This window comes from Roseibium sp., assembly GCF_048261595.1.
In the GTDB taxonomy this organism is placed as follows: Bacteria; Pseudomonadota; Alphaproteobacteria; order Rhizobiales; family Stappiaceae; genus Roseibium.
This window is the reverse complement of sequence record NZ_JBLXFW010000004.1, coordinates 345,559-460,901: the sequence shown is the minus strand read 5'-3', so window position 1 is coordinate 460,901 and position 115,343 is coordinate 345,559. Positions and strand designations below refer to the sequence as shown.

At 59.7% G+C, this 115,343-nt stretch carries 101 protein-coding genes, 1 tRNA gene and 1 other RNA gene (2 of these 103 only partly in view); 65 read left to right on the top strand and 38 right to left on the bottom strand.

The window, feature by feature from the left end; genetic code table 11:
* Positions 1 to 32: the beginning of an ROK family protein gene (locus ACN0SY_RS15655; protein WP_417688705.1), read on the bottom strand. 1,207 nt of this gene lie to the left of the window's left edge; 32 of the gene's 1,239 nt are visible here — the first part of the coding sequence; it begins with the start codon at positions 30 to 32; the stop codon falls past the left edge of the window.
* A gap of 258 nt (positions 33 to 290) precedes the next feature.
* Here ACN0SY_RS15655 and xylF point away from each other — a divergent pair, with 258 nt between their 5' ends.
* The 8 genes from xylF to ACN0SY_RS15615 all read left to right on the top strand — a co-directional run bounded on the left by xylF (position 291) and on the right by ACN0SY_RS15615 (position 10,573).
* On the top strand, positions 291 to 1,322 hold the full coding sequence (gene xylF / locus ACN0SY_RS15650) for a D-xylose ABC transporter substrate-binding protein (protein ID WP_417688703.1): 1,032 nt from the start codon (positions 291 to 293) through the stop codon (positions 1,320 to 1,322).
* A gap of 150 nt (positions 1,323 to 1,472) precedes the next feature.
* Entirely contained in the window at positions 1,473 to 2,768 is a 1,296-nt protein-coding gene (locus tag ACN0SY_RS15645; protein WP_417688701.1) for a sugar ABC transporter permease, read from the top strand.
* 25 nt (positions 2,769 to 2,793) lie between these two features.
* The gene (locus ACN0SY_RS15640; RefSeq protein WP_417688746.1) at positions 2,794 to 3,561 is read left to right on the top strand and encodes an ATP-binding cassette domain-containing protein; all 768 of its coding nucleotides are present in this window, start codon (positions 2,794 to 2,796) and stop codon (positions 3,559 to 3,561) included.
* Positions 3,562 to 3,696: 135 nt separating this feature from the next.
* Complete coding sequence (gene xylB, locus ACN0SY_RS15635; protein WP_417688699.1) at positions 3,697 to 5,148, top strand: xylulokinase; 1,452 nt, start codon at positions 3,697 to 3,699, stop codon at positions 5,146 to 5,148.
* 10 nt (positions 5,149 to 5,158) lie between these two features.
* A complete protein-coding gene (xylA, locus tag ACN0SY_RS15630; RefSeq protein WP_417688697.1) occupies positions 5,159 to 6,469 on the top strand; it encodes a xylose isomerase in 1,311 nt (436 codons plus the stop codon).
* Positions 6,470 to 6,595: 126 nt separating this feature from the next.
* Positions 6,596 to 7,333, top strand: a complete 738-nt coding sequence (otsB, locus tag ACN0SY_RS15625; RefSeq protein ID WP_417688695.1) for a trehalose-phosphatase — start codon at positions 6,596 to 6,598, stop codon at positions 7,331 to 7,333.
* Positions 7,334 to 7,336: 3 nt separating this feature from the next.
* The gene (locus ACN0SY_RS15620) at positions 7,337 to 9,145 is read left to right on the top strand and encodes a glycoside hydrolase family 15 protein (protein WP_417688693.1); all 1,809 of its coding nucleotides are present in this window, start codon (positions 7,337 to 7,339) and stop codon (positions 9,143 to 9,145) included.
* Between the two features lie 51 nt (positions 9,146 to 9,196).
* Positions 9,197 to 10,573 carry an alpha,alpha-trehalose-phosphate synthase (UDP-forming) gene (locus ACN0SY_RS15615; RefSeq protein WP_417688691.1) on the top strand — a complete coding sequence of 459 codons (1,377 nt, stop codon included), beginning with the start codon at positions 9,197 to 9,199 and terminating at the stop codon, positions 10,571 to 10,573.
* Here the strand turns inward: ACN0SY_RS15615 and ACN0SY_RS15610 are convergent.
* From ACN0SY_RS15610 to ACN0SY_RS15600, 3 genes are all read right to left on the bottom strand, one after another.
* Positions 10,532 to 10,714: a DUF2256 domain-containing protein gene (locus tag ACN0SY_RS15610; RefSeq protein WP_417688689.1), complete on the bottom strand. Its 183-nt coding sequence runs from the start codon at positions 10,712 to 10,714 to the stop codon at positions 10,532 to 10,534. The genes ACN0SY_RS15615 and ACN0SY_RS15610 overlap by 42 nt on opposite strands.
* Complete coding sequence (locus ACN0SY_RS15605) at positions 10,711 to 12,276, bottom strand: FAD-binding domain-containing protein (protein WP_417688687.1); 1,566 nt, start codon at positions 12,274 to 12,276, stop codon at positions 10,711 to 10,713. Before ACN0SY_RS15605 ends, ACN0SY_RS15610 begins: the two co-directional genes overlap by 4 nt.
* Positions 12,277 to 12,343: 67 nt before the next feature.
* The gene (locus ACN0SY_RS15600; RefSeq protein ID WP_417688685.1) at positions 12,344 to 12,853 is read right to left on the bottom strand and encodes an MmcB family DNA repair protein; all 510 of its coding nucleotides are present in this window, start codon (positions 12,851 to 12,853) and stop codon (positions 12,344 to 12,346) included.
* A gap of 227 nt (positions 12,854 to 13,080) precedes the next feature.
* On the opposite strand from ACN0SY_RS15600, the gene ACN0SY_RS15595 reads away from it, so the two are divergent.
* Entirely contained in the window at positions 13,081 to 13,575 is a 495-nt protein-coding gene (locus tag ACN0SY_RS15595; protein ID WP_417688683.1) for a hypothetical protein, read from the top strand.
* Here ACN0SY_RS15595 and ACN0SY_RS15590 read toward each other — a convergent pair.
* The 7 genes from ACN0SY_RS15590 to ACN0SY_RS15560 all read right to left on the bottom strand — a co-directional run bounded on the left by ACN0SY_RS15590 (position 13,565) and on the right by ACN0SY_RS15560 (position 22,429).
* A complete protein-coding gene (locus tag ACN0SY_RS15590) occupies positions 13,565 to 14,623 on the bottom strand; it encodes a hypothetical protein (RefSeq protein WP_417688681.1) in 1,059 nt (352 codons plus the stop codon). The two genes, ACN0SY_RS15595 and ACN0SY_RS15590, sit on opposite strands and share 11 nt — an antisense overlap.
* 66 nt (positions 14,624 to 14,689) lie before the next feature.
* Positions 14,690 to 16,474 (bottom strand): SulP family inorganic anion transporter, encoded by a 1,785-nt coding sequence (locus ACN0SY_RS15585; protein WP_417688679.1) that lies wholly within the window; start codon positions 16,472 to 16,474, stop codon positions 14,690 to 14,692.
* An 86-nt stretch (positions 16,475 to 16,560) separates the two neighbouring features.
* Positions 16,561 to 18,237, bottom strand: coding sequence for a TIGR01244 family sulfur transferase (locus ACN0SY_RS15580; RefSeq protein ID WP_417688677.1), 1,677 nt, complete (start codon positions 18,235 to 18,237; stop codon positions 16,561 to 16,563).
* Between the two features lie 36 nt (positions 18,238 to 18,273).
* Positions 18,274 to 19,167, bottom strand: coding sequence for an MBL fold metallo-hydrolase (locus ACN0SY_RS15575; RefSeq protein ID WP_417688675.1), 894 nt, complete (start codon positions 19,165 to 19,167; stop codon positions 18,274 to 18,276).
* A gap of 89 nt (positions 19,168 to 19,256) precedes the next feature.
* Positions 19,257 to 19,700, bottom strand: a complete 444-nt coding sequence (locus ACN0SY_RS15570; RefSeq protein ID WP_417688673.1) for a DUF6691 family protein — start codon at positions 19,698 to 19,700, stop codon at positions 19,257 to 19,259.
* A gap of 4 nt (positions 19,701 to 19,704) precedes the next feature.
* Positions 19,705 to 20,133, bottom strand: a complete 429-nt coding sequence (locus ACN0SY_RS15565; RefSeq protein ID WP_417688671.1) for a YeeE/YedE family protein — start codon at positions 20,131 to 20,133, stop codon at positions 19,705 to 19,707.
* Positions 20,134 to 20,371: 238 nt separating this feature from the next.
* Positions 20,372 to 22,429 carry a VTT domain-containing protein gene (locus ACN0SY_RS15560; protein ID WP_417688669.1) on the bottom strand — a complete coding sequence of 686 codons (2,058 nt, stop codon included), beginning with the start codon at positions 22,427 to 22,429 and terminating at the stop codon, positions 20,372 to 20,374.
* 210 nt (positions 22,430 to 22,639) lie between these two features.
* On the opposite strand from ACN0SY_RS15560, the gene pap reads away from it, so the two are divergent.
* A complete protein-coding gene (gene pap / locus ACN0SY_RS15555) occupies positions 22,640 to 24,106 on the top strand; it encodes a polyphosphate:AMP phosphotransferase (RefSeq protein ID WP_417688667.1) in 1,467 nt (488 codons plus the stop codon).
* A gap of 16 nt (positions 24,107 to 24,122) precedes the next feature.
* Here pap and ACN0SY_RS15550 read toward each other — a convergent pair whose 3' ends face one another.
* Both ACN0SY_RS15550 and mgrA read right to left on the bottom strand, forming a co-directional pair.
* On the bottom strand, positions 24,123 to 25,301 hold the full coding sequence (locus tag ACN0SY_RS15550) for a pyridoxal-phosphate-dependent aminotransferase family protein (protein WP_417688665.1): 1,179 nt from the start codon (positions 25,299 to 25,301) through the stop codon (positions 24,123 to 24,125).
* A gap of 178 nt (positions 25,302 to 25,479) precedes the next feature.
* Positions 25,480 to 26,508, bottom strand: coding sequence for an L-glyceraldehyde 3-phosphate reductase (gene mgrA, locus ACN0SY_RS15545; RefSeq protein WP_417688663.1), 1,029 nt, complete (start codon positions 26,506 to 26,508; stop codon positions 25,480 to 25,482).
* Positions 26,509 to 26,852: 344 nt separating this feature from the next.
* On the opposite strand from mgrA, the gene ACN0SY_RS15540 reads away from it, so the two are divergent.
* Positions 26,853 to 27,704, top strand: coding sequence for an N-formylglutamate amidohydrolase (locus ACN0SY_RS15540; protein WP_417688661.1), 852 nt, complete (start codon positions 26,853 to 26,855; stop codon positions 27,702 to 27,704).
* Between the two features lie 42 nt (positions 27,705 to 27,746).
* Here ACN0SY_RS15540 and ACN0SY_RS15535 read toward each other — a convergent pair whose 3' ends face one another.
* Positions 27,747 to 28,928 (bottom strand): NAD(P)/FAD-dependent oxidoreductase, encoded by a 1,182-nt coding sequence (locus ACN0SY_RS15535; protein ID WP_417688659.1) that lies wholly within the window; start codon positions 28,926 to 28,928, stop codon positions 27,747 to 27,749.
* A gap of 61 nt (positions 28,929 to 28,989) precedes the next feature.
* A complete protein-coding gene (locus ACN0SY_RS15530; protein ID WP_417688657.1) occupies positions 28,990 to 30,207 on the bottom strand; it encodes an acyl-CoA dehydrogenase in 1,218 nt (405 codons plus the stop codon).
* Between the two features lie 208 nt (positions 30,208 to 30,415).
* On the opposite strand from ACN0SY_RS15530, the gene ACN0SY_RS15525 reads away from it, so the two are divergent.
* The 4 genes from ACN0SY_RS15525 (at position 30,416) to ACN0SY_RS15510 (ending at position 35,297) form a co-directional block, all read left to right on the top strand.
* On the top strand, positions 30,416 to 31,339 hold the full coding sequence (locus ACN0SY_RS15525; protein ID WP_417688655.1) for a LysR substrate-binding domain-containing protein: 924 nt from the start codon (positions 30,416 to 30,418) through the stop codon (positions 31,337 to 31,339).
* A 28-nt stretch (positions 31,340 to 31,367) separates the two neighbouring features.
* Positions 31,368 to 32,282 carry a lipid kinase YegS gene (gene yegS, locus ACN0SY_RS15520; protein ID WP_417688653.1) on the top strand — a complete coding sequence of 305 codons (915 nt, stop codon included), beginning with the start codon at positions 31,368 to 31,370 and terminating at the stop codon, positions 32,280 to 32,282.
* 135 nt (positions 32,283 to 32,417) lie between these two features.
* Complete coding sequence (locus ACN0SY_RS15515; protein WP_417688651.1) at positions 32,418 to 34,151, top strand: thiamine pyrophosphate-requiring protein; 1,734 nt, start codon at positions 32,418 to 32,420, stop codon at positions 34,149 to 34,151.
* Positions 34,152 to 34,358: 207 nt separating this feature from the next.
* Positions 34,359 to 35,297, top strand: a complete 939-nt coding sequence (locus tag ACN0SY_RS15510) for a glycosyltransferase family 61 protein (protein WP_417688649.1) — start codon at positions 34,359 to 34,361, stop codon at positions 35,295 to 35,297.
* A gap of 5 nt (positions 35,298 to 35,302) precedes the next feature.
* Here the strand turns inward: ACN0SY_RS15510 and ACN0SY_RS15505 are convergent, their stop codons facing one another.
* The 5 genes from ACN0SY_RS15505 to ACN0SY_RS15485 all read right to left on the bottom strand — a co-directional run bounded on the left by ACN0SY_RS15505 (position 35,303) and on the right by ACN0SY_RS15485 (position 38,827).
* Positions 35,303 to 35,935, bottom strand: coding sequence for a hypothetical protein (locus tag ACN0SY_RS15505; RefSeq protein WP_417688647.1), 633 nt, complete (start codon positions 35,933 to 35,935; stop codon positions 35,303 to 35,305).
* A 140-nt stretch (positions 35,936 to 36,075) separates the two neighbouring features.
* On the bottom strand, positions 36,076 to 37,026 hold the full coding sequence (locus tag ACN0SY_RS15500) for a glycosyltransferase family 2 protein (protein ID WP_417688645.1): 951 nt from the start codon (positions 37,024 to 37,026) through the stop codon (positions 36,076 to 36,078).
* 59 nt (positions 37,027 to 37,085) lie between these two features.
* Positions 37,086 to 38,159, bottom strand: coding sequence for a glycosyltransferase family 4 protein (locus ACN0SY_RS15495; protein ID WP_417688643.1), 1,074 nt, complete (start codon positions 38,157 to 38,159; stop codon positions 37,086 to 37,088).
* A gap of 112 nt (positions 38,160 to 38,271) precedes the next feature.
* Entirely contained in the window at positions 38,272 to 38,460 is a 189-nt protein-coding gene (locus tag ACN0SY_RS15490) for a hypothetical protein (protein WP_417688641.1), read from the bottom strand.
* Between the two features lie 290 nt (positions 38,461 to 38,750).
* Positions 38,751 to 38,827 (bottom strand) — tRNA-Arg (locus ACN0SY_RS15485).
* 211 nt (positions 38,828 to 39,038) lie between these two features.
* Between ACN0SY_RS15485 and ACN0SY_RS15480 the strand changes: the two genes are divergently transcribed.
* Positions 39,039 to 40,574 carry a cryptochrome/photolyase family protein gene (locus tag ACN0SY_RS15480; RefSeq protein WP_417688639.1) on the top strand — a complete coding sequence of 512 codons (1,536 nt, stop codon included), beginning with the start codon at positions 39,039 to 39,041 and terminating at the stop codon, positions 40,572 to 40,574.
* Between the two features lie 213 nt (positions 40,575 to 40,787).
* Here the strand turns inward: ACN0SY_RS15480 and ACN0SY_RS15475 are convergent, their stop codons facing one another.
* Positions 40,788 to 41,219 (bottom strand): septal ring lytic transglycosylase RlpA family protein, encoded by a 432-nt coding sequence (locus tag ACN0SY_RS15475; RefSeq protein ID WP_417688637.1) that lies wholly within the window; start codon positions 41,217 to 41,219, stop codon positions 40,788 to 40,790.
* A gap of 377 nt (positions 41,220 to 41,596) precedes the next feature.
* Between ACN0SY_RS15475 and ACN0SY_RS15470 the strand changes: the two genes are divergently transcribed.
* Complete coding sequence (locus ACN0SY_RS15470) at positions 41,597 to 43,606, top strand: diguanylate cyclase domain-containing protein (protein ID WP_417688635.1); 2,010 nt, start codon at positions 41,597 to 41,599, stop codon at positions 43,604 to 43,606.
* A 132-nt stretch (positions 43,607 to 43,738) separates the two neighbouring features.
* Here the strand turns inward: ACN0SY_RS15470 and gyrB are convergent, their stop codons facing one another.
* The 8 genes from gyrB to mutM form a co-directional block, all read right to left on the bottom strand.
* A complete protein-coding gene (gene gyrB, locus ACN0SY_RS15465; protein WP_417688633.1) occupies positions 43,739 to 46,192 on the bottom strand; it encodes a DNA topoisomerase (ATP-hydrolyzing) subunit B in 2,454 nt (817 codons plus the stop codon).
* A gap of 132 nt (positions 46,193 to 46,324) precedes the next feature.
* Positions 46,325 to 47,482, bottom strand: a complete 1,158-nt coding sequence (gene recF, locus ACN0SY_RS15460; protein ID WP_417688631.1) for a DNA replication/repair protein RecF — start codon at positions 47,480 to 47,482, stop codon at positions 46,325 to 46,327.
* Positions 47,483 to 47,516: 34 nt separating this feature from the next.
* Positions 47,517 to 48,635, bottom strand: coding sequence for a DNA polymerase III subunit beta (gene dnaN, locus ACN0SY_RS15455; RefSeq protein WP_417688629.1), 1,119 nt, complete (start codon positions 48,633 to 48,635; stop codon positions 47,517 to 47,519).
* A gap of 171 nt (positions 48,636 to 48,806) precedes the next feature.
* Entirely contained in the window at positions 48,807 to 50,285 is a 1,479-nt protein-coding gene (gene dnaA, locus ACN0SY_RS15450; RefSeq protein ID WP_417688627.1) for a chromosomal replication initiator protein DnaA, read from the bottom strand.
* Positions 50,286 to 50,431: 146 nt separating this feature from the next.
* A complete protein-coding gene (locus ACN0SY_RS15445; protein WP_417688744.1) occupies positions 50,432 to 50,818 on the bottom strand; it encodes a rhodanese-like domain-containing protein in 387 nt (128 codons plus the stop codon).
* 695 nt (positions 50,819 to 51,513) lie between these two features.
* On the bottom strand, positions 51,514 to 51,780 hold the full coding sequence (gene rpsT / locus ACN0SY_RS15440) for a 30S ribosomal protein S20 (RefSeq protein WP_417688625.1): 267 nt from the start codon (positions 51,778 to 51,780) through the stop codon (positions 51,514 to 51,516).
* 194 nt (positions 51,781 to 51,974) lie between these two features.
* The gene (locus ACN0SY_RS15435) at positions 51,975 to 52,748 is read right to left on the bottom strand and encodes an enoyl-CoA hydratase (protein WP_417688623.1); all 774 of its coding nucleotides are present in this window, start codon (positions 52,746 to 52,748) and stop codon (positions 51,975 to 51,977) included.
* Between the two features lie 103 nt (positions 52,749 to 52,851).
* A complete protein-coding gene (gene mutM, locus ACN0SY_RS15430) occupies positions 52,852 to 53,745 on the bottom strand; it encodes a bifunctional DNA-formamidopyrimidine glycosylase/DNA-(apurinic or apyrimidinic site) lyase (RefSeq protein ID WP_417688621.1) in 894 nt (297 codons plus the stop codon).
* Between the two features lie 216 nt (positions 53,746 to 53,961).
* Here mutM and ubiE point away from each other — a divergent pair, with 216 nt between their 5' ends.
* A complete protein-coding gene (gene ubiE, locus ACN0SY_RS15425; protein ID WP_417688619.1) occupies positions 53,962 to 54,765 on the top strand; it encodes a bifunctional demethylmenaquinone methyltransferase/2-methoxy-6-polyprenyl-1,4-benzoquinol methylase UbiE in 804 nt (267 codons plus the stop codon).
* Between the two features lie 3 nt (positions 54,766 to 54,768).
* A complete protein-coding gene (gene ubiB / locus ACN0SY_RS15420) occupies positions 54,769 to 56,352 on the top strand; it encodes a 2-polyprenylphenol 6-hydroxylase (protein ID WP_417688617.1) in 1,584 nt (527 codons plus the stop codon).
* Here the strand turns inward: ubiB and ACN0SY_RS15415 are convergent.
* Positions 56,349 to 56,969 carry an alpha-ketoglutarate-dependent dioxygenase AlkB family protein gene (locus tag ACN0SY_RS15415; RefSeq protein WP_417688615.1) on the bottom strand — a complete coding sequence of 207 codons (621 nt, stop codon included), beginning with the start codon at positions 56,967 to 56,969 and terminating at the stop codon, positions 56,349 to 56,351. The genes ubiB and ACN0SY_RS15415 overlap by 4 nt on opposite strands.
* A gap of 247 nt (positions 56,970 to 57,216) precedes the next feature.
* Between ACN0SY_RS15415 and dnaK the strand changes: the two genes are divergently transcribed.
* From dnaK to ACN0SY_RS15245, 34 genes are all read left to right on the top strand, one after another.
* A complete protein-coding gene (gene dnaK / locus ACN0SY_RS15410; RefSeq protein WP_417688613.1) occupies positions 57,217 to 59,133 on the top strand; it encodes a molecular chaperone DnaK in 1,917 nt (638 codons plus the stop codon).
* A 179-nt stretch (positions 59,134 to 59,312) separates the two neighbouring features.
* The gene (dnaJ, locus tag ACN0SY_RS15405; RefSeq protein WP_417688611.1) at positions 59,313 to 60,440 is read left to right on the top strand and encodes a molecular chaperone DnaJ; all 1,128 of its coding nucleotides are present in this window, start codon (positions 59,313 to 59,315) and stop codon (positions 60,438 to 60,440) included.
* A 73-nt stretch (positions 60,441 to 60,513) separates the two neighbouring features.
* Positions 60,514 to 61,164 carry a class I SAM-dependent methyltransferase gene (locus ACN0SY_RS15400; RefSeq protein ID WP_417688609.1) on the top strand — a complete coding sequence of 217 codons (651 nt, stop codon included), beginning with the start codon at positions 60,514 to 60,516 and terminating at the stop codon, positions 61,162 to 61,164.
* Between the two features lie 112 nt (positions 61,165 to 61,276).
* Positions 61,277 to 61,867, top strand: coding sequence for an NADPH-dependent FMN reductase (locus ACN0SY_RS15395; protein ID WP_417688607.1), 591 nt, complete (start codon positions 61,277 to 61,279; stop codon positions 61,865 to 61,867).
* A gap of 116 nt (positions 61,868 to 61,983) precedes the next feature.
* Positions 61,984 to 62,544, top strand: coding sequence for an ATP-dependent protease subunit HslV (gene hslV, locus ACN0SY_RS15390; protein WP_417688605.1), 561 nt, complete (start codon positions 61,984 to 61,986; stop codon positions 62,542 to 62,544).
* Complete coding sequence (locus tag ACN0SY_RS15385) at positions 62,541 to 63,653, top strand: hypothetical protein (protein WP_417688603.1); 1,113 nt, start codon at positions 62,541 to 62,543, stop codon at positions 63,651 to 63,653. Before hslV ends, ACN0SY_RS15385 begins: the two co-directional genes overlap by 4 nt.
* Before the next feature lie 26 nt (positions 63,654 to 63,679).
* The gene (gene hslU, locus ACN0SY_RS15380) at positions 63,680 to 64,984 is read left to right on the top strand and encodes an ATP-dependent protease ATPase subunit HslU (RefSeq protein WP_417688601.1); all 1,305 of its coding nucleotides are present in this window, start codon (positions 63,680 to 63,682) and stop codon (positions 64,982 to 64,984) included.
* A gap of 118 nt (positions 64,985 to 65,102) precedes the next feature.
* On the top strand, positions 65,103 to 65,597 hold the full coding sequence (locus tag ACN0SY_RS15375; protein WP_417688599.1) for a universal stress protein: 495 nt from the start codon (positions 65,103 to 65,105) through the stop codon (positions 65,595 to 65,597).
* Positions 65,598 to 65,750: 153 nt separating this feature from the next.
* A complete protein-coding gene (locus ACN0SY_RS15370) occupies positions 65,751 to 66,308 on the top strand; it encodes a NifU family protein (protein WP_417688597.1) in 558 nt (185 codons plus the stop codon).
* 160 nt (positions 66,309 to 66,468) lie between these two features.
* Positions 66,469 to 67,146, top strand: a complete 678-nt coding sequence (tsaB, locus tag ACN0SY_RS15365; protein ID WP_417688595.1) for a tRNA (adenosine(37)-N6)-threonylcarbamoyltransferase complex dimerization subunit type 1 TsaB — start codon at positions 66,469 to 66,471, stop codon at positions 67,144 to 67,146.
* A complete protein-coding gene (rimI, locus tag ACN0SY_RS15360) occupies positions 67,143 to 67,631 on the top strand; it encodes a ribosomal protein S18-alanine N-acetyltransferase (protein ID WP_417688593.1) in 489 nt (162 codons plus the stop codon). The genes tsaB and rimI overlap by 4 nt, the downstream gene beginning before the upstream one ends.
* A gap of 41 nt (positions 67,632 to 67,672) precedes the next feature.
* Positions 67,673 to 68,128, top strand: coding sequence for a Fur family transcriptional regulator (locus ACN0SY_RS15355; protein WP_417688591.1), 456 nt, complete (start codon positions 67,673 to 67,675; stop codon positions 68,126 to 68,128).
* Positions 68,115 to 68,975, top strand: a complete 861-nt coding sequence (locus ACN0SY_RS15350; RefSeq protein ID WP_417688589.1) for a lysophospholipid acyltransferase family protein — start codon at positions 68,115 to 68,117, stop codon at positions 68,973 to 68,975. Before ACN0SY_RS15355 ends, ACN0SY_RS15350 begins: the two co-directional genes overlap by 14 nt.
* Positions 68,976 to 69,111: 136 nt before the next feature.
* Positions 69,112 to 70,569 (top strand): tRNA (N6-isopentenyl adenosine(37)-C2)-methylthiotransferase MiaB, encoded by a 1,458-nt coding sequence (miaB, locus tag ACN0SY_RS15345; RefSeq protein ID WP_417688587.1) that lies wholly within the window; start codon positions 69,112 to 69,114, stop codon positions 70,567 to 70,569.
* 55 nt (positions 70,570 to 70,624) lie between these two features.
* Positions 70,625 to 71,659, top strand: coding sequence for a PhoH family protein (locus ACN0SY_RS15340; protein ID WP_417688742.1), 1,035 nt, complete (start codon positions 70,625 to 70,627; stop codon positions 71,657 to 71,659).
* On the top strand, positions 71,659 to 72,192 hold the full coding sequence (gene ybeY, locus ACN0SY_RS15335; RefSeq protein ID WP_417688585.1) for an rRNA maturation RNase YbeY: 534 nt from the start codon (positions 71,659 to 71,661) through the stop codon (positions 72,190 to 72,192). Before ACN0SY_RS15340 ends, ybeY begins: the two co-directional genes overlap by 1 nt.
* 39 nt (positions 72,193 to 72,231) lie before the next feature.
* Positions 72,232 to 73,374, top strand: a complete 1,143-nt coding sequence (locus ACN0SY_RS15330; protein ID WP_417688740.1) for a transporter associated domain-containing protein — start codon at positions 72,232 to 72,234, stop codon at positions 73,372 to 73,374.
* Between the two features lie 102 nt (positions 73,375 to 73,476).
* Positions 73,477 to 75,096, top strand: a complete 1,620-nt coding sequence (gene lnt / locus ACN0SY_RS15325; RefSeq protein ID WP_417688583.1) for an apolipoprotein N-acyltransferase — start codon at positions 73,477 to 73,479, stop codon at positions 75,094 to 75,096.
* Between the two features lie 188 nt (positions 75,097 to 75,284).
* A complete protein-coding gene (locus ACN0SY_RS15320) occupies positions 75,285 to 75,692 on the top strand; it encodes a helix-turn-helix domain-containing protein (protein ID WP_417688581.1) in 408 nt (135 codons plus the stop codon).
* Positions 75,693 to 75,801: 109 nt separating this feature from the next.
* On the top strand, positions 75,802 to 76,974 hold the full coding sequence (metK, locus tag ACN0SY_RS15315) for a methionine adenosyltransferase (RefSeq protein ID WP_417688579.1): 1,173 nt from the start codon (positions 75,802 to 75,804) through the stop codon (positions 76,972 to 76,974).
* A gap of 76 nt (positions 76,975 to 77,050) precedes the next feature.
* Positions 77,051 to 77,737: a tRNA (guanine(46)-N(7))-methyltransferase TrmB gene (trmB, locus tag ACN0SY_RS15310; protein ID WP_417688577.1), complete on the top strand. Its 687-nt coding sequence runs from the start codon at positions 77,051 to 77,053 to the stop codon at positions 77,735 to 77,737.
* Between the two features lie 226 nt (positions 77,738 to 77,963).
* Complete coding sequence (gene rimP, locus ACN0SY_RS15305) at positions 77,964 to 78,554, top strand: ribosome maturation factor RimP (protein ID WP_417688575.1); 591 nt, start codon at positions 77,964 to 77,966, stop codon at positions 78,552 to 78,554.
* Between the two features lie 75 nt (positions 78,555 to 78,629).
* Complete coding sequence (gene nusA / locus ACN0SY_RS15300) at positions 78,630 to 80,282, top strand: transcription termination factor NusA (protein WP_417688573.1); 1,653 nt, start codon at positions 78,630 to 78,632, stop codon at positions 80,280 to 80,282.
* 39 nt (positions 80,283 to 80,321) lie between these two features.
* Complete coding sequence (locus ACN0SY_RS15295) at positions 80,322 to 80,975, top strand: RNA-binding protein (protein WP_417688571.1); 654 nt, start codon at positions 80,322 to 80,324, stop codon at positions 80,973 to 80,975.
* Between the two features lie 7 nt (positions 80,976 to 80,982).
* Positions 80,983 to 83,625: a translation initiation factor IF-2 gene (gene infB / locus ACN0SY_RS15290; protein ID WP_417688569.1), complete on the top strand. Its 2,643-nt coding sequence runs from the start codon at positions 80,983 to 80,985 to the stop codon at positions 83,623 to 83,625.
* 99 nt (positions 83,626 to 83,724) lie between these two features.
* Positions 83,725 to 84,153 carry a 30S ribosome-binding factor RbfA gene (rbfA, locus tag ACN0SY_RS15285; RefSeq protein WP_417688567.1) on the top strand — a complete coding sequence of 143 codons (429 nt, stop codon included), beginning with the start codon at positions 83,725 to 83,727 and terminating at the stop codon, positions 84,151 to 84,153.
* A 90-nt stretch (positions 84,154 to 84,243) separates the two neighbouring features.
* Complete coding sequence (gene truB / locus ACN0SY_RS15280) at positions 84,244 to 85,188, top strand: tRNA pseudouridine(55) synthase TruB (protein ID WP_417688565.1); 945 nt, start codon at positions 84,244 to 84,246, stop codon at positions 85,186 to 85,188.
* A gap of 198 nt (positions 85,189 to 85,386) precedes the next feature.
* Complete coding sequence (locus ACN0SY_RS15275) at positions 85,387 to 86,166, top strand: hypothetical protein (RefSeq protein ID WP_417688563.1); 780 nt, start codon at positions 85,387 to 85,389, stop codon at positions 86,164 to 86,166.
* Between the two features lie 10 nt (positions 86,167 to 86,176).
* Positions 86,177 to 86,689 (top strand): hypothetical protein, encoded by a 513-nt coding sequence (locus ACN0SY_RS15270; protein ID WP_417688561.1) that lies wholly within the window; start codon positions 86,177 to 86,179, stop codon positions 86,687 to 86,689.
* A 310-nt stretch (positions 86,690 to 86,999) separates the two neighbouring features.
* Positions 87,000 to 87,269, top strand: a complete 270-nt coding sequence (rpsO, locus tag ACN0SY_RS15265; protein ID WP_417688559.1) for a 30S ribosomal protein S15 — start codon at positions 87,000 to 87,002, stop codon at positions 87,267 to 87,269.
* Positions 87,270 to 87,547: 278 nt separating this feature from the next.
* Positions 87,548 to 89,677: a polyribonucleotide nucleotidyltransferase gene (gene pnp / locus ACN0SY_RS15260; RefSeq protein WP_417688557.1), complete on the top strand. Its 2,130-nt coding sequence runs from the start codon at positions 87,548 to 87,550 to the stop codon at positions 89,675 to 89,677.
* Between the two features lie 142 nt (positions 89,678 to 89,819).
* A complete protein-coding gene (dapB, locus tag ACN0SY_RS15255) occupies positions 89,820 to 90,632 on the top strand; it encodes a 4-hydroxy-tetrahydrodipicolinate reductase (RefSeq protein WP_417688555.1) in 813 nt (270 codons plus the stop codon).
* Between the two features lie 30 nt (positions 90,633 to 90,662).
* Complete coding sequence (locus tag ACN0SY_RS15250) at positions 90,663 to 91,283, top strand: 2,3-bisphosphoglycerate-dependent phosphoglycerate mutase (RefSeq protein WP_417688553.1); 621 nt, start codon at positions 90,663 to 90,665, stop codon at positions 91,281 to 91,283.
* A 384-nt stretch (positions 91,284 to 91,667) separates the two neighbouring features.
* The gene (locus tag ACN0SY_RS15245; RefSeq protein ID WP_417688551.1) at positions 91,668 to 94,043 is read left to right on the top strand and encodes a methyl-accepting chemotaxis protein; all 2,376 of its coding nucleotides are present in this window, start codon (positions 91,668 to 91,670) and stop codon (positions 94,041 to 94,043) included.
* A gap of 93 nt (positions 94,044 to 94,136) precedes the next feature.
* Here ACN0SY_RS15245 and ACN0SY_RS15240 read toward each other — a convergent pair whose 3' ends face one another.
* Genes ACN0SY_RS15240 through ACN0SY_RS15230 form a run of 3 tightly spaced genes read right to left on the bottom strand, consistent with a single transcriptional unit; the run spans position 94,137 to position 96,829 of the window.
* Complete coding sequence (locus ACN0SY_RS15240) at positions 94,137 to 95,138, bottom strand: adenosine kinase (RefSeq protein ID WP_417688549.1); 1,002 nt, start codon at positions 95,136 to 95,138, stop codon at positions 94,137 to 94,139.
* A gap of 17 nt (positions 95,139 to 95,155) precedes the next feature.
* Positions 95,156 to 96,046: a prephenate dehydratase gene (locus tag ACN0SY_RS15235; protein ID WP_417688547.1), complete on the bottom strand. Its 891-nt coding sequence runs from the start codon at positions 96,044 to 96,046 to the stop codon at positions 95,156 to 95,158.
* A gap of 48 nt (positions 96,047 to 96,094) precedes the next feature.
* Entirely contained in the window at positions 96,095 to 96,829 is a 735-nt protein-coding gene (locus ACN0SY_RS15230; protein WP_417688545.1) for a 3-deoxy-manno-octulosonate cytidylyltransferase, read from the bottom strand.
* A 197-nt stretch (positions 96,830 to 97,026) separates the two neighbouring features.
* On the opposite strand from ACN0SY_RS15230, the gene ACN0SY_RS15225 reads away from it, so the two are divergent.
* From ACN0SY_RS15225 to ACN0SY_RS15190, 8 genes are all read left to right on the top strand, one after another.
* Entirely contained in the window at positions 97,027 to 97,581 is a 555-nt protein-coding gene (locus tag ACN0SY_RS15225) for a c-type cytochrome (RefSeq protein ID WP_417688543.1), read from the top strand.
* A 149-nt stretch (positions 97,582 to 97,730) separates the two neighbouring features.
* Positions 97,731 to 99,185 (top strand): diguanylate cyclase domain-containing protein, encoded by a 1,455-nt coding sequence (locus tag ACN0SY_RS15220; RefSeq protein WP_417688541.1) that lies wholly within the window; start codon positions 97,731 to 97,733, stop codon positions 99,183 to 99,185.
* Between the two features lie 174 nt (positions 99,186 to 99,359).
* The gene (locus ACN0SY_RS15215) at positions 99,360 to 101,240 is read left to right on the top strand and encodes an extracellular solute-binding protein (protein WP_417688539.1); all 1,881 of its coding nucleotides are present in this window, start codon (positions 99,360 to 99,362) and stop codon (positions 101,238 to 101,240) included.
* Entirely contained in the window at positions 101,237 to 103,111 is a 1,875-nt protein-coding gene (locus ACN0SY_RS15210; protein ID WP_417688537.1) for an extracellular solute-binding protein, read from the top strand. The genes ACN0SY_RS15215 and ACN0SY_RS15210 overlap by 4 nt, the downstream gene beginning before the upstream one ends.
* Before the next feature lie 30 nt (positions 103,112 to 103,141).
* Positions 103,142 to 104,260, top strand: a complete 1,119-nt coding sequence (locus tag ACN0SY_RS15205; protein ID WP_417688535.1) for a microcin C ABC transporter permease YejB — start codon at positions 103,142 to 103,144, stop codon at positions 104,258 to 104,260.
* 3 nt (positions 104,261 to 104,263) lie between these two features.
* Positions 104,264 to 105,409 (top strand): ABC transporter permease, encoded by a 1,146-nt coding sequence (locus ACN0SY_RS15200; RefSeq protein ID WP_417688533.1) that lies wholly within the window; start codon positions 104,264 to 104,266, stop codon positions 105,407 to 105,409.
* 10 nt (positions 105,410 to 105,419) lie between these two features.
* Positions 105,420 to 107,060 (top strand): ABC transporter ATP-binding protein, encoded by a 1,641-nt coding sequence (locus tag ACN0SY_RS15195; protein WP_417688531.1) that lies wholly within the window; start codon positions 105,420 to 105,422, stop codon positions 107,058 to 107,060.
* Positions 107,053 to 107,805 (top strand): class I SAM-dependent methyltransferase, encoded by a 753-nt coding sequence (locus tag ACN0SY_RS15190; protein ID WP_417688529.1) that lies wholly within the window; start codon positions 107,053 to 107,055, stop codon positions 107,803 to 107,805. The genes ACN0SY_RS15195 and ACN0SY_RS15190 overlap by 8 nt, the downstream gene beginning before the upstream one ends.
* 49 nt (positions 107,806 to 107,854) lie before the next feature.
* Here the strand turns inward: ACN0SY_RS15190 and ACN0SY_RS15185 are convergent, their stop codons facing one another.
* From ACN0SY_RS15185 to ACN0SY_RS15170, 4 genes are all read right to left on the bottom strand, one after another.
* Positions 107,855 to 109,057 carry a lytic murein transglycosylase gene (locus tag ACN0SY_RS15185; protein ID WP_417688527.1) on the bottom strand — a complete coding sequence of 401 codons (1,203 nt, stop codon included), beginning with the start codon at positions 109,055 to 109,057 and terminating at the stop codon, positions 107,855 to 107,857.
* Positions 109,058 to 109,159: 102 nt separating this feature from the next.
* Complete coding sequence (locus tag ACN0SY_RS15180; protein ID WP_417688525.1) at positions 109,160 to 109,789, bottom strand: histidine phosphatase family protein; 630 nt, start codon at positions 109,787 to 109,789, stop codon at positions 109,160 to 109,162.
* The gene (nudC, locus tag ACN0SY_RS15175; protein ID WP_417688523.1) at positions 109,759 to 110,712 is read right to left on the bottom strand and encodes an NAD(+) diphosphatase; all 954 of its coding nucleotides are present in this window, start codon (positions 110,710 to 110,712) and stop codon (positions 109,759 to 109,761) included. The genes ACN0SY_RS15180 and nudC overlap by 31 nt, the downstream gene beginning before the upstream one ends.
* 47 nt (positions 110,713 to 110,759) lie before the next feature.
* Positions 110,760 to 111,170, bottom strand: a complete 411-nt coding sequence (locus ACN0SY_RS15170; RefSeq protein ID WP_417688521.1) for an HIT domain-containing protein — start codon at positions 111,168 to 111,170, stop codon at positions 110,760 to 110,762.
* Between the two features lie 137 nt (positions 111,171 to 111,307).
* Here ACN0SY_RS15170 and ffs point away from each other — a divergent pair.
* The 4 genes from ffs to recR all read left to right on the top strand — a co-directional run bounded on the left by ffs (position 111,308) and on the right by recR (position 114,648).
* Positions 111,308 to 111,407: signal recognition particle sRNA small type (gene ffs / locus ACN0SY_RS15165), an RNA gene on the top strand.
* Between the two features lie 169 nt (positions 111,408 to 111,576).
* Entirely contained in the window at positions 111,577 to 113,475 is a 1,899-nt protein-coding gene (locus ACN0SY_RS15160) for a DNA polymerase III subunit gamma/tau (RefSeq protein ID WP_417688519.1), read from the top strand.
* 89 nt (positions 113,476 to 113,564) lie between these two features.
* On the top strand, positions 113,565 to 113,885 hold the full coding sequence (locus ACN0SY_RS15155; protein WP_417688517.1) for a YbaB/EbfC family nucleoid-associated protein: 321 nt from the start codon (positions 113,565 to 113,567) through the stop codon (positions 113,883 to 113,885).
* 154 nt (positions 113,886 to 114,039) lie between these two features.
* Positions 114,040 to 114,648, top strand: a complete 609-nt coding sequence (gene recR, locus ACN0SY_RS15150; protein WP_417688515.1) for a recombination mediator RecR — start codon at positions 114,040 to 114,042, stop codon at positions 114,646 to 114,648.
* Positions 114,649 to 114,661: 13 nt separating this feature from the next.
* Here recR and ACN0SY_RS15145 read toward each other — a convergent pair whose 3' ends face one another.
* A protein-coding gene (locus tag ACN0SY_RS15145) for a hypothetical protein (RefSeq protein ID WP_417688513.1) crosses the window boundary here: on the bottom strand, positions 114,662 to 115,343 show its 3' portion. 20 nt of this gene lie beyond the right edge of the window; 682 of the gene's 702 nt are visible here — the last part of the coding sequence; the start codon falls outside the window, past its right edge; it ends in the stop codon at positions 114,662 to 114,664.

Here is a 115,343-nt window from a genome sequence, read left to right as displayed (position 1 = left end):
CGTATCTGATCTCGATCCGCTTTCCTTGTCATCCTCTCCGCAGCTTCCTCAAAGGTGTTTCCTCGACCACCCGGTTTTCCGGGTTGTTTCGTTGGGTCTCTGCCGTTTTTGGGTTCGCAGATGACAGTTTTGCAAAACCATGTTGACAGGAGCCGCGCTTTGGAGCAACTTTTTTTCGGACATCAAAAAAAATAATGATAATGGTGTCTGCGTCGGGGTACGAGTGCCCCGTGGGATCAAGTTTGGTGTGCGATCCGGAAACGGATGCACGCCTGCAGGAGGAAACAAACATGCGTAAGATCGCTTCAGTCCTGGCTGGCGCCCTGATGTCCGCCACTGCCATCAATCTCGCTCATGCCGCTGACATTGTCGTTGGCGTCAGCTGGTCCAACTTCCAGGAAGAGCGCTGGAAAACCGACGAAGCAGCCATCAAGGGCGCTCTCGAAGCTGCCGGTGCCAGCTACATTTCCGCTGACGCGCAGAGCTCCTCTGCAAAGCAGCTTTCCGACATTGAAGCGCTGATCGCACAGGGCGCAAACGCTCTGATCATCCTCGCTCAGGATGCCCAGGCAATCGGCCCGGCTGTTCAGGCTGCTGCTGACGAAGGCATCCCGGTTGTCGGTTACGACCGTCTGATCGAAGACGCGCGCGCATTCTACCTGACCTTCGACAACGTCGAAGTCGGCCGCATGCAGGCTCGTGAAGTTCTGGCTGCTGCCCCGAAGGGCAACTACGTCATGATCAAGGGCTCCCCGACCGACCCGAACGCAGACTTCCTGCGCGGTGGTCAGCAGGAAGTCCTGCAGGCTGCTATCGATGCAGGCGACATCAAGATCGTTGGCGAAGCCTACACCGATGGCTGGCTGCCGGCGAACGCACAGCGCAACATGGAACAGATCCTGACCGCAAACGACAACAAGGTTGACGCCGTTGTCGCGTCCAACGACGGCACCGCAGGTGGCGCTGTTGCTGCACTGACGGCTCAGGGCATGGATGGCATCCCGGTCTCCGGTCAGGACGGCGACCACGCTGCTCTGAACCGCGTTGCCAAGGGCACCCAGACCGTTTCCGTCTGGAAGGACGCACGTGAACTCGGCAAGGCTGCCGGTGAGATCGCTGTCGAGCTCGCCAAGGGCACCGAAATGTCTGCGGTCGCAGGCGCTGGCGCCTGGACCTCTCCGGCAGGCACCGAGCTGACCGCTCGTTTCCTTGCTCCGGTTCCGGTCACCAAGGACAACCTGACCGCTGTTGTTGACGCAGGCTGGATCACGAAGGACGCGCTTTGCCAGGGCGTTTCGAACGGCCCGGCTCCCTGTAACTAAGATACGGCACGCACTCGTTACCCCGGCAGACATGCCGGGGTAACCCATGGCCGGCCCTGAATACTGAGAAGTGCTTGGACAGGACCGCCGTCCGGCGAGTATGATCCGGACCACCGCGCGTGCGACTGGCCTCCAAGCAGGAGTTTCCCGATGTCCGATGACGCCCTGTCCGGGTCGAAAGCCCCGACAGCACGTAATTTCTTTGCCGCCTTGCAGCTGGACACACGCCTATTGGGCATGATTGGTGCCTTTGTCGTGCTGTGTCTTGTTTTCAACGTGGTCACCGATGGCCGGTTTCTGACGCCGCGCAACATCTTCAACCTGACGATCCAGACAGTCTCCGTTGCCATCATGGCGACCGGGATGGTCTTTATCATCGTGACGCGTCATATCGACCTCTCCGTCGGTTCGCTTCTGGCAACCGTGGCGGCGGTAATGGCCGTTGCACAGACGGATTTCCTGCCCAACACGCTCGGACTTGGTCTGGGGCACCCGCTGCTTTGGATCGTTTCCATCGTGATCGGGATCATCGTCGGTGTCATGATCGGGGCATTCCAGGGCTGGATGGTCGGCTACCTCGGAATCCCTGCCTTCATCGTCACTCTTGGTGGTCTGCTTGTCTGGCGCAACGCCGCATGGTTCATCACCGATGGTCAGACGATCGGCCCGCTCGATGAGACCTTCACCATGATTGGTGGCATCGGGGGAACGCTGGGCGAGACCGGTTCGTGGATCTTCGGAGTTGTAGCGGTTGCTGCTGCGCTTGCGCTTCAGTTCGCTTCCCGCAAGCGCAAGGAAACCCACGGCTTCCCGATCAAGCCGGTATGGGCGGAGCTTACCATCTCCGGTCTGATCGCCGCGCTGATTCTCGGCTTCGTCGCGGTCCTCAATGCCTACGACATTCCGACGGCGCGTTTGCGCCGGGTTTTTGAGGCAAATGGCGAGACCCTGCCTGACGGTCTGACGATGGGCTACGGCATTCCCTACTCGGTTCTGCTGCTCATCGCGGTGGCTGTTGCAATGACCGTCGTGGCACAGCGTACGCGCCTTGGCCGCTATATCTTCGCAACCGGCGGCAACCCGGACGCGGCGGAACTGTCGGGCATCAACACGCGCTTTCTGACCGTGAAGGTCTTTGCGCTGATGGGTGGTCTGTGTGCGCTCGCCGGTGCGGTTGCAGCGGCTCGTCTCGGCTTTTCCACGAATGACATCGGCACGCTGGATGAACTGCGCGTCATCGCAGCAGCGGTCATTGGCGGCACTGCGCTTGCCGGCGGCGTCGGCACGATTTACGGCGCAATCCTTGGCGCCCTGATCATGCAGTCCCTGCAGTCCGGTATGGCCATGGTTGGCGTCGATGCGCCGCTCCAGAACATTGTCGTGGGCATCGTCCTGGTGTTCGCCGTGTTCGTTGACATCATCTATCGCAAGCGCACGGGAGACTGATCCGATGGCAACTCCCCTGGTCGAAATGAAAGACATCTGCATTGCCTTCGGTGGCGTGCATGCTGTCGACCACGTCTCAGTTGATCTTCACCCCGGCGAGGTCGTCGGGCTTCTGGGCCACAACGGCGCGGGCAAGTCCACGCTGATCAAGGTGCTGTCAGGTGCCTACAAGGCAGACAGCGGCGACATCCTGATCGATGGCAAGAAGGTAACGATTACCAGCCCGCGCGATGCGCGTGCCCAGAACATCGAAACCATCTACCAGACACTGGCGCTCGCCGATAACCTCGATGCTGCGTCGAACCTTTTCCTTGGCCGTGAACTGACGAATGCCTTCGGTTTTGTCGATGACGATGCCATGGAAGCGGAAACCCGCAAGATCATGGGTCGGCTGAACCCGAACTTCAAAAAGTTCAATGCGCCGGTCAAGGCACTGTCCGGTGGTCAGCGCCAGTCCGTGGCGATTGCCCGAGCAGTCTACTTCAATGCCCGGATCCTGATCATGGATGAGCCGACCGCAGCGCTCGGCCCGCATGAGACGCAGATGGTGTCGGAACTGATCCAGGAGCTGAAGGCCCAGGGCCTTGGCATCTTCCTGATCAGTCATGACATCCATGATGTCTTCAAGCTTTGCGATCGCGTCGCCGTCATGAAGAACGGTCAGCTGGTCGGAACGGCCAAGACCACCGACGTTACCGACGACGACGTCCTCGGCATGATCATCCTGGGCAAGTGCCCTGCAGGGGCGATCCCTGGTCCGGGCGCGCTGAACGACGACACGTTCAGCGGCTGAGGGCTTTCCCGGTTCGACCAGGTGTCTTGCGGCACTGCAGCTTGACTTGGCCGGACAGGAGTTGAAAAAACGACGAGTGCCGACGGGATTGACTGTCGGCACTTTTTTCTCGGACTAGTTTGAGGGGCGTACCTCATGTTTATCGGTCTCGACATCGGGACAAGCTCGGTCAAGGCGATCCTGCTCGACGAAAACCAAAACCTTGTCGGTTCTGCTTCTGAACCGCTGACGGTCCAACGGCCACATCCCTCGTGGTCTGAGCAGGACCCGGACAGCTGGTGGACCGCCTGCGAGGCGGCCATGGATCGGCTGGCGGCGGAGGTTCCCGTAGCGATGGCGGCGGTCAAGGGCATCGGCCTCTCCGGGCACATGCATGGCGCGACCCTCCTTGGCGCAGACGACCGGCCGCTGCGTCCCTGCATCCTCTGGAACGATGGCCGCTCTGCGAAGCAGTGCGCGGAACTGGAGGTTTCCGAGCCGAAATTCCTGTCGCTGGGCGGCAATCGGGTCATGCCGGGCTTCACCGCACCGAAGCTGCAATGGGTTCGCGAAAACGAGCCGGACGTCTTCGCGAAGACGGCAAAGGTGCTCCTGCCGAAAGAATATGTTCGCCTGAAGTTGACCGGGGAACACGCCGGGGACATGTCCGACAGCGCGGGGACGCTCTGGCTGGATGTCGCCAAACGTGACTGGTCCGAAGAGCTTCTGGCTGCAACCGGCCTAACCCGGGACCACATGCCGCGTTTGGTGGAGGGGTCTGAAAGCTCCGGCCAGCTTCGCGCAGAACTTTGCCAGCGCTGGGGCATGACGTCGGCACCGGTCGTGGCCGGGGGCGGTGGCGACAATGCCGCGTCCGCATGCGGTGTAGGGGCGACAACGCCTGGCTCGGCATTCGTATCGCTCGGGACCTCCGGCGTGCTCTTCGTCACCAACGACCGCTTCTCGCCGAATGTCGAAAGTGCCGTTCATGCCTTCTGTCATGCGGTTCCGGACACCTGGCACCAGATGGGCGTGATCCTCTCCGCAACCGACAGTCTGAACTGGCTGGCGCAGACGCTCGGCCGCAAGGCGTCGGATCTGACTGATGGACTTGGTTCTGTAGGCTCTGCGTCCGATGTCCTGTTCATGCCGTATCTGGGTGGTGAGCGAACCCCGCACAACGACGTGGCCATCCGTGCCGGCTTCTACGGCATTTCGCATGAAACCGACGACAAGACCCTGACGCATGCTGTCCTGGATGGCGTTGCGTTCGCTCTGAAGGACTGCATGGAGGCCCTTGCAGTTGCGGGCACCAAAGTGGAGCGGGTGACGGCTGTCGGCGGAGGCTCGCGGTCTACAGTTTGGCTGGAGATCATTGCCAGCCTTCTGGACGTTGTTGTTGACGTTCCGGCAGACGGTGACTTTGGGGCTTCGCTTGGCGCGGCGCGCCTCGGTCAGGCCGCAGCCCAAGGCTCGACCGATGGAATCTTTGGTGCTCCTCCCATGCGCACCAGCATCCAACCACGATCTGATCTGAAACAAGCCTATGCGGACGCTTATGGCCGCTGGCGTACACTTTACCCGGCCCTGAAGCAGGCCGGTTTCTAAGGAGATATCCATGACCACCGGATTTTTCGGCGACGTAACCACAATCCCCTTCGAGGGACCGGACAGCACCAATCCGCTCGCCTTCCGTTTCTATGACCCGAACGAAGTCGTCATGGGCAAGCGCATGGAAGACCACATGCGTTTCGCCATCTGCTACTGGCACAACTTCGCGTGGCCGGGCGGTGACCCGTTCGGCGGCCAGACCTTCGAGCGTCCGTGGTTCCCGGCAGACAGCATGCAGCTGTCCAAGCTGAAGGCCGACGTGGCCTTCGAAATGTTTACCGCTCTCGGCGTTCCCTACTACTGCTTCCACGATGCGGATGTGCGGCCTGAAGGTTCGACCTTCGCCGAAAACACCAAGAACCTGAACGAAATCGTCGACTACTTTGCCGAGAAGCAGGCTGCGACCGGCCTCAAGCTTCTCTGGGGCACCGCGAACCTTTTCTCCAACCGCCGCTTCATGGCTGGTGCTGCAACGAACCCCGACCCGGATGTCTTCGCCTACTCGGCGGCAACGGTGAAGACCTGTATCGATGCGACCCACAAGCTCGGTGGCGAGAACTACGTCCTCTGGGGTGGCCGCGAAGGCTACGAAACGCTTCTGAACACCGATCTGAAGCAGGAAGACCAGCAGCTTGGCCGCTTCCTGAACATGGTGGTCGACTATAAGCACAAGATCGGCTTCAAGGGCACGATCCTGATCGAGCCGAAGCCGCAGGAGCCGACCAAGCACCAGTACGACTACGATGTCGCCACGGTATATGGCTTCCTGAAGCGTCACGGCCTCGAGAACGAGGTCAAGGTCAACATCGAACAGGGTCACGCGATCCTGGCGGGCCATTCCTTCGAGCATGAACTTGCAACGGCCAATGCGCTGGGCATCTTCGGTTCGATCGACATGAACCGCAACGACTACCAGTCCGGTTGGGATACGGATCAGTTCCCGAACAACGTTCCGGAAATGGCGCTGGCCTACTACGAGATCCTCAAGGGCGGCGGGTTTACCACCGGCGGCACCAACTTCGACGCCAAGCTGCGCCGCCAGTCGCTTGACCCGCAGGACCTGCTGATCGCGCATATCGGCGGCATGGATTGCTGCGCCCGTGGCCTGAAGGCGGCCGCACGTATGCTCGAGGACGGCGTCATCACCGGCTTCATCAACGACCGCTACGCGGGCTGGCAGAGCGCCGAGGCACAGCAGATGCTGGCGTCCGGCACCCTTGCAGACATCGAGCAGCGCGTTCTGAGCCAGAACATCAATCCTGAGCCGAAGTCCGGTCGTCAGGAGTATCTGGAGAACGTGGTCAACCGCTACGTCTGATAGAACGGCCCGTGTACCCATTGGTGGTACACGGGCGCCAATTTGGCGCTTTTTCTTGTTCCAAAGCGGTTAGAATTTTCACTTTGGCATCTTTCATCCGTCTGCGGTTACTCCTATGAAGGAGTAATGACGATCCTGCCGAAGCTCGAGCCGATCATGGCTCTCTTTCTTGATTTCGATGGAACGCTGGCCGAACTGGCACCGCGTCCTGAAGATGTTCGCGTTTCACCGGAGATGATCTCGGCCCTCGGGCGCGTGCAGTCTCAGCTGTCCGGCGCCGTCGCTGTCGTGTCCGGCAGGCCGATCGAGCAGATCGACAGGTTTCTTTCTCCGCTTCACCTGCCCGCTGCCGGATTGCACGGCCTTGAGCATCGGCTGGTGCCGAATGCAGGGATAGAGCGTGACCAGCCGAGCCCCGACATAGCGGCCCTCAAGAACCTGCTGAACACATCAGACCTCGTCAAACGGGGCGCGTTCATCGAGGACAAGGGCCCGGCCGTTGCCGTCCACTATCGCTCCGTCCCGGAATTGGAGGCGGACGTTCTTGCGACCATGAGCGAAGCCGTCAAGGCGTTGCCGGCTCTGCATCTAGTTCACGGGAAGATGGTGGTCGAAGCCAAGCCTTTTACCAGTGACAAGGGATTTGCGGTCCGCACTTTCATGAAGAACGGAACCTTCGCCGGGCGGCTCCCGGTGTTCGTCGGCGATGACGTCACCGACGAGGATGGGATTGCGGCGGCTCAGGAACTGGGCGGCATCGGAATAAAGGTTGGTGAGGGAGACACATGCGCCCGTCACCGGTTGGAAAATGTTGCGGCGGTCAACGAATGGCTGGCCGCTTTTGAGCTTGTTTCGGAGAGCTGACGAATGGTGTGGACACCACCCCTGAAATTGGAGCCATCGCTCGACCTGGCGATGATCGGCAATTGCTCGTATGCCGGCCTCATCGACAAGATGGGCTCGCTTGTCTGGTGCTGCCTGCCGCGGTTTGACGGCGATCCTGTGTTTCATTCGCTGCTGGGTACACGCGGCGAGGAAGGCGACGGCGCCTTCAACATCGACCTCGACGGCGCTGTGCGCAGCGAGCAGGAATACGTCCCGAACACCGCGATCGTGAAGACCCGTATTTTCGACGGCAAGGGCAACGCCATCGAGATCACGGACTTTGCGCCGCGCTTTACCACCAAGGGACGCATGTTCCGGCCGAACGCGATTGTTCGCCGGGTTCGCCCGATCTCTGGTCATCCGCGCATACGGGTTCGCTGCCGCCCGCGCTTTGCGTGGGGTGCTCGCGTTCCGGACGTGACCTTCGGATCCAACCACATTCGCTGGGTCGGCAATGGCATGACCCTTCGCCTGACCACGAACGGTTCGGTGACTTACGTCCGGGATGAAACACCGTTCCTGCTGGACGGGCCGATGTCCTTCTATCTCGGTCCGGACGAGAGCCTTACCGACCATCCTGATCGCCTGTGCCGGGATTTCGAGGAAAATACCGAAACCTACTGGAAGCACTGGACCCGGCGTCTCGGTCTGCCGCTTGAATACCAGGAAGCGGTCATCCGCGCGGCGATCACGCTGAAGCTCTGCACCTACGAGGAAACCGGTGCGATCATCGCTGCCGCGACGACCTCGATCCCGGAGGCGGCCGGCACCCAGCGCAACTGGGACTACCGCTACTGCTGGATCCGCGATGCCTTCTTCGTGGTCCGGGCGCTGAACTCCCTCTCCGAGATGGAGACGATGGAGAACTATCTCCGTTACCTGAACAACATCGCGGCGGTCACCGAAGGCGGCCACGTCCAGCCGCTCTTCGGCATCGGCATGGAAGACAAGCTGGTCGAGCAATTCGTCGACCTGCCCGGCTACCGCGGCAATGGCCCGGTTCGTGTCGGCAACCAGGCCTACGAACACTTCCAGCACGACGTCTACGGTCAGATCATCCTGGGTGCCGCGCAGGCGTTCTTCGACAAGCGTCTCCTGCATCAGCCGGGCCTGGACGACTTCAAGCGCCTGGAGCAGGTCGGCGAACGTGCCTATGCCATGCATGACCAGCCGGACGCCGGCATCTGGGAATTGCGGACCCGCGCGCGTGTCCACACTTCGTCCTCCCTCATGTGCTGGGCCGCGTGTGATCGCCTCGCCAAGATCGCCAATCAGTTCGGACTTTCCGACCGTGCAATGTACTGGCGCGAGCGCGCTGAAAAGGTGCACTCGGTCATCTGCCAGCGTGGCTGGAACGCCAACAAGAACGCTTTTGTAGAAAGCTTCGAGGGCAACGATCTGGATGCCAGCCTTCTGCTCATGGCCGAGGTCGGCTTCCTGCCGCCGAAGGACCCGCGCTTCATCGCGACAGTCGACAAGATTGGCGAGACGCTGCGCCGGGGCAATCACCTGTTCCGCTATCATGCGGCGGATGACTTCGGCGCGCCGGAGAATGCCTTCAACATCTGCACCTTCTGGTACATCGACGCGCTTGCCCGCATTGGTCGCAAGGACGAAGCGCGGGAGATCTACGAGACGATGCTGTCTTGCCGCAATCATGTCGGGCTGCTGTCGGAAGATACGACCCCTGCGACAGGCGAACTGTGGGGTAACTTCCCGCAGACCTATTCCATGGTCGGCATCATCAATGGAGCGGTGCGTCTGAGCGCTGGATGGGAGACAGTCATCTAATCGCCACCGCAAACGATCACCATCAACCGGAGCAACAAGGAGAAAGCCAATATGGGACGTCTCGTCGTCGTATCGAATCGTGTGGGACCACTCAAAGATACGGGACGGGCCGGAGGGTTGGCGGTTGCTCTGGTTGATGCTCTTTCGCAGTCGGGGGGCATCTGGTTCGGCTGGTCGGGCGACGTCTCCGAGGAAGGCACCTTCGGCCAGCTGAAGACGCAAACGACGCGTAAGGTCCAGATGGTGCAGCTGGACATGACCCAGGCGGACTACGATGAGTTCTACGCCGGTTACGCCAACCGCACGCTTTGGCCTGTGCTGCATTACCGGCTCGATCTCGCTGTCTTCGACCGGCGTTTCGAGCAGGGCTATCGTCATGTGAACGAGCGATTTGCCACCCGGGTAGCACCGCTTCTGGAAAGCGACGATATCGTCTGGGTGCATGACTATCACTTCCTGACCTTCGGTGCGAACCTCAGGGCAATGGACATCGGCAACCCGATGGCCTTCTTCCTCCATATCCCGTTCCCGGCGCCGGAAATCCTTGCGGCTCTTCCGAATGCCAGCTCGATGGTGCGCGCGATGCTGGCCTACGACCTGATCGGATTCCAGACCGAGCGGGATGCCGCCAATTTCCGACGTTTCGTTGTCGAGGAACTTGAGGGAACAGATCTGGGCGATGGCCGTTTGCAGATCAGCGGTGGCGAAGTCATCGCCCGTGCCTACCCGATCGGCATTGACGCGGAAGCCTTTTCAAAATTCGCCATGTCGCCGGACGCGAGGCGCAACATGGGCCGCCTCGAGAAGTTGCTCGGCGGCCGACAGCAGATCATCGGCGTCGACCGGATCGACTATTCAAAGGGCCTGCCAGAGCGGTTCCGGGCCTTCGAGCGCTTGCTCGAGGACTATCCGGAAAATCGGGGCCGCGTGTCGCTCATGCAGGTGGCCCCTCCATCGCGTGCTGAACTCGACGCCTATATCGACATTCGCCGTCAACTGGACGAGATGACGGGTCACGTCAACGGCAGGTTTGCCGACCTCGACTGGACGCCAATCCGGTTTCTTACGAAGTCTTTCCCACGCAGGGCGCTGGCCGGGATCTATCGCGCCAGCCGCGTCGGGCTGGTGACTCCACTCAGGGATGGCATGAACCTCGTTGCCAAGGAATATATCGCCGCCCAAAGAGCTGAAGATCCGGGCGTACTCGTGCTGTCACGGTTTGCGGGCGCGGCCGAAGGCATGAAGGAAGCGGTGATCGTCAATCCTCACTCGGCTGAGGAGGTTGCAGCGGGCCTGCAGACGGCCATCACGATGCCCTTGGAAGAAAGGCGCGACCGCTGGCAGATCATGTTCGACCGCCTGTGCCGGAACGATGCCGTTGCATGGTCACGGGCGATCATGTCGGATGTCCGAACCGTTGCACGCTGACCGGTTCCTTTCTCCCTTGCAACGTTGCGAGCAGTAAAGAACCGCGGCCCAGTCACGAGCCCACTTTTTGCGCCAGGCAAATGGGCGACCGCAGGCCTTGCAGATCTTTTCCGGAAGGTGAGGCTTGCGATGCGCACTCATGATTTCATGTTCTCCGCTGCCGCGAAGAGATCGAGTTGGCCGGCAGATTTCTTCTTTTCAGTTTTTCTGCCGCGCATCGGAATGCCGGACTTTCGGCTCCCATGCCTGTCCTGGATCTCGCGCGCGGTCTGATGGAAACCATCCCCCTTGCGCAGGGCCCAAACCTTGGCCCGTGCCTCGCGCGCTGCGCTCAGATGGTCAACGATCGGAAACGGATAGCTTTTGCCGAGTACACCGGCAGCCTGCTCAGAAGTCCATGGCTCGTGAAGTGCGTAATCCGGCAGATCGCGGAGCTCCGGGAGCCAGCGGCGAATGAACTTGCCCTCGGGATCCTGGTCTTTCCCCTGCTTGACGGGATTGTAGATGCGGATCGTATTTATGCCCGTCGTACCCGATTGCATCTGCACCTGAGGCCAGTGAATTCCGGGCTCGTAGTCGGTGAAAAGCCGGGCCAGATGTTGTCCGGGACGCCGCCAGTCCAGCCACAGCTGGTAGCTGGAGACCGCCATCAGCATTGCACGCATGCGAAAGTTCATCCATCCGGTCGCGTGCAATGCCCGCATGCAGGCGTCAACGAACGGCAGGCCGGTCTCGCCATTCGCCCAGGCAGCGAACCGGGCGGGGTCGATTTCTCGTGGCCTGAGGTCTTCAGTTTCTTGATGAAGGGCCTTGAACTCCAGATCGGGCTGATCTTCCAGCTTTTGCATGAAATGGCAGTGCCAGTGCAAACGTCCGGAAAAGGAGCTGAGAGCACCGCTCCAGCCGCGTCCTCCCGCCGGGCCAAGACCAGACTTCAGGTCGCGCTGGGCGTTCCATGTTCGTTGTGCTACCTCCTTCATCGACAGGGTTCCCCATGCCAGATGCGGCGATATGCGGGAACAGGCGTCGAAACCTTCTAGCGGCGACGACATTGCCCTCCTGTAAGTAAGACCGCGCTTGGTGAGAAAGCTTTCCAAACACGCAAGCCCCGCGCGACGACCGCCAGGTTGCCGGCCTGGACATGGATCCGGCTTCAGGCCGATGTCGCGTTCGCTTGGGATGCAACCCGGATCGATATCGCCAACGGGAGCAAGGACGGGTTCCGGGAACAACGACCCGGCCATCTGCTCGTCCCAGCGGCGGGCCCAGCCATTTCTGTCGCGCAATCGGCGTATCACGCCGGTTTGCCTGAATTCGTGGAAGGGAACGCCGTTTTGCTTGCACCAGGCAGCCACGGCAATGTCACGCTCGAACGTCCAGGCGTTGCCGGTTTCCTCGTGCGCCCAGAGAGCTGCTATGCCGTAACTGTTATGCAAGGTGGCAAGGATTTCGGTGACACCTCCCGTCCTGATGACGAGCGGTTGGCCGCGGCGCGCGAGTGCATGGCGCAATTCTTCGATGGATTCGAGGACGAAGGCATACTGGCGGGCGGACATGTCCGGCTGTTGCCACAACTCGGGTTCAACGATGAAAAGCGGTAAGACGGGGCCATGCTCCGCCGCTCTGAAGAGAGCTTCGTGGTCGTAACTTCTAAGGTCCCTCTTGAACCACACGACTTGTAGCTTGCTGCCGTTGCCAAACATTTCTGGCACCGCGTCCCGAACCGTAAAACACCTGAATGTTTACGTCCGGCAGCCAATGCGGATTACATCAAAGGCCTCGGTAGAACCGTTTTCCATCCGGGTCAGAGAGGTCATGCAGGCGATGAGCGCCATGGCGGGCAAAGCGCAGGGTGACCGATTTCCGCGTGGCGGCGGGGATCTTGTGCTCCGGGGCTTCGCGAAGAAATTCTGCCCCGTAACCGTCTGACACGATGAGACCTGCATCTTCGGGGAAGATGTCGAGCGGCACATCCGGGTGAGTGGCAAAATAGAGCCGGTCGCAGTGTTGCCGATAGTCCGGCCACTTGTTGTCGGCGCGAAAATCGGCGAGCGACGATTTGACTTCGACGATCCAGAGTTCGTGCTTGGGGCCGAGGGCGAGCAGGTCAGCCCGGCGACCGGAAGCGAGCGTCACCTCTGACAGACAGGCAAAGTCCAAGGATCGCAGCAGTCGAGCAGCGCCGCGCCAGACCTTGAGCGCATTTTCTGACTGACGTCCGTCCGTTAACGGGTCATCCAGCGCAATTCTGTTCTCTGAGCGTCCTAGTGTCGAATTCATTCCCGATTAGTTCCGCATTTGTTCGGAAATTTCAAGGAAGCAGACCGAGGAATTTAACGAGTTAGCTCGAAATCAAAACATTCGAGTCACGAAATCTAACGCGGCCAAGTCGGATCTTCTGGCGCATAAACGGATGAAGGCAGCTCGCAGATCGCAAGGGAGTTGCGAACATGTCGCAACTCGCAATAGGTTAGCCATCTGATTGTCGGGATGAGTTCAACGGGAGAATGGATCTGGTGAAGCGATCGCTCGTAGTCGCCTTGCTGGGGTTTGGTGCAGGCATTGCCTTCCTTGGGGCTGCACATGCAGGCAAGGGGGACCGTGTCCTATCGGTTCCGCGAGGCTCACCCATTCTTGAGCGCAAGGTTCTCGATCTTCGGTTCGCGGATTTCGCGCAAGGGATCTGGGCGAGTGATGTCCCTACCTGTCAAAGACTTGAAGCGATCGATGCCGCAGACGATGGCACGGCCGTCGCAGTGTTTCGGGGGCTGATCGAGACACCTGACCGCATATGCCTCGTCTACGGCGCAGAAACCGGTTCGGTAAATTCGCAGCGCGCGGCGCTGAATTGCGACCTTGAATCAGGAGAAGAAGCGCTGGGCCTGATCACGTTGCGGCGGAGCGGCAAAGAAGGGCTTTTGATTCAGGACGGCACGCACGAGCCCCGGTACTTTCAGTTCTGCAAGCCAATCCTGCCTGTAACGCGGTCCGTCACTCAATAGGCTCACAACCTGACGGGAGCGGAACGGCCAGGTCATGGCAAAGCTCCTTCATGGCATCATCGACGGGAAATCGCCTGCAGGTCTCCAGCAGCAGCTGGTGGGCGCCTTCGCTCTGACCTTGCGCGATCAGCCACCGCACCCTCTTGAGCGGAAATTCCTTGCGCCAACGCTTTGGCAAGGTGCTCAGCACCGGGTCATTCTCGATCAGTTGTTCTGCCTGCAGCGCGGTGGTGAAGGCGCGATCGAGCCTAAGGACATTTGCTTCCGCCTCTGCGGCCAGCCGGATCATGCCGGGGTTCCCATCGTACCCTGGAAGACGCCGTACCAGATTTGGGTCGACGGCATCCCCCGCAGCGAGGCGTTCGCCGAGCGCCGCAAATTGCTTCAGCGTTTCTTCTGAAATATCGGCCTTCAGACCGCGAGCCACGAGTTCGGCTCCCGGATCACGATCGAAGGTCCGGATAATCTTTCGGATGATGTTGAGCGAATAAAGATGATCGTGGCTGGCGTGCGAAGACTTCACAAGATGCAGGTCCGCCTCAGGAAACAGCTGCGCAGTTTCCGCGGCGCCTGCGGCATCGACCGGGTCGAAACATCCGAAATACAGGTGAAGGTGATGCGGGAACTGCTGACCGGACGGATGAATGTCGTGTACGCAGGAGGGAACGCCATAGTCCGTACTCTGGTAACCTGGGCGCCCGGGCCTGAGTTCAGGGCCGAAGGCATGGATCTCTCCGTCCCGTCGACGAAGACCGGTCAGGAGGGCCCCGTAGCCTCCCATTGACGAGCCGTAGTGGATGATCCTCGTCGGCTGGACCTGCGAAACGGCTTCATCGATGACGGCATCGATCTCTTCATCAAGGCCGACGTACCATTGATTGCCGGTATCATTGAGAAACAGGCAGTTGTGACGGGTCCCTGCAAAGAGGCGTTCCAACCCGAATTTTCCAGCCGGAACGCGCACCTGCGAAAAGACGACGACGAGGATGCCGTCGTCGCCGTGTTTCGTCTTGTGTCGTAGCCGACAGGGCTTGGGCAGATCATTCATCGGCGCAAACTGCCGGGGCTGAGGGCTTAGCGCAAGCCGTGAATGCGTGCCGGTGCGGAGACGGGATCAGATATCGGGTCCCGTCCAGAGATCCGACTGGGCATTTTTCTTCGGCGTTCGCGCCTCCGACAGATGCGCCGTCACGGGATCCAGAGTGCACAGGGCGTCGTACTGGCTCAGGAAGACCTGCCCGGTCAGATGCTTGAGCAAGTCGGTTCGCCTCAGCCGGTCCATGACAGGCCCCTTTACCTCGGAGAGATGGAACTTCACGCCGCTGTCGGAGAGACGGTGATTGATCTCCTCAAGGCTCTCCAGGGCGCTGGCGTCGATTTCGTTGACCGCCGGGCACATCAGGACGACATGCTTGATCTCGGGGCGCTCGGCAACAAGGCCATAGACCTTGTCCTCCAGGAAGCGGCTGTTTGCGAAGAACAGGCTCTCATCGACGCGCAGGGTCAAGACGCTCGTTCCTGTGGCGACCTGATGCCTGTCGACATTCCGGAAATGCTCGGTTCCCGGAACCACGCCCACAATCGCCGTGTGCGGCCGGCTGGAGCGATAGAGATGCAATGCGATCGACAGGACCACGCCGGAGACGACGCCTTGCTCGACGCCGAAGAACAGCGTGATCAGGATCGTCGCCGCCATGGCGGTGAAATCGCTCTTGGAATAGGCGAAGGTCCGCTTGATTGCGCCCAGGTCAACGAGCGAAAGCACAGCCACGATGATGGTCGCGGCCAGCGTCGCTTGCGGAAGATTGGTCAGAAGCGGGGTCAGGAACAGGGTCGCAACGGCAATGCCGACCGCGGTAAAGGCCCCGGCCGCCGGGGTTGCAGCTCCGGCATCGAAATTGACGACCGAGCGGGCAAAGCCACCGGTAACCGGATAGCCGCCCGAAATCGCGGATGCGATGTTGGACGCGCCCAGTCCGATGAGTTCCTGGTCGGGTTCGATACGCTGGCGTTTTTTCGCGGCCAGCGTCTGGGCGACGGAGACCGATTCTACGAAACCGATGACGGAAATGAGCAGGGCAGCTGGTGCAAGTTGCAGCCACAGCGTGCTGTCGAAGCTTGGCAATTGAGGCATCGGCAGCCCGGAAGGGATATCGCCGACAAGGCGTACGCCTTTGGCGCCCAGGTCGAACAAGGCGGCGATGATGGTCGTGACTGCGACTGCGGCGACTGGTCCGGCTTTCGTCAGGATATCGGCGAGGAAGGGCGGCAAGCCAAGGCCGAGCAGCAATTTCTTGAGGCCCTTGCGGACCCAGAACAGGAAGCCCGTGGCGGCGATGCCGATAGCCAATGTGATCAGGTTGGTTTCGCCAAGCTTCGAGAAGATCGAGCCGAGAATGTCATATAGATTATGCCCGCCGGCGGAGACACCGAGGATATGTTTCAGCTGGCTGGAGGCAATCAGCAGGCCCGATGCCGTGATGAAGCCGGAAATCACAGGATGGCTGAGCAGGTTTGCCAGAAACCCGAGTCGGAACAGTCCCATTGCGACCAGCATGAGGCCGGACAGGAAGGCCAGGACGATTGCAGCGCCAAGATACTCCGCAGTACCTTGCCTCGCGAGTTCCCCGACCGCTGAGGCCGTCATCAACGAGACAACGGCAACGGGCCCGACGGCGAGTGCCCGGCTGGTGCCGAAGATGGCGTAAGCGACCAGTGGCAGGATCGAGGCATAAAGACCGACTTCCGGCGGCAACCCTGCGAGCAGCGCGTAGGCCAGCGATTGCGGGATCAGCATGATCGTGACGATCACCGCAGCGACAAGATCGCTGGTTGCCGTTTCCCTGTTGTACGTCCGGCCCCAGCTCAGGATCGGAAGGTAGCGCTGCAGATGTTTCATGGGGGCCTACTCTGGAGGAATTCAAAGCGGTCGGGCCGGTTGCCCGGCCCGAAACGTTGTTGATCGGCAGGTGCGTGGCGAGAGCCTCAGCCGGCAGAGACTTTTTCCGGCTTCGCCAGCCACTCCTTGCCGCGAAGCATGGCACGCCAGTAGACCGGCGGCAGGATCCGTTCCTTCAGCAGCCACGCAGCATGGCTCGGCTTGGTGCCGTCGATCAGCCACTTCGGAAAGCTCGGCAGCAGCTTGCCGCCATAGCCGAATTCGGCCAGCACGATCTTGCCGCGTTCGACTGTCAGCGGGCAAGAGCCGTAGCCATCATATTGGGCGACGGCACTCTTGCCCTCGATGTCCGCGACGAGATTTTCGGCAACAACGGGCGCCTGCTTGCGAGCCGCCGCCGCCGTCTTGGCATTGGGAGCGTTCATGACATCGCCAAGGGACCAGATGTTGTCATGCGTCTTGTGCCGCAGGGTCGCCTGATCCACATCGACCCAGCCAGCAGCATCCGCCAGCGGCGACACCCGGATGAAGTCGGGTGCAGTCTGAGGTGGCGTGACGTGGATCATGTCGAACCCGACGTCGATGCGTCGCGCGTCCTTCTCGGGTTCGCGGATTTCGAAGGTAGCCGTTCGGGACGGCCCGTCGATTGCGACCAGGTTGTGGAAGAAGTTGAGTTGAGCGTCGTACTTCTTCACGTAGTCCATGAGAGCAGGGACGTACTCCTTGACGCCGAACAGGACGCCGCCAGCGTTCATGAACTCGATCTTGATGTCGCGCAGCGCGCCTGACCGGCTCCAGTGGTCTGCGGAAAGGTAGAGCGCTTTTTGCGGCGCACCCGCGCATTTGATCGGCATCGGCGGCTGTGTGAAGAGGGCGCGACCCTTCTTCAGGTTTTTGACGAGGTGCCATGTGTAGGGCGCCAGATCGTACCTGTAGTTGGACGTAACACCGTGCTTGCCAAGCGTTTCAACAAGGCCTTCCACCTTGTGCCAATCAAGCTTCAAGCCGGGACAGACGACCAGACGGTCGTATTTCACGACGCGGCAACCGTCGAGGATCACCGCATTGTCCTTCGGTTCAAAGGCCGCAACGGCCGACTTGATCCAGTGGACCCCCGAGGGAATCAGGGAACCCATGGTCTTGGCGGTTTCAGCCGCCTCGAAAACACCGCCTCCCACCATCGTCCAGCCCGGCTGGTAGTAGTGGATGTCCGCGGGGTCGATGATTGCGATCTCGAGATCCGGCTTGCGCGACCTCAGACTTGAGGCAACGGAGATACCGGCAGCACCTCCGCCGACAATGACCACGTCGAAGCGTGCGTCTTCCGCGGTCTCCGTCGGCGTCCGGCCACCATTGGCGATCCGCCTGACGACGCCCGCCATGTCGTAACCGGCGCTTTTGGTTTTTTCCAGAATGCTGGACACGGGCAAGGCGTCTGCCTGGGCCAGGGACCAGAGCGTGGCTGACCGGGTTCCTGTCCGGCAGTAGGCTAGGACAGGCTTCGGAAGCTCATCGAACGCTTTTCCGAACGCCAATGCGTCATCGTCGCTGACCTTGCCGGCGACGATGGGCTGGTAACGGATAGTCAGTCCGGCCTTGGCCGCAGCCGCTTCGATTTCCTCGAAGGTCGGCTGGTCGGCAGCTTCTCCGTCGGGGCGGTTACAGATCACCGACCTGTAGCCCTGTGCGGCGATCTCCCAAAGGTCGCCAACCGCAATCTGGGGGCTGACCGACAGTTGATCCGTTATTTTCCGTGCGTCCATCAACATACCTCCCGGCCGAGCCGGCGTCAGTTTCTCTTAGAGTCCGTTCACCGGCACCTTCAGGAAAGTCTTGCCGCTTTCGTCCTTCGGCGGCAGTTTTCCGCCCCGCATGTTGATCTGAAGCGAGGGGATGATCAGCTTCGGCATGTCGAGCTGCGCATCGCGCTCGGTACGGAACTTGACGAACTCTTCCTTCGTCTTGCCACCGCCGACATGGATGTTGTGTTCCTTTTCGGCGCCAACCGTGGTCTCCCACTGGATGTCACGGCCGTTCGGGCCGTAGTCGTGACACATGAAAAGGCGCATGTCGTCCGGCAGGGAAAGCACTTTCTGAATGGAATCGTAAAGGGTTCCGGCATCGCCGCCGGGGAAGTCGGCTCGTGCGGAACCGCCATCCGGCATGAAGAGGGTGTCGCCGACGAACGCGGCATCGCCGATCACATGAACCATGCATGCAGGCGTATGGCCCGGCGTGTACATGGCAAAGGCCTTCATCGAGCCAATGGTGTAGGTGTCCCCTTCAGCAAAAAGCTTGTCGAACTGGCTGCCATCGCGCTGGAACTCGGTTCCTTCGTTGAAGATCTTGCCAAATGTATCCTGCACGACTGTGATCTTGTCGCCGATGCCCAGCTTGCCACCCAGTTTCGACTGGATGTAGGGGGCCGCAGACAGGTGGTCGGCGTGCACGTGCGTCTCGATCAGCCACTCCAGCTTGAGGTTATTTTTCTGGATGAAGGCGATGATCTCATCGGCATGATCGTATGTGATGCGTCCTGCCGCATAGTCGATGTCCATGACGCTGTCGACAACCGCACAAGCGTCGGAGGATGGATCCTTGACGACGTAGCTGATGGTATTGGTTGCCGGATCGAAGAAGGCCGTCACTTCCGGATGAAGGGACATGTTGACGGGATAAGTCATTGCTTTCATCTCCATTTCGAGGACAGGGCGATCTTGCGCCCAGCCGTTTGTCTCGGGCCCGCAGTCCAAAAAAAGGACTGCGGGAAGCCTTAAAGTTGTCAGCGGGCAGAAGCCGCGGCCTGACCAGAGCGAATGCTGGTCACGTAGCGAACCGCGAGCATGCCTGCCACGATCGCTGCGGCGGTAATGAACGGTTCGACGCGGCCAAGGCCGAGAGCCGGTACCAGTCCTCCTGGGCAGAAGCCTGCAATCCCCCAACCGATGCCGAAGATTGCCGAACCGCCGATGAGCTTTACGTCCAGATCCTTGCGCGTCGGAAGCGAGAAGCCGCTTGCAAGCAACGGATGGTTCATCCGGAAGACCAGGCGATAGCCGATTGCCGTGACGGTCAGGGCGCCGCCCATGACGAACATCAGGCTGGGATCCCATGTGCCGGCAACGTCGAAGAAGTTGAGAACCTTGGCCGGGTTCGCCATGCCTGACAGAAGAATGCCGATGCCGAAAACGAGTCCGATGGCGAATGCTGATACGGTCTTGAGCATCTGATTAGCCTCCGATCACGTGACGAATGACAAAGACGGTGACAAGGCCGGTGGCCATGAAGGTCAGCGTCGCGACGATTGAGCGGATGGAGAAGCGGGCCATGCCGCATACGCCGTGTCCGCTGGTGCAGCCGGAGCCGAGGGAGGTGCCGATACCGACGAGAAAGCCACCGACGCCCAGCATGACAGGCGTGACCGGGACCGTGATCTGCGGCATTTCGCCGGAAATCAGGACCATTGCAGTCGGTGCAGCGACCATGCCCAGGATGAACGCGGCACGCCAGGCCCAGTCACCCTTGGCTGGGGATGAGAGAAGTCCGCCCACGATGCCGTTGATGCCGGCGATACGCCCGTGAACCGCCATCAGCGCGACGGTGGCAACGCCAATTAGGACGCCGCCAATCAGCGACATCACCGGTGTGAATTCAGTCATTGTCGGAACCCGCTCCTTATTTTCAATAATTCGAATATAAGAATTGAGGGTGCAGAAATTCAAGAGGTTTCTTTCACCCCGGACAATGTTCATTTCTTGGAGGTTAACGCAGCCAAAATGTGCCCGTCAGTCGGAAGACTACGGAAGGGCCTCGTTCCTGCTCTAAGCGGGCAGCCGGAGGAACGGCGGGTTGGCCGGTTGGTTTAACCGTGGGGAAGTTGGCGCCGAGATGGGCTGGTCAGCGTGGGGCAGGCGCGGTCGGCCCGCTATCAGTGGCGCCGAAAAGTGGTGCTACCGGATCGATTGCCAGAACGACTTCGGTGCCATCCGCTCGTGTGCGGACGTTCGCACCAGGTATCAAAATCGCTGGATTTTCTTCAAGTGCCGGGATTTGCCGGTCGATCTTTGGCCCGGAGAACTCACCCATGGGGCGCAAGATCTCTTCGTGCAGAACACTGCCGGTGAACAGAGGAAGAAGATCGCCATTGCGCAGGATCTCGTATCGGCTCGGCCAAAGCCGCAGGATCCAGCGATTGTTGTCCGGTGCAGTCGCTTGATCGCCTCGGATCAGGATCAGGCTTGGCTGGCGTCCGTTCTGGGTTCTTGGAAGCGCGGGCAGCTTTTCCGCAGGGGTCTCGCCGACCACGAATCCTGATGCGGTTTCTAGGGTCCACTTTGGAGCCGGAATCCACCCCTGAGGCAACAGTGCCTCGGAGAACCGTTCTGGCGACCCGGCATACTGGATGACCAGCGGTTCTTTCGTTTCACCGTTGAGTTCGATTCGATGGTCGGGCAGCATCTGCCATCCACGTGCGGTCCACTCGCGCGCTGTCAGGATGACGCGCTCTGCTCGCGGTTGATAGGTCGCAAGGGCTCGCTCGAAGCCTGTTGCGACATGCCAGCCACCAAAAGCGGCGAGAGCCCCGACAACGATTGCCGCAAGCGTGATCCGGCCGACCTTCTCGTTATGGATCGGGCCGAAGACGAAAGCGAAAGCCGCAACCATACCGGTGCCGAACAGAAGACCGGCTAACACGTCCGACGCCCAGTGAGCGCCGAGATAGACCCGCGAGAAGCCCATGGCCAGGATGTAGGTGGCGGCGACCGAAAAGATGCCGGCCTTGACCCATCGGCTCCGGTCGTGGGCGATGAGAACGGCGCAGATGCCGAAGAGCACCGTGTTCAGCGTCGCATGGCCGCTGGGAAAGCTGAACGCGTCAGCGCCGGTGTAGAGGTCCATTGGCCGGGAGCGTTCCAGCAGAGCCTTGAACAGCGGTACGAAAACGGCCGTGACGCTTATGGCGATAGCAAAACCGGTCGCCCGCCTCCAGGCCTTGCGCGCAAAGAGGTACAGGGCAACGACGATGGAGACTGCGGTTACCACGATGCCGTCGCCGAGTGTCGTGATTGCCACCATGATCTGGTCGCCGATAGGTGAGCGCAGCGTTTCGAACATGTTGAGGATTGCGATATCCGCGCGCACCATCGGCTCGCCCGGCGCAATCTCGCCCATGAACCAGAAGAACAGCGGCATCGTTATCAGCAGGAGCAGCGCAGAAACGAGCATGCCGCTCGAGCGAGGGTGCAAAGGATCGAAGGTCTCTGCAATCCAGCCCGAAATGCGGTCCGGGCGGCGTGCAAACCAGTCGACGATGGCCGAATGAGCGTTAGGGAACAGCGGCAGGATAATCAGGATCAGCCAGCGCCCCAGCATCACGGTCACGAAGGCGATCAGCAGGAAGCCGCCGAGTACAAGAGCCAGCCGGCCACTGATCTGGCCAACCGCACTCAGAGCGGTGCCCGCAATGATGCCAGGACCAAGATGCGCAACTGTCCAGGCAAATGCGGAGACCACGTTGATGATGGTGAAGCGCGTGGCGTTCATTCCGACCATGCCGGCGATGCCCGGAACGACGGATTTGACGCCCGGGACGAAGCGCCCGATGAAGACGCTTTTGCCGCCATGCAGCCTGAAGAACTCTTCGCCCCGATCCATCAGGCTCGAATATCGCGACAACGGCCAAAGCTTGCGGACCTGGTCCTTGTAGAAATAGCCGAACCAGTAGGAGACTGCGTCACCGACAGTCGCGCCGAGTGTGGTCCAGATGAAAATCGAAACCGGGTCCAGCTTGCCGAGGCCGATAAACGTACCCGCGCCGACAAGAACGACCGTACTTGGAACGACCAGCCCGATGATGAAGAGGGCTTCACCCATCGCTGCTGCGAAACAGATAAAGCCGGCAAGTGACGGATTGTCACCGATGAAATTGACGAGTTGTTCCAGAATTTGCGTCACGGGATCAGGGCTCGTCCATCATGTGCTGAGCAAAGGCATTGGGCTTCATATAGGCAACGAACCTGCGGCTCAACAGGGCAAAAAATCTCGGTTTCGCGGCGTGCGATATTTCGGAAATCTTCAATGACGGCATTATGGTAAATGATCTGCTAAGCATTCGTTGCACCAATGGAACGGATTGGCGGGATTGCATGCCGTGGAGCTCTGAAGATGTTTGAATCTGCGCATTTGCCGCAAAAGATGGACAAGAAAACATTTCGGAAGCTGGAGCCGGAATTACGTCAGGCTCTGCTATCGGCGCAGCTCGAGATCGTCGAAAAGAAGCCGTTCTCGACAATCATTCTGGTCGACGGTCTGGACGGTGCCGGCAAGGGTGAGGCGATTGCGAGGCTCTACGAGTGGATGGATGCCCGCCACATCGTCTGTAATGCCTATGGCGAACCCATGGACGAGGCGCGCTTGCGTCCCCGCCTGTGGCGCTACTGGCGGGATCTTCCGGCGAAAGGCCAGACTGCTGTCGTCTTCGGTAGCTGGTATCAGAAAGCGCTTCGCGACCGGATCTTTGACAAGATCGATGATCGGACATTTGAGAGCGAGCTGACCAAGATCCGTTTGTTCGAGGAAATGCTGGCCCATGAAGGGGTGCTCCTCTTGAAGTTCTGGTTCCTGCTGCCGAAGGAGGACCAGGAGCGACGGCTCAAGAAAATCCGGAAGAAGGAGGTCGCCCGCCACGTTTTGGCGGATTGGGCGGCCTTGAAAAACCACGCCAAGGCATCCGAGCATGGCGAAAAGATTATTCTCGAGACCAGCAAGGGGCATGCACCCTGGTTTGTCATTCCCTCGCAGGACCCGGAGTTTCGAGATGCGGCGCTAGCCCAGACGCTGGCCTCGGCCATGCGTCTGAAACTTGAGGACGGCGAGAACGGATCCATTGCCGCGCCACCGGTCGTTAGTGGTTTGAGGCGCCAATCCGCGGTCGATGCGGTCGATCTGACGGCCTCCATTTCGAAAGCCGACTATGAAAAGCAGCGTGACGAGCTGCAGGAGCGACTTGGCGACATTTCAGATACCAAGGACTTTTCAAAGAGGGGGATGATCCTGGTTTTCCAGGGCAACGACGCCGCCGGTAAGGGAGGGGCGATCCGGCGAGTGATCCGCCCTCTCGATCCGCGCATCTATCAGGTCCACCCGATCTCCGCGCCAAGTGACGAGGAGAAGGCCCGGCCATACCTCTGGCGGTTCTGGCGTCGGGTTCCGCGCAAGGGCCACGTCGCGATCTTCGACCGCTCATGGTACGAGCGGGTCCTTGTCGAGCGTGTCGAAGGCTATGCCGGGCACGACGACTGGCTGCGCGCCTACAGCGAAATCAACGAGTTCGAGGAAGAGCTGACCGGCTTCGGTTATATCGTCTGCAAGTTCTGGCTCGCGATCAGCGCGGAAGAACAATTACGCCGGTTCAAGGCACGCGAAGAGACTGCCTACAAGCAGCACAAGATCACCGATGACGACTGGCGTAACCGTTTGAAATGGGACCAGTACGCCATCGCGGCCGGGGACATGATCGACCGTACGTCCACCCACCATGCGCCCTGGACGCTGATTTCTTCCGAAAACAAGCGGCACGCCCGCATCGAAGTCCTCAAGACCATCTGCAACCGTCTGGAAGAGGAACTGTGATGGCGAGCTCGGCCGTCTAAAGGGCGCTGCCCAGATAGTCGAGAGCTGCCTGCACACCGCCCCGGCCGTGCGGAATACCCGTCTTGTTCAGGCCGAGTTCGATGGCTGAGAGTGTCCCCAGGGTCATGACGGCATTCACATGCCCCATGTGGCCAATGCGGATACCTTGGCCGGAAAGGGCTCCGATTGTCCCGCCGATCGTGACGCCGCAGGTTTCGCGCGTGAACTGACGCAAGGGTGCGGGATCATGTCCGCCGAAACGAACCACGGTCACGCTGTTGGAGCTTGCCAACGGATCCAGAATGTTCAGTTCAAGCGCCCCGCCTTGTCCCCATGCGCCGACGGCGCGCCGGGTTGCCTCGGCCAATAGCGCGTGGCGATGCCAGACATTCTCAAGCCCTTCCGCCTCGATCATTTCGAGCGCCGCCCTGAATCCGAAGAGAAGATGCTCCGGTGGAGTGCCGCAATATTTTTGATAGTGCTCCGGGCCGTCGCGAAAGGTCCAGTCCATGTAGTTGGTGCGCAGGTCTGCGGTTTTATGCGCCTCAACGGCCCGCGGACCAGCGATGACGAAGGACAGTCCCGGAGGGGTCATCAGGCCTTTCTGGGAGCCGGTCAGAGCAACATCGACGCCCCAGGCGTCCATTTCGAACGGTATGCATCCAAGGGAAGCGATGGTATCGACCATGAGCAGCGCGTTATGCCCGGCTGCATCCATGGCTTTTCTGATGGCGGCAATATCGTTCCAGGCGCCCGACGCGGTGTCGACCTGAACCACAAGGACGGCCTTGATGTCGCCGGCATCGTCTCGCCTCAGCCGTGCCGCGACCGCATCCGGATCAACGGCTTTGCGCCAGTCGCCCTGAAGAACCTCCATCTGGAGACCTGGAATACCCGCAGCCTCGCCCCAGGCAAGTGCGAACCGGCCGGATTCGAGCACGAGCACCTTGTCGCCCCGGCTCAGCGTATTGCTCAATGCAGCGTCCCACGCTCCGTGACCGTTGGCGGCATAGATGTAGGGTTTCCCGGAAGATCGGAACAGCTTCTGCAGCCCGCGCAGACACATTTCAGTGGTTTCGATCAACGGGCCTTCATAGATGTCGACCGCCGGACGATGCATCGCACGCAACACTTCGTCCGGTACGTTGGTCGGGCCCGGAATCATCAGGAATTCCTTGCCGTTGCGCAATGTCATGACTGTCCACCCCTTGAATTCTCTATCGAGAATCTAGGGCAGCTGACGGCGGCGATAAAGCAACAATCGCTGATGATTTGATGAGGGAAATTGATGCGAAGGCGAGATTCTAGGATCTGAGGAGGGTGCGGCGGCTTCCGCCGCACCCCGGGATGTCATTCAGCCGAAATACGCCGTGTCATGCGTTGGAGCTGCGGGCCCAAAGATTGACGTCGAAGTTGATCGAAAGCCGATCAATCTCCTTCAGTTCGGCATCGCTGAACGCAAGGTTTGAAAGCGCACCGACACAGTCGGTAATCTGTCCCGGCCGGCTTGCACCGATCAGGGCAGAGGTCACGCGGCCGCCACGCAGGACCCAAGCCAGAGCCATCTGCGCAAGCGACTGCCCGCGCGCTTCAGCGATAGCAGCAAGTCCCCGAATCCGCTCGATCTTGTCGTCGCTCACCATGTCCGGATTGAGCGACTTGTTAGCCGCGGCACGGCTGTCTTCAGGAACACCTTTGAGGTACTTCGAGGTCAGAACACCCTGGGCCAGTGGCGTGAAGGCGATCGAACCGATGCCTTCGTCATCAAGAACGTCCAGGAGACCGTCATCTTCCACCCACCGGTTGATCATCGAATAGCTGGGCTGATGGATGATACATGGCGTTCCGAGATCCTTCAGGATCTTGGCGGCCTCACGGGTACGCTGGGAGCTATAGGAAGAGATGCCGACGTAAAGCGCCTTGCCCTGACGCACGGCGGAATCGAGGGCGCCCATGGTCTCCTCGAGCGGAGTGTCGGGATCGAAGCGATGAGAATAGAAGATGTCGACATAGTCGACACCCATACGCTTCAGGCTCTGATCCAGGCTGGAGAGCAGATACTTCCGGCTGCCCCATTCTCCGTAGGGTCCGGGCCACATGCCGTATCCGGCCTTGGTGGAGACAACCAGTTCATCACGGTAGCCATGGAAGTCCGTGCGCAGGATCTCGCCAAAGGCCTCTTCCGCAGATCCCGGAGGGGGACCGTAGTTATTGGCCAGGTCGAAATGAGTGATGCCGAGATCAAACGCCGTCCGGCACATGGCTCGCCCGTTCTCCCGTGCGCTGTCGCCCCCGAAGTTGTGCCACAGGCCGAGCGAGATCGCCGGAAGCTTCAGTCCGCTGCGACCGCAGCGATTGTAAATCATTGAGTCGTAGCGTTTGTCAGAAGGCAAATACGCCATCTTCTTTCCCCCCAAGGTTATGACTTTTGCCGCACGGTCCAAGCACGGGCACAAGCTGCTACTTGAAGCCCGTCGCGGCAGATAACTGTGTGTTTCTGGAATGCCGGCCAAGGCCGGGTTTTCGGTGTGAATGATTTCATCTAACCATGTACCCGCTCGAATGGAAAGGGTGGTCACGCAGGTACGCAAGTTCTGGTGTGGTGCACGACGGTGTCTGAACCCGCGAGCGATCGAAATACGCAAATTTTAGAAAGATTGAACGAATTGCGGAAATCATGTTGTTTCCGCAAGGGAAAGCCAGCACACTTGATGCATATTTCGAGAAATTCATTGGTCGCCCAATCATGATTATCGTCCACAAGGGCGACAGCCCACTGATCCTTTGCTTGCCGCATACCGGCGTGGATATTCCCCCGGCTGTGGAGGCGCGCTTCAGCGCAACCGGGCGTATGCAGGCAGATATCTCCTGGCGGCTTGAGCAAGTGATGGAGGTCGGCCGCGAACTTGGAGCAACGATCATTCGCTCGACCGTGTCGCGATACGTGATCGATCTCGATCATGCTGTCGAGGCCTCCGATGTGTCCGACGTAAAGTCGTTGTGCCCCACCGTCACGCTCGATCAAAAGACAATTTACAAAACCGACGAAGAGCCTGGTCCCGTTGAGGCCGAGCAGAGAATGCTGCTGTTTTACAATCCCTTTCACCAGGCCCTGGAAGCGGAAGTTGCCCGTTTGCGAAAGATGCACCAGCAGGTCGTCGTCTGTGACAGTCAGTCCGTTCGTTCTCGTATTCGTGGCTTCATCGATGACGAGCTTGCTGCTTTGAATATTGGCACTGACGGTGGAAAGAGTTGCGCCGACGGGCTTCGCAACACCTTCGTCGGGTCATTCACGGGCCTGAAAGGATTTTCGGTCGCGGTGGATGATCGGTTCAGGGGTGGTCACATAACGCGGAAGTTCGGCCAGCCAGATCGGGGTATCCACGCGCTGACGCTTGTCATTGCCCAGCGGTGTTATCTGCGCCACGAGTCGCCACCCTTCGAGCCGGACAAGATTCAGGTCACCCGGTTGAAAGCCGTCCTGGCTGACGGCTTAGCGCGTGTTGTTGACTGGGCCAAGGGTCATGCGCCCGAAGATACTACCCCCGACGAAACGCCGTCCCGGGAAAATGCGCCGCCGATGGAAGTCGCAAGCTGACCAGCAGCTACGGGCGACAAGTCTCCGAAGGCGGCTAGCCGCCTAGACAACGTTCCTCTCGATAATGGGTTTGCGACGCGTCAAGCGCTCAGGACCGAGGGGTGATAGGTCGAGCGTTTGATAGGCTCCCGTCGCAATCAGTTCCGACAAACCTCGCCCGACCGCAGGCGACTGTTGCAGCCCATGGCCGGAAAATCCCAATGCCATGTAGTAGCCGTCGATGCCTGGCACAGCCCCGACAAGAGCGTTGTGGTCGAAAAGGTTCATGTCGTAGTGGCCCGCCCAGGCTTTGCCGGGACGAATGGCTTCGAATGCGGGTACGCGGGCTGCGAGCGTTGGCCAGATTGTCTCTTCGAACAAGGAATGATCGACGTCGAAGTCGTCGCTGTCCGGATCATTTTCGTCCGCAGGACTGACCCCGCAGATATAGCCGGATCCTTCCGGGCGGACATAAGTTCCGTTCGGATCGATCAGGAGCGGGAAATCGGCCAGCTTGTCCCGGCATTCAAAGGTGAAGACGAAACGCTTGCGAGAATGCACGGGCACGTCGAAGCCGGCTTGACGGGAGATCTCTGCTCCACCCGAAGCTCCGGCGCAATTGACCAGCACGCCGCAGGACAGGGTTCGGCCGTCTGACAGCTCGACCGACCAGCTGGTTCCGGTCTTGGTGATCGTGGTGGCCCTGGCCGAAATGTACTCGACCGAGAGGGACCGCGCCTTCCGGCGAAAAGCCTGCATGAGCGCATAGCCGTCGAACCAGCCCTCGCCGGTCACACCGTGACACCCCGCTGCGAGATCGCTTGTCTCCAGCCACGGGAAGCGAGCCTTCAGACCGTTCTGGTCGAAAAGACGGATATCGGCGCCCAATCCTGTCTGCAGCGTGTGGTTTGTTTCAAGAATGTCGAGCTTGTCCGGCGTCGCCAGGAAGAGATAGCCGCCCTCGTGCAGGTCTATCACCGGCTTGTCGCCGTTTGCTTCCAGCCGGTCGCCGATGGTCCTGAGATATTCGATCCCGAACAGCGATATCTCAATATTGATCGCGCTGGAAAATTGTTGGCGGATGGAAGCCGCCGACCGGGCTGACGCACAGATGCCGTAGGCCGGATCCGCTTCGATGACGATGATGCGTCCGGAAAAATCGTCCCGCTGCGCAAGTTGGCAGGCCGTGGAGGAGCCCATGACGGCACCGCCGATGATGATAACGTCTGCAGAATTTATGCTCATCCGCTACGGCCTGCCTGATCGGTGGCCGGAGGCGGGGGGCACCTCCGGCGACGCCATGCTTTTAAAAGAATGCCTGCAAGCCGGTCTGGGCGCGGCCGAGGATCAGCGCATGAACGTCATGCGTGCCCTCGTATGTGTTGACCGTCTCCAGGTTCTGGGCATGACGCATCACATGATATTCTTCGGAAATGCCATTGCCGCCGTGCATGTCGCGAGCCATGCGGGCGATGTCGAGCGCCTTGCCGCAGTTGTTGCGCTTGATGATGGAGATCATCTCCGGAGCGACCTTGCCTGCATCGAACAGCTGGCCGACGCGGAGCGCGGCCTGAAGGCCGAGGGTGATCTCGGTCTGCATGTCGGCAAGTTTTTTCTGGAAGAGCTGGGTCTGTGCAAGCGGCCGACCAAACTGGTGACGCTCCAGGCCGTACTGGCGAGCGCGTGTCCAGCAATCCTCGGCAGCTCCCATTGAGCCCCAGGCAATGCCATAGCGGGCCCGGTTCAAACATCCGAACGGACCCTTCAGGCCGGATACGTTCGGAAGGAGGGCATCTTCACCGACCTCAACATTGTCGAGCACGATCTCACCGGTGATGGACGCGCGCAGGGAGAGCTTGCCGCCGACCTTCGGAGCACTGAGCCCTTTCGTGCCCTTTTCGAGGACAAAGCCGCGGATTGCACCATCATGAGCTTCGGACTTGGCCCAGACGACGAATACATCGGCGATCGGAGAGTTGGAGATCCACATCTTCGATCCGGTCAGCTTGTAGCCGCCGTCGATCTTCTCGGCCCGGGTGCGCATACCGGCCGGGTCAGAACCCGCATCCGGCTCGGTCAGACCGAAACAGCCAACATATTCGCCGGTCGCCAGCTTCGGCAGGTATTTCTTGCGCTGTTCCTCGGAGCCGTAGGCATAGATCGGGTACATCACCAGCGAGGACTGAACGCTCATCATGGAGCGATAGCCGCTGTCGACGCGTTCCACTTCACGCGCGACGAGACCGTAGGCGACATAGGATGCACCTGCGCAGCCGTAGTCCTCCGGCAGCGTCACGCCGAGGAGGCCGAGTTCACCCATCTCGTTGAAGATCTCGCGGTCGGTCTTCTCCTGGGAGTATGCCTCGATTACCCGCGGAAGCAGCTTTTCCTGAGCGTAGGCATGGGCGCTTTCCATGATCAGGACTTCGTCTTCGTTCAGCTGGTCACGAAGCTGGAACGGATCCTGCCAGTCGAAGGTACCGCCACCGGCGGGGGAAGATTTTGCGGAGGGCGATGCAGTCATGGGAGCTCCCTTGGCACTAGGCCTTTTATTTGTTCCTGGCGCATGTCGAGCCGCGCCATCCGGGGATGAATTTCACGTTGATCCGATCTTGCGGTTTGTGTGCCTTGCAAAAAAGTGATTTCTTCTCCCCTATTCATGCCAAACTGGAATGAACGAACATGCTTTCTGCGTAAGCGGGCGTCTGTTCAAGCGGAAATGGAATTGACAGATGAAACGCGCCTTTGTGCCGCCGGCAGATGCCCTGATCGCCTTCGAGTGCGCTGCCCGCCACTCTAGTTTCACCCGTGCGGCGGAAGAACTTCACCTCACGCAAGGGGCAATATCGAAGCAGGTTCGCCACCTTGAGGACCGCCTTGGCGTCGAGCTGTTCCGGCGCATTCGGCAGCGTATCGTCCTCACCGATGCCGGACGGCTCTATCTTCATGATATTCGCGGCGCACTGGATTCCCTAACCACCGCCACTCGGCAGGTTATGTCCTATGCAGGGAGCGAGGATGTTCTGAACCTGGCCGTTTTGCCCACATTCGGCACCAGGTGGCTTGCTCCGCGTCTGGCCGAGTTTCAGCGCCGGCATCCAAGTGCCGGTTTGAACATGAGCGTTCGCCTGCAGCCGTTCGACTTCGAAACCGAACCGTTCGATGGCGCGATCCATCACGGCGATCCGGTATGGGCGGGAGCGATCGCGGAACCGCTTTTCGCGGAGGAGGTCATTCCGGTTTCGTCGCGGGTCTACCGTGACCGCCATGGGATTCGAACCCCGGCAGATCTGGTCAACGTCCCGCGCCTGCAATTGTCAACGCGGCCCTTGGCTTGGCGTCAGTGGTTCGATCTGGCGGGCGTGGAGGCCGATACAGCTTTCCAGGGGGCCCGCTTCGAACAGTTCGTCATGATCTCGGAGGCAGCGATCCATCACGCCGGCGCCGCGCTGGTACCGAAGTTCTTCGTCGAGAGCGAACTGGCATCCGGCCGTCTTGTCCGGCTGTTTGATATCTCCCTCGCGCAACAAACCGCATATTATTTCGTTTATCCGGAGAACCGAACCCTACGTCCGGTCGTTGCCAACTTCAGAAGCTGGCTCCTGGAAGAAGCCCGCAATGCACGTATCGACCGGGAAGCAATGCTGCCTGAGTGAAGCCGGGTAACCGGAAACGGAGGTCATCTTGTCGAAGAAGTCGCATGCCAGACTGATCCTGCATGGCAAGGCCGCGGATCGTGAAGACGTTCGTCAGGCCGTTTCGCGCCTGCGGTCGAGAGGGCACGATGTTTCGGTCCGTGTGACCTGGGAAGCCAACGATGCAAGGCACTTCGTTACGGAAGCGCTTGCCGATGCCCATTCGGCGTCCATCGATACCCTGATCGCGGGTGGTGGTGACGGCACCTTGAACGAGGTCGTCGCCGCTGCTCATGAGGAGGCGGGAAAACCGGAGGACATTCCATTTGCTTTCGGTCTTCTGCCTCTTGGTACGGCAAATGATTTCGCACGCGGCGTCGGACTTGATCCGGCGAATATCGCCGAATGCCTCTGGATTGCTGCGACGGCGCAGGCGCGATCGACCGATATCGGGCTAGCGAATGGCCGCCCCTTCGTTAACGTCGCCACCGGTGGCTTTGGAACGAGGGTGACGACGGAGACCGACCCCCGGCTCAAGAAGCTGCTGGGAGGCGCCGCCTACCTTTTCACCGGGCTGCAGAGATTCTCTGAACTTGCGGCAAGCTCCGGGCGCCTCTCATCGCCCGAACTTACGTGGGAGGGGGACTTTCTCGCATTCGCCGTTGGCAATGGAACACAGGCCGGCGGGGGTGTTCAGTTGTGTCCGGATGCCCGGCTTGATGACGGGCTTCTGGATGTGACCGTTCTGCCGAGCCCGAAAGCGGAAGACGTGCCGGATATCCTTAGAGTGCTGGCAGAAGAGGGGATGCAAGGGATGAAGGATCATATGGTGACCGCCCGCGTGTCTGCCCTGACACTGGAAACTGCAGAGGATTTCCAGGTCAACCTCGACGGCGAGCCGGTGCATGCTCGTCGGCTCGAGTTTTCAATGGCGCCAGGTGCCATCCGGATGCGCCGGCCTTGAATGCCTTGACAGGCTCGCGTGCCGCTAAGCGGCACGCTCGTATTTGACCGCTTCCGGAGTCCGTTCTGTCTCATGTATCTCGCTCGGGAAAGCGCCGCAGAGGCGCCTGTGGCATGCGAAGATGCGGAGCAAAAAATGTCGAACGACGACACCAGCGGCAAGACGAAAACCCCGGAGACCATGACGGCTGGCGGCGCTCTTCTTGCGCGACTGAAAACGCTCGGCGTCGACTATATCTTCGCCAATTCCGGCACTGACTTTCCTCCCATTATCGAGGGACTGGCGGAGGCGCGCGCAAAGCAGGTCGACCTGCCCGAAGCGCTCGTGATGCCTCATGAGAATGCCGCCATGGGCATGGCTCACGGCTACTACTTCGCCACCGGCAAGGCGCAGGCCGTCATGGCGCACACCAATGTGGGTCTGGCAAACTGTGCGATCGGCGCGATCAATGCCGCCACCGACCACGTGCCGGTTCTGCTTTTTTCCGGAAAGACACCGGTGGTGGAGCGCGACCGCCTTGGTGCGCGAACGGTGCCGATCGGGTGGGGCCAGGAAATGCGGGACCAGACCGCCCTGGTGCGCGAGGCCTCGAAATGGGACTACGAGCTGCGGTTCCCGGAGCAGGTTGCCGAAATGGCCGACCGTGCCTATGCCATCGCGACTTCGCTGCCCAAGGGGCCGGTCTATATGAGCCTGCCGCGGGAAGTACTCTGCGAACCTTGCCCGAGGTCCGAACTTGATCCGGCTCCAACAATGGCAGCGCACAAGGTTGGCGTGCATCCGCAGGCAATTGCCGAAGCAGCTTCGATCCTGGCGGAAGCCAAGCGGCCCTTGATCGTCGCGCAGCGTGGGGCCGGCTCTGCCGAGGCCTTCGCCGCCTTCTCCGAGATGGTCGAACGCTGGGCGATCCCGGTGTCGCAATACTGGGCCGTGCAGCTGGCGCTGCCGACCATGCACCCTATGAACGCGGGCGCGGATCTTGAGCCCTACATCAGTGAAGCCGACGCCATTGTTGTCCTGGATTGCCTGGCCCCGTGGTCGCCGGACGTTCACAAGCCAAAGGCGGACTGCAAGATCATCCAGATCGGGCAGAACCCGCTCTATTCCCGCTTCCCGGTCCGCAATTTCCGCTCGAACCTGTCGATCATGGCGGAAACTTCAGATGCTGTGCTGGCCCTCGCAGAGGCAATGAAGGCGCTGGAAAGCGGTAAGGAGGCACTGGTCGCCGAGCGGCGCAAGATCGTTGTAGAGCGAACGGGCAAGGCGCAAAAGGCAGCATTGGCTGCGGCCGATGCGGGCAACCGCTCTCCCATGACCAAGGCTTATGTCTCCAAATGCCTGTCGAATGCAATCCAGGGCCGGGACGCGACCGTGCTGTCAGAACTTGGCTGCCCGATGGCGCAGATCGACCTGAAGGAACACGGCAGTTGGTACCAGGAGCCGCATTCAGGGGGGCTCGGCTGGTCCTTCCCCTGTGGTCTCGGCATTCAGCTTGCCGACCGGAACAAGCTTGTGGTGGCGACCATGGGCGACGGTTCCTACATGTTCTCCAACCCGGTTACCTGCCACCAGATCGCGGAAAGCCTGGGGCTGCCGATGCTGATCCTCGTGCTGAACAATTCCGAATGGGGGGCCGTGCGCCACTCGGTGACGGGCATCTATCCGGACGGCTATGCGGCCAAATCCAACGACATGCCGCTGGTCAGCCTGACGCCGAGCCCGGACTTCACCAAGGTGGCCGAGGCCAGCCGCGCCTGGACCGCAAGCGTTACTGAGGGCAAGGACTTGCCTAAGGTTTTGAGCGATGCGATTGCCCACATCGACCAGAACCGCGGATTGGCACTGGTGGAAATCAAGATTGCGGGGTAGGGCAACCCTATTGTAGGGGTGGGGCTCCCCAATCGGAGAGCCCCATGGAGACCGGCCCGGATGAGCTATCCACTGCGAAACGAATTTCATCGCGCGCGCAAGGCCGTTTCGCGGGGGCTGGACAGCCTGTGGCCGCGCGCCGACTTTGAAAGCCTGACGACGGTAATTTCCGAGGTATGGCGAGGGCCGCAGAATGACGACGGACCAGTGAACCTACCGGATCAGGCCCGCAGCTTTCTTCATCGATGGTCACATGAGAGCGATCGGGAAGCGATCCTGAAATTGAATGTGCCCTGCACGGTCGACCCGAAGATGGGAATTCTCTTCGTCGGCGGAAGGGTGCTTTGGGGCTCGAGCGATCTGCCCGAGCGCGAGCGTAACCCGCGATTTCTGGCCCACTTGAAAACACCTCAACGTCGGCTGACGTCTGCGATTCTGTTACACCATTTCCACGGCGACAATTATTGCCATTTTTTTCTCTACGTGGCCGCCAAGGTGTGCGTTGCCGACGCGTTCGGGCTTCCGGCTGATATCCCGTTTCTGGTGCCGGAAAAGACCGCTGCAACACGATTCTTCAAACAAGCACAAGATCTGGGGTTCTTCGGTGAGCGCGAAGTAATCGTTCAAGGGCGTAAAGAAGTCGTTGCGATCGACGAGGCCTATGTGATCCGCGAGTTATTAGGCAATCAGGGGTATCTCGCATCGATTCGAGATCGTGTCGGCGCACCTGAGCCGCGGGAGCCTGGCCGGCGGATCTTCGTGCTACGCGGCAAATCTGCTGCCAATGGCAGGGGGTTTAGAAACCAGGACGAGGTGAACGAACTCGCACTTGACTTCGGGTTCGATCTGATCGACCCGTCCGAGTTCAGCCTGAAGGAACAGGCCGAGATCTTCAGTCAGGCCTCTGTCATTGCCGGCGCCCACGGAGCAGGCCTCACCAATATTCTCTTCAGGAGCGGTGGCTCATGCAAGGTCATCGAATTGTTCAGCCCGCAGATGGGCGGGCTGCATTATTATGTCATGGCGCGGGTTCTCGGCTTTGACTACGTTAGCCAGATGACACTCAACCCGGAAGGCAGGGAGTTCATGGCAACAACCGAAGTTGACATCCCGGCACTTCGCGCCGAGTTCGCTGCTCTTAATTGAGATTTCTACTGGTAGTTCTTGAAGCTGGGGGTCGGAAGGCCTTGAAGGACTCGACCTCTGTACTGATACACTAAAGGATGTATCACGTCCGCACAGAGGAAAGACCATGGGACGGGGTAGGGCAGCGTTCCTTCAGCTAATGGTGTGTCCGACGATTGACGTGGATCGGAGGCCGGACGTTCCTTCAACAAAGGAAAGAGTGCGTCCAATCTCTTTTCAACGGTTTGAAGCCAATTCGAGGTGAACTCGGTGCCGGGTTTGAACACATAGGCACACATTCCGATCAGACTGCGCCAGCGCAAGCGAAGGTAGCGATAGCGCAAAAGATTTGCATATTTGTTTGCGGGCTCCCCGCGGAAGAAATAGTCGCCATCGAGTGTGTGCCGATGGATATGCGCAACACCTTTGGCAGATTTTTCAGAATACCCGATTCCGAATGCGTCAGGAGATCTATCCAACAGGTCGAATGCCGGGCGCCAAGACGTAGTGGTAGCTTTAATGTCCGCATAGCCACCACCGTAGTGGTGCATAAAATATGGACGTAAATAATCGGAGCGATGGACCGCAGACAGGAATTCATATGCTGGATGGAGCGGCGCCTCAGACTTAATCCACCCCGGCAGAGTGTTGCCAGTCACCAACGTGATTTCACATTCGCTTCTGGTTAGGGTCTGAAGGCAAGCCCTGCGTTCCTCCGACATCGGATTTTCGCCGGTCCAGAATACGAAAATGTTCCTATCCAATATTGGCCCCATAGATAGATGAAAGGACGGACGTGCTACCGTCCGTCGATTTTCTCGTAGTAGTGATAGGGCGTATTGATTAAGCCCTGCATGTTCCCGATACCGCGTGCCATACGCATTCTGAACTTATAGAAGGCGTGTACTGCAGTTTGGCTGCCGAGTTTGGCGGGAACAAAAGCGATACCACTACCAAGGGCGCCACCCAGTATCCTCCGCAGTGCTTTTAGTCCGAATTTGACTGCGGCTCGCCGACGACCACGGCGAATGATTGCTACTTGGGTATGAGATGCAGCGCTGGCACGGCACCAGTTCAACAATCTGGATGGCTCCATACGGCTGGCTGGAACGTCTTCGATTATGACTGCATCGGGAGCAGAGACAATCTTATAGCCCATGCCGTGGGCCCGCTCGAAAAAATCGAGGTCTTCGTATCCGTAGAGCAGGCGCTCGTCGAACCGCAGCAATGCAGGAGCGTCGAGAATATCTCTGCAAAACATGACATTTCCGGTTGATGCCCGTCGAAGCTCGGTGCCGATAGCGGCTGGGATCGATGGGGCCGACGTCCACCACTTAGGCGGTTCCTGCTCATATTCTTGCCGAATGTCGCCATAACTCACATCCGCCTCGTAGCATTCGACGGCGTGCATGTGCGCCTTGAGCCATCCGTCCAGCGCCACTTCGTCGTCATCGATGAGAGCGATCCAGTCATACTTGCGGTCCATTGCCTCCCTGAGGGTGCGATTACGCGCAAAGGGAATACCGCGACACGTTTCAAGGACGTGGTGGATCGGGAACGGACACTCGGCGGCGGACCGGGAAATTGCCTCGCGGGAATGGAGATCGTCATCGTTCTCAACCACGCAGATCTCCACCACCCACCCGGGCTCAATGTCCTGTCGTGCCAGGGATTTCAGGCAGTTCTCAAGCATCTTCGGCCGCTTGGCCGTGCAGATCATGATGCCGATGCGCAGTTGAGTGTCAGTCATGGATGGTTTCAGTAGCCGGAACTGGATCAGTGGTCTTCTTAGCCGATCTCACGGGGTCTTTACAGTCCGGCAGTTCGCGAAAGAAGGTCGTCGTAGGATCGGGCCACAGCTTCTATGCCTAGATTGGAAAGTGCATGCGCACGTGCCTTGGAGCACATCTCTCCGAGCAAGTCTCGATCCATCGTCAGGTCTTTCAGCGTTTCCGATAGTCTTGCGGTGAAATCTGAGGCGTCCGGTGTCTCCAAGAGGATGGCTGCATCACCCGCCGCTTCCGGAGTTCCGCCTTGCCGCGTGGCGACAACTGCGCAGCCGCAGGCCATGGCCTCAACGACGGCGCGCGGGAACCCCTCGCGAACGATGGACGGAAGGGCGGCGATGGAGGCACGCGCGAGGTGATCCTGCACGGCTGCCGATTGCTCGTTCTTCAAGAGTTCGATCTTGGAACTGTTGGCTGTCCGGCTCTCGACTTCCGCGAAGAACGCTGCTTCGGTGTCGGTCTGGACGCCCAGGATAAGTTTCAGGCACCAATCCGGATTGGTCAGGGTTTTGAAGGCTGCGATCAGTGGCAGAATACCTTTGTCCTGCCTTGCGCGCCCGACGTAGACGACCTCCTTGCGCTTCTCGGTCGAAGGATGCCAGAGCGCTGTATCGACTGCGTTGAAGATGACGCCGGTACGGTTCGCTAACTTTGGAAACTGCGCCAGGAAGCTTTGCCGGATGAAATCGCTGACGAAGATGATTCCGGCCATCTGCGAGAGCTGACGTTCTTTTCGCCAGCGCGACAGAAATCCTCGGCTTTCCTTTAGCAAGCCATGACGATGCAACAGTACGGGTATTCCGGGCACGCCACGTGCGATCCGGGCAGCTGTTTCCGGATGCTGGTGAACCACGATCACATCAGGCCTGTCAAAGGCGAGCTCGGCGACCACTTCCCTCGCGACGAATGACGGGCGCCCCGTAGCTACTGGCCGGAAATCGACGTCCTCGAAGGGCGCCTCGTTCTGTTCACCGATCACATAAGTCGATGAGCGAAAACGGCTGGCGCATATTAGGTCATGTGCGACGATGTCGATCGAGGTCGCGCCATCGGGCGAAAAACGCATCCCGCGCGGAAGAACAACTGCAACTTTCATGAACTCAGGACCTTTGCCGTGCCGTGAGAGCGTCTTATCGCTGCTGGTGCGTGGCGTCCAGCGTCAGCTGATCCGAGAGGAAATTGAGGTTATATGCCAGGGTCAAGTGCGTTCAGTCTTCGTCGTCGTTGTCTGGAATGGCAAGGTCGACCGCTGCAGTTGTGACGGAGGCGGTTGTCGCGACTGCGCCGCCGATGACAGCGCCGGTTGCGCCCACGACAGCCCCGCCGGCAGCAACGGCGGCGCAACCGCCCAACGAGCAGGTCAGGAAAAGGAGGGCAAGAGCATTGCGTATTGTCACAAACGGTTTCCTTGTTGGCCAGGTCGTTCCGTCGCATGGAAAGCTGAATAAAACCCTTCGTCCCAGCTCACTCACGCTGGCCGTGACCTGCTTCACCCCAGGTGGGAGCCACCACGAGGCATCGCATTTGGCTACTTGGGGTGTTGCTGCCGGTTTGGCTGTGATCCAGCACGGCAAATTAGGAGCGCAAGGCCTCGATCATTTTTGACGCAGCCCCTTGCGCACGGATGAGCAACGAAGCGGCAATACCGAGCAACGAAACTTGAGAAATACTTGGTGAAACGTGTCGTTGGCGCACCCGACAGGATTCGAACCTGTGACCTCTGCCTTCGGAGGGCAGCGCTCTATCCAGCTGAGCTACGGGTGCGGATCCGAGCATCCGGTCTGAACCGGGTGGATAGATCGTCCTGATACCGCATCGGGTTGCGGCCTTCAATTGGTTTCTTGCGCTTTTGGACAGCAAGCCGGCATCGCCTCGCGGTTGAGGCAGAAGAACTGCCTCAGGGCTGGTGATATGAACGGTCGGTGTGTGCGTAGACAGGGTGACGCCAACCTATCGGCTCGCCAAAGGGAAACAGATGTCGGTCCGCAACCTTGTCCTGGTCCTTGGGGACCAGCTTTCACCTCAGCTGTCGTCGCTCAAGGCAGCAGACCCGGCACGCGATCGCGTCATCATGGTCGAGGTGATGGAGGAGGCGTCCCATGTGCCCCATCATCCCAAGAAAATTGCCTTCATCTTTGCCGCCATGCGCCACTTCGCAGACGAGCTGCGGTCGGCGGGGTGGTTGATTGATTATGTGTACCTGAAGGATCCCGATAACAGTGGCAGCTTCTCCGGCGAGATTGCGCGTGCCTGCTCGCGGCTGCGGCCGGAGCGCATCCTGGTCACCGAGCCCGGTGAGTGGCGCGTCCTTGACGCCATGATGTCCTGGGAAGGACACCTGGGGTGCGATGTTGAGATTCTCGATGACGACAGGTTCATCTGTTCCCGGTCCGAATTTGCGAACTGGGCGGAAGGGCGCAAACAGTTTCGGATGGAATATTTCTATCGGGAGATGCGGCGCAAGACCGGCCTCTTGATGGAAGGCTGCGAGCCAGCGGGCGGCCGCTGGAACTTCGACAGTGAAAATCGCAAGCCCGCGAAGTCTGACCTTTTCATGCCACGGCCCGCGCGGTTCGAACCGGACACAATCACGCGCGAGGTGCTCGACCTGGTCGCAGAGGAGTTTGCGACCAATTTCGGAGTGCTCGACGATTTCTGGTTCGCAGTAACCCGTGCGCAGGCGGAGGCAGCACTAGATCGCTTTCTGGCCGACAGCCTCGCGGCCTTCGGCGACTATCAGGACGCCATGTTGACCGGGGAGAAATTTCTCTACCACGCGTTGATCTCGGCATATCTCAATGTCGGGCTGCTTGATCCGCTGGAAGTCTGCAGAAAGGTTGAGCGTGCCTATCTGGACGGCCATGCGCCGTTGAACGCTGCCGAGGGCTTCATCCGTCAGATCATTGGCTGGCGTGAATATGTCCGTGGGATCTATTGGTTGAAAATGCCGGATTACGCAGAGGCGAACTTCCTTGGCGCGCATGCAGATCTGCCTGATTTCTATTGGACCGGCGAGACGAAATTGCATTGCCTCAGCCAGGCTATCGGCCAGACCCGCGAAGAAGCCTACGCACATCATATTCAGCGATTGATGGTCACGGGCAATTTCGCCCTGCTGATTGGAGCTGCGCCGGAACAGGTCCACCAATGGTACCTCAGCGTATACGTCGATGCCTTCGAGTGGGTCGAGCTACCAAACACCATTGGCATGAGCCAATTCGCCGATGGCGGATTGTTGGGCTCCAAACCCTACGTTAGCGGCGGAAACTACATCAAACGAATGTCTGACTACTGCGGGTCATGTCACTACGACGTCAGGCAGAAGTCCGGCGCGAAGGCATGCCCGTTTAACTATCTCTATTGGCATTTTCTCCATCGAAACCGCGAAAAGCTTGCCGGGAATCCGCGTCTCGGCCAAGTTTACAATACTTGGAATCGAATGGACGCGAGCCACCGGGAGGCCGTTTTGGCGTCCGCTGAAACGTTTCGCAGGGAGTTGGAAAATCCTTAACGCAGGGGAACTTCGCCACGTGTAAAAGGTTAAAAAAAACGCGCGAGCCCTAAGGATCGCGCGAATTGAGTTCTGTGCACATGGCCCCATCGACCACGATCGCAATCATATATAGGCAACTTATCGTTGTCATTACGATGATTCATTTTATTTTTTGATTTACATTATGGTTAAACATCAAAAATGCTGCTGAAATGCATTCATTAGCATTGGTCAGCTGCCGCATAGTTCTGTGGGATCTGAGATTGCTATCGCAGGACTTTTGTTTACCGAAACGGCGACCCTCGTGACGCCCTGCCGGGCGAAGTCCAACTTGATTGCTGCTGCTTTGGTTACGTCGATCACGCGGCCTTTAACAAAGGGTCCGCGGTCGTTGATCCTCACGGAAACCGACTTGCCGTTTCTCAGGTTGGTCACCGTCACTATGGAACCGAACGGCAGGGACCTGTGCGCTGCCGTCATGCTTGCGGGGTCCGCCATCTCGCCGCTGGCTGTACGGCTGGTCAGCGCATACCAGGACGCCTTTCCGCACTGAACTAATTCAGGGGCGGCTGCCGCCGCCTGAGTGATCGGCTGTGCTCCGGCAAAACCGAGAGACACGAGCGCGGCGATTGCCAGATGGTGAAATGCAGACTTGGATGGCATCGAACGGTTCCGAGAACAGCGACCTGCTGATTGGGCAAGGTTAGATTGCAATTCGCGGCACCATAGGATTTCTCGTGGTCAAAATAAGGCGGGAGCGGGATAAATGCCGTAGCGGTAGAAAAAGAGCGTAATGTAGAATTGCGGTAATACGATTAACCTTTTGTTAACTATATGTATTTGTTCAGTTGTGGGTTTCAGGCGTTGCTGCACAACCGCAAGCCGATCTGTGTTAACTCTGTTGAATATTGAGCGAGCGATTTGTAGTGCGTGCGTCGCTCTGAGTGTCCGATAAATCGTCGAAGGATGTTCTAGTGCAGAACGGCCAGCGGTCAAAGCAAGACCGGGGGACGCCCCCTCTTTGCTCCAGTGATAGCGGATTGGCGGAGGTCTTCACTCTCCTGCTGGCAGCAATGCCGGACGCCGCCGCGCTTTTGAAGCTGGATGGCACCTGTCTTGCGGTCAACGCATATATGAAAAGATGCCTGGAGGCCGCGTCTGTTTCAGTTTCGATTGGGGCGTGTTTCGCGCGCACCGTTTTCGATGAAGAAGGTGCTGCTCGCTTGAATCGGGCGCTTGAGACAGCATCGACCGGTGCGCCAATCGAAATTGAGAGCGCCTTCGTCTCGAAAGCGGGCGCGAGGCTCCCAAAGCATCTTTCCCTGTCTCCAATGGCGCCTGAAGGCCAGGTCGAGCCTGTGCTTGTGCTGCGTTTCGGCCGAGACAGCTTAGCCTATCCCCTGGCAGCCACTTCGTTCGAGAATGATCTCGCTCCGGTCCATGGTCGTTTGCAAGACCAGGTGATCGAACTGCCTGGCTTCCTCAGCACCGAGGATATCAGGAAGAAACTGGAATCGATCATCGGGGCGACGGTTGACATTGATATTCTCTCCGAACGCCTTCGTGAATGCCGCGATGGGAAGGTTGCGGCGCTCTATCTGCAAGCCCCGTCGATGGAGCGCGCCGAGGATAAAGGCGTGCCAACCGAGCCGTCGGACGAGTCCGATTGTATAGAGGTCAGGCTTTTAAAAGTGCCCGGTTCAACTGCGCGACAGTCGCCTGTGATAGCGGTTGTAGGCCCAAGTATGGCGTGCCGGCAGGAGGCCGAGGAGTACAAGCGCCTGGCATTGACCGACATGGTTACAAGGATGCCCAACCGAAGGGCGATCTATAAGCAAGCCGAGAGTCTGCTGCGGAGTAGCGATCCGGAGGCCACGAGCAAGGGGCTGGGCGTTTTCTGCGTCGATCTCGATGACTTCAAGAAGATAAACGATCTGGCCGGTCACGCCGCGGGTGACGAGATGTTGCGCCGTGTCGGGGGGGCCTTGACGACTGTGCTTGAGCCCTACGGAATGGCCGGAAGGCTTGGTGGCGACGAGTTTGGAGGTCTTGCCCGGATTGACAGTATCCGAGAGGCGGAAGAGCTGGCCTCCGAAATGCGAGAGGCACTTGATCGGTTGCACTTGCAGGAGGGGGGGCGAATTTTCACGATCAGCGGCAGCATTGGCGTCGGGTTTGTACGCTCTGAATTGATCAGGCAAGTCGATCCGGACGAATTGTTCAAGCTTGCTGACATATGCAGCATGAAGGGAAAGAGAGCGGGCGGCGGCACGGTGATCGTGGATGAATTCCAACCCTCAAGCCGTGCAAGAGAAACAAAGCATGTGCTGGCTGATGACTTGGAGCGTCCGGAACAATGGCTGCAGGACGTTACACTTCAAGCGACGCCCGTATTCAATATTTCGGACGCGCGTCCGCTGGGAGTGCGGACGCTCTTTTCTGCCGGCAAGGGTAGGGCGGCGTTGCGCCGAAGGACCGGAAGAACGGGCGATGAGGGGCGGGGACTCCATGCCCTGATCGATTGCTGGGCGCTTGATCAGGTTCTCGATTTCTTGCGTGCGAACGGCAACTGCAAATGGTGCAGTGTCACGCTTTCACCTGCATCTTTCGATGATGCTGCCATTCAGGATCTGATGAGGTTGCGCCTGACCAATGACCCGCTGCTTGCCGGACGCTTGTGCATTGAGGTGAGTGAACCTGATTATTTGCGTGAGCCTGGTCGGGCCTTTGCCTTCTTGAGCCGAGCTGCGGGCTTTGGTTGCCAGACTGCTATTGGTGAGTTTTCGGGCCACTGGTCAGTATTTGAAGGACTGGCTGAGGCCAGGGTCGGGTGGATCAGGCTTCGTCCGTCGGTCACGGTCGCCGCTGCAATCGACCGGAAAAAACGGGGCATACTCAAAGGGTTGATATGTACGGCTCGGGAAATCGGAATTCGCACTTTGGCGCAGGGCGTTGAAAAGGATGCCGACGTTGTGTTGATGAGCAGTCTTGGAATCGATGCTGTTGAAGGCCCCTATATTGGCGAACCTTCGATCCTGGGCACGCTTTGAAAGGACCAGCATCGGTTCCAGAGACTGGTCTGCGCTCGCCTATCCCAGGGTTTCAGGTGGAGACGACCAGTTGAGAAACAAAAAGGGACGGCATTGCCGTCCCTCGAAGCTCGTTCTGTATATCTTCCGATCTCAGACGTCCAGGTTTGCCACGCTAAGGGCGTTGTCCTGGATGAATTCGCGCCGCGGGTCCACTTCGTCGCCCATCAGCTTGGTGAAGATGTCGTCCGCGTCGTCGGCTTCACGGATCTTCACCTGGAGCAACGAGCGAACATTCGGATCGAGAGTCGTTTCCCAGAGCTGTTCCGGGTTCATCTCGCCAAGGCCTTTGTAGCGCTGGAGCGAGATACCCTTTTGGCCGAAGCCGAAGATCTGCTGGAGCAGCGCGCGTGGTCCGCGAATTTCATTCGGGACATCCTTGCGCCGCAGGACGGCAGCCTTGCCGTAGATCTCCTGCAAGTGGGCAGCATGTGCGTTGAGGCGGCGGGCATCGGCTGAGGCGAGCAGCGCCGGATCGATAACCGCGACCTCTTCCACACCGCGAACCGTGCGGCGGAACACGAGGCTACCATCTTCACGGGCTTCCCCGGTCCACCCCTTCTCAAATTCGTCCGCCAGAATGTCGAGCCGGCGTGCGATGTAGGTGGCGGCTTCCTTTGCCTTGTCGGCTTCGTGCAGCACTTCTTCGTTCAGGGCCCCTGCGATAGCGGCCTGTTCGACGATGTCCCGGCTATAACGGGAATGCAGTCCGTCGAAGATCGCCGCGATGCTGCGGGCCTTTTCAACCACATCGCGCAGATCCGCACCGGTGCGAACTTCGCCGTCCGCAAGGGTAAGTGAGCTGTCTTCCAATCCAGACGCGATCAGATAGTCCTCAAGTGCCTGCTGGTCTTTGAGGTACTGTTCGGACTGGCCGCGCTTCACCTTGTAGAGCGGCGGCTGCGCAATGTAGATGTAGCCGTTTTCGATCAGCTCTGGCATCTGACGGAAGAAGAAGGTCAGAAGCAGGGTTCGAATGTGCGCGCCGTCCACGTCAGCATCGGTCATGATGATGATCTTGTGGTAGCGCAGCTTCTCGATATTGAATTCTTCCTTGCCGATACCCGTACCGAGCGCCGTGATCAGGGTGCCGATTTCATTCGAGGACAGCATCTTGTCGAAACGAGCGCGTTCGACGTTGAGGATCTTGCCTCGTAGCGGCAAAACGGCCTGGTTCTCTCGGTGGCGGCCCTGCTTGGCAGAACCACCTGCGGAGTCGCCCTCGACGAGGAACAGTTCGGCCTTGGAAGCGTCGCGCTCCTGACAATCGGCAAGTTTGCCGGGCAGGGAGGCGATATCCAGCGCGCCCTTGCGGCGGGTCAGTTCACGCGCCTTTCGGGCCGCTTCACGGGCCGATGCTGCTTCGACGACCTTGGAGACGATGGCACGTGCCGGGGTCGGGTTTTCCTCCAGCCACTCGGCAAGCGCCTGGGACATGGCGTTTTCGACGACGGGGCGAACTTCCGAGGAAACCAGCTTGTCCTTCGTCTGTGACGAGAATTTCGGATCCGGCACCTTCACGGACAGAACGCAGCTGAGCCCTTCACGGCAGTCGTCACCCGAAAGCGAGACCTTTTCCTTTTTCAGGAGGCCGGCGCTGTCGGCGTAGCCGGTGATCTGGCGGGTCAGGGCTGCACGGAACCCGGCAAGGTGGGTGCCGCCGTCGCGCTGGGGAATGTTGTTGGTGAAGCAGAGAACCTGCTCATGGTAGCTGTCGTTCCACCACATCGAGGCTTCGACGGTGATGCCGTCGCGCTCGGTCTTGATCGTGATGGGAGTCTCGATAAGGGGATGCTTGGCCCGGTCGAGATAGCGCACGAAAGCCTCAAGGCCGCCCTCATAGTAGAGCTCCTCGACAACTTCCTCGACACCGCGCTTGTCGGTCAGGATGATGCGGACGCCAGAATTCAGGAACGCGAGCTCGCGCAGGCGATGCTCGAGCGTTCCGAAATCGAAGTCGGTCTTGGTGAAGGTTTCGGGCGAGGGAAGAAATGTGACTTCGGTGCCCTTCCGGCCTGCCGCGTCACCAACGACTTCCAGAGGTCCCTGAGCCTCGCCATGGGCGAAAGTCATGAAGTGTTCTTTGCCGTTACGCCAGATGCGCAGGTCGAGGCGCGTCGACAGGGCGTTCACCACCGAAACGCCCACGCCGTGCAGACCGCCTGACACCTTGTAGGAGTTCTGGTCGAACTTACCACCGGCATGCAGCTGGGTCATGATGACCTCGGCAGCGGAGACGCCTTCTTCAGGGTGCAGGTCGGTCGGGATGCCTCGGCCGTTGTCCGAAACGGTAACCGATCCTTCGGCATTCAGGGTGACCGTCACATGGTCCGCGTGACCGGCAAGGGCTTCATCGATGGCGTTGTCCACCACCTCGTAGACCATGTGGTGCAAACCGGAGCCGTCATCCGTATCGCCGATATACATCCCTGGCCGCTTGCGGACGGCATCGAGGCCTTTCAGGACCTTGATGGAGTCCGCGCCGTATTCGGCGGAGCCTTCGGATTGCGGGGTCGGACCGTTCTCGGGAGTGGAAGTGTCGCTCATGCGAATCAGTCACCAATCGTTCATGGGTTTGATCACCCGTTATACGGGGTTACACAGGCCATTCAACCGCACTCCCCGCATCGTGGTCCAGGGACCGCTCTAGCGGTGGAAAACCATGGAATTCCGCCCGTTTCAGGGCGCTGGAGCTGAATTTTTCTCGGCGAGCAGCTCTGCGCCGTCGGACGAGATCCGGAACACCTCTCCCTCGTCCGGCAGCGCCTCGAACAAAGTGACGTCGGTTCCGGTCATAAACACCTGTCCGCCAAGGTCGAGAAGCCGGCGGAACAGCGCCTCCCGACGACCCGGATCCAGGTGGGCGGCGATCTCGTCGAGCAGGAGAACCGGATTCATGCCGCTGACCGACGCGGTGAGTTCTGCATGGGCCAGGATAAGTCCGATGAGCAGTGCCTTCTGCTCGCCGGTTGAGGACTGAGATGCCGGCATGTCCTTGGCGCTGTGGCGGACCATCAGGTCGGACAGATGCGGACCCATCAGTGCGCGTCCGGCAGCCCGGTCGCGCGAGCGGCCCTCCCGCAGCAACTCTCTGTAATGATCTTCCCGATCGGCGGCGCTCATGCCGCGCGTTGCTGTTTCAAAGGCTCCCTCAAGCGCCAGATAGGCAAGGGGAAAGGGCAACCCGGTTGCGGCCTGCGCCTTGACGGTCTCGCCGAGGAGACTGACCGTCTCGCCCCGAGCAAGCGAAACCGCAGTTCCGAGCTCTGCAACCTGCGTCTCGATCGCGCTGAGATAGTCCGCGCTGCCTCCATGCTCCAGCAGACGATTACGTTGGCGAAGCGCCTTGTCGAAGTTGGCAACGCGCCGGCCGTGAGATGGATCCAGCGACAGGGTCAGGCGGTCGAGAAAGCGGCGGCGGTCAGAACCCGGGCCTGTGAACAGGCCATCCATCGAAGGAACCAGCCACAGTACGCGCATGTAGTCGAGCAGTGTCTCTGAAGACTTTGCGTCCTCTCCGTCGATCCGTACGCGCCGACCGCCTTCGCCAGGCGTCAGGCCGGTTCCGATCTGGATTTCGTAGTCGTCCTTTAGAACGCGCGCGGCAACGCTCCAGCCGCCGCTGCCGCCGATCCGGGCAATGTCCGCAAAAGGAGCACGCCGCAGGCCTCGTCCTGCCGAGAGAACGGAAATCGCTTCGAGGATGTTGGTCTTGCCAATGCCGTTGTCACCGACGAAAGCGACAAGCGGCTTGGAAAAGGCAAGATCGAGGCGCTCGTAGTTGCGGAAGTCAGTCAGTGTCAGGCGGCGTAAAGCCACTGACGTGCTCTCAGGCATCAGACCTCATCCCAAGCAAGCGCCTCGCTATGTGTCAGACGCGCATCGGCATCAGAACGAAGAGGCAGTCTTCGACCGTATTGTCCTGAACCAACGTCGGCGAGCCGCTATCGGCAAGGCGGAACAGGGCCGTGTCGCCGGTAAGCTGGTTGGCAATGTCCAGAAGGTAGCGGGAGTTGAAGCCGATTTCGAGCGGATCGGCGTCATACTCGACGGCCAGTTCTTCCGTTGCACTACCGGAATCCGGGTTGTTCACGGTCAAGACCATGCGTCCATCGTCCAGCGACAGCTTCACCGCACGGCCACGCTCAGAGGAAATCGTCGACACGCGGTCAACAGCTTCCTTGAACTCGTCCCGGTCAACCCGCATTTCCTTGTCGTTGCCCTGAGGAATGACACGTCCGTAGTCAGGGAAGGTGCCGTCGATCAGCTTCGAAGTCAGAACGATCGAGGCTGTCGTGATCCGGATCTTGGTGTCCGAGAGTTCGATCTGAACCTCGGCATCCGGAGTCTCGAGGAGCTTCTGCATCTCGCCGACGGTCTTGCGCGGAACGATGATGCCCGGCATCCCCGCAGATCCGCTCGGTGCAGGCACCTCGGCTTGGGCAAGCCGGTGTCCGTCCGTGGCAACGGCGCGGAAGCGGCTTCCGGCCGGCGTTTCTACCGCGTGCATGTAGATGCCGTTGAGGTAGTAACGGGTCTCTTCAGTGGAGATCGCAAACTGCGTCGTGTCGATCAGCTTGCGGATATCGCCCGCCGTCAATGTGAAACCGTGAGTGAAATCTCCCGCGGTAAGATCCGGGAAGTCGGTCTCCGGAAGCATCTGGAGCGAGAATTTGGAACGGCCGGCGCGGATCTCCAGCGTGGCGTTGTCACCGGTCGTCTCGAGGACAACCTGGGAGCCATCCGGCAACTTGCGCACGATGTCGTAGATCATGTGTGCCGGAACGGTGGTTGCTCCCGGCATTTCTACCATCGCCGGAACAGTTTCCAGAACTTCCAGATCCAGATCGGTCGCCTTCAGCTTCAACGCACCATTCTCGGCGCGGAGCAGAACGTTGGACAGGATCGGAATTGTGTTACGGCGCTCGACAACCCGGTGCACATGGGTCAGGGACTTGAGGAGGTCGGTCCGCTCGAGGGTCGCTTTCATACGCAGTATCCGTACTCGTTGAGGTGCAGGAGGACGTCTCCTGACAGGAAATCTTGGGTGCTCCCGGGGGAGGGAGCGGGGGGAAGACACTGCCCTTTGCAGAACCGAAATGCAAGAGGGGCGCCCTCTCGGACGCCCCTGAATCGAATGATTATTTTGTCTATGGTCGCCTTACGCGTCCAGCATCCGCTTCAGCAGCTCCAGCTCCTGAGCCAGGGCGTGATCTGCACGGGCGAGTTCCTCGATCTTGCGGACCGCATGAAGCACCGTTGTGTGGTCGCGATTGCCGAAGCGGCGGCCGATTTCCGGCAGTGAGCGTGGCGTCATGACCTTGGCGAGATACATGGCAATCTGGCGCGGGCGGACGATCGTCCGGGTGCGCCGTGCCGACAGCAGATCCGCCTTGGTCACGTTGTAATGCTTCGAAACAACTCTCTGGATATCCTCGATCTTTACCCGGCGCGGTTCGCTCGAGCGGATCAGGTCGCGTAGGGTCATTTCCGCCATTTCCTGGGTAATCGGCTGATTGGTCAGCTGATTATGCGCTACAAGGCGGTTGAGCGCGCCCTCCAGGTCGCGGCCCGAAGAGGCAACGTGCTTCGCCACGTAGTCCAGAACAGGGTCCGGGACTTCGAAGTTCGGATAGTTGCGCTGGGCCTGATTGACGCGCGTCGACAGGATATTCCTGCGCAGCGAGAAGTCTGGCTCCTGGATACCGACAACAAGTCCGCCAGACAGACGCGAACGGACGCGATCGTCCAGAGTATCGAGTTCTGAAGGTGCGCGATCGGCAGCAACGATCACCTGGCGTGCGCCATCGATCAGTGCGTTCAGCGTATGGCAGAACTCCTGCTGGACCTGCTTGCCATGAAGGAACTGCATGTCGTCGATCAGAAGCAGGTCGATCGTGCGAAGCGTTTCCTTGAAGGAGAGAGCGGACTGAGCCTTCAGCGCCGACACGAAGCGGTACATGAAGTGCTCGGCGGTCAGGTACAGCACCTTGCGGCCCGAGGCGCGGACCTTGGCCGCGACGGCCTGCATCAGATGGGTTTTGCCGAGGCCAACAGAGGCATGCAGGTAAAGCGGATTGAAAGTCACGGCGCCGCCCGACGCAACCTGACGAGCTGCCGCAAGCGCCAGTCCGTTGGACTCGCCTTCGACAAACGTCTCGAAAGTGTACTTCGGGTCGAGTGCAGCACCCTGAAGGATGTCGCGAGAGCTATCTGAGCTCGTTTCGCCACGGCCCAGGGCAGCCGTTGCCGCCTGTGCCGCTGCTACCGGGTTGGTTTCACAGAAGCCATCGGCGCGGTTTTCAAGGCTCGGAACCTTCGTTGCCTTCGCAGAAGAGATGCCGACCGAAGCTGGTGCAACTGACTGACGCGGGCGCATCGCACCGCGAACGGTGAGCTCGATCTTGTGCACGTTCTCGCACTCGCCCTTCCAAAGGCCCATCAGCCGGTCATTGTAATGGGACTGGATCCACTGCTTGAGGAACCTGGTTGGAACCGACAGGCGCACAGTACCGTCGTTGTGTTCCTCGAGGTCAACGCGAGCGAACCAGCTCGAGAAAACATCGTCACCGAGTTCGGCGCGGAGCCGTTTTTTAACACGGTTCCAGTGTTCAGAGCCGCTTGCCTCCTGAACCTGCATTTCTTACGCCTCCAATCAATTAGGACGATCCGCCACAGCCGTCCTGTGAATGCTGCTTTTGCAGCTGTTATATGTCCCAATTGGGACGGTTATAGGGTTGACGGACGCGTCTCCGCGCCGTCCGTACCTGCTTCGAGGCAGGGCACTTAACTCTGGATCCAGGGCAGTCCGGCGGCCTTCCATCCGGACTGGGTCCCACGATGCCCCTGTGAGTCCAAGGGCCCTTCGAAACCACCAGCGATATTGTAGCAATGGGTAAAACCAGCCTCAGTCATGGCTTTCGCCGCGGACTGGCTCCGTACACCGGAGCGGCACAAAAAATAGATTGGGGCGCTTTGGTCAAGCCCTTTTTCCGTTATTTTTTTTGCCAGCTGGTCAACAAAATCATTGACAGGTGCCGCGGGGGGGAAGGACGTCCATTCCACCAGTAGCGGCTCTTTCGACAGCGACCTCAGGTCAGGTATTCCTACGAAGGTCCATTCGGCCTTCGTCCGCACGTCGACCAGGACAGCGTCAGCCTGGTCACGAAGCATCTCGAATGTCGTGGAGACGTCAACGTCTCCAGCATAATCCAACGGCGTAGACACAACAGCCCCCTTTACAATGACGAGGTCATTGATGCTGTGAGTGTAATGATTTTCGGGATTTTGAGTTAGATGAGAGAAAAATCTAACTCACGACGAATACTTTTACGTATTCATGAAGTTTATTTATTGGAATAGGTATGAATCTATTTTTGTTAAATTTGATCATAACTGTTCCAAACCGTCTTTTTGTTTCGTTGTAGCTCGGATCGTCGCCCGCCTGTTGAGGTAAACATATACAGGCGGTTTGGGTGGGGCAACAGCCTCTGATGAACAAATCCTTAGCAGGGTTGAAACGGCCCCTGCGTCACTTGGGCAGGGCGTTGCCGGGTGCATTCCCCAAATGCTTTTTGTCGCAAGGATTTTTGCGAATTTGTGTGTCGGCAAGGGTCATAAGATGGGGGCATCAAAAAAAAGAATCATGTTTTCTCTTGACTCGTATCGAATCCGGTTTGATCCGTGTATGCAAAAGTGACATGGAGATAAGTGTATGAAATATAGACATTTTTTTTGACAAAACTGGCTATCGTCAAATCTCCTGATAGCTCGTTTATCGTTAGCCGGCTGACCCGATTGCAAAAATTTTTGGCAATAAAAAACCCGGCCGCGAGGGCCGGGTTTGAAATGCTTTATGTCGCCTGAATTTAGGCGCCAAGAGCCTTAACGCGAGCGTTCAGACGGGAGACCTTGCGGGACGCGGTATTGGCGTGCAGCACGCCCTTGGTCGCAGCGCGCATGATTTCCGGCTGAGCAGCCTTCAGAGCTTCGTTTGCAGCTGCCTGGTCGCCGGAAGCAATCGCTTCTTCGACTTTACGCAGGTAGGTCCGCACGCGGCTCCGACGAGCTTTATTCGTGGCCGTCCGGCGGGCAATCTTGCGGGCCGCCTTCTTGGCCGATGGTGTGTTGGCCATGGGCTCAATCCTGATCCGTGGTGGAACTAAGTCCGATTACGACCGGGATCCAAAGCGCCTGGGCGCGAGGCCGACCCGATCAAAAAAACGACGGCGGCGAGGTCTCTCGCCACCGGTTGGGCGCAGCTTATAATCGCGCTAAGCTGCGACGTCAATGCCGAAGAAGCCCCTGATCAGGGATTCTTTCGCAGGCATTACTTGTTCTTGAACTGAGGCTTGCGCTTTTCGGCGAAGGCGCCCATGCCCTCTTTCTGATCTTCGGTCGCGAACATGGAATGGAACACCCGGCGTTCGAAGCGAATGCCCTCCGCAAGCGTGGTCTCGTAAGCGCGGTTCACGCTTTCTTTGGTCATCATCGCAATCGGCAGCGAGAAGCCGGCGATCTTTTCCGCAGCCTTGAGGGTTTCCTCCAGCAGCTGATCAGCGGCAACGACCCGGCTGACAAGGCCGGACCGTTCGGCTTCCTCAGCGTCCATCATCCGTCCGGTCAGACACATGTCCATGGCCTTCGCCTTGCCGATGAAACGGGTCAGGCGCTGCGTTCCACCGGCTCCGGGCATGACACCTAGAGTGATCTCGGGTTGGCCGAATTTTGCCGTGTCCGCGGCAATGATGAAGTCGCACATCATCGCAAGCTCGCAACCGCCGCCAAGCGCATATCCGGCAACAGCGGCGATGATCGGCTTGCGTGTTCGCGACACCTGGTCCCAGGAGGTGATGAAATCGTTCAGATAGGCTTCCATGTAGTTGAGGCCGGACATCTCCTTGATGTCGGCTCCGGCAGCAAAAGCCTTCTCCGAACCGGTCAGCACCATGCAGCCGATCTTCTCGTCCTTTTCAAAGGCCGAGAGCGCGGTGTTGAGTTCGTCGATCAGGGCCGAGTTCAGGGCGTTGAGCGCATTGGGGCGATCCAGGGTGATTAGTCCAACCCTGCCCCGGGTCTCGACGCGAATATTCTCATAAGCCATCTGGCGCTCTCCCAAATTCAAATCACCAACTGAGTGCTTTGACTGCAAGGCGTATCCGAGCCGCCCCGCGCTTGCAAGATCGAGAGCGGCGGGTGCGCCTGGCTCAGCGTTGGCAACTCGGACAATAGAATGTCGAACGGTTGGATTGGACAATACGTTTGATCGCCGTTCCGCAGCCGGCTTTCCGGCATGTTTCGCCTTCCCGCCCATAGACGGCGAAACTGTGTTGGAAATAGCCCAATGTGCCGTCGGCCTGGGTGTGGTCGCGCAGGCTTGAGCCACCCGCCTCGATGGCTTCATTCAGGGTATCCCTGATATGACCAGCCAGTTCGCTCGTACGTCTGGTCGGACGGCCGTTCTTGCCCGCGATCGTACCGGCTGCCCGGGTCGGGCTAAGCCCTGAGCGCCAAAGCGCTTCGCAGACATATATATTGCCAAGGCCCGCGATCAGCTTCTGGTCCAGCAGGGCTGCCTTGAGTGGCGCCTTCTTGCCCCCGAACAGTTCGGAGATCCTTCCCCCGTCCAGTTCGTTGCCGAGCGGCTCGATCCCGATGTCCTTGAAGAGGGCATGCGATGCCAGGTCGGCGCGCGGGATCAGCGTCATGAAGCCGAAGCGGCGCGGGTCATTATAATGAATGCGTGCATGCCGCCCGTCCGGACAGGCCAGGTGAAACACGACATGGTCGTGTTTGGTGTCCTTGGAGCGGGCGTGGGCGAAGTTGCCCGGCGCCTTGGTGATATCATCCTCTTCGATGCGGAAAGCGCCCGACATACCTAGGTGCATGACCAGCACTTCGCCGCCCTCGATGTCTCCAAGGAGGTATTTGGAGCGCCGCGACAGCGCACTGAGTCTTTTACCTGTCAGGCGCTGAGTGAATTTCTCCGGAAACGGGAAGCGCAGATCTGGCCGGTTCTGATCCACTTTTTCGATCAACGCGCCTTGGAATGTCGGGGCAAGGCCGCGCCTTACGGTTTCGACTTCGGGCAATTCGGGCATCGGATCTGGTCCTTGGCATCTTGTCTCAAAGGCCGTCTGCGGCATTTGATGTTTCGGTGGCGGGGAACATAGCGCTCGGTCGCTCCTTGTACTATGGTCCGCGCCGAATTGGCCGCACGGACTTGTTCAAGGCAAGAGCCGGGTGGAAAAACGATCCGTTTCGTGGCATGGCGCATGCGGGCCCAAAACCCGCCTGCCACCCAGGAGAGAATGAAGATGGCGCAAGACGCTTCGATCAACCAGCGCACCTCGACCCGCGCACCGGAGGACATGCCGACGAGTTTCGGTTTCACCACGGTCGGCGAAGGACAGAAGCAGGCGTTGGTGGACGACGTGTTCCACAAGGTAGCAGACCGCTATGACGTCATGAACGACATGATGTCTGCAGGGATGCACCGTGTCTGGAAGGACGCCATGGTTTCCGTTCTTGCGCCGCCGAAGTCGGGCGCACGGGCATGGAGGCTTCTGGATGTTGCCGGGGGCACCGGCGACATCGCGACGCGTGTCGTCGAAAAGTCGGGCCGTACCGCCAAGGCCATCGTCTGCGACATCAACGGCTCCATGCTGGGTGTCGGCAAGGACCGCGCCGCAAAGGCCGGTCTGTCGGATCACATCACCTTTTCGCAGGGCAACGCGGAAGACCTGCCGTTCCCGGACAAGACATTTGACGCCTATACGATTGCCTTCGGCATCCGCAATGTGCCGGACATCCCGAAGGCTCTGCGCGAGGCGCGCCGGGTCTTGAAGCGTGGCGGCCGGTTCCTGTGCCTCGAGTTTTCCGAGGTCGACGTTCCGGGGCTCGACAAGATCTATGACGCCTTTTCGTTCAACGCCATCCCGGCGATGGGCAAGATGGTCACCGGCGATGGCGAACCCTATCGCTACCTTGTGGAATCCATCCGCAAGTTCCCGCGTCAGGAGCGCTTTGCCGAGATGATCCAGGAAGCTGGCTTCGAGCAGGTTACCTTCCGCAACTATTCCGGCGGCATCGCAGCGCTTCATTCCGGCTGGAAGCTCTGATCCATGGGCTTTGCGGTGATGCCTCTTTTTCGCCTCGCACGGGCCGGGTTTGTCATGGCCCGCGAGGGCGTCTTCGGTCTGGCGCATCTGCCCGACCTGCCGGCCGGACCGCGCCTTGCGATCGGTTTCGCGCGCCTGTTCGAGCGCCGGTCCGTGCGCAACAAGAGCGCTCAGCTCAGGCTGTCAGACGCTCTCAACCGTCTGGGTCCGTCGTATGTAAAACTGGGGCAGTTTCTTGCGACCCGTGCCGACGTCGTCGGCAAGGAAGCCGCACAGGAGCTTTCTGCGCTGCAGGATCGTTTGCCGGCTTTCTCGCAGGCAGAAGCGCTCAAAGCGATCGCTGATCAGTTCGGCCAGCCAGTCGAGGGTCTTTTCGTCGAATTCGGCGAGGCCGTGGCAGCAGCGTCGATCGCCCAGGTTCATCCGGCCATCGTTCGCGACAGAGATGGAAGCGAGCGCAAGGTGGCAGTGAAGGTTCTGCGCCCCGGCGTTGCCCGGCGGTTCAAGCGGGATCTGGATGGCTTCTATCTGGTTGCGCGCATGGCAGAGCGGTTCCATCCGCCGTCAAGGCGTCTGCGCCCGGTCGCCGTGGTCGACACGCTGGCGCAGTCAGTCGCGATGGAAATGGACTTCCGGCTGGAAGCGGCTGGCCTGTCGGAAATGGCAGAAAACACCGCCCAGGACCCTGCATTCCGGGTGCCTGAAGTCGATTGGCTGCGCACCGCCAAGGGCGTTCTGACGATGGAATGGATCGACGGCCGCAAGATGTCGGACGTCGACGGACTTCGCGAGGACGGTCTGGATCTCGAAGCGCTGGGCGCAAACGTCATCCAGAGCTTCCTGCGCCACACCCTGCGCGACGGTTTCTTTCATGCGGACATGCATCAGGGCAATCTGTTCGTTGAACCGGACGGGACTCTGGTTGCCGTCGATTTTGGCATCACCGGACGCCTGACCCAACGCGAGCGCCGTTTCCTTGCCGAAATCCTGTTCGGCTTCATCACCCGGAACTATCGCCGGGTCGCTGAAGTGCATTTCGAGGCCGGTTACGTTCCCGCCCATCAGGACGTGGATATGTTCGCGCAGGCGATCCGGGCGATTGGCGAGCCGATCCACGGCCATGACGCCAGCGAAATTTCCATGGCGAGGCTACTGACCCAGCTTTTCGAAGTTACCGAACTGTTCGAGATGCACACACAGACCCAGCTGATCATGCTGCAAAAGACCATGGTCGTGGTCGAGGGTGTTGCACGAAGCCTGAACCCGCATCTCGACATGTGGCGCACGGCCGAACCGGTTGTGGGCGACTGGATCCGCGAGCATCTGGGCCCCGTCGGCAAGCTTCGCGATGCCGGGTCGGTCCTCGGCTCTATGGGCCGCATCGCCAATGACCTTCCGATCTTTGCGGACCGGATCGGCAGGATGTCGGAAGAATTCGAGAAGATGACGACAAACGGTCTTCGTTTCGATACCGAGACTGCGGAAGCCATCGGCAAGGCCGAAGCCCGCCACACCCGCTCCGGCCGCGTCGCGCTCTGGGTTATTGCCCTGTCGCTGGCAGCGATCGCGGTCGGCGTCTGGCACTAGGGGCGGGTCACCCGTCTCAGCGTCAGATTGATCCGGCCGCCGTTTTTCAAAAGTGTCGATGTGCCTTTCAGGATGCGGTCGATGCCGTGATAGGCCAGCCGGGACTCTCCGCCCATGACGACGACATCGCCCGATGCGAGGCGCATCGATGAGGTCTTGCCGCCCCGCGTCGTGCTACCGATCCGGAAGGTTGCCGTGTCCCCAAGCGAAACGGAAACAACAGGGGCGTCAAAGGTCTCCTCGTCCCGGTCCTGATGCATGCCCATCTTGGCGGTGGGCTCATAGAAATTGATCAGGCAGGCTTCCGGGAGCGGTGAGGTTGGGGCAACCTGATGCCAAAGGTCCAATAGAACGTCAGGAATTTCAGGCCATGGAGCTCCTGTCACCGGATGGGTCGCCTGATATCGATAGCCAGTCACATCCGATACCCAGCCAAGGGGGCCGCAATTGCTCATGCGAACCGAAAATGGCTTGCCGGTCCGCGGCATGACCGGCTGAAACAAGGGGGCCTTGATCAGGATTTCGCGCAGTTGAGCGACAAGGGATTCCTGTTCCGCTGACGGAAAATGGCCTGGCAGTATCTTGAATCCGCTTGATGGAGAGCCTTTATCGGTCATCGTTTCCTGTGGTCAAAGTGATGTTCGTCCCTTGCCCGGTAACGAACTTGGAAGAATTATCCAGAATACAGGTCCAACCTGCAAATGCCGTCTTGTCGGCGTCTTGCAGGGCCAGATTCATCCACCTATATAGCGTTCGAGCGTTGCGCTGAGGCGCAGCCGCCGGGCGCTGTACCGGACATTCATGAAAAGGAACCGGAGGGATGCCGTTGCGGGTCGTTCCGGTTTGCTAGAAAGAGAGGCAGATATGGCAAAGGTCATTGGTATCGACCTCGGCACGACCAACTCGTGCGTCGCCGTCATGGACGGCAAGGATCCCAAGGTAATCGAAAACGCTGAAGGTGCACGTACTACGCCTTCCATGGTGGCATTCTCCGACGACGGCGAGCGCCTCGTTGGCCAGCCGGCCAAGCGTCAGGCTGTCACCAACCCGACGGACACCCTGTTCGCCGTGAAGCGCCTGATCGGGCGCCGCTACGACGACCCGACGGTCGCCAAGGACAAGAAGCTTGTCCCGTTCGAAATCGTCAAGGCCGACAACGGCGATGCGTGGGTGGAAGCCAAGGGCGAGAAATACTCCCCGTCCCAGGTCTCGGCCTTCATCCTTCAGAAGATGAAGGAAACGGCTGAGTCCTATCTCGGCGAAACCGTGACCCAGGCCGTCATCACCGTACCGGCCTACTTCAACGACGCTCAGCGTCAGGCAACCAAGGACGCCGGCAAGATCGCAGGCCTTGAAGTCCTGCGCATCATCAACGAGCCGACCGCAGCAGCCCTCGCCTATGGCCTCGACAAGAATGACGGCAAGACCATCGCCGTCTATGACCTTGGCGGCGGTACCTTCGACGTTTCCATCCTGGAAATCGGCGACGGCGTCTTCGAAGTGAAGTCCACCAACGGCGACACCTTCCTCGGCGGTGAAGACTTCGACATGGTTCTGGTCGACTACCTGGCGTCCGAGTTCAAGAAGGAACAGGGCATCGACCTGAAGAACGACAAGCTCGCCCTGCAGCGCCTCAAGGAAGCTGCGGAAAAGGCAAAGATCGAGCTGTCGTCTTCGTCTCAGACCGAAATCAACCTGCCGTTCATCACGGCAGACGCTTCCGGTCCGAAGCACCTGACCCTCAAGCTGACCCGCGCCAAGTTCGAAAGCCTTGTCGACGAACTGGTCAAGCGCACCATTGCCCCGATGAAGGCGGCTCTCAAGGACGCAGGTCTTGCAGCCGGTGAAATCGACGAAGTGGTTCTGGTTGGCGGCATGACCCGCATGCCGAAGATCCAGGAAACCGTGAAGACCTTCTTCGGCAAGGACCCGCACAAGGGTGTGAACCCGGATGAAGTCGTTGCCATGGGTGCGGCGATCCAGGCTGGCGTCCTTCAGGGCGACGTCAAGGACGTTCTTCTGCTCGACGTCACCCCGCTGTCGCTCGGCATCGAAACCCTCGGCGGTGTCTTCACCCGTCTGATCGACCGTAACACGACGATCCCGACGAAGAAGAGCCAGGTATTCTCGACCGCTGAAGACAACCAGACGGCCGTGACCATCCGCGTCTTCCAGGGTGAGCGCGAAATGGCAGCGGACAACAAGATCCTCGGCCAGTTCGACCTCGTCGGCCTGCCGCCGGCACCGCGTGGCGTTCCGCAGATCGAAGTCGCCTTCGACATCGATGCGAACGGTATCGTCAACGTGTCCGCGAAGGACAAGGGCACCGGCAAGGAACAGCAGATCCGGATCCAGGCGTCCGGCGGTCTTTCCGATGCCGATATTGATCAGATGATCAAGGATGCCGAGTCCCATGCGGATGAGGACAAGAAGCGCAAGGAAATGGTTGAAGCCAAGAACCAGGGCGAAGCGCTTGTCCACTCCACCGAGAAGTCCCTCAAGGACTACGGCGACAAGGTTGGCGCAGACGACAAGGCGGCTATCGAGACCGCTCTTGAAAGCCTGAAGTCGGCGCTTGAGGGCGATGACCTTGAAGACATCAAGGCCAAGACCCAGGCTCTTGCCGAAGCTTCGATGAAGCTGGGCGAAGCCATGTACCAGGCGGCCCAGGCCGAAGCTGAAGCCGGCGATGCCGAAGGTGGTGAAGAAGCTGCAGCAGACGATGATGTCGTCGATGCGGACTTCGAGGAAGTCAAGGACGACGACAAGAAGTCGGCCTGATCCTGAACCGGAAAACGGCCTGCGGAAATTTCGCAGGCCGTTTTCGCAACTTCGGCAATCAAGCCACCTGTATTCCGAAAACCTTGGATGATGCCGGATGAGCCGGCCTTTTGCGCATTGCGCAGTGTGATACAGGGGCGATGACGGCACCGAAGGCCGTCAAGGACGAGTGACCACCAATGGCCAAACGTGATTTCTACGAAGTTCTGGGCGTGTCGCGCGACGCGGACGAGAAAGCGCTGAAGAGCGCCTACCGCAAGATGGCGATGAAATATCATCCGGACCGCAACCCGGGCGATGCTGACGCGGAAGCCAGCTTCAAGGAAGCCAATGAAGCCTATGACGCCCTGAAAGACCCGCAAAAACGTGCGGCCTATGACCGGTTCGGTCACGCAGCGTTTGAAAACGGCGGCTTTGGCGGAGGTGGTGGGCCTCAGGGTGGTGATTTCCATTCCACCATGTCAGATATCTTCGAAGAATTCTTCGGCATGGGTGGTGGCCGCAGGTCTGGCGGCCGTGAGCGCGGTGCGGACTTGCGCTACAACCTCGATATCACGCTGGAAGAGGCCTTCAACGGAAAGACCGTTGAAATCGAAGTGCCGACCAGCGTCACATGTGAGGCGTGCTCCGGTTCCGGCGCCAAGCCGGGCACCAGCCCGACGACCTGTCGCACTTGCGGTGGGGCGGGGCGCGTGCGCGCGGCTCAGGGCTTCTTCACGCTTGAACGTGCCTGTCCGTCCTGTCAGGGCAAGGGTCAGGTGATTTCCGATCCCTGCGGATCCTGCGGCGGTGTCGGCCGCACGACACAAGAGCGAAATCTCTCAGTCAATATTCCGGCCGGTATCGAGGACGGCACGCGCATTCGCCTTGCCGGTGAGGGCGAGGCCGGTCTGCGCGGCGGTCCGGCAGGAGATCTCTACATCTTCCTGTCGCTACGGCCACACGAGATCTTCCAGCGTGACGGTGCCGATCTTTATTGCCGTGTGCCGATTTCGATGACCACGGCCACCCTTGGCGGTCAGTTTGATGTTCCCACGCTTGATGGTGCTACCAGCCGCGTGAAGGTGCCTGAAGGCACGCAGACCGGGAAGCAGTTCCGTCTGCGCGGCAAGGGCATGCCGGTCATGCGTTCTACGCAGCATGGCGACATGTATGTTCAGGTTACCGTCGAAACCCCAACCAATCTGACCAAGCGTCAGAGGGAGCTGCTTGCGGAATTTGAACAGGAATCTTCCGGCCAGAACCACCCGGAATCTGAAGGTTTCTTTTCTAAAGTCAAAGACTTCATCGACAATTTGGGGGGGTAAAACCCTTCAATCATCTTGAAATCATTCCCTTGGGGAACCTACATTGAAGAGGTTCACAGGAGGAACATTCACGATGATGGATATGTCGGGTGCTCATTCCGAGGCCATGCGCGCGAAGGTGCGCAAGGTAAGGGAGTTGAAGGCCAAGGCACTTGATGAGGTCCGTTTCTTCCGTTCGTGGGTCGAAAATCCTCTGAAAACCGGGGCTGTCAGCCCCTCCGGTCCGCACCTCGCCCAGAAGATGGCGTCCTTCGTGACGCCCGCGCCGCATTCCCAGTTCGTGGAGCTGGGGCCGGGGACGGGTGTCGTTACAAAAGCCTTGTTTGACCGGGGCGTTGGCCACAAGGATCTCCTTTCCGTCGAATACAGCGAAGATTTCTGCCGCTTGCTGAAAGCTCGCTATCCCGGGTTGAACGTGGTCCAGGGCGACGCCTATGCCTTGAAAGAGTTGCTCGGGTCGCCGGAAATTCACGGCTTTGGCAGCAACGGTCTCGACGGGATCATTTCCAGCCTGCCGCTGTTCACACGACCGGAGGAGGAGCGCAAGCGTCTGCTCAATGATGCACTTGAGCTCCTGAAGCCGGGCGCTCCTTTCGTGCAATTCTCCTACGCGCTTGTGCCGCCGGTCAAGCCGGAGCCAGGACGTTTTTCCGTTACCAAGACCGACTGGATCTGGAAAAACCTGCCACCGGCCCGGGTATGGGTCTACCGGCGCGTCCATTAAGCCTTTTTGCTCTTTGATGACGCCAGCATTCGACTGCGCGTGCACTCCGGCACTATATTGAGCTCGCAGGCTGCCTTGGCAGCCATGGGTGGTGTCAGATCAGGGGTGTGTAATGCGCTTGCCGCGTGTCCTCGTCTTGTCAGGATCGACAAGATCCGGATCCTTCAATACCAAGCTCGCAGCGTTGGTTGGAAAGCGCCTTGCGCTGTCCGAGGTGGAGGTGACCCGCATATCGTTGGCGGACTATCCGCTACCGCTCTACGATGGAGATCTGGAAACGGCGAAGGGCGTGCCGCAGAACGCACAGGTCCTCAAGAGCCTGTTTCTGCAACAGGAAGGCGTCTTCATAGCCTGCCCGGAATACAATGCGGGCATTACCCCTGTACTGAAAAACGCGATCGACTGGATGAGCCGGGCATCGTCACCGGGCGAGCCGCCCAAGGCCGCATTCAAGAACCGCGTCTTTGCCCTTGGCTCCGCGGCAACCGGCGCGCTCGGCGGAATGCGCGGTCTGATCGGGATGAGAACCATCATGGAAGTCGGCCTCGGAGCGCATGTCTTGCCGCAGATGGTCAGCGTCACCAATGCGCGGACCGGCTTCGACATGAAGGGTGACCTGACCGACGAACGCGCTGCCCAGCAACTCGATATCCTGATCCAGGCGATGGTTCGTCAAACGCAGCTGCAGTTGTTTGGCCGGTAAACCGGAACACGCAAGATCACGAACTTGGAAAACGCGTTCGTCCGGCCTACATAGGGAACTTCAGATACGGCCTTCCTGATCGGGCCGTCCTTCCTTGGCATGATTGAGAGGCACGCATGAGCGACAATCGCGAACCGGCGACCTGGCACGGAACAACGATTCTGACGGTCCGCAAGGGTGGCAAGGTCGTTATCGCAGGCGATGGCCAGGTTTCGCTCGGCCAGACTGTCATCAAGAATACCGCGCGCAAGGTACGTCCGCTTGCCAAGGGTGAGGTGATTGCCGGGTTCGCCGGGGCCACCGCGGACGCCTTTACTCTTTTCGAGCGGCTGGAAGCCAAGCTGGAGCAATACCCAGGGCAGCTTTTGCGCGCCTGTGTCGAACTGGCAAAGGACTGGAGAACCGATCGCTATCTCCGGCGGCTTGAAGCGATGATGCTTGTCGCGGACAAGCAGGTCTCGCTGGTTCTCACCGGCACTGGCGATGTGCTTGAGCCCGAAGGCGGCGTGATGGGTATCGGGTCCGGAGGCAACTATGCGCTTGCTGCAGCCCGGGCCCTTGTCGATACCGATGCGGATGCGGAAACCGTCGCACGCAAGGCAATGGCGATTGCAGCGGACATTTGCGTCTACACCAATTCGAACGTGCTCGTCGAAACGCTGGAGAGCGAAACGTGAGTGCCATGAGCGACGAGCCGGTCGCAGCCCTCTCTCCGGCCCGGCTGGATGCAGCGGTTGCCCGGGGTATCCTGTCCAGGGAACAGGCCGACCACCTCGCGGACTTCTGGGTGCGCCAGGAGCGGATCGAGGACCAGCAGGCGCCTGTCACGCGTGTCGACGCTGAAGAAGTGCGCTTCGCGCGCGGCTTTCATGACATCTTCATTGCGATCGGCATCGTCATTCTGCTTGTCGGCATGATGTTCGGCCTGCGCGATACGTTCGATACATGGATCGTTGCTGGATTCGGCGCCGCCGTGGTCTGGGTGTTGTCCGAGATCTTCGCAAAGCGCATGCGTCTCGCGCTTCCCTCGTTCCTGCTCAGCCTGGCCTTTGCCCCGTTCTTCTTCGTCACCTGCGTCGGATTTTTCGTCGATGGCGACGCCTCCATTGTCGCCGGAGGACTTACCGAGACGGATGCCTGGGCCCGGGGTGATGCGCTCATCTTTGCCCTCCCGACGGTGATCGCCATGGCCGGGGCGGCATTGCATTATGTCCGCTTCAAGGTACCTGTCGGGATGACCGGGATTGTCGCCTGCGGCCTCTTGCTTGCAGCTTTCCTGATCGAGTCCGCCGTTCCGAACCTCGTCTCCGACAATATTGTCTGGTTCACGCTGCTTGCTGGACTGGTGAGTTTTGGCCTTGCCATGATGTTCGACAGCCGTGATCCGCAACGTGTCACCTTGAATAGCGACAAGGCGTTCTGGTTGCACCTGATGGCAGCGCCCCTGATCGTTCATTCCGTGCTGACGCTCACAACCGGCGATGCGGATTTCCAGAGCACGTCCTATGCCGTCGTCGTAATCGCGCTGTTCTTGTTTCTGGCGTTCGCGGCGATGCTGGTGGATCGCCGTGCCCTGCTTGTCTCGGGTCTGGGGTACTTCGGCTTTGCCATAGCGTCCCTGATGATGAAGGCGGAGGTTTCGGAGGAAGTCACCTTCGCAATGACCCTCGTTCTTCTTGGCTGTTTCATCCTTCTCCTCGGTTCGGCATGGCGCAGGGTGCGCCGCCTGGTCGTGAGGCCGTTTGCCTCGACTGCGATCATGAACTTCGTTCCGGCCATCGACTGACTGAATTTTTGATTGAAAGAAACGACATGACCGACTTTTCGCCTCGTGAAATCGTCTCTGAGCTGGACCGCTTCATTGTCGGTCAGAAAGACGCTAAGCGCGCGGTTGCCATTGCCCTGCGCAACCGGTGGCGCCGCCAGAAGCTGGAAGGCCAGATGCGTGAGGAGGTTCTGCCGAAGAACATTCTGATGATCGGCCCGACCGGCGTCGGCAAGACCGAGATCGCCCGTCGACTGGCAAAGCTTGCCAACGCCCCCTTCACCAAGGTCGAGGCGACCAAGTTTACGGAAGTTGGTTATGTCGGCCGTGACGTGGAACAGATTGTCCGTGACCTGGTGGAAGCCGGGATCGGGCTTGTTCGCGACAGCAAGCGAGAAGCGGTGAAGGCCAAGGCTCATGTACTCGCAGAAGAGCGCGTTCTTGATGCTCTGGTTGGGCAAAACGCCAGCCCGAACACGCGAGACAGCTTCCGCAAGAAGCTGCGTGAAGGTGAACTGGACGAAAAGGAAATCGAGGTCGATGTCCGGGCGCAGGCCCAGATGCCGAGCTTCGATCTTCCCGGCATGCCGGGCGCCAGCGTTGGTGTCATGAATGTATCGGATCTTTTGGGGAAGGCCTTCGGAGGCCAGACAAAGACCAAGCGCACCTCCGTTCGAGACTCCTACGAGCTCCTGATCAACGAAGAGTCCGACAAGCTTCTGGACGAAGACAAGATCGTTCAGGAAGCGATCTCCCTGGTCGAGAATTCCGGCATCGTGTTCCTCGATGAGATCGACAAGATCTGTGCCCGCGAAGGCCGCAGCGGCGGCGATGTCTCCCGCGAAGGCGTGCAGCGTGATCTCCTGCCCCTGATCGAGGGCACGGTCGTTTCGACCAAGCATGGCCCGGTTAAAACCGACCACATCCTGTTCATCGCATCGGGAGCGTTCCATGTGGCCAAGCCGTCCGACCTTCTACCAGAATTGCAGGGCCGCCTGCCGATCCGGGTCGAGCTTCGGGCTCTGACACGCGAGGATTTCCGCGCCATCCTGACGGAGCCGGAAGCGAGCCTGATCAAGCAGTATATCGCCCTCCTGGCGACGGAAAATGTCACCTTGTCCTTCACCGAGGAAGCTATCGACGAGATTGCTTCCGTTGCCGTCGATCTGAATTCGTCGGTCGAGAACATCGGCGCGCGCCGTTTGCAGACGGTCATGGAACGGATTCTCGACGAAGTGTCCTTCACAGCGCCTGACAAGTCTGGTGAGGATGTCGAGATCACCGCAGACTATGTTCGTGAGAACATTGGTGAACTGGCCAAGAATGTCGACCTTTCGCGGTTCATTCTCTGAGGTTTCGGCAGGGTCGTAGCAACGTTGGGCATTCGTGCCTGTGTGTATTGTCAGCCGTTTCCGGTCAGGCCACCGGCTTGCGCTTGCGGTACGTGAAAGCCAATGGCAGCATGCGTCCATGGTAGCGATTAGAAAAAGCAACGAAGAGGGGCATCGCCGGAAATTCCTGGTGGTGGTCGACGAAACGCCCGAGTGCGACCGGGCAATTGTCTATGCGGCGAAGCGAGCTGCCCGCACCGGCGGCATCGTCACCTTGCTCTATGTCGTGGTCCCTGGTGATTTCCAGCACTGGCTCGGTGTCGAGGACATCATGCGCGCCGAAGCCATGGAAAAGGCGGATCAAACCCTCGCCAAGGCTTCCGACCGGGCTCGATCTGTCGCGCGGACGGAGCCGGAATGCGTGGTCCGTGAGGGAAAAACGTCAGAGGCAATCGTTGATCTCATCGAAACCGACGCCGACATTGCCATTCTGGTGCTCGCGGCGGGCCTGAGCTCGGAGGGACCGGGGCCGTTGGTGTCCTCTATTGCGGGCAAGGCCGCAGGGAATTTCCCGATTCCGGTCACGATCGTACCTGGCAATCTTGACGATGACTCGATCGCCGCACTGGCGTAGACTGGGCTCAACCCGGCGAGGGGCGCTTGACAACGTGGTCAGCGAACCCATCTACATTTTAACAGTTCCAAACTAGCCGTCGATGCGATACTACTGATCGCAAGAAAACGATGACTTTGCGCAAAAGCGCCCAACCGTCTGCGAGATCCGACGATGTTCATTCAGACCGAAGCCACGCCGAACCCGGCGACGCTCAAATTCCTGCCCGGCCGTGTCGTGCTGCCGGAAGGAACCTACGATTTCCGCTCCTCGGCCGACGCAGGCGCGTCGCCGCTTGCAGAAAAGCTGTTCCAGGTTCCCGGCGTCGTCGCAGTCTTCTTTGGACATGACTTCATCACCGTCACCAAGGACGATACCGACTGGCAGCACATGAAGCCGGCCATTCTCGGCGCGATCATGGAACAGTTCATGTCGGGTCAGCCCGTCATGGCCACCGGTGAAAGCGAAGATACTGAAGAAGGTGAGTTCTTCGATGAGGGCGATCAGGAAACGGTTACGGTGATCAAGGACCTGCTCGAGACGCGCGTGCGTCCGGCGGTCGCCCAGGATGGTGGTGACATCACCTTCAAGGGGTTCAAGGAAGGTATCGTCTACCTGTCCATGCGCGGGGCCTGCGCAGGTTGCCCCTCATCGACGGCAACGCTCCAGCACGGTATCCAGAACCTGCTCAAGCACTTCGTTCCGGAAGTCGAGGAAGTGCGGCCGATCTGACGGCATGCCGACCTGTCGGCCCAGGCGAAACCGTTGAAAACCCGGCTGCAACGCCGGGTTTTTTGATTGTGTCATTCATGCTGCCGACAAGCCCAACCTTTGGGGTAAGTCAAAAGCTCATATCGACAGATCGCCATAGCAGCGATAAGTCGTTACCATCATGCGCATTCTTGCTATCGACACCGCCCTTGCCAATTGCGCTGCCGCCGTTCTCGACGACAGCCTCGACATGCCCTGCTACGTGGAAACGAGCGAGGAAGTTGGTCGCGGGCATGCGGAGCGGCTGATGGCAATGATCGGCGAAGTCATGGCCGAATCCTCCACCGCCTTCACTGACCTGGACAGGGTGGTTGTGACGACCGGCCCAGGCAGCTTTACCGGACTGCGAGTCGGTCTTTCCGTTGCCAAGGGATTTGGCCTCGTGCTTGAAAAGCCGGTCGTCGGAATAACGACCCTCGCGGCGATCGCCCGGCATGTTGCTTCCACAGGCCTGGATGCACCGCTGCTCGTTGCGCTGGAAGGCAAGCAGGACGAAGTCTACTGCCAGCTGTTCGACACCGAAGGACAGCCGATGGACGAAGCGGCGGTAAGAAAAATCGGGATGTTGGCGGATTACCTTCCGCAAGGCACTTGCGTCGCGGGCTCGGCCGCAGTCAATGTGGTGCAAAGCCTTTCGGCCTTGTCTGCGCGAGTCGTCTGCGAGAAGGGCTTTCCTGCCATTGCAGATGTTGCCCATCTGGGCCTGGTGGCAGATCCGAAATTGGCTGTCGCATCCCCTTTGTACCTGCGTCCCCCCGATGCGACCCCGCAGAAAAAGGGAAGGATTGAACGGCAATGAACTTCCTGAGGTCCAGGACGGCTCCGTCATTCGTGGAGGACGCCAAGACCGACGACCTGACGAGACTTGCCGAAATTCATTCCCGTTCTTTTACCCATTCTTGGGATGAGGAGGAGCTCTCTCGCCTGATGGACCAGGCAGGTGTCTTCGTCCTGGTCATCCGCCGCCCTGTAGCTCTAGGGTCAAGAAAGGTGCTTGGCTTCATCATGATCAGAACGGTTGCTGGCGAAGCGGAAATCCTGACGATTGCCGTCGATCCGAAGAACCGCGGCGAGGGATTGGCCCGTCAACTGCTGCGCGAAGCCCTGTTCCGCCTTTATTCAGAGCGCTGTGAGGCACTTTTCCTCGAAGTTGATGCTGCCAATGAACCGGCCCTGAAGCTTTACAAGTCGGCCGGTTTCCGCAAAGTGGGCGAGCGAAAGGGCTACTACCGGGCGGCAGAGGGTGATGGCACAGCGCTTGTCATGCGCGCCGATCTTCTTTAATCGCTCGCTTACCTGCGCCAGGAAGAGCGGATACGGAGACCATGACGGAAGAGCGGCAGAGCACGCTGGCGGAACTTTGCGCGTCGAAAGGCATGCGCATGACCGAGCAACGGCGGGTGATCGCATCCGTCATCGAGGAGGCCTCCGACGACCACCCCGATGTGGAAGAACTGTACCGCCGGTCCGTTGAGATCGACCCGCGCATTTCCATTTCCACGGTATATCGAACGGTCAAGCTGTTCGAGGACGCTGGTATGATCGAACGGCATGACTTCCGCGACGGCCGGTCTCGATACGAGACCGTTCCGGACGAACACCATGATCATCTGATTGATTTGCGCTCCGGACAGGTCATCGAGTTCCGCAGCGAGGAAATCGAGGCTCTGCAGGAATTCATTGCCAGAAAACTGGGTTACAAGCTCGTGGACCACCGGCTTGAGCTGTACGCGGTGCCGATCACGGGCCCGGAGACGGATGGGGGCCATGACGCGGATTAAGGCGGTCTGGACGATCCTCCTGCTGACGGCCGTCTCCCTCGTTTTGATCCCGCCGCAATGGCTGGCGGTGAAGGCCGGTCATCCGGTCCAGCGGCGATTGCCGCATCTATGGCATCGGGCCGCGACGCGACTTGTCGGCATTCGCGTCCGGCAGGTGGGTAAGCCTGAAACCTCGCGGCCGCTTCTGATTGCGGCCAATCACGCGTCGTGGGTCGACATCACCGTCGTCGGCTCCCTGATGCCACTTTCCTTCATTGCCAAGTCCGAAGTATCGGGATGGCCTGTTTTTGGCCTGTTCGCAAAGCTGCAACGCACGGTCTTCGTCAATCGTCAGCGCCGGTCAGATACCGGAAAGGTTGCCGACGCCATCGCAGAACGCATGGCAGAGGGGGATGCCATGGTGCTGTTCGCGGAAGGTACCTCCAACGACGGAAATTGCGTGCTTCCGTTCCGCTCGGCCCTTCTCGGGGCGGCCACCCGCGGGCGGGCTGAGGGCGAGGAAGTCTGGGTCCAGCCGCTGTCCGTCGCATACCATTCTCTCCACGGACTCCCGATGGGCCGCCAGTTTCGGCCACATGTGGCATGGTACGGCGACATGGAGCTTGCCGGCCATCTGTGGGGCATTTTCCGCGATGGGGCGCTGGATGTCGTGGTCACCTGGGGCACGCCTGTTCGTGTGACCGGGACGACCGACCGCAAGGCTCTGACTGCGCAGCTGGAAGCGGAGGTTCGGCGCCTGACCACGAAATCGCTGCGCATGGGTGTCAACGAAGAATTCGCCTCTGCGCCAATCGAAGCTGCCGAGCTATTCTCATCGGCGGAAAAACCCGCTAAAGCTGGCGGCTGAGAGAACAAGCCGGGCGGTCTTGCCTAGACTGCATAGAACCCCACATGCCGGTGGTTCGGCCCCTTGGCACATCATGAAGAGAGATCGCCATCGCCGCGGACGTTTGAAACCGCCACGCGATTGCAATGAGGACGTAATGACGGATCGTCAGGAAACGGAAATCGCGACCGCAGACGCGCAGAAAGCAACGCCGACTCGCAAGGTGTTCATGCGCACCTATGGCTGCCAGATGAATGTCTATGACAGCGAGCGAATGAACGACGTGCTGGCGCCTCAGGGCTATAGCGCCACCGACAACCTGGAAGACGCAGATCTCGTTATTCTGAACACTTGCCACATCCGCGAAAAGGCGGCTGAAAAGGTCTATTCGGAACTTGGCCGGATTCGGAAGGTCAAGGAAGCGCGTGCTCTTGCCGGCAAGGACATGATGGTTGGTGTCGCCGGTTGCGTGGCCCAGGCCGAAGGCGAGGAAATCTCCCGCCGTGCACCGATCGTGGATATGGTCTTCGGGCCGCAGAGCTATCACCGTCTGCCGAAGCTTCTGGATGAGGCAAAGAGCGGCAAGAAGGTCGTCGAGACCGAGTTCGACATTGACGCAAAGTTCGAGCATTTGTCGGAGCGTGCCGCGAAGCCGGTCGCAAGACGCGCTCCGTCGGCTTTCCTGACCGTTCAGGAAGGGTGCGACAAGTTCTGCACTTTCTGTGTCGTTCCTTATACCCGCGGTGCCGAGGTTTCCCGGTCTGTGAAGCAGATCGTCGAAGAGGCCGAGCGCATGGCTGCGGGCGGCGTGCGAGAGATCACGCTGCTTGGCCAGAACGTCAATGCCTGGCACGGTGAGGGTGCTGACGGGAAGGCTTGGGGTCTTGGACGCCTTCTCTATCGCCTGTCGGAAATCGACGGCCTGGACCGTTTGCGCTACACGACCAGCCATCCGCGCGACATGGATGATGAACTGATCGAGGCGCACCGGGAACTCAAGACGCTGATGCCCTATCTGCATTTGCCCGTTCAGTCTGGTTCGGACAAGATCCTTGCGGCGATGAACCGCAAACACACGCGCGATGAATATTTTCGCCTGATCGACCGGATCCGCGACGCGGCACCGGACATTGCCTTGTCCTGCGACTTCATCGTCGGTTTCCCTGGCGAGACGGATCAGGATTTCGAAGACACAATGGATCTGATCCGGCGTGTCGAATACGGGTCTGCCTTCTCTTTCAAATACAGCCAGCGCCCCGGTACGCCAGGTGCTACCATGAAGGATCAGGTGCCTGAAGACGTGAAGTCGGCCCGTCTGGCGGAACTTCAGGAGTTGATCACGGCGCAGACGAAGGACTTCAACGCTTCGCGGCTTGGCATGACATTTGATGTCCTGCTGGAGCGCAAGGGGCGCCTTCCGGGCCAGCTTGTTGGCAAATCGCCATGGCTTCAGGCTGTTCAGATTGATGCGCCGGAAGAACTCATCGGTACTGTACAAGCGGTGGAAATCGTCAAGATTGGCACCAATTCCCTGTTCGGTGAGCTGATTGCAGGGCATCATGATTCCAACGGGTCTTCCCACGGCGCCATCAAGGAGGCGGCATTTGACGCGTGACAGCCAATCGTCGGCACGCAACGTACCGGATCAAAAGGCGGCTCCCGCCTCGGATATGACGCACATCGTTCTTGCGTTTGAAGACAACAGGCTGATCGGTGATCTTTTCGGTCAATTCGACCAGAACCTCGCCCTTATCGAGCAAAAGCTTGGCATCGATGCCATCGCCCGCGGGAACCAGGTGACCCTCAAGGGTTCACATGCGTCCTGCACTCAGGCGCGAAATGCACTTGAATCCCTCTACCAGCGCCTACAGCAGGGACACGACATTCACCCCGGTGATGTGGACGGAGCACTGCGCATGGCGCAGGCGGCAGAAGCACAATTGCCTCTGCCAACGCTTGAGCCGCGATCGCGGCTCGCCTTCGCGCAGATTTCGACACGGCGCAAAACCATCGTTGCGCGCACACCGACCCAGGATGCATATATCCGCTCCATGGACCGAGCCGACCTGGTTTTCGGAACGGGACCTGCGGGTACTGGCAAGACCTTCCTGGCGGTTGCCTACGCCGCGGCACTCATTGAGCGCGGCGATGCGGCCCGTCTTATCCTTTCCCGTCCGGCGGTTGAGGCTGGTGAACGTCTCGGCTTCCTGCCCGGCGACATGAAGGAAAAGGTCGATCCCTATCTGCGCCCGCTTTATGACGCGCTCTATGAGATGATGCCGCCTGAGAAGGTCGATCGCGGCCTTCAGTCGGGCATGATCGAAGTCGCGCCGCTGGCCTTCATGCGTGGCCGTACGCTGTCCAATGCTGTCGTGCTTCTCGATGAGGCTCAGAACACCACATCGATGCAGATGAAGATGTTCCTGACGCGCCTTGGTGAAGGCTCGAAGATGATCGTCACCGGCGACCCCAGCCAGGTCGACTTGCCTTCCGGACAGGTGTCCGGTCTGCGAGAGGCGCTCTCCCTGCTGAATGGCGTTGAGGGCGTTGCTCATGTTCAGTTCACCGAGGCGGACGTGGTCCGTCATGAACTGGTTGCCCGCATCGTCACGGCGTATGACAATGCTTCGCGTGAGGCAGCTCAGGCCAAGGAACGACGCCGTGCGGCCGCAGAAGCGGCCGCCAATGGCGCGGACGAAGGCTGATGGGCGAGACAGATCAGGCAGCCGTCGAAGGACTTCCTGACGATTTCCAGATCGATCTGTCCGTTGAGGCCGGGGAATGGCCTGACGAGACGACGTTGTATTCGCTTTGCCAGACAGCAATTGCCAAGGCCTTCGACGTCGGCCAGCTTGAAGCTGTCGATGGGTCGGAGGTTTCACTAGTCTTTACCGACGATGCGTCGATCCGCGAGCTGAACGCGAAGTGGAGGGACAAGGACAAGGCGACCAACGTCTTGTCGTTTCCCGGCAGCGATCCTGACGAGGAGGTCTATGGGCCCTTGCTGGGTGACATCGTATTTGCTCATGAAACGGTCGCGCGGGAAGCCGATGAGATGGGAATTGAATTCGCCCTCCATCTTTCCCATCTGGTAGTTCACGGTTTGCTTCACCTTTTCGACTATGATCACCAGGAAACGGATGAAGCAGAAGCGATGGAAGATCTGGAGCGCAGGGTTCTTGCTGCTTTGGGAATTGACGATCCATATGCAGACCGACCGTTGATTGCTGACGATTGAGGGCCCCAAGACTGGGGCGAAAATTGGTTCTTGATGACAATGACACAATCCGAGCCGCGAAGTAGTGACGCTTCATCTTCTGCACCGGGCGGGGGGAACGTTTCTTCTGACGAAGACGGACAACGACGCGGAGCCAGTGACGGCCCAGGCCTGTGGCAACGGCTCCGCCAAGTGTTCCAGGCGCGCCGACCATCCGTGAATCTGCGCGAAAACCTTGAAGACGAACTCGCTCGGGGTCCCGGTGAGAACGCGGCCTTTTCTCCCGAAGAGCGCCTGCTGCTTGGCAACATTCTGCGCCTGCGTGAGCTGCGTGTCGATGACGTCATGATCCCGCGCGCCGATATCGATGCTGTCGAGGCGGGGATCTCTATCGGTCGGCTGATGGAGTTATTCCAGGAATCGGGGCATTCGCGCATGCCGGTCTACGAGGAAACCCTCGATGACCCGCGCGGCATGGTTCATATCAAGGATCTCGTCGCGCTGATGTCGGAGAAAGGACGCCGGCAGGCTCCGGCCGCCTCCGCATCCGACGCTGACGAAGAAGCGGGCGACCAATCCAGCACCAACGGTACTGGTCATAATGCTCCAGCGCTTGATTTGTCCGAAATCGATCTGACGGTTTCGTTGAAGGCTGCCGGTCTGATCAGACAGCTGCTGTTTGTGCCGCCGTCCATGCCCGCTACCGACCTGATGGCGAAGATGCAGGCTGACCGTATCCAGATGGCACTCGTCATCGACGAATACGGCGGTACGGACGGCCTGGTTTCGCTTGAGGATCTTGTCGAGGAAGTTGTCGGCGACATCGAAGACGAACACGATGAGGACGAGGAGGCCATGCTGCAGCCTGCAAGCGATGGCGTCTGGATTGCCGACCCGCGTCTCCCGCTTGACGAGCTCGGAGAGGCTTTCGGGATTGACTTCGAAGCCAGTGAGGCGAGTGAAGACGTCGATACGCTCGGTGGCCTGCTGTATGTGTCTGTCGGCCGTGTGCCGGTCAGGGGCGAATTGTTGCTGGTGCAGGACGTGCCCGGCCACGAGTTCGAAATCCTGGACGCCGATCCCCGGCGGATCAAGCGCCTACGCATCCGTCGGCGTCGGCCGGAGGTCCGTGTGACAGAGCAGCGTCGGCGTCAAAAGCGGGAAGACCCTCAAGCCGGAGAAAAGAGTAGTCCGGAAGTTTGACATTGCAGAGGACCTGGATGATCGCCATGCGCGTTCATCTTGACCGTGTCCGTGTCTCAAGGCATTCCTTGCACACAGCGATTCAACCGGATCTATTTTCACATGGGTCAGATTTCGGCTGGCCTGATGGCTATTCCGACGACATGCCTTCTCTCCTGGGGGTGGCGTAGACGAGCGATCGCGTTCGCCGCCGGCCTCCTTGGTGCGCTCGGGTTGCCGCCTCTGGGCCTGTGGCCTTTGATGATCCTTGCTGTTCCAGTGCTCGCCTGGTTGCTGGATGGTGCCGTTGGCCGGCAGCAAGATCGGGCCGGAGCCCGCTGGTGGCGCGGGTTCTCGATCGGCTGGTGGTTCGGCTTCGGCTACTTCCTGACCGGATTGTGGTGGATCGGCTCCGCCTTTCTCGTCGATGGCGACAAGTTCGCCTGGATGATGCCCTTCGCCGTCGTTGCGATGCCCTTGGGGCTTGCCCTGTTTCCGGGCGTCGCACTGTCCGTTGCTGCGAGACTCTGGCCCGAGGGACCGCAGCGCGTCCTGGTACTGGCGACTGCCCTGTCGATGGGTGAGTATGCCCGCGGTCACCTATTTACCGGGTTCCCGTGGAACTTGTTCGGTCACACATTCTCGACGTCCTTGATCCTCGCCCAGACCGCGAGCATCGTCGGCGTTTACGGCCTGGGCCTGCTTGGCCTTGTGGTTGCCGGTCTTCCCGTTGTCCTGTTGGATCCCGTCCGCGCCCGCACCAAGCTGCTCGTCGGAGGCTTCGGCGTTCTGCTGGTTGCCGCCATGACGACGTTCGGGCTCCTTCGCCTGCATTGGTTCGACGACCCGGCGCCTGCCGCGCTGGACATCCGGATTGTCCAGCCCTCGATCCCGCAGGAAGAAAAATGGCTGCCTGAAAAGCGCGATGAAATCTTCAAGACATATCTTGATCTGAGCAGTCGCCCCTTGAGCGCTCAAGCGCGGGCTGACGCACCGCGTCTGCTTGTCTGGCCGGAGTCCGCCCTGCCGTTCCTGCTTAGTACCTCGCCTGAAGCGCTGCTGCAGATTGCCCGGACCCTTGATGGCCGAATGTCGCTGGCGACGGGGGCAATCCGGGCGGAAGCCGGGATCGAGCGTCCGGATTACTTCAACAGCGTCTACCTGCTGGGCTCGGATGGTGTGATCGAGGACGCCTATGACAAGGTGCGGCTGGTTCCCTTTGGCGAGTATTTGCCTCTTGAGAGCCTTCTGGAAGCTCTCGGCATTCGAAAACTGGTCACCGCTCCGGGCGCCTTCGTTCCCGGGTTCCGGCACAGGCTCATGACAACGGAAGATGATTTTTCCTTCCTTCCATTGATTTGCTACGAGGCCATCTTTCCGGGCATTTCGTCCTCGGCCGAGAAGCGGCCGCACTTCCTGTTGAACGTGACGAACGATGCGTGGTTTGGGCGCACACCGGGTCCATATCAGCATCTGCAACAATCGAAGCTCAGGGCAATCGAGCAGGGACTGCCCCTGGTCCGTGCCGCCAATACCGGGATATCGGTTGTGGTTGATGCCAAGGGGCGCGAAACGGGTCGGCTGGTTCTCGGTCGATCCGGGGTGTTGGATGCGGCGTTGCCGGGCAGGATGAAGAAAACTGCCTATACGGAATATGGCGATGGTATATACGCTATAATGTTGATATTGATAGCGTTTCTAATCGGGCTGGACAAATACAACCGGCACTCGCGTAAAAATTGATTTTTCGCCTTGGGTATGTGCTGATCCTGTGATACAACCGCAGTATCGCTACAGCTTAAGCGAATGAGAAGAAACGGTTTTCGGGTGTAGGGGTGTGCTCGGGGCTGACCTTGTCTGGTTGAAGTCCGCCGTTTCACGGGTGGTAACCGTGGCTTGAGGCCGCGAGAGCAAAGAAAGATGAAAGCCATATGCCCAGTAAAAAGGCTCCTAACCCCATTGATATCCACGTAGGAAGTCGCGTTCGTTTGCGCCGCATGATGCTCGGCATGAGCCAGGAAAAGCTCGGTGAAAGCCTCGGCATCACGTTTCAGCAGATCCAGAAATACGAAAAGGGCACCAACCGCATCGGTGCCAGCCGCCTGCAGCACATCGCAACGATCCTGAAGGTTCCGGTTGCCTTCTTCTTTGAAGACGCTCCGGGTTCCCCGGAGGAGGCCGAAGGTTTCGGTGAAACCCAGCCGACGTCCTACGTCGTGGACTTCCTGTCGTCGTCTGAGGGTCTTTCGCTCAACAAGGCGTTCGTGCGCATCGAGGACCCGAAGGTCCGCCGGCGGATCGTCGATCTCGTCCGCTCCCTGGCCGGCGACGACCAGTAATCGCATATGCGCGCTTGACCGAGTGCTAAACTTTTAGGATTGATACCCGAGGAAGCGGTGATGCGAGTCACCGCTTCTGTCTTATTCATTCCCAGAAGGACGTTCGCCAATGGCTCGTCAGAATTACCTCTTCACTTCCGAATCCGTTTCGGAAGGGCATCCCGACAAGGTGTGCGACCGGATTTCGGATGCCGTCGTAGACGCTTATCTCAGCGTGATGCCGGACGCCCGTGTTGCCTGCGAAACCCTCGCAACGACCAACCGGATCGTCATTGCCGGTGAAACCCGCGGTCCGGGGACCGTGACCAAGGATTACATCGCGCACCTGGCCCGCATGGCGGTGAAGGATATTGGATACGAGCAGGACGGCTTCCATTGGGAGACGTGTGACGTTGCTGTCCATCTTCACGCCCAGTCAGCGCATATTGCCCAGGGTGTTGATGCGAGCGACAACAAGGACGAAGGCGCCGGCGACCAGGGCATCATGTTCGGTTACGCCTGCCGCGAAACGCCGGAACTGATGCCGGCTCCGATCCTTTACTCGCACAAGATTCTCAAGACACTGGCGGAAGCCCGCAAGTCCGGCAGGGAGCCGGTGCTTGGTCCGGATGCCAAGAGCCAGGTGACGGTTCGCTACGAGAACGGCAAGCCGGTCGGTGTCACATCTCTCGTTCTGTCGACCCAGCATCTTGATGCTTCCCTGACATCCGACGATGTCCGCGCGATCGTCGAGCCTTACATTCGCGATTCCCTGCCGCAGGGCTGGATCACCGACGAGACCGTCTGGCACGTCAATCCGACCGGTGCTTTCGTGATCGGCGGTCCGGACGGCGACGCAGGCCTTACCGGCCGCAAGATCATCGTCGACACCTATGGTGGCGCAGCCCCGCATGGTGGCGGTGCGTTCTCCGGGAAAGACCCGACCAAGGTCGACCGGTCCGCAGCCTATGCCGCTCGTTACCTCGCAAAGAACGTCGTGGCGGCCGAGCTGGCCGAGCGCTGCACGATCCAGCTGTCCTACGCCATCGGCGTTTCCGATCCGCTGTCGGTCTACGTCGACCTGCATGGCACCGGGAACTGCGACGAGGCAAAGCTCGAGAAGGGCCTGCGCGAAGTCATGGGCCTGAGCCCGCGCGGCATCCGCGAGCACCTCAAGCTGAACAACGCCATCTACGAGCGCACCGCAGCCTACGGCCATTTTGGCCGCGAGCCGGAAGCCGATGGCGGCTTCTCCTGGGAAAAGACGGATCTGGTTGACGCACTGCGCACTATTGCGGGATAAGGCGCGCCAGACATCCTGAACGATAGGGAAATGAGCCGCCGGTCCGACAAGGGCCGGCGGCTTGATTTAAAGCACGATGACCGACCGATACGAAGGCTCCTTCTATGGCCGCCGCAAAGGCAAACCGCTCAGCCCCACACGCACGAGGCTGATGGAGGAGGAACTTCCGCGCCTGTCGCTGGATCTTGATACGCCGGCGCCTGCCGACTTGCGGTCTCTCTTCGACGTGACGGTTGACGAGGTCTGTCTGGAAGTCGGCTTCGGTGGCGGAGAACATCTTCTGCACCGCGCCCGTGAAAATCCCTCGGTCGGCTATATCGGGATCGAACCCTTTGTCGGCAGCATGGCCAAGGTGGTCACGGCGGTCACCGAAGCAGGCCTTCGGAATATTCGCCTGTATGACGACGATGCCGTCAACGTCCTCGACTGGCTGCCCGAAGCATCGTTGGACATGGCCTACCAGCTCTATCCCGATCCTTGGCCGAAGAAGCGCCACTGGAAACGCCGTTTCATCAACGAGAAGAATCTCGACCGCTATGCGCGGGTGCTGAAACCGGGCCACCAATTCCGCTTCGCCAGCGACATCGACACCTATGTCGACTGGACCTTGCGCCATTGCCGCGACCATGCGGCGTTCGAGTGGACCGCGGAAACGGCTTCAGACTGGAAAGAACCCTGGGCGAACTGGCCCGGAACGCGCTACGAGGCCAAGGCCATCCGCGAGAATCGGGTTCCCCGCTACCTGACCTTCCTGCGGGTCTGATCGCGCACCGGCTCGAAGGCGTTGTCCGGAAGGTGAGGCTTTGCCCTTGCCTTTGGCGGCGGTTTGCCTGTATATAGCCCGTGTTTCATCTCAAACGGCTTATATGAGCAGTGTGAGGGTGGGCCCCGCCGGGACCCGCTCCATTGTCGCTTACACCAAGCTCTTCGAGGTGTTGGAACGGGTAGGTCCGCAGGAATTGGCGGGCGTTACCGGACAGGAGTTGAGTGTGAACGCACACGAAAAACGTATCGTCACGGAAGAGGGTCTAGACGCCCGCGTTGCCGCCATCGTTGAGCCGGTGATCGAGGATCTCGGTTATCGGCTGGTGCGCACCAAGATCAGCGCGGCCAATGGTTGCACGCTGCAGATCATGGCGGAGCGTCCCGATGGCACGATGACGGTCGACGATTGCGAGACGATAAGCCGGGCTGTTTCGCCTGCGCTGGATGTGGATGATCCGATCAACCGGGCCTACCACCTCGAGATTTCCTCGCCGGGCATTGATCGCCCGCTGGTCCGCGCCAGCGACTTCGAGCGCTGGGCGGGGCACGAGATGAAGGTCGAGATGGCAGTCATGCAGGACGGCCGCAAGCGCTTCCGTGGAACGCTGCTCGGCGTCAAGGACGATGCTGCGCTGCTCCGCCTTCCGGACGTCAAGACCGGCGAGACGGACACGGCGGCGCTTCCTCTTGCCGATATCGGCGAGGCGCGCCTGATCCTGACCGATGATTTGATTACGGCTGCTCTGAAGGCAGAGAAGGCGGCGCTGGCCGCACGCGAGGCAGAGCAGTCTGCAGGGGACAACAAGCCCAACTAGGCAGCAGAAGCTGTCGGGCACGATTTTGAAACGCGCGAAACGACGAGATCAAAAGGCGCGAGAGGAGTGGATTGAATGGCTATCAGCGCGAACCGGCTGGAACTGCTGCAAATCGCTGACGCGGTTGCTCGGGAAAAGTCGATCGACCGCACCATCGTCATCACGGCAATGGAAGATGCGATCCAGAAGGCTGCAAGGTCCCGGTATGGCACCGAGACCGAAGTGCGGGCCGAGATCAATCCCAAGACCGGTGAAATCCGGCTCCAGCGTCTGCTGCAGGTCGTCGATCACGTCGAAAACATCTCAACCGAGATTGCCCTGGCAGACGCTCAGGCGCGCAATCCGGAAGCCGGCCTTGGCGACTTCATCGCCGAGCCGCTGCCACCGCTCGATTTCGGCCGTATCGCCGCGCAGTCTGCCAAGCAGGTTATCGTCCAGAAGGTGCGCGAAGCAGAGCGTGACCGTCAGTACGACGAATTCAAGGATCGTATCGGTGAAGTCGTCAACGGGGTGGTCAAGCGTGCCGAATACGGTAACGTCATTGTCGACCTCGGCCGCGGAGAAGGCATCGTCCGCCGGGACGAACTGATCCCGCGTGAAGCATTCCGCACCGGCGACCGCATTCGCGCCTACATCTACGATGTGCGCCGCGAACAGCGCGGTCCGCAGATCTTCCTCTCGCGTACCCATCCGCAGTTCATGGCAAAGCTGTTTGCCCAGGAAGTTCCGGAAATCTATGACGGTGTTATCGAGATCCGTTCGGTTGCCCGTGATCCGGGTTCTCGCGCAAAGATTGCCGTGATCTCCAAGGACAGCTCGATCGATCCGGTCGGCGCCTGTGTTGGTATGCGCGGTTCCCGTGTGCAGGCCGTTGTTGGCGAACTGCAGGGCGAAAAGATCGACATCATTCCGTGGAACGACGAGCCGGCGACGTTCATCGTCAACGCGCTGCAGCCGGCGGAAGTTGCCAAGGTCGTTCTCGACGAAGATGCCGAGCGTATCGAGGTTGTCGTTCCCGACGAGCAGCTGTCGCTGGCCATTGGCCGCCGCGGTCAGAACGTGCGCCTGGCGTCCCAGCTGACCGGTTGGGCAATCGACATCATGACCGAGCAGGAAGAGTCCGAGCGTCGTCAGAAGGAATTCCAGGAACGGTCCAACCTGTTCATGGAAGCGCTCAACGTCGATGAGATGGTCGGTCAGCTTCTTGCGACCGAGGGCTTCACATCTGTTGAAGAAGTCGCATATGTCGAGTTGGACGAGATCGCGATGATCGAAGGCTTCGACGATGACACGGCCGAGGAAATCCAGGCGCGTGCCCGCGACTACCTCGAGGAACTTGAAGCCAAGCTTGATGAAGAGCGCCGTGAACTCGGCGTCTCCGACGATCTGCGCGGCATCGACGGTCTGACGACTGCAATGCTGGTGGCCCTTGGCAAGGACGACGTGAAGAGCGTTGAGGATCTGGCAGGTTGCGCCACCGACGATCTTGTCGGCTGGAGCGAGCGTAAGGACGGCGAAACCACACGTCACGAGGGTGCACTGAGCCTGTTCGATCTTTCCCGCGCCGAAGCCGAGGCGATCATCATGGATGCGCGCGTCAAGGCTGGCTGGATCACCGAGGAAGAACTGCAGGCCCAGACGGCTGAAGAGCTCGAAGGCGAAGCCGAGGAAGGCGCGGAAGTCGCCGCGGAAGACGAAGCTCCGGCTGGATCGATCCTCAACGGCTAAGGCAATCGGGTCCCGAGGGACCCCGACTGGAGGTGGCTTGTGCCAAGGAAGAGTGAACCGACCGAGCGGCAATGCGCCGTCACCCGGGCGGTTCTGCCGGTCGAATGCCTGATCCGCTTTGTGCTGGGGCCGGACGGCCAGGTCGTTCCGGACCTGAAGCGCAGTTTGCCCGGACGTGGGGTCTGGGTTACCGCGACGGATGAATGCGTCCGTCGCGCCGAAAAGGAAGGCAAGAAGGTGTTCGGGCGCGGTTTCAAGACCGCAGCCGTTGTCGAACCCGGTCTGGCCGACCTTGTCGACACGCTGATGAGCAAGGCGGCCCTGTCCGCTTTGTCCATTAGCAGGAAGGCCGGCGAACTGGTTACTGGCTTTTCGAAGGTCGAGGCAGCTCTGCGCAAGGATCCGGTCATCGGACTGATCCATGCATCAGACGCAGCCGAGGATGGGATTAGAAAGCTTGCGGGCGTTGCCGCGGGCCGAAATGAGACTGCAAACGGGCCTCAAATCGTCCGTTTGTTCGATTCGACTCAATTGGATTTGGCATTGGGTCGGTCAAATGTGATACATGCTGCACTGCTTGCGGGTCAGGCGAGCGAAAATTTTCTGGCGCGAGCGCGCGCTCTTGAGGATTTCCGGTCGAATTCCGCCAAGAAAGACACGAGCAACGCAGCGGGTGCAGTTGCGCAGGACTGAAGGCAATATGAGCGATACGAAAAACCCAGGCGATAAGACAATCAGCGTTGAGCGCAAAACGCTCGGCCTCAAGCGGGGTGGTGGCGATCAGGGAACTGTTCGTCAGTCCTTCTCGCATGGCCGTTCCAAGGCGGTCGTCGTTGAAAAGAAAAAGCGCCGCGTGGTTTTGCCGGGGCAGGAAGCCAAGGCTGAACAGCCAGCGCTTCAGACGCAGCGGCTCGAGAAGCCTGCCGAGGTAGCACCGCGCAAGCCGCAACCTGATGCGCAGCAGGCCCGTCGTGCTGGCCAGCGCCAGAAGGGCGGAAACGTACTGCGTACGCTGACCAAGGAAGAGGCAGCAGCACGTGCCGCAGCCCTCAAGCTTGCTCAGGAGCGCGAAGTCGAGGAGCGCAAGCTCGCCGAGATCGAAGCCAAGCGCCGTGCCGAGGAAGAAGCACGCCGCAAGGTGGAAGAAGAGGCGCGTCTGAAGGCGGAAGAAGAAGCCCGCAAGGTTCGCGAGGCCGAAGAAGCCAAGCAGGCTGCTGAACGCGCCGAGGCAGAGGCCAAGGCTGCTGCTGAAGCGCCGGCAAAGGCTCCGGCAGCTGCAGAAAAGCCCGCTCCGGCGGCTGCTGCGCGCGCGGAGCGTCCGGCTCCGGCCCGTCCGGCCGCACGCCAGCAGGATGAAAGCGAAGACGATCGGAATGCGAAAACCCTTCGTCCGGTCAAGCGCCAGAAGGCAGCCCCGGCTCCGGCGCCCGCCCGTCCGCGTGGTGGTGATGATCGCCGCCGTTCCAAGCTGACCATTTCCACCGCGACCGGTGGCGAAGAACAGCGTTCGCGCTCTCTCGCTTCCATGCGCCGCCGTCAGGAAAAGGCCAAGCGTGGCCAGCAGCAGGTTGTCCGCGAGAAAATCTCCCGCGAGGTCATCCTTCCGGAAGCGATTACCATTCAGGAACTCGCCAACCGTATGGCCGAACGCGCCGTTGACGTGATCAAGCTTCTGATGAAGCAGGGTCAGATGATGAAGATCAACGATGTGATCGACGCCGACACGGCTGAACTGATCGCAGTTGAGATGGGTCACACCGTCAAGCGCGTCTCTGAAGCAGACGTGGAAGAAGGTCTCTTCTCCACACAGGACGCGGCCGAAACCCTGAAGCCACGGCCTCCGGTCGTGACCATCATGGGCCACGTCGACCACGGCAAGACCTCGCTGCTCGATGCCATCCGCAATGCCAAGGTGGCAACCGGCGAAGCCGGCGGCATCACCCAGCATATCGGCGCCTATCAGGTCGAGCAGAACGGCAACAAGGTTACCTTCATCGATACTCCGGGCCACGCGGCATTCAGCCAGATGCGTGCGCGCGGTGCCAAGTCGACCGACATCGTGATCCTCGTGGTCGCCGCAGACGATGGCGTCATGCCGCAGACCAAGGAAGCCATCGCCCACGCGAAGGCTGCCGACGTGCCGATCATCGTGGCGATCAACAAGATCGACAAGCCGGGTGCAGATCCGAACCGCGTCCGGACCGAACTCCTCAGTGACGAGATCGTCGTTGAAGGCATGGGCGGTGACGTGATCGACGTCGAGGTTTCGGCGAAGGCCGGCACCAACCTGGACAAGCTGCTCGAGATGATTCTGCTCCAGGCGGAAGTTCTTGAGTTGCAGGCCAACCCGGACCGGACCGCAGAGGGCATCGTCGTCGAAGCCCAGCTCGATCGTGGCCGTGGTCCCGTCGCGACTGTTCTGGTTCAGAAGGGTACGCTGCGTCCGGGTGACATTCTGGTGGCCGGTGCCGAGTGGGGCCGCGTTCGCGCGATGCTCGACGAGGACGGAAACCAGGTCAAGGAAGCAGGCCCGTCCAAGCCGGTCGAAGTCCTCGGCTTCCAGGGCACGCCTGCCGCCGGTGACATGGTCGCGGTGGTCGAGAACGAATCCCGCGCCCGCGAGATCGTTGACTACCGTCAGCGCCAGATCCGCGAGAAGGCCTCGGTGGTTGCTTCCGGTTCGCGCAGCTCGCTCGAGCAGATGATGAATCGCCTGCAGGAAACCGGCAAAAAGGAATTCCCGCTGGTGCTCAAGGGCGACGTGCAGGGTTCTGTCGAAGCTATCGTGCATGCACTCAACGAACTCGGCAACGAGGAAGTTGGCGCACGCATCCTGATGTCCGGCGTCGGTGGCATCACCGAAAGCGACGTCACGCTGGCTCTGGCGTCCAAGGCGCCAATCATCGGCTTCAACGTTCGCGCCAACAAGCAGGCCCGCGAAGCGGCCCATCGTGATGGCATCGAGGTCCGTTACTACAACGTGATCTACGACCTGGTGGACGACATCAAGGCCGCCATGTCCGGCCTCCTGTCGCCGGAACGTCGCGAGACCTTCCTCGGCAACGCGGAGATCAAGGAAATCTTCCACATTTCCAAGGTCGGCAAGGTTGCAGGCTGTCTCGTCACCGAAGGTGTTGTCGAGCGCGGTGCAAGCGTCCGCCTCATTCGCGACGACGTGGTCATTCACGAAGGCAAGCTGGGTACGCTCAAGCGCTTCAAGGACGAGGTCAAGTCGGTCGAATCCGGTCAGGAATGCGGCATGAACTTCGTCAACTACCAGGACATGCGTCCGGGCGACGTGATCGAGTGCTTCCGGGTCGAGGAAATCGCTCGTACGCTCTAAGCGTCGGAAGACGAAAATCAGCTACGCCGGCGCCGCACTCCAGTCGCGCCGGCGTCTTGCTTTTGGCGCGACCAGAGCGCGCATTTGATGGAAAAGATCATGGCACGACAACACGGACAGGGGGCAAGGGGCCCATCTCAGCGCCAGCTGCGCGTCGGCGAACTGGTGCGCAAGGAAGTGTCCGACATTTTGACCCGTGGCGAACTGGCCGACCCGGACCTCGACGGCGTGATCGTGACGGTCCCGGAAGTCCGCATGACGCCGGATCTGCGGCTGGCTTCCTGCCTGATCATGCCGCTCGGTGGCGGAGATGGCCCCAAGGTAGAAAAGGCGCTGAACCGCAGCGCCAAATATCTGCGCGGCCTCGTCGCCCGGCGCCTGACGATGAAATACACGCCCGATCTGCGGTTTGTCCTCGATACCCGCTTTGACGATGACGACCGGATCGGATCACTCCTTCATTCTCCGGATGTCGCTCGTGATCTGGATCACGAGGACGAAGCAGCAGAAGACCGCGGCGAGGACTGAAAACCGTCCCTCGGATAATCCGAACCGGGAATGCAGGCCTGTGTCCGCAAATTCCCGCTTCACTCAGAACGATATCTTCACGGGTCCCGCATGGCGCGTCAGAAACAAGTCAAAAGAAAGCGCAACCTCATCAACGGGTGGCTGGTGCTGGACAAGCCCTATGGCATCACCTCCAACGATGCCCTGGGCAAGATCAAGCGTATCCTGTCGCCACAGAAGGTCGGCCACGCCGGAACGCTCGATCCGCGGGCCTCGGGCTGTCTCCCGCTCGCTTTCGGTGAGGCGACCAAGACCGTTTCATTTGTCATGGACGGGCGCAAGATCTACCGCTTCGAGGTGACCTGGGGCGCGGAAACGAACACCGACGACACCGAAGGCGATGTCGTCGCCACGTCTGACGTTCGCCCGGATGAAGTAGCGATCCTTGAGGTCCTGCCGGAATTCGTCGGGACGATCATGCAGGTTCCGCCTGCGTTTTCTGCGATCAAGGTCGATGGCGAGCGCGCCTACGATCTTGCTCGCGACGGCGAGGAAGTCGTTCTGGAGGCCCGGCCGATCGATGTTCATCGACTGGACCTTGTCGAAATGCCCGACGAGAACCGTGCAGTTTTCGAGGCTGAATGCGGCAAGGGAACCTATGTTCGTGCGCTTGCACGCGATCTCGGCCGCAGGCTCGGAACTTGTGGCCATGTCACCGAGCTTCGCCGCCTGCTGGTCGGCCCGTTCCTGGAAGAGGACATGGTCACGCTCGATGAGCTTACGCAAGCCGCGGAAGAGCTGGAAGAAGGCGAAGGCATAGAGGCACTGGTCGACGAATTCATCCTGCCCCTGCGCGATGCCATGGACGATCTTGCCGAAGTCCCTGTCTCCCTCGACGATGCTGCCAAGATCCGCAAGGGAATGGCCGTCCTGCTGCGTGGCCGTGAGGCTCCGCTGTCCTGTGATGCGGCCTTCGCCAGCCATGCCGGCGAGCCGGTTGCCCTCGGAAAGGTCGAGAAAGGCCGCTTCCAGCCGAGCAGGGTGTTTAATCTCTAAGCATTGAAAAACATGTTGGAAGTGGCCTGTTGAGTGCATGGTTGCAAAGGTCAAACGGCATGGAGTCGGTCTTGTTCCCGCCTAACATCACTGGGGGGGCAATAACCGACCGACATCCATTGGTGGCAAAGACTACGTTTGCTCGCATTTGTCTAAAATGATACTCTTAGGCTACGTTGCCGTAGTTGAGAGCAGACAATGTCGAGCAGTGGACCAATAGAAGAAAGCAGTTCCATCGAGCCGCCAACTCCGCCTGAACGCTCGTCCGGTCAAGAGAATACGCTACGTCAGTTTGTCTCGTGGTCTTCGGACTTTTTAAGGCATCATCCCGAGTTTGGCGTAGTTCCATTAATCGTTGTAGTCTATCTGGTCTTAAAAGATCATATTTCGGATACTTCAAGAATTGGGCCATTTATTTATGTTTGTCTATTTGTTACAATAATACCATTTATTCTGCGGCTCTTAAAATTTTTCGTATCCTTGTTGGTCGATGGGTCTTTCTTGAATTTTATTGACGCGATCACGAGGGTTTTCGTTGTAGCGGCTTTTCTATTTGGGGCCTTCGCCTTAGCAGATAATTACTGGACCGATAATGAAAGGCTGGCTCAAGAGGGTTTCTCTTCGGAGGTCCTTTCTGCGGCTGAAGAGCAAGGTTTTGTATCCAACGTGAGCAGGATATTCTGGGAATTTTGGGGGGTACCAGGTCGCGAACCCCTCATTCAGGGCCAGAAACCAGTCGAAAGCCCTCCCGCAGGTTCAACGTCAACGATTGATGTGAGTCCGGAAGCGTCATCGCGATCCGGTTCTGAAAACTCCGATCAGAGTAACCCTCTTACCGTCAAACGAAATCCAGACCCTTTGCCAGTTGAAAATCTATCGAGCAAAGAGAGGCAAGACAAATACGCCAACTGCATCTCGAACGAGCACAAGACAGGAAGTATCGAAGGAATCTACGCGTGTGTTGATATCTTAAATTAGGGAGCACGGCATGGCTAAATTTCCAGTTGGATCAACGGTTATGGCTTTGATTTTTATTATGGGTGTTGAAGCGGTGCCTGCTCAAGGAAGTAAAAGAGAGTTGATCGCTGCTTGCGTCAAGGTCCGGACGCAGGAAATTCAAAGAGAGTCTGCAACAAGAATTTCTTCAAATGGCAACGTCACGTGTCCCGCTGGCGATGTTGTGGGCTTCCCTCCGAGAGAGAGAAAACATAACAGATCGGCACGCATCTCTGTCCAGGCGGGTGGGGGGCGTATCATCTGCTCCCATGTAGTTCCCGAGGTAAACGAGAAGTCAAACAATGGCGGACGGCGGGGTAACTTCGAATTTTCGCCGGATAACACAGGCGTTTCCATTGCGATTGCCTGCAACGGAGCCGGTATTGGGCAGGGACGGAGATGGTATGATGCGGACTTGGTTGCACACAGTTGTCTGCGGATCGATCAAGATATGATCCTTGATGCGACGTTGGAGTGTGCGGCAAAGCTCGGCACCTCCCAATAAGCATTCATAAAGCCCGACGAAGGTTCCGGAGATGAGCGGCTCATTCCGCTCGGCACCACTTGGTCCCAACCTTGGCTTGGAACGGGTGCTACAAGTGTCGCGCAAAGGAGGGAGGCCTCAGATAAATTCCCTCTTTCTTTTGTTCACCTTTTCCGCCATATTCCGCCGCCATTGGGTCCATTGATCCAATCCGATCCTGCCAGCCGTTGCTGACCGACATCTCGGCTCTTGGCGATAGCGGGTTCGGGCCGGGTATCCGGCGCCCATCGAAGGCCGCTTCGGCGGCCTCATCTTTTGAAAGGATAAAACGATGTCGATTACTGCTGAGCGTAAGGCTGAGTTGATCAAGGAATACGCTACCAAGGAAGGCGACACCGGCTCTCCGGAAGTCCAGGTTGCTATCCTCACCGAGCGGATCAACAACCTCACCGAACACTTCAAGGGTCACGGCAAGGATAACCACTCCCGCCGCGGTCTGCTGAAGATGGTCGCTTCGCGCCGTTCTCTCCTCGACTACGTCAAGGGCAAGAACGAAGACCGCTACAAGTCGCTGATCGAGCGTCTTGGCATCCGCCGCTAAGGCAAGAATTCCGGGAAACGCGGTGGGCCGATTGCCCGCCGCGTTTTCTTTTGGGCTTCCGCAAAACGGTTCCCTTTCGAGGGAAACCGCTCTATAGGAAGCACGTGACAGTCATGGGGCAGGATTGCCGGCCGCTTTCGACTATTGAAAGTTGCTCGTCGTCTTGCCCGTGGCTTGTCCGATCGGTAACCGGCCCATACGGGGCCGACCGATAATTGTCCCTCGCGCGCACGGTAGATCGTCAGCCGCGCGACAGGACGAAGCTGTAAGGGATGATGATGTTTGATATTCATCGTGTAGAAGTCGAGTGGGGCGGACGCCCGCTCGTCCTCGAAACGGGCAAGGTTGCCCGTCAGGCCGATGGCGCCGTTCTGGCGACCTACGGCGAAACCAAGGTCCTGGCGACCGTGGTTTCCGCAAAGGCTCCGAAGCCGGGCCAGGATTTCTTCCCGCTCACCGTGAACTACCAGGAAAAGGCATTCGCCGCCGGTAAGATCCCGGGTGGCTACTTCAAGCGCGAAGGCCGTCCGTCCGAGCACGAGACCCTGACCTCGCGTCTGATCGACCGCCCGATCCGTCCGCTGTTCGCAGACGGCTACAAGAATGACACCCAGGTCGTCATCACGGTCCTGTCTCACGACATGGAGAACGCTCCGGACATCCTGGCCATGGTTGCATCTTCTGCTGCCCTGACCATCTCCGGCGTTCCCTTCATGGGCCCGATCGGCGGCGCACGCGTCGGTTACATCAACGGCGAATATGTCCTGAACCCGCTTGTCGACGACATGCCGGAATCGTCTCTGGACCTGGTTGTTGCCGGTACCGCCGACGCCGTCCTGATGGTTGAGTCCGAAGCAAAGGAACTCGACGAAGACACCATGCTCGGCGCCGTCATGTTCGGCCACCGCGGCTTCCAGCCGGTTATCGATGCCATCATCAAGCTGGCTGAAACCGCTGCCAAGGAACCGCGCGAGCTGAACGTTCCGGATCACTCCGCGCTGTTCGAAAAGATCAAGGGCATTGCTGCGGACGATCTGAAGGCCGCCTACAAGATCACCGTCAAGACCGATCGCAAGAACGCAGTCGACGCTGCCAAGGCCAAGGTTGTCGAGGCTCTGATCACCAACGCTGCGGAAGGCGAAGCGCCGGAAGCAACCGTTCTTGGCGACCAGTTCAAGAAGCTGGAAGCAGAAATCGTCCGTGGTGGCATCCTCGATACCGGTTCGCGCATCGACGGCCGTGACCTGTCGACCGTTCGCCAGATCGTGTCGGAAGTCGGCATCCTGCCGCGCGCACATGGCTCCTCGCTGTTCACCCGTGGTGAAACCCAGGGCCTCGTTGTCGCGACCCTTGGCACCGGTGAAGACGAGCAGTTCGTCGACGCGCTGGAAGGCACCTACAAGTCCCATTTCATGCTGCACTACAACTTCCCGCCCTACTCGGTCGGTGAAACTGGCCGCATGGGTTCCCCGGGACGCCGCGAAATCGGCCACGGCAAGCTCGCATGGCGCGCCATAAACCCGATGCTGCCGGCTCATCATGAATTCCCGTACACGCTGCGCGTCGTTTCGGAAATCACCGAGTCCAACGGTTCGTCCTCCATGGCGACCGTCTGCGGCACGTCTCTGGCCATGATGGACGCTGGTGTTCCGCTCAAGGCTCCGGTGGCCGGTATCGCCATGGGTCTGATCAAGGAAGGCGATCGCTTCGCTGTCCTGTCCGACATTCTGGGCGATGAAGATCACCTCGGTGACATGGACTTCAAGGTAGCCGGTTCCGAAAATGGTATCACCGCGCTGCAGATGGACATCAAGATCCAGGGCATCACCGAAGAGATCATGAAGGTCGCACTGGCTCAGGCCAAGGACGGACGTGTTCACATCCTCGGCGAGATGTCCAAGGCGATCACCGAAGCCCGTTCCGAGCTCGGCGAACATGCTCCGCGCATCGAAGTGATGAAGATCCCGGTCGACAAGATCCGTGAAGTCATCGGTTCCGGCGGCAAGGTCATCCGCGAAATCGTGGAAAAGACCGGCGCCAAGGTGAACATCGAGGACGACGGCACCGTCAAGATCGCCTCTTCCGATGGCAAGGCCATCAAGGCAGCGGTGAACTGGATCAACTCCATCGCGGCCGAGCCCGAAGTTGGCGTGATCTACGAAGGTACGGTCGTGAAGTGCGTTGATTTCGGCGCATTCGTGAACTTCTTCGGCGCCAAGGACGGTCTGGTCCACATCTCCCAGCTCGCCCCGCGCAAGGTTGCCAAGGTGACCGATGTCGTCAAGGAAGGCGAAAAGGTCTGGGTCAAGCTCATGGGCTTCGACGAGCGCGGCAAGGTCCGCCTGTCCATGAAGGTTGTTGACCAAGAGACCGGCAAGGAAATCGAAAAGGACAACGAAGCCGAATAAGGCGCGTTGCTTTTGTGAATGAACCTGAACAGGGCGGGCTCGGCATCGAACCCGCCCTGTTTTTTGTCTATACCTGTGGTGATTTGCCAGCGATTGTGAAGCTGGCTATACCGCAGCCGACTGTATGGAAATGAGGACAAGCATGAGCGAGATGCGCATTGTTGTGGTGGGTGCCGCCGGTCGCATGGGCCGTGCTCTCGTGCGCGCAGTAACCGGGGCCGGTGGGGCACGGGTAACGGGGGCGATCGAGCGCGAGGGTTCGGAATTCGTTGGGCAGGACGTTGGCGAACTGGCTGGCGTCGGCAAATTGGGCGTGCCCGTGACGACAGACGCGCTGACCGCCTTCGCAGCGGCCGACGGTGTTCTCGACTTCACCGCACCCAAAGCCTCTTTGTGGTTTGCGGAACTTGCTGCTCAGGCTCGCATTGTTCACGTGATAGGAACGACCGGCTGGGCGGCTGACGAGGAAGAGCCATTATATGCCGCCGCACGCCATGCTCGCATCGTCAAATCGGGAAATATGAGCCTCGGCGTAAACCTGCTCGCAGCTCTGGTTCGCAAGGCCGCAAAGGCTCTCGACGCGGATTTCGACATCGAAGTGCTCGAAATGCACCACAAGCACAAGGTGGATGCGCCTTCGGGAACCGCGCTTCTGCTTGGCGAGGCTGCCGCCCAGGGTCGTCAGATCCCGCTGGCCGAGCACTCGGTGCGGTCGCGCGATGGCATCACCGGCGCACGCAAGGCAGGCGACATTGGCTTTGCCACGCTTCGCGGTGGTTCCGTGATCGGGGAGCATTCGGTGATCTTCGCAGGCGAAGGGGAACGCATCGAGCTGACCCACCGGGCGGAAGATCGCCAGTTGTTTGCCAAAGGCGCCGTCAAGGCGGCCTTGTGGGCCTTCGACAAGAAGCCGGGTTTCTATTCAATGGCCGACGTCCTCGGCCTCAACGATTGATCCTATTCAAGAACGCAAGGGAGATCGACCATGGAACGCCTTTTGGTGTTAGTCCGTCACGGTCAGAGTGAGTGGAACCTGAAAAATCTTTTCACCGGCTGGAAAGATCCGGATCTGACGGCGCAGGGCGTAGGCGAGGCGAAGAACGCCGGTACACAGCTTCGCGACATGAAGCTGAAATTCGATCTGGCCTTCACGTCCGATCTCCAGCGCGCTCAGAAAACCCTGGCGCTGATCCTTGACGAACTCGGGCAGCAGGACCTTACGACCGTCAGGAACCAGGCTCTGAACGAGCGTGACTACGGTGATATCACCGGCATGAACAAGGATGAGGCCCGCGAGAAATTCGGGGAGGAGCAGGTCCACATTTGGCGCCGTTCCTTCGACATTCCACCTCCTGGCGGCGAGAGCCTCAAGATGACCGCCGAACGCGTTCTCCCTTACTACCACGCTGAAATCCTGCCGGAAGTACTCTCGGGAAAGCGGACCATTGTCGCCGCTCATGGCAACTCGCTGCGCGCTCTGATCATGGAGCTTGAAAACCTGTCGCCGGAACAGATCCTGAAGCGTGAACTGGGAACCGGCGCTCCGATCATCTACCACCTGAATGAAGATGGCGAAGTGACCAGCGTCGAAGACCTTGCCAGCTGACGACTGGCCATATGCCTTAGCGGCATCAACGGCAAAGGGCGGCATCGGGCCGCCCTTTTTCTTTTGCTGCTGACAGGGGAGGAAGGTGCGTTGCCTCATTCGAGGCAACGGCTGCGCCCAGCTGATCGGCATTCGTCGATTTGGGACTGTGAAAAGTGGCATATAAATGTCATAAAAAAATAAAGACTATTAAAATCAAACATTTATCGACGAAAATTTCATTGAGCCGGCTTTCTTTTAAGATTCGGTTCATAGACTCAAGGCGATCTACGCCCGCGAACATCCAATGTTGCGGAGCACAATATGCCTGTTCACAGAAGCCCTCTCCGGGCGTTTAACGACCTCAGTTTCGGTTACAAGGTTTCAGGGGGTTTGGGGGCGGTCTTGTTACTTGCCGGGGCCGTTGGCGCGATCTCCATGGTGACGATTTCCGGTCTGACCAGCCGCTCGATGGTTTCCGAACAGGCTAGTGTGGTCATGGCTGCCGTGCAGGACGTCTCGACCGCGCGCGAGGCGTATCTACTTGATCGGGAGCCGCACCGGGCAGATACCGCCCGCCTGGAAATCCAGGAACTCCGCGCCGCTCTGGAGACCCTGCGAAGCCTTCTGGCTGAGCGCGGCGAGGCAGAGAGCGGCGTGGCCGGGGCTATCGTGGCAACAGCAGAGTTTGAAACCGCTTTCGAGATGGTAGTACGCCGCTTCGCGGACCAACAAGAGACGATCGAACAGGTTATCGCCGCAGGTGACCAGCTGGGGCAGCTGACGCAGTTGATCAGCAGCGAAGTCGGAAAGGCTCAGACTTCGGCCGTTGCGCAGGCCGAGGTTGCGGGGCGAACCCAGGAGGCTATTCGTCTTGTGGACCTCAAGGCATCGACCATTGAGGCCGAGGCCTTGAACCTCGCTCCGCGGTTTGGCCGCGACGGAAAATACAAGCAGAAAGAACTGACGGACGAGGTCATGAAGGAGATCTCGCACTCCCTTGCGACGATTGGAGCCGCGGGAACGACACTCGCGCAGATGAAGGCCCTCCATCTGGATCAGGACATCGTCAAATCACTTTCACAGGCGGCGGAGGCTCTTCAGACTGCTCTGCCCGACCTTCTGGTCGAGACCAACCTTTTCAACAAGATGGGGATGAAAAAGACGGTCGCGGATCTGCTCGGGTCACTGGAACGCGAAGCCGTCGGTCTCCGCTTTGCGAATTACGCGGTGCTCGGAGACGGTCTGGCAGCAGCGACCCAAACGCAGAACCGATTGGCGAGCCTTGCCGCTGTCAGCCAGAAGGCGATCGCCCTGGCAACTGCGGTATCGCATATCTCGTCTGGAGCGGTGGAAATGCTTGCAGATCCCGGCACGAACCAAGCCGGTGCCATCGCACGAGAGATCGGGACCTTGCAGGATCTTGCCAACTCGCTGAAAGCCGCCGGTGCAGTACTGCCCGCTGCCGCCGCCAGTATCGACGCGATGCCCGATGCGATCGCACAATACGATGCCGCCTTCTCCGCGATCATGGCCACGCGGTCAGAGCTGAGCCGGCTGCAGGTCCGCTTGCAAGGGCTGGCAACCGATGTGAGCGTCCAGATTGGTGCAATTGCAGCCGATCATGCGGACAAGTCTCGATCTGCGGGTCAGGCGGCCTTCCTGACCATTGGGGTCGCGCTTGCGCTTGCAATTGTTGTCGGCCTCGCATTGGCCATCGCTCTCAATCTTGCGATCGTTCGGCCGATCCGCATGATGACGGACGTCATGGCCAGGCTCGCCAGGGGCGACCTTGGGGTCAATATCCCGGAGGTTGCACGCCGGGATGAGATCGGCGAAATGACCCGCATGGTGCAGGTATTCAAGGATAGTGCCATTGAGCGTGACCGCTTGCGGGCTGCGCAGGACGAAGAGGATGAACTTGCGCGAGCACGTCAGCAGAGAGTCGAACGTCTCATAGACGGGTTCCGTGCGACGGTTGGGGAACTTCTGGCAGCGGTCGGAGGCACATCAGCGGGACTGGATGCCACCGCACAGGATCTGACGCGGATCGCACAGGCAAGTGCCGAGCGCGCCCAAGCCACAGCCGAAGCGTCCGGTCAGGCAAGCCGCAATGTCGGCACAGTCGCATCCGCGGCTGAAGAACTGGCAACGTCCATTTCCGAAATTTCGGGTCAGATCGCTCGCACCACCGACGTTGTGGGCCGTGCGTCCCAAAGCAGCCGTGAGACAAACCGCAAGGTGGAAAGCCTGGCCGAAGCGGCAGCACGTATCGGAGAAGTCGTGACGCTGATAAAGGCGATTGCCGAGCAGACCAATCTTCTGGCGCTGAATGCCACCATCGAGGCGGCTCGTGCCGGAGATGCCGGAAGGGGCTTTGCCGTTGTTGCTGCGGAGGTGAAGGAACTGGCTACCCAGACCTCCCGGGCGACCGAGGATATCGCCGGTCAGATCGCGGCCATCCAGGCTGCGACGAGCGATTCCGTTGAGGCGATCGCCTCTTTTGCCCTGACGATGAACGAAGTCGATACCTATACTGGAGCCATCGCATCTGCGGTTACCCAGCAGGGTGCGGCAACCAGCGAGATCTCGGACAATGTCCAGCGCGCGGCAGAAGGCACGGGTGTCGTTGCGGCAAACGTCAGGGACCTTTCGTCAGCGGTCGAAGCGACGTCGTGCTCTTCCGATCAGGTCGTGCGTGCATCGGAAGAACTGAACTCGAAAACAGAGGCCCTGCAGGACGTGATCGACAGGTTCCTGCGCGAGGTTGCAGCCGCTTGATGACAAGTCGGCAGGGCAAGGCCTGGCAAATCAGAAGGGCGGCCAATGGGCCGCCCTTCATCGTTTCTTGACCAATCGGGTCTCTGGTCCGGATCAGACCTCGAAACCGCTCTGTTCGGCAATATGCTTCAGCGGCCGCTCCGGGCGAGCACCGACATGTCGAATGACGTTGGAAGCGCATAGGCAGCCAAGGCTGAGGGAAGACTTCAGGTCGTAGTCACGGGCAAAGCCGAACAGGAAGCCGGAAGCAAACAGGTCACCGGCGCCGGTCAGATCGACGACATCGTCGACTTTCTCGGCCTTTGCGCTGATCACTTCGCGCTCTGTGATCGCCATGGCGCCATTTTCGCCGAGGGTAAGCGCCGTCAAGGCGCCGCTCTGCCGGGCCGCTGCAACGGCGGTATCGAGATCTGCAGTCTCGTACAACGCCTTGATCTCGTGCTCGTTGGCGAACATGACGTCGACGACGCCGTCCTTCAAAAGGCCAAGGAACTCAGACCGATAACGGTCGACACAGAAGGAATCCGACAGGGTGATGCCGACCTTGCGTCCGTTGGCGTGGGCAATCTTCGCCGCTTCCAGGAAGGCCTTCTTGGCTTCCTGGGGGTCCCACAGGTAACCCTCCATATAGGTGATGGCGGAGGCAGCTACGACATCAGCGTCGACGTCGGCGGGTGTGAACTCCACACAGGCTCCGAGATAGGTGTTCATGGTCCGCTCGCCGTCCGGTGTGATCAGGATCATCGAGCGGGCGGTCGGGTTTCCGCCGACAAGGCGGGGCGTTTCGAAATGAACGCCAGTGCCCTTCATGTCATGAGCGTAGCTGTCGCCAAGCTCATCGTTGGCCACCTTGCCGAAATAGGCCGGTGAGCCGCCGAGGGAAGCGATACCCGCAGCGGTGTTGCCGGCACTTCCGCCGGATATGCGCACGGTCTGGCCCATCTTGTCGTACAGGCGAACGGCTTCTTCGGTGTCGATCAGCCGCATGGAGCCCTTCACCAGGTCTTCAACGACCAGGAAGTCTTCCTCGACATGGGCGAACACGTCGCAGATTGCATTTCCGATGCAAAGAGCATCAAAACGGATGTCGGTCATTCAACTGTCCTGGATTTTCAGATTTCGGGTGTCGGGCGCAGGGCCCGGTTGGCTTCGGGTTCGCGGATCTTCTCGCGGAAAGGGCTGGCGTTATAGACGCCGAGCATCTTGAGCTCGGCGCAATAGAAGCGCAGTTCCTCGAGGGCAAGGGTCACCGACGGATCTTCGGGGTGACCCTCGATGTCCGCATAGAACATGGAAGCGAAGAACTGGCCTTCAAGCTGGTAGGACTCCAGCTTCGTCATGTTGACGCCATTCGTCGCGAAACCGCCGAGAGCCTTGTAGAGTGCAGCCGGAACGTTTCGGACGCGGAAGATGAATGTCGTGATGATCGGTTGGCCGGAATTGGCTGCCTTGCGGTCGTCGCGGGACAGTATCAGGAAGCGCGTCGTGTTGTGGGCTGCGTCCTCCACGTCCTCACGCAGAATGTCCAGGCCATAGATATCTGCAGCCATGCGCGGGGCGAGTGCTGCTGCGCTCAGATCACCTCGCTCGGAGATCTGCCGTGCAGATCCGGCCGTGTCGGCCCCGACAACGGCGGTCAGTCCGAGTTCCCGGATCACGTTCCGGCACTGGCCGAGGGCCATGACGTGGCTCTGCACGGACTTCAGGCCACCGATTGTTGCCCCCTTGGGAGCCATCAACTGGAAGCGGATCGGCAGGAAATATTCGCCGATGATGTGCAGGCTCGACTTCGGCAGAAGGTGATGAATATCCGCGACGCGGCCGGCGACGGAGTTTTCGACGGGGATCATTCCCAGCTCGGCTTCGCCGCTTTCAAGTGCCGAAAAGCAGTCTTCAAAGGTCGCACAGGGGATGGCCTGGTAGTCCGGATAGGCGTCGTTGCAGGCCATATGGGAATTGGCCCCGATCTCCCCCTGGAAGACGATGGTTTTTCGGTCGGACATCGCTCTGATCTGATCCTTGGTCGATAGACGGTTATTTATTGCCTGGCGTTATAGCGCAGAAAAGGCTTTGCGTGCGCGCTCAAGATCTTCCGGAGTGTTGACGTCCATTGGTGCGCTTTCGATCAGCGAGACATCAATTCGCATTCCGTTTTCAAGGGCGCGCAGTTGTTCCAGCTTTTCCCGGATCTCGAGGGGAGACGGAGACAGCCTGACAAATCGGTCGAGCGCGGCCCGCCGGTAAGCATAGACCCCGATATGCTGATAAAGAGGTCCAACGCCAGACGGCGCCGTCGCACGGGTGAAATAGAGTGCGCGGAATACGGACGATCCGATCGGGGTGACGACGGTCTTCACGAAGCTGGGATCGTCCCGAAACTGTTCCTCGCGGATTTCTGTCATGATCGTGCCGATGTCGACGGAGGGATCCGACAATGGCGTGAAGGCTGCGCGAATCGCTTCCGGAGCGATCAGGGGCACGTCACCCTGCAAATTGAGGATGACATCATGCTTTCCGTCCGGATCAACCTTGCCGGCGGCCTCGTGAATGCGATCCGATCCGGATTCATGGTCAACGCGTGTCATGACGGCGTCGCCGCCGTTGTCACGTACCGCCTCTGCGATGTCTGGATGGTCGCAGGCGACCACAACCGGGCCGATATCGGCATTGCGAGCCTGTTCGAGAACCCGGACAATCATCGGTTTTCCGCAGATATCTGCCAACGGCTTGTCGGGCAGCCGGGTGGCTGCAAGACGGGAGGGAATGACGACAAGTGCGCTGGTCACAAGGGACTCCGGGTCGAAAATCAGGGGACGGACGATCGGTTTTTTGGGGCCGCGTCCGAATGTCGTATGCCGAGTTCTTTTATACCTATGGACAGCGGCGTCAAAAAATTTGTAGGTTCCGGCCAAATTGGGAAAGCTTAAGGGGTCCGTGACGCGAGTTTCGGACCCGGACGCGTATTAGCTTGGAGCCGGAGAGAATGGATTCCTTCACGCTGAACAAGGCCGCCGGTGCGGTTCTGACTGTGCTGCTTCTGACGATGGGTGTCGGTATCGTTTCCGATATCATCTTCCACCCGGCGATGCCGGAGAAGCCCGGTTACGAGATTGAAGTCGCCAGCGATGGCGGCGAAAGCGGCGCACCTGCTGCAGAAGCTGCTGCCGAGGAACCGATTGCTGTTCGTCTGGCATCTGCGAGTGCTGCCGACGGCGAAAAGGCCGCCAAGAAGTGCGCTGCCTGTCACTCGTTCGACCAAGGTGGAGCCAACAAGGTTGGCCCGGCTCTTTGGGACATTGTTGGCCGCAAGCCCGGTGCACATGAGGGTTTCGCCTATTCAACCGCAATGGTTGCGTTCGGCGAAGCGAACCCGGCCTGGACGTTTGAGGAACTCGATGGCTTCCTGACCAAGCCGAAAGACCACGTCCCGGGAACGTCCATGGGCTTCGCGGGTATCCGCAAGAGCGATGAGCGCGCCGATCTGATTGCCTACCTGCGTGAGCAGTCCGGAAGCCCTGTTCCGCTTCCTGCAGAGTAATTGATAAAATTACTTATATATACAGAGTAAATATGCATGGGCCGCACCCAAAAGTGCGGCCCATTTCTTTGGAATAAGGAATATTAATATATTCGCGTAATATTTGATGTTGGTGACTGAGGTGCAATCTTTAAGGGCGTTCGAAGTAAATGGGTTCACTGGCAAGGTATAGATCCGGGCTGTCTGGGCGTAACGGAACCTATGCGAGCGTGCTTGCCGCGTGCATCTGTCTTGCGATCGGACTGTTCGTCACGGACCGGATGTCGAAGCTCGTCGAAGAAGTCCTCGTTTCCAAGGAACAGCAAAATGCCACGGCCCGCCTTTCGGCGGCACGTGCCCAGATCGAGGGCCTGGTCGCAGAGACTGTTGCTCTGGGCGAAAGCGTAAGATCGTACACAGCGCTAAATCCGAATTTGCAACAAGCCGAGTTTGCAAAGATCGCGGCTGCCCTGAAGGATGCAAACTCCAGTATCATTGTCGTCGGCCTGGCGCCGGACAATATTCTTAAATTCATCTATCCCCTTGAACCCAATCGCAAGGCCATCGGTCTCAACTACCGCGAGAACGCACAGCAGTGGCCTTCGGTGGCAAAAGCCATCAACACCCGTTCGGCCGTGGTGAGCGGGCCGGTCAACCTTGTCCAGGGTGGCCGCGCACTGGTGATCCGCGTCCCCGTCTTCTTGCCCGACGAAACGGAAGAGACGATCGGGGCCGGGCCTTATTGGGGCGTCGCCACACTTGTCGTGGAAGAGCAGCAGATTGCTGAAGTTTCCGGTCTGACGGAATTGTCGGAAAAGTTTGAAATTGCAATCCTCAGTTCCGAAGACGCCAGCGGAAACACTGGCGTGATCTATGGCAGCAAGGATGTCCTCGACGAAGAAACGGTCGAAATGCCGATCGAGTTGATGGGTGGTGCAAGTTGGAAGCTTGTTGCTCGTCCGCGTGTCGGGTGGTTGCCAGGAAACCAGGAAGTATGGATGACCCGCACCGCTGGTGTCGGGATTTCCATGCTGTTTGCCCTGATGGCGTTTCTGATCGTGTACGAGGTCTGCAAGGTCTGGGGTATGGCACTGCATGACCCGATGACAGGACTTGCCAATCGCCGGCTGCTCGAAGACCGAATGCGTCAGCTTGCCTTGATGGCGAGCCGAAGCGGTGAGGGCTTTGAAATTTTCTATGTCGACCTGGACGGCTTCAAGCCTGTCAACGACAACTATGGCCACCAGGTCGGCGACCAGGTCCTGATTTGCGTCGGCAACCGGTTGCAGCAGCAAATCCGTAGCAGTGACACTCTTGCCCGGGTCGGCGGTGACGAGTTCATTGTCCTTGCAGCAGGAACCATGGATTCCGAGGAAAGACAGCAGTTTCTCCGGCGCCTCGAGGTTGCTTTGGCAGAACCTCTCAACGTTGCGGGTCACGAGATTGGAATGACCGCGAGTATCGGTGCAGCGAGCTTTCCGAGCGATGCCAAGACAACAGACGACCTGATCAGGTTGGCCGATGCGCGCATGTACGCTTCAAAGAAGCGACGGTCCTCTGCCGCCCGTGCGTCGGGGGAAGACGCCGTTTCGGCACAAGCTGCGGCGAGCGTTGGTTTCTACTAAGTTCGGTTCCCGAGTAGGGGTCGTGAACGGCTTCTGAACGGTTGATTGCGTTAAATTTCTGTCATCTGGCGTGATGACGGGTGACGTCTGGCGGCTCTGTCCCATAGTATCGAGTTCTGATTTGCCGCTTCGGTTGTGGCCGAAGTCTGTTTCTGGCCGGTTGGAGGTTGCTCGATGAAACGACGCAAGACGGGACAAGGGTTGCTGCGGATCGCATCCACAGGCGCATGGCTCGCTTTGTCTGCCTTGGCGGCCCAGTTCCCGGCGCTTGCCAGCGAGCCCGAGTGGCATCACGCCACCGCCTTGACCGGAACCCCGAAATACGCCGCTGATGCCGCACATTTCGACTACGTCAATCCGGATGCCCCCAAGGGGGGGCTGGTTCGCCTCTCGACCTCGGGTGGTTTTGACACCTTCAATTTCATCCTGCCCAAGGGCAATCCGGCGCCCGGCGTCGGGCTCGTCTACGAAAGCCTGATGGAAACGGCATTGGATGAGTTGAACATCAGTGCCGAATACGGGGTTCTTGCCGATGCTGTGCGCTATCCGGAGGATTTCTCCTGGGTGGAGTACCGCCTCAACCCGAAGGCACGCTGGCACGATGGCGAGCCGGTTACCCCTGCAGACGTAATCTGGTCGTTTGAAAAGGCCGTCGAACTCAGTCCGCGGCAGAAGTTCTACTATCAGAATGTGACCAGTGCGACCGAACGGCCGGACGGAGTTGTCCGGTTCGAATTCGACACGGCAAACAATCGGGAACTCCCGCACATTGTCGGTCAGCTGACCGTGATGCCGAAGCATTGGTGGGAGGGCACCAACGATAAGGGCGAAAAACGCGACATCGCCAGTGGACTTCAGGAAGCGCCGCTCGGCTCGGGACCGTACCGGGTCAAGGAGTTCACCTTCAACCGACGTGTCACCTACGAACGGGTGAAGGACTATTGGGGCAAGGATCTTCCGATCCGGGTAGGCACCAATAACTTTGACGAGATCCGCTACGATTCATATCGCGACAGCGCCGTCCTTCTGGAAGCCTTCAAGGGAGATCAGTACGACTGGCGGCTGGAAAACGTCGCCAAGAACTGGGCGACCGCCTATGACTTCCCTGCCGTGAAGCAGGGCAAGGTGATTGTCGAGACCTTTGAAGATCACGGCTCCGGCATCATGCAGGCGTTCGTTCCGAACTTGCGGCGCGACAAGTTCAAGGACGAGCGGGTCCGGCGGGCGCTGAACCTTGCTTTCGATTTCGAGACCACAAACCGGACGTCTTTCTTCGATCAGTACAAGCGAATTGCATCCTTCTTCGCGGGTACCGAGCTGGCCCACTCCGGCAAGCCGGAAGGCAAGGAGCTGGAAATTCTGGAGAGCGTCCGGGATCTCGTTCCCGCATCGGTCTTCGACGGCGGGTTCGAAAACCCTGTGGGCGGCGACCCCCAGAAGGTCCGGGGCAACTTGCGCGAAGCGCTCAGGCTGCTGACGGAGGCCGGCTACAAGCTTGATGGCCGAACATTGGTCAACGCGGCGACCGGGGAGCCTTTCACGATAGAGTTCATCGCCCAGGATCCGAGTGCCGAACGATACGTTCTGCCCTTTGCCAAGAACCTGAAGCTTATCGGCATCGATCTGACGATCCGGGTTCTCGACACGCCGCAATACGTCAACCGCATACGCAGCCGCGATTTCGACATGGCGACCCTGCTGTGGGGGCAGTCCCTCTCGCCCGGCAATGAGCAGCGGGATTACTGGGGTTCGGCATCGGCAGAGCTTGAACAGTCCTACAATTATGCCGGCATCAAGGATGCCGGAGTTGATGCGCTGATCGACAAGGTCATCTTCGCAAAGGATCGGGAGGAACTGGTGGCCGCGACGCGGGCACTCGATCGTGTCCTGATGGCGCACACTTTCGTGATCCCGCAGTGGTTCCTTGACGTCGATCGGACCGCTCGCTGGGACCGTTTCGGCCATCCGGACAATATTCCGGAATACAGCCATGGCTTCCCGACGATCTGGTGGTACGACACCGAACGGGCGGCAAAGACGGGAGTGGCTCAGTGACAGATACGCTCGACACCAGCCGCCGCCGTCTTCTGAAGCTAACCGGCGCTGCGGCAGTAGTTGCCGCATTGCCTGCGACCAGCCGCATGGCTTCGGCTGCTGAGGTTCGTCACGGATTGTCCGTTTTCGGAGATCTGAAATATCCGGCGGACTTTCCCCATTTCGACTACGTGGTGCCTGATGCACCGAAGGGAGGGCGTTTCGTCTTCCGCGTTCCCAGCTGGCGATACAACCAGAATCCCCAGACGTTCAACACGTTCAATTCCTTCATCCTGAAGGGAGATGCCCCGCCACGAATGGAGCTGTGTTTCGACAGCTTGATGGTGCGTGCTCTGGATGAGCCGGATGCGATGTACGGTCTTGTTGCAGAAAGCGTCGAGATTTCGGGAGACGGCAACACCTACACGTTCAACCTGCGTCCCGAGGCGCGATTTCATGATGGCTCGAAACTGACCGCGGAAGACGTCGCCTTCTCGGTGATCCTTTTGAAGGCCGACGGTCATCCGCAGATCAGTCAGACCCTTGGTGAGCTACTGGACGCTGAGGTCATAGACGAGCATCGGGTCGCCATACGCTTTACCGGCAACCAGACCCGTCAGCTGCCACTCGTCGTGGCCGAACTGCCGATCTTCTCGAAGCGCTACTACACGACCTACGACTTCAAGCAGACGACGCTGACACCTCCTCTTTCATCGGGTCCCTACAAGGTCGGCAAGCATGCCGTCGGCCGCTATGTCGAATACCATGCGGTTGCCGACTATTGGGCAAAAGACCTGCCGGTGGTGAAGGGGCACAACAACTTCGAGATCGTGCGGCTGGACTTCTTTCGCGAGTATCAGGTTGCATTCGAAGCCTTCAAGAAAGGCGAAGTTACCTTTCACGAAGAGTTCAGCTCCAAGACCTGGGCGACCGAATACAATTTCCCGGCGATTGATGAAGGCAAGGTCGTCCGGAAGGGATTTCCCGACAATCGGCCGTCCGGAGCCCAGGGCTGGTTCTTCAATACGCGCCTGAAGAAATTCTCCGATCCGCGCGTCCGCCGCGCCATCGGTTATGCCTTCGACTTCGAATGGTCGAACCAATCGCTTTTCTACGGCCTTTATTCCCGTACCCAGTCTTTCTTCCAGAATTCGGCGATGATGGCCGAGGGGATGCCCTCTCCTGAGGAACTGCCTCTGCTGGAGCCATACAGGGGGAAGGTTCCGGACGAGGTCTTCGGTGAACCCTATGTCCAGCCTGTTTCGGACGGATCCGGGTTCGATCGGAACCTGCTCCGGAAAGCTTCCGAGCTGCTCAAGGAAGCAGGCTTCGAACGCAAGGGCACCACGCTCCTGGATACCGACGGCGACCCGGTGACAATCGAGTTTCTGAGCAATACCACCGCGTTCGAACGGATTGTCCTACCCTACATCAAGAACCTGAACCGTCTGGGCATCGAGGCCAATTTCCGGGTCGTAGATCCCGCGCAATACCAGGCCCGGTTGAACGACTTCGACTTTGACGTCGCCGGTCGGCGCTTCTCCTTGTCGGCAACGCTGAGCGACACCGTGCGGCAGTATTGGGGATCTCTCGCAGCCGAAACCAAGGGCAGCTTCAATCTGTCCGGTATCGCCGATCCAGTGGTCGATGAACTGATCGAAAAGGCACTTGCTGCGGAAACCCGCGAAGAGATGACCATTGCAGCGCGGGCACTGGACCGGGTGCTGCGCAGCGGCCACTATTGGGTTCCCCAGTGGAGCAAGGGCACGCACACGGTGGCTATCTGGGACATGTTCGGCTATCCCGATGAACCGCCGCACTACGACTTCCCGGTCGAGACCACCTGGTGGGTCGACAAGGAGAAGGCCGAGAAGATCGGCATGGCAGGCTGAGCGGGCAACAAGAGGCCATAGAACGAGAAAATGGGCGCCTATATCCTTCGACGGCTGCTGCTGATGATCCCGACCCTGGTCGGCATCATGGCGATCAACTTCGTCATCATCCAGTTCGCTCCCGGCGGCCCGGTCGAGCGGGTCATTGCCCAGCTTTCCGGCACGGATGTCTCTGCGACAGCTCGCATCAGCGGTGGCGGATCGGACATGGGCGGCGGCATGGGCGAGGCCAGCGGCGGCGGTGCGGCGGGTGAAAGCGTTTCGTCAAAGTATCGCGGGGCGCAGGGGCTCGATCCGGAGTTCATCAAGGAGCTTGAAGCGCAATTCGGCTTCGACAAGCCGCCGCTCGAGCGCTTTCTCGGCATGCTGTGGGATTACGCCCGCTTCGATTTCGGCGAGAGCTATTTCCGCGATATTCGCATCATCGACCTGATCGCGGAAAAGATGCCGGTCTCTATCTCGCTCGGCATCTGGATGACGCTCATCTCCTATGCGGTTTCCATCCCCTTGGGGATCCGCAAGGCAGTGGCAGACGGATCGCGATTTGACGTCTGGACCTCCGGGGTCATCGTGGTCGCCTATGCGATTCCTGGCTTCCTCTTTGCGGTTCTGCTGATCGTGCTCTTCGCCGGTGGATCATTCCTCGATCTTTTCCCCTTGCGCGGGCTGACGTCGGAAGGCTGGGAGGCGATGTCCTGGCCGGCGCGAATTGCCGACTACTTCTGGCACCTTGCGCTGCCCCTGACGGCCATGGTTCTGTCGGCCTTCGCAACGACGACGTTGCTGACCAAGAATTCGTTCCTGGATGAAATCCGCAAGCAATACGTCGTCACTGCCCGTTCCAAGGGCCTCAGCGAGCGGCAGGTTCTCTACGGTCATGTCTTCCGCAATGCCATGCTGATCGTCGTTGCCGGATTCCCCGGGGCGTTCATCTCGTCGTTCTTCGCCGGATCGCTGCTGATAGAGACGATCTTCTCGCTCGACGGGCTTGGTCTGCTCGGCTTCGAATCCGTCATCAACCGCGACTATGCCGTGGTCTTCGCGACGCTCTACATCTTCTCGCTGATGGGCCTTCTGGTGAACCTCATTTCCGACCTCACCTACACCTGGATCGATCCGCGGATCGATTTCGAGACGCGGGAGGTCTGAGCGATGGATACCACTGTTCGCGACGCCGTGGATGCCGCGCCCGAAATTACCCGATCCAGACTGTCGCCGATCAATCAGCGGCGACTTGCCAACTTCAAGGCCAATCGCCGTGGCTTCTGGTCGCTCTGGCTGTTCCTCGTGCTGTTCGGGCTGTCGCTCCTCGCCGAGTTCCTGATCAATGATCGGCCTGTCATCGTCTCCTACAAGGGCGAAATCCTCGCGCCGGTCTTCGTCGACTACCCGGAAGAAAAATTTGGTGGCTTCCTCGCGGTCACCGACTATCGCGACCCGTTCATCCAGGAAGAGATCTCCGCCAATGGATGGATGCTGTGGCCGCTGGTCCGCTATTCCTATCGCACGGTCAACAACGAGATCCCGGTTCCCGCGCCAGCGCCTCCGTCCTGGACGCTTGATAAGGAAACCCGCTGCGTTCGCTACCCCCTTGGTGCAGATGACCCGAACTGCGTCATCGGCAACTGGAACTGGCTGGGCACCGACGACCAGGGACGCGATGTGCTCGCCCGTCTTGTCTATGGCTTCCGCATCTCGGTCCTGTTCGGCCTAGCCTTGACGCTTGCTTCGTCGGTCATCGGCATCGGCGCCGGTGCGGTTCAGGGGTACTACGGCGGCTGGGTTGATCTCATCTTCCAGCGCTTCATCGAGATCTGGACCGCGATCCCGACGCTCTACCTGATCCTGATTGTCTCCTCGGTTCTGATCCCGGGCTTCTGGACCCTGTTCACGATCCTGCTGGCCTTCTCCTGGGTCGCCCTCGTCGGCGTGGTTCGGGCGGAGTTCCTGCGCGGGCGGAACTTCGAATACATCGCCGCCGCCCGCGCGCTGGGCGTTTCCAACGGCACCATCATGTGGCGCCATCTGCTACCTAACGCCATGGTCGCGACCCTGACCTTCATGCCGTTCATCCTGAATGGGTCTATCTCGACCCTGACGGCGTTGGACTTCCTCGGCTTCGGCCTGCCGCCCGGGTCCGCCTCACTCGGTGAACTGCTGGCGCAGGGCAAGAACAACCTTCAGGCGCCGTGGCTCGGGATCACCGGCTTCTTCGTGATTTCGCTCATGCTCAGCCTGCTGATCTTCATCGGCGAGGCAGTCCGCGATGCCTTCGATCCGCGCAAGAGCTTTGCCTGAGGAGATGGACATGAGCACACAAGATAAGATGCCTCTCCTCAGCGTCGAAGACCTCTCCGTTGCCTTCGGGCAGGGCGGGCGGGAAACGCTTGCCGTCGACAAGGTGTCCTTCACGATCGCCAAGGGTGAAACCGTCGCCCTCGTCGGCGAGAGCGGATCCGGCAAGTCCGTATCGGCTCTCTCGGTGCTGAAGCTGCTGCCCTACCCGGCGGCCTCCCACCCTTCAGGCAAGGTGATCTTCAAGGGCGAGGACCTGCTCCACGCCGGCGAGAAGGCCATGCGCAAGGTACGCGGCAACGAGATCTCCATGATCTTCCAGGAGCCGATGACCTCGCTCAATCCGCTGCACACGGTGGAAAAGCAGATCGCGGAGATCCTCAAGATCCACCGTGGCATGAGCGACACCAAGGCACGCGAGCGCGTACTGGAACTGCTCACCCAGGTGGGTATTCGCGACCCGGAAACGAGGCTGAATTCCTATCCGCATCAGCTTTCCGGCGGTCAGCGCCAGCGTGTCATGATTGCCATGACCCTTGCCAATGAGCCGGATCTCCTGATTGCGGATGAGCCGACCACGGCGCTCGATGTGACGGTGCAGGCGCAGATCCTAAAGCTCTTGAAGGATCTGCAGGCGGCGCGCGGCATGGCGATGCTGTTCATCACCCATGACCTTGGCATCGTGCGCAAGTTCGCCGATCGCGTCTGTGTCATGACAGGCGGCAAGATCGTCGAGCAGGGCCCGGTGGCCGAGATTTTCGACAATCCGCAGCACGACTACACGAAGCATCTGTTGGCAGCCGAGCCGAAGGGAACGCCGCCGGTGCACGACGACAGCAAGCCCGTCGTCGTGCAGGCCGATGATCTGAAGGTCTGGTTCCCCATCAAGCGTGGCTTTCTGCGCCGGACCGTCGATCACGTTAAGGCCGTCGACGGCATCGATGTGACGGTTCGCGAGGGCCAGACTTTGGGCATCGTCGGCGAGAGTGGATCTGGCAAGACAACGCTCGGCCTGGCCATTCTGCGCATGATTTCCTCAACCGGACGGATCAGCTTCAAGGGACAGGAGATCCAGGAGCACTCCTGGAAGGACATGCGCCCGCTGCGCCGGGATATGCAGATCGTCTTCCAGGATCCGTTCGGCGCACTCAGCCCGCGCATGTCCGTGGCCGATATCGTTGGCGAAGGACTGCTGGTGCACGCGCCTGACCTGAGCGCAGTAGAGCGGGATCGAAAGGTCGCCAAGGCACTGGAGGAAGTGGGCCTCGATGCATCGACCCGTTTCCGCTATCCGCATGAGTTTTCAGGTGGCCAGCGCCAGCGCATCTCGATCGCCCGGGCCATGGTGCTTGAGCCGAAGTTCGTCATGCTCGACGAGCCGACCTCGGCCCTCGACATGAGCGTTCAGGCCCAGGTCGTCGACCTGCTTCGTGATCTTCAGAAGGCCCATGGTCTCGCCTACCTCTTCATTTCCCACGACCTGAAGGTCGTCCGCGCCCTGGCAAACGATGTCATCGTCATGCGTAACGGCAAGGTTGTTGAGGCCGGGGTCTCGGAGAAGGTCTTCGATCATCCGGAAACCGATTATACCAAGGCCCTCATGGCTGCTGCCTTCCGCCTCGAGACGGCTCCGGAAGGGGTGGTGAGTGAGTAGCAATGAAGACGGCCCGGTGGTTTCAGTTGATGAGCATTTCGTCCACCCGCGGCTTGCTGCCCTCTATGACATTACCAGTGGCTGGGGCGCCGATCGGGAATACTACGTTTCGCTAGCTGGACGGGCCGCAAAGGCCGTTCTCGAACTCGGGGCTGGAACAGGTCTTGTTGCCCGAAAACTGGCGGAGCTGGGGCACGATGTCGTGGCAGCAGACCCTTCACAAACGATGCTCGACGTCGGACGCGCTCAACGATTCGGAAACTTGGTCGAGTGGACGAATGCCCCCGCACAGGTGCTCGCTTTCGACCGCAAGTTCGATTTCATATTCATGACGGGCCATGCGTTTCAGGTGTTGTTGTCCGATCACGATATCTTGGCCACGTTTAATGCCGTTCGCGCGCATTTGGCTCCTGACGGAGTATTCGCATTTGAAAGCAGGAATCCGGCATTCGATTGGAAGTCTGCGTGGGACGACGAACGCGCATTCGAAGGTCGGGACGGGACTTTTGCAGTCCAAACGCTTTGGCGCGATTTCGACGGATCGGTTCTCGAGTTTGAACACATCTATCGGTTCGAGGACGAAACAATTTGCTCCGCCAGCAAACTCCGGTTCACGCACGCAGAGCATCTCCTGCGCTTGTCGGAGGCAGCTGGATTACAGCACTCTGCCATCTATGGAGATTGGGACGGATCTGCCTTTTCTCCCCGGGCACCGGAGATAATTTTGCAGGTTCGGCACAAGTGACCGAAATCAACGGCCGCTGAACATTTGTCACTGCAGCTGAATTCTTCCATCACCCCACCCAGCAGGTTGGGTAGTACCCGCCGGCTTCCTGGTCCTTGCCGATGGAGCGGCGGGTCTTGTAGCCGATGAGGCCGTCGGCGCCGCCAACGTCGTGGCCTTTGGCCTCCAGCGCCTGCTGCAACGTGCGAACGGCGCCGCGGGTGGTCGCCTTCATCGGTTTCCAGGGCTGGACGAAGCCCTTGTTCGAGCCATAGCGGTCGGCCAGGTGCCCGACGAAAAGCGCGTAGGTGTCGCTCTCGTTGTAGGCCTTGAGGACGTAGAAGTTTTCCGTGGCGATGAAGGCCGGTCCATAGCGCCCGGCCGGCATCAGGATGTTGCCCGCCTGGGAAAGCTCGTGCTCCGGGAATGGACGGCCGCTGACCCGTTTTACGCCCGCCTTCACCCATTCGGAAATCGCGTGCCGGTTGTCCGGGCCTTCGAGGGCGCAGGAGAGTGCGTCCGGAATGACAGCCTCATAGCCCCAGTCGCGCCCCGTCACCCAGCCGTGCCTGGCGAGATAGTTCGCGATCGAGGCCATGGTGTCGACCTCGGAGGACCAGATGTCGCGATGGCCATCTCCATCGAAATCCACGGCGTATTGCAGGAAGCTTGAAGGAAGGAACTGCGGCTGGCCCATTGCCCCGCCCCAGGAACTTTTCATGGCCGCGCGGGAGACATCGCCGTTTTGCAGGATTTTCAGGGCAGCGACCAGCTCGCCTTTGAAAAAGTCGGGACGCTGACCCATGAAGGCCCGGGTTGCGAGCACGCGGATGGCGTCATGGGGAATTTTGGCGCCGCCATACCCGGATTCCCTTGCCCAGATTGCCAGAATGATCCGCTTCGGCACTCCGTAGCGCGTTTCGATATCGGTCAGGGCGCTCGCATGTTTGCGCATGAGCCGCTGACCGCCCGGAACGAGCGCGTTGAACTGGCTGTCCTTGAAGTAGTTTGCTGGTGCGCCGAACTCTGCCTGGAAATTGATCTTCGGCGGAGTGCCCTTGCCGCCGGGCCCGACAAGCCCGGGCAGGGAGGTGTCCGGCGTAAGGCCCTTGAGTTCGCGGGAAAGGGTAGCCTCGCTCACGCCCTGGGATTTTGCGGCAGGGATAACGTCGTTCTTGAGGAACGCCTGGAAGGCCGCGTCATGAGGTCCGGCAAAGGCAGCTCCGCTGAAAAATGCGGCGCATATCAACGCGAAGGACAGGACCTTGACCACGGCAGATCTCCCGGCAAATCACCTAGCGGCATCACCCTAGCACAGTCTGTGACGAGATCAGGGAGACGGGTGTGGAGAAGCAATGTTGGAGGGCATTTGACCTCAAATTGCCGACCAGGGAAGGGACGGGGCACCGGACGTCTGAAGCCAGGTCTTGTCGAACCTGTACCAGCATCCGCCGCCGGGAAGTTGATCGTGCCGACGGTCGATGGGTGTCCCCATCAGGAAGCACTTGAGCAGGGTTCCAACGCCGCCGTGTCCGGCGAACAGAACCGGTTCGGGGTCCGTTATATCGGCGAGGCATTTTCGTACCTCACCTACAATCCGTGTTTGGGCGTCGACTGCGCGTTCCCAGCCACGGACACTGGTCTCCGGTTTGGCAAAGAAGCAGTCGGCCACGCGCTCGAATTCGTCTGGTGGCAGGAAACCGGTCGCCGAGCGGTCGTTCTCATGCATGGCCTCGATGGGCGTGACGGAAAGACCAAAGACGTCTGCGAAAGTCTCGGCGGTTTCGATCGCCTTGCGCTCAGCACTGGAAATGACATGACGGATCTCGCCCGCCCATGGCATTGAGGCGGCGTTCCTGGCTCGCTCCTTGCCCAGATCCGACAGACCCCAATCCGGAACTGGAACGCCGGGATCGATCTGAACCTGTGGATGGGTAAGATAGACGCAGAAACTCATGGCGCTTGCAGGCTGTTTCAGGGAGGCGAGATTTCGCCATCGAGCCATGCCGCGATCAGCTGGAAGGCGATGGAGATCGATGGCGGGATCATGTCGCCGGCGGGATGGGTGCCGGCGATCATCTGCCGAACCTCGTTCCGGTCGCACCAGCGGCAGGCTTCCAGTTCGTTCTCGTCCATCTTGATCTCGGAAGAAGTCGCCGCGCCGATGCAGCCGAGCATGAGGTTTGCGGGGAACGGCCAGGGCTGGTTGGAAACGATTGCAACGTTGCCAACGGAAATACCTGCTTCTTCCATGGTCTCGCGGCGCACCGCCTGTTCGATGGTTTCGCCCGGTTCCATGAAACCGGCAAGGGTCGTGAAGATGCCCGGCGCGAGGCGCGGCGGGCGGCCAAGCAGCGCCCGGTCTCCATCGGTGATCAGCATGATCACGCAAGGGTCTGTGCGAGGAAAATGCTGACCCTCGCAGGATGGGCAATCGCGGCGATATCCGGCTTCGGCCAGCTTTGTCGGCTCGCCGCAGCGCGAACAGAACTTGTGGGTCCGGTGCCAGTGGATCATCGCACGGGCCTGGGAGAGGGCGCTGAGGTCGGGATCCTGGAGATGACGCTGCAGTGCGAGTGTTCGAAGATCGATACCGGTGACGCCCTCGATTGCCTCGACCTCTTCGTCGGTCTTGGAGATTGCCGTCGCGAACAGCGGGCCGGAACCATCAGGCTGCTGGCCCAGGAAAATCATTTCCTCGCGAAGAGCGCCGAGGGCCAGTGCGGATGCCAGGGTGTGCCGCATGCTAATGGCGTCGCCAGAGGTGTTCAGGACGAGCTGCTGTGCATTCGACAACACGATCGCGGCATCGGCGGCTTCAAGTCGGCCCGTCAGCCATGCAGTGTCGGAGCGCTTGTCCGAGCAGCGGTCCAGTTCGTTGGTGATGAAGCTCATTTCGGAGCGCGCAGGCGCGTCAGCATGTGTCATGCGGAAGTGTGTCCTGAAACGGGAGAGTAGGGAAAAGCTGCGCAAGGTCAGCGCGCAAGGGCATCCTGCAATCGGCCAATAAGGGTTTGCGCGCGCTCGGCCTCATAGGGAATTGACGGCACGGCTCCCCAGACCGGCGCGGGCCAGGCTGGGTCGTCACGGAAGCGTGCGACAACATGCACATGAAGCTGGGAAACCACGTTGCCGATCGCGGCGACATTCAGTTTCTCGCAATCGGTAACCGACTTCAGCGCGGTGCTCACGTCGCTGATTTCACCCATCAGCATCATCCGCTCCAGCGGTTGAAGATCGATGAGCTCGATAAGGTCCTGCTTGCGCGGAATGAGCAGGAGCCAAGGATAATTGGCATCCTTCATCAACCGCACGGCACACAGGCTGAGATCCGTGACCGGATAGCTGTCGCCCTCAAGGCGGGGGTTGATGTCAAAAGCGATCATGAAATTATCCGATATAGGCCGATGAGAAAGACTATAGCGCCTTCCTGCGTTCGGTCTATCGCCTACGTCTAGGTACGGCTAAACAAATGTTGCCCCGCCCCTTGCCAAGCCCCCACCTTGTCCTGATATAAGGCGCTCGGGAGGTTGGCGTGGACGTACCACTCGCCAACCGGGTCAGGTCCGGAAGGAAGCAGCCCTAACGAGTTTTGGCGCGGGTCATCGTCCAGCCTCCCACCTTCAGATCTTTCCTCGATATTCAAGCGCCCATGATGCGGCGGAAGCAATTCCGGTCCCGCGATTGCATTCGTATTATCTGTCTGCTGCCGCGAAGATGCATCAGTGTCCTGCACAAGAAAAGTCGAAACAGGCCGCGACAGACCGGACGAAAAAACGGTAAGGTGCCGCCATGGACGAGATTGGATTTCCCTCGGCCGGCGAGGGGACCGCTTCCCCCGCCCGGCAAGACAGCGCCTACCGGGTTCTGGCCCGAAAATACCGCCCGCAGACCTTCGAGGATCTGGTCGGGCAGGAGCCAATGGTGCAGACGCTGGAAAACGCGTTCGACACCGGCCGGATCGCCCAGGCCTGGATGTTGACCGGCGTTCGCGGAGTCGGGAAAACGACGACCGCCCGCATTCTCGCCCGCGGCCTCAATTACGAGGTTCCCGGTGTCGCAGACCGGCCGACCGTACGCTTGGAGCAGGAAGGCACGCACTGCCGGGCGATCATGGAAGGCCGGCACGTCGACGTGATCGAGATGGACGCCGCCTCTCATACCGGCATCAACGACATTCGCGAGATCACCGACGCGGCCCGCTATCGTCCGGCAACGGCACGTTACAAGGTCTACATCATCGACGAAGTGCACATGCTCTCGAATGCTGCCTTCAACGGTCTCCTGAAGACCCTGGAAGAGCCGCCGGAGCATGTGAAATTTATCTTCGCGACGACTGAAATCCGGAAGGTGCCGGTTACGGTTCTGTCCCGCTGCCAGCGCTTCGACTTGCGCCGCATCGAACAGCCCAAGCTGGTCGGACTTCTGCGCCGGATCTCGGACGCCGAGAACATCCAGATCACCGACGAAGCCCTGACCCTCATCGCCCGTGCCGGAGAGGGTTCGGCCCGCGATAGTCTGTCCTTGCTTGATCAGGCCATGGCCCACGGCGCCGGTGCCATCGAGGCAACGGACGTGCGCGAGATGCTGGGTCTCGCCGATCGGGCCCGAGTCATCGATCTGTTCGGTCACGTCATGTCCGGCAACATCGCCGAGGCGATGGAGGAACTGGCAGCCCAGTATGCCGTCGGCGCCGATCCTGCAGTTGTGCTCGCGGACCTTGCCGATTTCACCCACCTTGTCACCCGCATGAAGGTGGTGCCCAAGGCGGGAGATGATGTCTCCGTCACGGAGACCGAACGTCTGCGCGGACACGAGTTTGCCGAAAAGCTCTCCATGCGCCTTCTGTCGCGGGCTTGGCAGATCCTGTTGAAGGGCGTTCAGGAAGTTCAGTCGGCGCCAAAGCCGCTTGCGGCTGCCGACATGGTTCTTGTGCGCCTTGCCTATGCCGCAGACCTTCCCGATCCGGGTGATGCTCTTGCCATGCTCCGCAGCGGCGCGCCGCTGCCGGGTGGCGGTGGTGCGCCTTCTGGCGGGTCGAGTTCCTCGGGCGGCAGTGCCCATGCCGTTGGCCAGTCCGGGCCCATGTCCGGCGGTGGCGGTGGTCCCACCATGGCGCTGGGCACGGCGATGGCAGCGGGCGGCAATGGCCGTCCTCAGCTGCAGGCAATTGCCGGAGGTGCCGCACAGGCTGCCCCCGAGCGCATCATCAAGGCGCAGCCCGCACCGGAAGTGAAGCCCGCACCGCCAGCGATCCAGCTTGCCAATCTCCGCGATTGCGCAAACCTTGCTTCTGAAAAGCGCGACATTCCCATGAAAGTCGCAATCATGCGCCAGATGCGCCTGGTCAAGTTCGAGCCGGGCCGGATCGAGATCCAGCCGACCGAAGACGCTCCGGCGGACATTGCCGGCGACTTCGGTCGCAAGCTGACCGAGTGGACCGGCACCCGCTGGATGGTCAGCGTCAGCCGGAACCCGGGCCGGCCGACCCTTCACGAGGAAGAGGTCGCCAACCAGGAGCAGCTTCTCTCAGATGCTCGTTCGCACCCGACGGTCGCGGCGCTGCTGAGCGCGTTCCCCGGAGCCAAGGTCGTGGATGTTCAGGTCAATGTCGCCGATGACGACGAAATGGATCTGGCCGATCCACTGCTGGCCGAGGCGCTGGGTGAAGACGACGCGGACGACATTTAAGGGTTGCGTCACCCGAAAAGCCGGTCTACGGCGATTGCAACAAAAGCCAAGCGCGCGAACGGCGCCTTCAGACACGGAGACCGGGGACGATGGATTTCCTCAAGATGATGAAGCAGGCAAAGCAGATGCAGGAGCAGATGGGCTCATTGCAGGAAGCCTTTGCCAATATCGAAACCGAAGGCACGTCCGGTGGCGGTCTGGTCAAGATCACGATTGCCGGCAAGGGTGAGATCAAGGCGCTTAAGATCGATCCGTCCCTGTTCAAGGAAGACGATGTCGAGATCCTCGAGGACCTGATCATCGCGGCTCACAATGAGGCCCGCCTCAAGGCCGAAACGCAGATGCAGGAAAAGACCCAGGAACTCATGGGCGGTCTTGGCCTGCCTGCGGGCATGAAGCTTCCGTTCTGATCGAGTGCAAGGATCTGGCGCGGCGTCAGCCTATGGAGCCATCATCCCGGGCCTGACCCGGGATCGGTGAGCCGATGCGCTTGTCCGGGATGACAAAGGTTGGCGTCGGCGCCGAACAGAAACATCGTCGCGGAAAACACGGGTTTTCATATCCATGGCAAGTCCGAAAGTTGCAGGTCCTGAAATCGAACGGCTGATCCAGCTCCTCGGCAAATTGCCGGGGCTCGGTCCGCGTTCTGCGCGGCGCGCCGCCCTGCATCTGATCAAGCGCAAGGACCAGCTGCTGGTACCCTTGGCCGAGGCCATGGGCGTCGCAGTGGAGAAGATCGGCGTCTGTTCCACGTGCGGCACCGTCGACACGTCCGACCCCTGTGCCATCTGTACCGACCCGAAGCGTGACCAGAGCGTTCTGGTCGTCGTTGAGGATGTAGCGGACCTGTGGGCACTGGAGCGGGCATCAGCCATCAATGCCCGTTACCATGTTCTGGGCGGAACACTGTCTCCGCTCGATGGTGTCGGACCGGAAGACCTGAACATCGCCTCCCTGATCGAGCGCTGCGGCCGGGAAGATATCTCCGAGGTCATCCTGGCGATCAACGCCACGGTCGAGGGGCAGACCACTGCCCACTACATCATGGATCACCTATCTAACCTTGACGTCAACGTCACTAGGCTTGCCCATGGTGTGCCTGTCGGCGGAGAACTTGACTATCTCGACGAGGGCACCCTCGCCCAGGCTCTGAAGGCCCGAACGAGGTTCTAGGCGGTTCAGAACTCTAAAAGGCCGTCCGGCTTTCCCAGAGCGTTCTCGCATCGCCTTCGCTTGCATCAATGCTGAAGTCTTCGCTTGAGGCGTTGCGCTGCAGAGCGTTGGCTGCCGCGCGGGCAAAGTCGAAGATCAGCTGATTGAGCCTGCCGGCCTTTCCGTAGCCCGGTGCCTTGGGGCCGCCGCCTGCAATGGTGATGGCGCCGTCGTCGATCCGCGTGATCGGTTCGACCTGCTGGATCGGCATGCCGGTTTCCATGTCTACAAGCGTCAACCCTGCGATGAACTGGGCGTTGTCGGGCCGTTTCTTGCCGTTGACGTAAGCATGTGCGCCGGTCAGCTGTTGGAGGCTCAGGCGGCTTCTGACAAAGACGGACCTGATATCCACCACTGCGCGGACGGGACGGGTGCCCGTGAGCAAGGGGTTGAGCGCGTCCTCGACATGCGGTCTGACATTCGCTGCGATAGCATTTTCCAGCGCGGCCTGCTTGGCAGCACCGTTGATTACACCGAACCGGGTTCCGAGCGATGCGAGCGTGGAGCCCCCAGAAAGAGTTTCGTTGATGTCGGAATTCAGGTCGTCAACCAGCAATGGCCGCTCGGCATTCGAGAAATCGATATCGACCTGAGCAAGCCGGACCTGGTCAAGGTAGCTTGGTTGCGTTTGCGTCGGGACGGGCGTGCCCTGACAA

Excerpts from the sequence above, each read along its gene's own strand:
- xylF (WP_417688703.1), top strand. The coding sequence starts at position 291 with ATGCGTAAGATCGCTTCAGTCCTGGCTGGCGCCCTGATGTCCGCCACT.
- ACN0SY_RS15645 (WP_417688701.1), top strand. The coding sequence starts at position 1,473 with ATGTCCGATGACGCCCTGTCCGGGTCGAAAGCCCCGACAGCACGTAAT.
- ACN0SY_RS15640 (WP_417688746.1), top strand. The coding sequence starts at position 2,794 with ATGAAAGACATCTGCATTGCCTTCGGTGGCGTGCATGCTGTCGACCAC.
- xylB (WP_417688699.1), top strand. The coding sequence starts at position 3,697 with ATGTTTATCGGTCTCGACATCGGGACAAGCTCGGTCAAGGCGATCCTG.
- xylA (WP_417688697.1), top strand. The coding sequence starts at position 5,159 with ATGACCACCGGATTTTTCGGCGACGTAACCACAATCCCCTTCGAGGGA.
- otsB (WP_417688695.1), top strand. The coding sequence starts at position 6,596 with ATGACGATCCTGCCGAAGCTCGAGCCGATCATGGCTCTCTTTCTTGAT.
- ACN0SY_RS15620 (WP_417688693.1), top strand. The coding sequence starts at position 7,337 with ATGGTGTGGACACCACCCCTGAAATTGGAGCCATCGCTCGACCTGGCG.
- ACN0SY_RS15615 (WP_417688691.1), top strand. The coding sequence starts at position 9,197 with ATGGGACGTCTCGTCGTCGTATCGAATCGTGTGGGACCACTCAAAGAT.
- ACN0SY_RS15610 (WP_417688689.1), bottom strand. The coding sequence starts at position 10,714 with ATGAGTGCGCATCGCAAGCCTCACCTTCCGGAAAAGATCTGCAAGGCC.
- ACN0SY_RS15605 (WP_417688687.1), bottom strand. The coding sequence starts at position 12,276 with ATGTTTGGCAACGGCAGCAAGCTACAAGTCGTGTGGTTCAAGAGGGAC.
- ACN0SY_RS15600 (WP_417688685.1), bottom strand. The coding sequence starts at position 12,853 with ATGAATTCGACACTAGGACGCTCAGAGAACAGAATTGCGCTGGATGAC.
- ACN0SY_RS15595 (WP_417688683.1), top strand. The coding sequence starts at position 13,081 with ATGGATCTGGTGAAGCGATCGCTCGTAGTCGCCTTGCTGGGGTTTGGT.
- ACN0SY_RS15590 (WP_417688681.1), bottom strand. The coding sequence starts at position 14,623 with ATGAATGATCTGCCCAAGCCCTGTCGGCTACGACACAAGACGAAACAC.
- ACN0SY_RS15585 (WP_417688679.1), bottom strand. The coding sequence starts at position 16,474 with ATGAAACATCTGCAGCGCTACCTTCCGATCCTGAGCTGGGGCCGGACG.
- ACN0SY_RS15580 (WP_417688677.1), bottom strand. The coding sequence starts at position 18,237 with ATGGACGCACGGAAAATAACGGATCAACTGTCGGTCAGCCCCCAGATT.
- ACN0SY_RS15575 (WP_417688675.1), bottom strand. The coding sequence starts at position 19,167 with ATGAAAGCAATGACTTATCCCGTCAACATGTCCCTTCATCCGGAAGTG.
- ACN0SY_RS15570 (WP_417688673.1), bottom strand. The coding sequence starts at position 19,700 with ATGCTCAAGACCGTATCAGCATTCGCCATCGGACTCGTTTTCGGCATC.
- ACN0SY_RS15565 (WP_417688671.1), bottom strand. The coding sequence starts at position 20,133 with ATGACTGAATTCACACCGGTGATGTCGCTGATTGGCGGCGTCCTAATT.
- pap (WP_417688667.1), top strand. The coding sequence starts at position 22,640 with ATGTTTGAATCTGCGCATTTGCCGCAAAAGATGGACAAGAAAACATTT.
- ACN0SY_RS15550 (WP_417688665.1), bottom strand. The coding sequence starts at position 25,301 with ATGACATTGCGCAACGGCAAGGAATTCCTGATGATTCCGGGCCCGACC.
- mgrA (WP_417688663.1), bottom strand. The coding sequence starts at position 26,508 with ATGGCGTATTTGCCTTCTGACAAACGCTACGACTCAATGATTTACAAT.
- ACN0SY_RS15540 (WP_417688661.1), top strand. The coding sequence starts at position 26,853 with ATGATTATCGTCCACAAGGGCGACAGCCCACTGATCCTTTGCTTGCCG.
- ACN0SY_RS15535 (WP_417688659.1), bottom strand. The coding sequence starts at position 28,928 with ATGAGCATAAATTCTGCAGACGTTATCATCATCGGCGGTGCCGTCATG.
- ACN0SY_RS15530 (WP_417688657.1), bottom strand. The coding sequence starts at position 30,207 with ATGACTGCATCGCCCTCCGCAAAATCTTCCCCCGCCGGTGGCGGTACC.
- ACN0SY_RS15525 (WP_417688655.1), top strand. The coding sequence starts at position 30,416 with ATGAAACGCGCCTTTGTGCCGCCGGCAGATGCCCTGATCGCCTTCGAG.
- ACN0SY_RS15515 (WP_417688651.1), top strand. The coding sequence starts at position 32,418 with ATGTCGAACGACGACACCAGCGGCAAGACGAAAACCCCGGAGACCATG.
- ACN0SY_RS15500 (WP_417688645.1), bottom strand. The coding sequence starts at position 37,026 with ATGACTGACACTCAACTGCGCATCGGCATCATGATCTGCACGGCCAAG.
- ACN0SY_RS15495 (WP_417688643.1), bottom strand. The coding sequence starts at position 38,159 with ATGAAAGTTGCAGTTGTTCTTCCGCGCGGGATGCGTTTTTCGCCCGAT.
- ACN0SY_RS15480 (WP_417688639.1), top strand. The coding sequence starts at position 39,039 with ATGTCGGTCCGCAACCTTGTCCTGGTCCTTGGGGACCAGCTTTCACCT.
- ACN0SY_RS15475 (WP_417688637.1), bottom strand. The coding sequence starts at position 41,219 with ATGCCATCCAAGTCTGCATTTCACCATCTGGCAATCGCCGCGCTCGTG.
- gyrB (WP_417688633.1), bottom strand. The coding sequence starts at position 46,192 with ATGAGCGACACTTCCACTCCCGAGAACGGTCCGACCCCGCAATCCGAA.
- recF (WP_417688631.1), bottom strand. The coding sequence starts at position 47,482 with ATGCCTGAGAGCACGTCAGTGGCTTTACGCCGCCTGACACTGACTGAC.
- dnaN (WP_417688629.1), bottom strand. The coding sequence starts at position 48,635 with ATGAAAGCGACCCTCGAGCGGACCGACCTCCTCAAGTCCCTGACCCAT.
- dnaA (WP_417688627.1), bottom strand. The coding sequence starts at position 50,285 with ATGCAGGTTCAGGAGGCAAGCGGCTCTGAACACTGGAACCGTGTTAAA.
- ACN0SY_RS15445 (WP_417688744.1), bottom strand. The coding sequence starts at position 50,818 with ATGCTTCGTGACCAGGCTGACGCTGTCCTGGTCGACGTGCGGACGAAG.
- rpsT (WP_417688625.1), bottom strand. The coding sequence starts at position 51,780 with ATGGCCAACACACCATCGGCCAAGAAGGCGGCCCGCAAGATTGCCCGC.
- ACN0SY_RS15435 (WP_417688623.1), bottom strand. The coding sequence starts at position 52,748 with ATGGCTTATGAGAATATTCGCGTCGAGACCCGGGGCAGGGTTGGACTA.
- mutM (WP_417688621.1), bottom strand. The coding sequence starts at position 53,745 with ATGCCCGAATTGCCCGAAGTCGAAACCGTAAGGCGCGGCCTTGCCCCG.
- ubiE (WP_417688619.1), top strand. The coding sequence starts at position 53,962 with ATGGCGCAAGACGCTTCGATCAACCAGCGCACCTCGACCCGCGCACCG.
- ubiB (WP_417688617.1), top strand. The coding sequence starts at position 54,769 with ATGGGCTTTGCGGTGATGCCTCTTTTTCGCCTCGCACGGGCCGGGTTT.
- ACN0SY_RS15415 (WP_417688615.1), bottom strand. The coding sequence starts at position 56,969 with ATGACCGATAAAGGCTCTCCATCAAGCGGATTCAAGATACTGCCAGGC.
- dnaK (WP_417688613.1), top strand. The coding sequence starts at position 57,217 with ATGGCAAAGGTCATTGGTATCGACCTCGGCACGACCAACTCGTGCGTC.
- dnaJ (WP_417688611.1), top strand. The coding sequence starts at position 59,313 with ATGGCCAAACGTGATTTCTACGAAGTTCTGGGCGTGTCGCGCGACGCG.
- ACN0SY_RS15400 (WP_417688609.1), top strand. The coding sequence starts at position 60,514 with ATGATGGATATGTCGGGTGCTCATTCCGAGGCCATGCGCGCGAAGGTG.
- ACN0SY_RS15395 (WP_417688607.1), top strand. The coding sequence starts at position 61,277 with ATGCGCTTGCCGCGTGTCCTCGTCTTGTCAGGATCGACAAGATCCGGA.
- hslV (WP_417688605.1), top strand. The coding sequence starts at position 61,984 with ATGAGCGACAATCGCGAACCGGCGACCTGGCACGGAACAACGATTCTG.
- hslU (WP_417688601.1), top strand. The coding sequence starts at position 63,680 with ATGACCGACTTTTCGCCTCGTGAAATCGTCTCTGAGCTGGACCGCTTC.
- ACN0SY_RS15375 (WP_417688599.1), top strand. The coding sequence starts at position 65,103 with ATGGTAGCGATTAGAAAAAGCAACGAAGAGGGGCATCGCCGGAAATTC.
- ACN0SY_RS15370 (WP_417688597.1), top strand. The coding sequence starts at position 65,751 with ATGTTCATTCAGACCGAAGCCACGCCGAACCCGGCGACGCTCAAATTC.
- tsaB (WP_417688595.1), top strand. The coding sequence starts at position 66,469 with ATGCGCATTCTTGCTATCGACACCGCCCTTGCCAATTGCGCTGCCGCC.
- rimI (WP_417688593.1), top strand. The coding sequence starts at position 67,143 with ATGAACTTCCTGAGGTCCAGGACGGCTCCGTCATTCGTGGAGGACGCC.
- ACN0SY_RS15355 (WP_417688591.1), top strand. The coding sequence starts at position 67,673 with ATGACGGAAGAGCGGCAGAGCACGCTGGCGGAACTTTGCGCGTCGAAA.
- ACN0SY_RS15350 (WP_417688589.1), top strand. The coding sequence starts at position 68,115 with ATGACGCGGATTAAGGCGGTCTGGACGATCCTCCTGCTGACGGCCGTC.
- miaB (WP_417688587.1), top strand. The coding sequence starts at position 69,112 with ATGACGGATCGTCAGGAAACGGAAATCGCGACCGCAGACGCGCAGAAA.
- ACN0SY_RS15340 (WP_417688742.1), top strand. The coding sequence starts at position 70,625 with ATGACGCACATCGTTCTTGCGTTTGAAGACAACAGGCTGATCGGTGAT.
- ybeY (WP_417688585.1), top strand. The coding sequence starts at position 71,659 with ATGGGCGAGACAGATCAGGCAGCCGTCGAAGGACTTCCTGACGATTTC.
- ACN0SY_RS15330 (WP_417688740.1), top strand. The coding sequence starts at position 72,232 with ATGACACAATCCGAGCCGCGAAGTAGTGACGCTTCATCTTCTGCACCG.
- lnt (WP_417688583.1), top strand. The coding sequence starts at position 73,477 with ATGGGTCAGATTTCGGCTGGCCTGATGGCTATTCCGACGACATGCCTT.
- ACN0SY_RS15320 (WP_417688581.1), top strand. The coding sequence starts at position 75,285 with ATGCCCAGTAAAAAGGCTCCTAACCCCATTGATATCCACGTAGGAAGT.
- metK (WP_417688579.1), top strand. The coding sequence starts at position 75,802 with ATGGCTCGTCAGAATTACCTCTTCACTTCCGAATCCGTTTCGGAAGGG.
- trmB (WP_417688577.1), top strand. The coding sequence starts at position 77,051 with ATGACCGACCGATACGAAGGCTCCTTCTATGGCCGCCGCAAAGGCAAA.
- nusA (WP_417688573.1), top strand. The coding sequence starts at position 78,630 with ATGGCTATCAGCGCGAACCGGCTGGAACTGCTGCAAATCGCTGACGCG.
- infB (WP_417688569.1), top strand. The coding sequence starts at position 80,983 with ATGAGCGATACGAAAAACCCAGGCGATAAGACAATCAGCGTTGAGCGC.
- rbfA (WP_417688567.1), top strand. The coding sequence starts at position 83,725 with ATGGCACGACAACACGGACAGGGGGCAAGGGGCCCATCTCAGCGCCAG.
- truB (WP_417688565.1), top strand. The coding sequence starts at position 84,244 with ATGGCGCGTCAGAAACAAGTCAAAAGAAAGCGCAACCTCATCAACGGG.
- ACN0SY_RS15275 (WP_417688563.1), top strand. The coding sequence starts at position 85,387 with ATGTCGAGCAGTGGACCAATAGAAGAAAGCAGTTCCATCGAGCCGCCA.
- ACN0SY_RS15270 (WP_417688561.1), top strand. The coding sequence starts at position 86,177 with ATGGCTAAATTTCCAGTTGGATCAACGGTTATGGCTTTGATTTTTATT.
- rpsO (WP_417688559.1), top strand. The coding sequence starts at position 87,000 with ATGTCGATTACTGCTGAGCGTAAGGCTGAGTTGATCAAGGAATACGCT.
- pnp (WP_417688557.1), top strand. The coding sequence starts at position 87,548 with ATGTTTGATATTCATCGTGTAGAAGTCGAGTGGGGCGGACGCCCGCTC.
- dapB (WP_417688555.1), top strand. The coding sequence starts at position 89,820 with ATGAGCGAGATGCGCATTGTTGTGGTGGGTGCCGCCGGTCGCATGGGC.
- ACN0SY_RS15250 (WP_417688553.1), top strand. The coding sequence starts at position 90,663 with ATGGAACGCCTTTTGGTGTTAGTCCGTCACGGTCAGAGTGAGTGGAAC.
- ACN0SY_RS15240 (WP_417688549.1), bottom strand. The coding sequence starts at position 95,138 with ATGACCGACATCCGTTTTGATGCTCTTTGCATCGGAAATGCAATCTGC.
- ACN0SY_RS15235 (WP_417688547.1), bottom strand. The coding sequence starts at position 96,046 with ATGTCCGACCGAAAAACCATCGTCTTCCAGGGGGAGATCGGGGCCAAT.
- ACN0SY_RS15225 (WP_417688543.1), top strand. The coding sequence starts at position 97,027 with ATGGATTCCTTCACGCTGAACAAGGCCGCCGGTGCGGTTCTGACTGTG.
- ACN0SY_RS15220 (WP_417688541.1), top strand. The coding sequence starts at position 97,731 with ATGGGTTCACTGGCAAGGTATAGATCCGGGCTGTCTGGGCGTAACGGA.
- ACN0SY_RS15215 (WP_417688539.1), top strand. The coding sequence starts at position 99,360 with ATGAAACGACGCAAGACGGGACAAGGGTTGCTGCGGATCGCATCCACA.
- ACN0SY_RS15205 (WP_417688535.1), top strand. The coding sequence starts at position 103,142 with ATGGGCGCCTATATCCTTCGACGGCTGCTGCTGATGATCCCGACCCTG.
- ACN0SY_RS15200 (WP_417688533.1), top strand. The coding sequence starts at position 104,264 with ATGGATACCACTGTTCGCGACGCCGTGGATGCCGCGCCCGAAATTACC.
- ACN0SY_RS15195 (WP_417688531.1), top strand. The coding sequence starts at position 105,420 with ATGAGCACACAAGATAAGATGCCTCTCCTCAGCGTCGAAGACCTCTCC.
- ACN0SY_RS15180 (WP_417688525.1), bottom strand. The coding sequence starts at position 109,789 with ATGGCTCGATGGCGAAATCTCGCCTCCCTGAAACAGCCTGCAAGCGCC.
- nudC (WP_417688523.1), bottom strand. The coding sequence starts at position 110,712 with ATGACACATGCTGACGCGCCTGCGCGCTCCGAAATGAGCTTCATCACC.
- ACN0SY_RS15170 (WP_417688521.1), bottom strand. The coding sequence starts at position 111,170 with ATGATCGCTTTTGACATCAACCCCCGCCTTGAGGGCGACAGCTATCCG.
- ACN0SY_RS15160 (WP_417688519.1), top strand. The coding sequence starts at position 111,577 with ATGGACGAGATTGGATTTCCCTCGGCCGGCGAGGGGACCGCTTCCCCC.
- ACN0SY_RS15155 (WP_417688517.1), top strand. The coding sequence starts at position 113,565 with ATGGATTTCCTCAAGATGATGAAGCAGGCAAAGCAGATGCAGGAGCAG.
- recR (WP_417688515.1), top strand. The coding sequence starts at position 114,040 with ATGGCAAGTCCGAAAGTTGCAGGTCCTGAAATCGAACGGCTGATCCAG.